Origin of the sequence: Gordonia alkaliphila, assembly GCF_039542465.1 — a bacterium.
Lineage (GTDB): Bacteria > Actinomycetota > Actinomycetes > Mycobacteriales > Mycobacteriaceae > Gordonia > Gordonia alkaliphila.
In genome coordinates, this window is record NZ_BAABIE010000007.1 from 114,368 (window position 1) to 204,047 (window position 89,680).

At 70.6% G+C, this 89,680-nt stretch carries 76 protein-coding genes and 2 riboswitches (1 of these 78 only partly in view); of the genes, 42 read left to right on the forward strand and 34 right to left on the reverse strand.

Annotated elements, in window-relative coordinates; genetic code table 11:
• A protein-coding gene (locus tag ABD989_RS09270) for a hypothetical protein (RefSeq protein ID WP_345313258.1) crosses the window boundary here: on the reverse strand, positions 1-10 show its 5' end (the start). The gene continues 578 nt to the left of window position 1, outside the view; the window shows 10 of its 588 coding nt (coding positions 1-10); the start codon lies at positions 8-10; its stop codon lies off the left edge, out of view.
• A gap of 191 nt (positions 11-201) precedes the next feature.
• Positions 202-410, forward strand: a riboswitch (cobalamin riboswitch).
• A 129-nt stretch (positions 411-539) separates the two neighbouring features.
• Between ABD989_RS09270 and metE the strand changes: the two genes are divergently transcribed.
• The gene (gene metE, locus ABD989_RS09275; protein ID WP_345313259.1) at positions 540-2,789 is read left to right on the forward strand and encodes a 5-methyltetrahydropteroyltriglutamate--homocysteine S-methyltransferase; all 2,250 of its coding nucleotides are present in this window, start codon (positions 540-542) and stop codon (positions 2,787-2,789) included.
• A gap of 62 nt (positions 2,790-2,851) precedes the next feature.
• Here metE and ABD989_RS09280 read toward each other — a convergent pair whose 3' ends face one another.
• The 5 genes from ABD989_RS09280 to prpD all read right to left on the reverse strand — a co-directional run bounded on the left by ABD989_RS09280 (position 2,852) and on the right by prpD (position 10,518).
• Complete coding sequence (locus ABD989_RS09280; RefSeq protein WP_246994896.1) at positions 2,852-3,451, reverse strand: NUDIX hydrolase; 600 nt, start codon at positions 3,449-3,451, stop codon at positions 2,852-2,854.
• 57 nt (positions 3,452-3,508) lie between these two features.
• Entirely contained in the window at positions 3,509-6,898 is a 3,390-nt protein-coding gene (locus ABD989_RS09285; protein ID WP_345313260.1) for a pyruvate carboxylase, read from the reverse strand.
• 67 nt (positions 6,899-6,965) lie between these two features.
• Positions 6,966-8,105, reverse strand: coding sequence for a bifunctional 2-methylcitrate synthase/citrate synthase (locus ABD989_RS09290; RefSeq protein ID WP_345313261.1), 1,140 nt, complete (start codon positions 8,103-8,105; stop codon positions 6,966-6,968).
• The gene (prpB, locus tag ABD989_RS09295; protein ID WP_246994890.1) at positions 8,102-9,016 is read right to left on the reverse strand and encodes a methylisocitrate lyase; all 915 of its coding nucleotides are present in this window, start codon (positions 9,014-9,016) and stop codon (positions 8,102-8,104) included. The genes ABD989_RS09290 and prpB overlap by 4 nt, the downstream gene beginning before the upstream one ends.
• Positions 9,016-10,518 (reverse strand): 2-methylcitrate dehydratase PrpD, encoded by a 1,503-nt coding sequence (gene prpD, locus ABD989_RS09300; protein ID WP_345313262.1) that lies wholly within the window; start codon positions 10,516-10,518, stop codon positions 9,016-9,018. The genes prpB and prpD overlap by 1 nt, the downstream gene beginning before the upstream one ends.
• A gap of 118 nt (positions 10,519-10,636) precedes the next feature.
• On the opposite strand from prpD, the gene ABD989_RS09305 reads away from it, so the two are divergent.
• Positions 10,637-12,058 carry a short-chain fatty acyl-CoA regulator family protein gene (locus ABD989_RS09305; RefSeq protein ID WP_345313263.1) on the forward strand — a complete coding sequence of 474 codons (1,422 nt, stop codon included), beginning with the start codon at positions 10,637-10,639 and terminating at the stop codon, positions 12,056-12,058.
• Here ABD989_RS09305 and ABD989_RS09310 read toward each other — a convergent pair.
• A complete protein-coding gene (locus ABD989_RS09310; RefSeq protein WP_345313264.1) occupies positions 12,050-13,315 on the reverse strand; it encodes a PucR family transcriptional regulator in 1,266 nt (421 codons plus the stop codon). The genes ABD989_RS09305 and ABD989_RS09310 overlap by 9 nt on opposite strands.
• Before the next feature lie 131 nt (positions 13,316-13,446).
• On the opposite strand from ABD989_RS09310, the gene ABD989_RS09315 reads away from it, so the two are divergent.
• The 5 genes from ABD989_RS09315 to ABD989_RS09335 all read left to right on the forward strand — a co-directional run bounded on the left by ABD989_RS09315 (position 13,447) and on the right by ABD989_RS09335 (position 22,929).
• Positions 13,447-14,937: a flavin-containing monooxygenase gene (locus ABD989_RS09315; protein ID WP_345313265.1), complete on the forward strand. Its 1,491-nt coding sequence runs from the start codon at positions 13,447-13,449 to the stop codon at positions 14,935-14,937.
• Positions 14,938-15,055: 118 nt separating this feature from the next.
• Complete coding sequence (locus ABD989_RS09320; protein ID WP_246994881.1) at positions 15,056-16,570, forward strand: acyl-CoA synthetase; 1,515 nt, start codon at positions 15,056-15,058, stop codon at positions 16,568-16,570.
• Between the two features lie 56 nt (positions 16,571-16,626).
• Positions 16,627-20,235, forward strand: a complete 3,609-nt coding sequence (locus ABD989_RS09325) for a proline dehydrogenase family protein (protein WP_345313266.1) — start codon at positions 16,627-16,629, stop codon at positions 20,233-20,235.
• Positions 20,236-20,267: 32 nt separating this feature from the next.
• On the forward strand, positions 20,268-21,857 hold the full coding sequence (gene putP, locus ABD989_RS09330) for a sodium/proline symporter PutP (protein WP_345313267.1): 1,590 nt from the start codon (positions 20,268-20,270) through the stop codon (positions 21,855-21,857).
• A gap of 145 nt (positions 21,858-22,002) precedes the next feature.
• Entirely contained in the window at positions 22,003-22,929 is a 927-nt protein-coding gene (locus ABD989_RS09335) for a hypothetical protein (protein ID WP_246994876.1), read from the forward strand.
• 133 nt (positions 22,930-23,062) lie between these two features.
• Here the strand turns inward: ABD989_RS09335 and ABD989_RS09340 are convergent, their stop codons facing one another.
• Entirely contained in the window at positions 23,063-24,286 is a 1,224-nt protein-coding gene (locus ABD989_RS09340) for an acyl-CoA dehydrogenase family protein (RefSeq protein ID WP_345313268.1), read from the reverse strand.
• Positions 24,287-24,344: 58 nt separating this feature from the next.
• Here ABD989_RS09340 and ABD989_RS09345 point away from each other — a divergent pair, with 58 nt between their 5' ends.
• Positions 24,345-25,607, forward strand: coding sequence for a serine hydrolase (locus tag ABD989_RS09345; RefSeq protein ID WP_425556512.1), 1,263 nt, complete (start codon positions 24,345-24,347; stop codon positions 25,605-25,607).
• Here ABD989_RS09345 and ABD989_RS09350 read toward each other — a convergent pair.
• Complete coding sequence (locus ABD989_RS09350) at positions 25,594-25,902, reverse strand: SHOCT domain-containing protein (RefSeq protein WP_345313269.1); 309 nt, start codon at positions 25,900-25,902, stop codon at positions 25,594-25,596. The two genes, ABD989_RS09345 and ABD989_RS09350, sit on opposite strands and share 14 nt — an antisense overlap.
• A gap of 109 nt (positions 25,903-26,011) precedes the next feature.
• Here ABD989_RS09350 and ABD989_RS09355 point away from each other — a divergent pair, with 109 nt between their 5' ends.
• Together ABD989_RS09355 and ABD989_RS09360 are read left to right on the forward strand one after the other, a co-directional pair.
• The gene (locus ABD989_RS09355) at positions 26,012-30,649 is read left to right on the forward strand and encodes an ATP-dependent helicase (protein ID WP_345313270.1); all 4,638 of its coding nucleotides are present in this window, start codon (positions 26,012-26,014) and stop codon (positions 30,647-30,649) included.
• Positions 30,642-31,487 carry a DNA-formamidopyrimidine glycosylase family protein gene (locus ABD989_RS09360; RefSeq protein ID WP_246994868.1) on the forward strand — a complete coding sequence of 282 codons (846 nt, stop codon included), beginning with the start codon at positions 30,642-30,644 and terminating at the stop codon, positions 31,485-31,487. Before ABD989_RS09355 ends, ABD989_RS09360 begins: the two co-directional genes overlap by 8 nt.
• Here the strand turns inward: ABD989_RS09360 and ABD989_RS09365 are convergent.
• Positions 31,450-31,866, reverse strand: coding sequence for a pyridoxamine 5'-phosphate oxidase family protein (locus ABD989_RS09365; RefSeq protein WP_246994866.1), 417 nt, complete (start codon positions 31,864-31,866; stop codon positions 31,450-31,452). The genes ABD989_RS09360 and ABD989_RS09365 overlap by 38 nt on opposite strands.
• Before the next feature lie 113 nt (positions 31,867-31,979).
• Complete coding sequence (locus ABD989_RS09370) at positions 31,980-33,722, reverse strand: glycerol-3-phosphate dehydrogenase/oxidase (protein WP_246994864.1); 1,743 nt, start codon at positions 33,720-33,722, stop codon at positions 31,980-31,982.
• Between the two features lie 125 nt (positions 33,723-33,847).
• Between ABD989_RS09370 and glpK the strand changes: the two genes are divergently transcribed.
• Genes glpK through ABD989_RS09385 form a run of 3 tightly spaced genes read left to right on the forward strand, consistent with a single transcriptional unit; the run spans position 33,848 to position 36,225 of the window.
• Complete coding sequence (glpK, locus tag ABD989_RS09375; protein WP_425556513.1) at positions 33,848-35,317, forward strand: glycerol kinase GlpK; 1,470 nt, start codon at positions 33,848-33,850, stop codon at positions 35,315-35,317.
• Positions 35,318-35,366: 49 nt separating this feature from the next.
• Positions 35,367-35,705 (forward strand): ArsR/SmtB family transcription factor, encoded by a 339-nt coding sequence (locus tag ABD989_RS09380; protein WP_246994862.1) that lies wholly within the window; start codon positions 35,367-35,369, stop codon positions 35,703-35,705.
• A gap of 31 nt (positions 35,706-35,736) precedes the next feature.
• Positions 35,737-36,225, forward strand: a complete 489-nt coding sequence (locus tag ABD989_RS09385; RefSeq protein WP_345313272.1) for an SRPBCC family protein — start codon at positions 35,737-35,739, stop codon at positions 36,223-36,225.
• 18 nt (positions 36,226-36,243) lie between these two features.
• Here the strand turns inward: ABD989_RS09385 and ABD989_RS09390 are convergent, their stop codons facing one another.
• Together ABD989_RS09390 and ABD989_RS09395 are read right to left on the reverse strand one after the other, a co-directional pair.
• Positions 36,244-37,650, reverse strand: coding sequence for an MFS transporter (locus ABD989_RS09390; protein WP_246994857.1), 1,407 nt, complete (start codon positions 37,648-37,650; stop codon positions 36,244-36,246).
• 33 nt (positions 37,651-37,683) lie between these two features.
• A complete protein-coding gene (locus ABD989_RS09395) occupies positions 37,684-39,087 on the reverse strand; it encodes an NAD(P)H-quinone dehydrogenase (RefSeq protein ID WP_345313273.1) in 1,404 nt (467 codons plus the stop codon).
• Positions 39,088-39,189: 102 nt separating this feature from the next.
• Between ABD989_RS09395 and ABD989_RS09400 the strand changes: the two genes are divergently transcribed.
• Positions 39,190-39,681 carry a gamma-glutamylcyclotransferase family protein gene (locus ABD989_RS09400; RefSeq protein WP_246994853.1) on the forward strand — a complete coding sequence of 164 codons (492 nt, stop codon included), beginning with the start codon at positions 39,190-39,192 and terminating at the stop codon, positions 39,679-39,681.
• Between the two features lie 23 nt (positions 39,682-39,704).
• Here the strand turns inward: ABD989_RS09400 and ABD989_RS09405 are convergent, their stop codons facing one another.
• On the reverse strand, positions 39,705-40,886 hold the full coding sequence (locus tag ABD989_RS09405) for an amidohydrolase (protein WP_345313274.1): 1,182 nt from the start codon (positions 40,884-40,886) through the stop codon (positions 39,705-39,707).
• The gene (locus tag ABD989_RS09410) at positions 40,886-41,581 is read right to left on the reverse strand and encodes an enoyl-CoA hydratase/isomerase family protein (protein WP_246994849.1); all 696 of its coding nucleotides are present in this window, start codon (positions 41,579-41,581) and stop codon (positions 40,886-40,888) included. Before ABD989_RS09410 ends, ABD989_RS09405 begins: the two co-directional genes overlap by 1 nt.
• Positions 41,582-41,618: 37 nt before the next feature.
• On the opposite strand from ABD989_RS09410, the gene ABD989_RS09415 reads away from it, so the two are divergent.
• Genes ABD989_RS09415 through ABD989_RS09425 form a run of 3 tightly spaced genes read left to right on the forward strand, consistent with a single transcriptional unit; the run spans position 41,619 to position 44,591 of the window.
• On the forward strand, positions 41,619-42,431 hold the full coding sequence (locus ABD989_RS09415) for a purine-nucleoside phosphorylase (protein ID WP_345313275.1): 813 nt from the start codon (positions 41,619-41,621) through the stop codon (positions 42,429-42,431).
• Positions 42,428-43,930, forward strand: a complete 1,503-nt coding sequence (locus ABD989_RS09420; protein WP_345313276.1) for a phospho-sugar mutase — start codon at positions 42,428-42,430, stop codon at positions 43,928-43,930. The genes ABD989_RS09415 and ABD989_RS09420 overlap by 4 nt, the downstream gene beginning before the upstream one ends.
• 13 nt (positions 43,931-43,943) lie before the next feature.
• Entirely contained in the window at positions 43,944-44,591 is a 648-nt protein-coding gene (locus ABD989_RS09425) for a hypothetical protein (protein ID WP_345313277.1), read from the forward strand.
• A gap of 6 nt (positions 44,592-44,597) precedes the next feature.
• Here ABD989_RS09425 and upp read toward each other — a convergent pair whose 3' ends face one another.
• Positions 44,598-45,242, reverse strand: coding sequence for a uracil phosphoribosyltransferase (gene upp / locus ABD989_RS09430; RefSeq protein WP_246994841.1), 645 nt, complete (start codon positions 45,240-45,242; stop codon positions 44,598-44,600).
• Between upp and ABD989_RS09435 the strand changes: the two genes are divergently transcribed.
• Genes ABD989_RS09435 through ABD989_RS09445 form a run of 3 tightly spaced genes read left to right on the forward strand, consistent with a single transcriptional unit; the run spans position 45,241 to position 47,829 of the window.
• Positions 45,241-45,615, forward strand: coding sequence for a type VII secretion target (locus ABD989_RS09435; RefSeq protein WP_345313278.1), 375 nt, complete (start codon positions 45,241-45,243; stop codon positions 45,613-45,615). The genes upp and ABD989_RS09435 overlap by 2 nt on opposite strands.
• Positions 45,615-46,550: a C40 family peptidase gene (locus ABD989_RS09440; RefSeq protein WP_345313311.1), complete on the forward strand. Its 936-nt coding sequence runs from the start codon at positions 45,615-45,617 to the stop codon at positions 46,548-46,550. The genes ABD989_RS09435 and ABD989_RS09440 overlap by 1 nt, the downstream gene beginning before the upstream one ends.
• A gap of 10 nt (positions 46,551-46,560) precedes the next feature.
• Entirely contained in the window at positions 46,561-47,829 is a 1,269-nt protein-coding gene (locus tag ABD989_RS09445) for a primosomal protein (RefSeq protein ID WP_345313279.1), read from the forward strand.
• Positions 47,830-47,844: 15 nt separating this feature from the next.
• On the opposite strand, the gene ABD989_RS09450 is transcribed toward ABD989_RS09445, so the two are convergent.
• The gene (locus ABD989_RS09450; RefSeq protein ID WP_246994836.1) at positions 47,845-48,951 is read right to left on the reverse strand and encodes an adenosine deaminase; all 1,107 of its coding nucleotides are present in this window, start codon (positions 48,949-48,951) and stop codon (positions 47,845-47,847) included.
• A gap of 68 nt (positions 48,952-49,019) precedes the next feature.
• On the opposite strand from ABD989_RS09450, the gene ABD989_RS09455 reads away from it, so the two are divergent.
• The gene (locus ABD989_RS09455; RefSeq protein ID WP_345313280.1) at positions 49,020-49,940 is read left to right on the forward strand and encodes a hypothetical protein; all 921 of its coding nucleotides are present in this window, start codon (positions 49,020-49,022) and stop codon (positions 49,938-49,940) included.
• Between the two features lie 12 nt (positions 49,941-49,952).
• Here ABD989_RS09455 and ABD989_RS09460 read toward each other — a convergent pair whose 3' ends face one another.
• Together ABD989_RS09460 and ABD989_RS09465 are read right to left on the reverse strand one after the other, a co-directional pair.
• Positions 49,953-51,266 carry a thymidine phosphorylase gene (locus ABD989_RS09460; RefSeq protein ID WP_345313281.1) on the reverse strand — a complete coding sequence of 438 codons (1,314 nt, stop codon included), beginning with the start codon at positions 51,264-51,266 and terminating at the stop codon, positions 49,953-49,955.
• The gene (locus tag ABD989_RS09465) at positions 51,263-51,673 is read right to left on the reverse strand and encodes a cytidine deaminase (RefSeq protein ID WP_246994831.1); all 411 of its coding nucleotides are present in this window, start codon (positions 51,671-51,673) and stop codon (positions 51,263-51,265) included. The genes ABD989_RS09460 and ABD989_RS09465 overlap by 4 nt, the downstream gene beginning before the upstream one ends.
• A gap of 194 nt (positions 51,674-51,867) precedes the next feature.
• Here ABD989_RS09465 and sdhC point away from each other — a divergent pair, with 194 nt between their 5' ends.
• The 5 genes from sdhC (at position 51,868) to ABD989_RS09490 (ending at position 56,639) form a co-directional block, all read left to right on the forward strand.
• On the forward strand, positions 51,868-52,275 hold the full coding sequence (gene sdhC, locus ABD989_RS09470; protein WP_246994829.1) for a succinate dehydrogenase, cytochrome b556 subunit: 408 nt from the start codon (positions 51,868-51,870) through the stop codon (positions 52,273-52,275).
• 14 nt (positions 52,276-52,289) lie between these two features.
• Positions 52,290-52,724: a succinate dehydrogenase hydrophobic membrane anchor subunit gene (locus ABD989_RS09475; protein ID WP_246994827.1), complete on the forward strand. Its 435-nt coding sequence runs from the start codon at positions 52,290-52,292 to the stop codon at positions 52,722-52,724.
• A 16-nt stretch (positions 52,725-52,740) separates the two neighbouring features.
• A complete protein-coding gene (gene sdhA / locus ABD989_RS09480) occupies positions 52,741-54,495 on the forward strand; it encodes a succinate dehydrogenase flavoprotein subunit (protein ID WP_345313282.1) in 1,755 nt (584 codons plus the stop codon).
• Positions 54,495-55,268, forward strand: a complete 774-nt coding sequence (locus tag ABD989_RS09485; protein WP_246994823.1) for a succinate dehydrogenase iron-sulfur subunit — start codon at positions 54,495-54,497, stop codon at positions 55,266-55,268. Before sdhA ends, ABD989_RS09485 begins: the two co-directional genes overlap by 1 nt.
• A 93-nt stretch (positions 55,269-55,361) precedes the next feature.
• Positions 55,362-56,639: a D-alanyl-D-alanine carboxypeptidase family protein gene (locus ABD989_RS09490; protein ID WP_345313283.1), complete on the forward strand. Its 1,278-nt coding sequence runs from the start codon at positions 55,362-55,364 to the stop codon at positions 56,637-56,639.
• A 21-nt stretch (positions 56,640-56,660) separates the two neighbouring features.
• Here the strand turns inward: ABD989_RS09490 and ABD989_RS09495 are convergent, their stop codons facing one another.
• From ABD989_RS09495 to ABD989_RS09510, 4 genes are read right to left on the reverse strand one after another with little or no spacing between them, the layout of a single operon-like run.
• A complete protein-coding gene (locus ABD989_RS09495; protein ID WP_345313284.1) occupies positions 56,661-57,722 on the reverse strand; it encodes a YhjD/YihY/BrkB family envelope integrity protein in 1,062 nt (353 codons plus the stop codon).
• 11 nt (positions 57,723-57,733) lie between these two features.
• On the reverse strand, positions 57,734-58,759 hold the full coding sequence (trpS, locus tag ABD989_RS09500) for a tryptophan--tRNA ligase (protein WP_345313285.1): 1,026 nt from the start codon (positions 58,757-58,759) through the stop codon (positions 57,734-57,736).
• A 22-nt stretch (positions 58,760-58,781) separates the two neighbouring features.
• On the reverse strand, positions 58,782-59,615 hold the full coding sequence (locus ABD989_RS09505) for an exodeoxyribonuclease III (protein WP_345313312.1): 834 nt from the start codon (positions 59,613-59,615) through the stop codon (positions 58,782-58,784).
• 43 nt (positions 59,616-59,658) lie between these two features.
• Positions 59,659-61,221: a cutinase family protein gene (locus ABD989_RS09510; RefSeq protein ID WP_345313286.1), complete on the reverse strand. Its 1,563-nt coding sequence runs from the start codon at positions 61,219-61,221 to the stop codon at positions 59,659-59,661.
• A 220-nt stretch (positions 61,222-61,441) separates the two neighbouring features.
• Positions 61,442-61,554, forward strand: a riboswitch (SAM riboswitch).
• Between the two features lie 61 nt (positions 61,555-61,615).
• Here ABD989_RS09510 and ABD989_RS09515 point away from each other — a divergent pair.
• The 5 genes from ABD989_RS09515 (at position 61,616) to ABD989_RS09535 (ending at position 67,122) form a co-directional block, all read left to right on the forward strand.
• The gene (locus ABD989_RS09515; RefSeq protein ID WP_345313287.1) at positions 61,616-62,917 is read left to right on the forward strand and encodes a bifunctional o-acetylhomoserine/o-acetylserine sulfhydrylase; all 1,302 of its coding nucleotides are present in this window, start codon (positions 61,616-61,618) and stop codon (positions 62,915-62,917) included.
• Positions 62,918-62,960: 43 nt separating this feature from the next.
• Positions 62,961-64,127 carry a homoserine O-acetyltransferase MetX gene (metX, locus tag ABD989_RS09520; protein WP_246994811.1) on the forward strand — a complete coding sequence of 389 codons (1,167 nt, stop codon included), beginning with the start codon at positions 62,961-62,963 and terminating at the stop codon, positions 64,125-64,127.
• A gap of 176 nt (positions 64,128-64,303) precedes the next feature.
• On the forward strand, positions 64,304-65,266 hold the full coding sequence (locus tag ABD989_RS09525; protein WP_345313288.1) for an SDR family NAD(P)-dependent oxidoreductase: 963 nt from the start codon (positions 64,304-64,306) through the stop codon (positions 65,264-65,266).
• Between the two features lie 61 nt (positions 65,267-65,327).
• Entirely contained in the window at positions 65,328-65,759 is a 432-nt protein-coding gene (locus ABD989_RS09530) for an SRPBCC family protein (RefSeq protein ID WP_345313289.1), read from the forward strand.
• Positions 65,677-67,122, forward strand: coding sequence for an SDR family oxidoreductase (locus tag ABD989_RS09535; RefSeq protein ID WP_425556514.1), 1,446 nt, complete (start codon positions 65,677-65,679; stop codon positions 67,120-67,122). Before ABD989_RS09530 ends, ABD989_RS09535 begins: the two co-directional genes overlap by 83 nt.
• A gap of 69 nt (positions 67,123-67,191) precedes the next feature.
• Here ABD989_RS09535 and ABD989_RS09540 read toward each other — a convergent pair whose 3' ends face one another.
• From ABD989_RS09540 to ABD989_RS09555, 4 genes are all read right to left on the reverse strand, one after another.
• The gene (locus ABD989_RS09540) at positions 67,192-67,515 is read right to left on the reverse strand and encodes a DUF3017 domain-containing protein (protein ID WP_246994805.1); all 324 of its coding nucleotides are present in this window, start codon (positions 67,513-67,515) and stop codon (positions 67,192-67,194) included.
• Entirely contained in the window at positions 67,512-68,375 is an 864-nt protein-coding gene (locus ABD989_RS09545) for a bifunctional methylenetetrahydrofolate dehydrogenase/methenyltetrahydrofolate cyclohydrolase (RefSeq protein WP_345313290.1), read from the reverse strand. Before ABD989_RS09545 ends, ABD989_RS09540 begins: the two co-directional genes overlap by 4 nt.
• Before the next feature lie 83 nt (positions 68,376-68,458).
• On the reverse strand, positions 68,459-68,938 hold the full coding sequence (locus ABD989_RS09550; RefSeq protein ID WP_246994802.1) for a PASTA domain-containing protein: 480 nt from the start codon (positions 68,936-68,938) through the stop codon (positions 68,459-68,461).
• A gap of 265 nt (positions 68,939-69,203) precedes the next feature.
• Positions 69,204-70,580: an HNH endonuclease signature motif containing protein gene (locus ABD989_RS09555; RefSeq protein WP_246994800.1), complete on the reverse strand. Its 1,377-nt coding sequence runs from the start codon at positions 70,578-70,580 to the stop codon at positions 69,204-69,206.
• 437 nt (positions 70,581-71,017) lie between these two features.
• Here ABD989_RS09555 and ABD989_RS09560 point away from each other — a divergent pair, with 437 nt between their 5' ends.
• Both ABD989_RS09560 and ABD989_RS09565 read left to right on the forward strand, forming a co-directional pair.
• Positions 71,018-71,254: a YgaP-like transmembrane domain gene (locus ABD989_RS09560; protein WP_246994798.1), complete on the forward strand. Its 237-nt coding sequence runs from the start codon at positions 71,018-71,020 to the stop codon at positions 71,252-71,254.
• A 25-nt stretch (positions 71,255-71,279) separates the two neighbouring features.
• Positions 71,280-71,771, forward strand: a complete 492-nt coding sequence (locus ABD989_RS09565) for a tRNA (cytidine(34)-2'-O)-methyltransferase (protein WP_345313291.1) — start codon at positions 71,280-71,282, stop codon at positions 71,769-71,771.
• A gap of 31 nt (positions 71,772-71,802) precedes the next feature.
• Here the strand turns inward: ABD989_RS09565 and nagB are convergent, their stop codons facing one another.
• The 3 genes from nagB to ABD989_RS09580 all read right to left on the reverse strand — a co-directional run bounded on the left by nagB (position 71,803) and on the right by ABD989_RS09580 (position 77,146).
• Complete coding sequence (nagB, locus tag ABD989_RS09570; protein WP_345313292.1) at positions 71,803-72,558, reverse strand: glucosamine-6-phosphate deaminase; 756 nt, start codon at positions 72,556-72,558, stop codon at positions 71,803-71,805.
• A gap of 70 nt (positions 72,559-72,628) precedes the next feature.
• Complete coding sequence (locus tag ABD989_RS09575) at positions 72,629-75,880, reverse strand: error-prone DNA polymerase (protein WP_246994791.1); 3,252 nt, start codon at positions 75,878-75,880, stop codon at positions 72,629-72,631.
• 15 nt (positions 75,881-75,895) lie between these two features.
• On the reverse strand, positions 75,896-77,146 hold the full coding sequence (locus tag ABD989_RS09580) for an MFS transporter (protein WP_246994789.1): 1,251 nt from the start codon (positions 77,144-77,146) through the stop codon (positions 75,896-75,898).
• A 71-nt stretch (positions 77,147-77,217) separates the two neighbouring features.
• Here ABD989_RS09580 and ABD989_RS09585 point away from each other — a divergent pair, with 71 nt between their 5' ends.
• From ABD989_RS09585 to ABD989_RS09595, 3 genes are all read left to right on the forward strand, one after another.
• Positions 77,218-79,083: an SDR family oxidoreductase gene (locus ABD989_RS09585; RefSeq protein WP_345313293.1), complete on the forward strand. Its 1,866-nt coding sequence runs from the start codon at positions 77,218-77,220 to the stop codon at positions 79,081-79,083.
• A 33-nt stretch (positions 79,084-79,116) separates the two neighbouring features.
• Positions 79,117-80,238 (forward strand): alanine racemase, encoded by a 1,122-nt coding sequence (locus ABD989_RS09590; protein ID WP_345313294.1) that lies wholly within the window; start codon positions 79,117-79,119, stop codon positions 80,236-80,238.
• Positions 80,239-80,435: 197 nt separating this feature from the next.
• Positions 80,436-80,807: a DUF1801 domain-containing protein gene (locus ABD989_RS09595; RefSeq protein ID WP_345313295.1), complete on the forward strand. Its 372-nt coding sequence runs from the start codon at positions 80,436-80,438 to the stop codon at positions 80,805-80,807.
• 44 nt (positions 80,808-80,851) lie between these two features.
• Here the strand turns inward: ABD989_RS09595 and ABD989_RS09600 are convergent, their stop codons facing one another.
• Positions 80,852-82,456 carry a DNA polymerase Y family protein gene (locus tag ABD989_RS09600; RefSeq protein ID WP_345313313.1) on the reverse strand — a complete coding sequence of 535 codons (1,605 nt, stop codon included), beginning with the start codon at positions 82,454-82,456 and terminating at the stop codon, positions 80,852-80,854.
• 17 nt (positions 82,457-82,473) lie between these two features.
• Entirely contained in the window at positions 82,474-83,124 is a 651-nt protein-coding gene (locus tag ABD989_RS09605) for a hypothetical protein (protein WP_345313296.1), read from the reverse strand.
• Positions 83,125-83,394: 270 nt separating this feature from the next.
• Here ABD989_RS09605 and ABD989_RS09610 point away from each other — a divergent pair, with 270 nt between their 5' ends.
• A complete protein-coding gene (locus tag ABD989_RS09610; RefSeq protein WP_345313297.1) occupies positions 83,395-83,949 on the forward strand; it encodes a hypothetical protein in 555 nt (184 codons plus the stop codon).
• Positions 83,950-83,960: 11 nt separating this feature from the next.
• The gene (locus tag ABD989_RS09615; protein ID WP_345313298.1) at positions 83,961-84,752 is read left to right on the forward strand and encodes a hypothetical protein; all 792 of its coding nucleotides are present in this window, start codon (positions 83,961-83,963) and stop codon (positions 84,750-84,752) included.
• Here the strand turns inward: ABD989_RS09615 and ABD989_RS09620 are convergent.
• Both ABD989_RS09620 and ABD989_RS09625 read right to left on the reverse strand, forming a co-directional pair.
• A complete protein-coding gene (locus ABD989_RS09620) occupies positions 84,718-85,374 on the reverse strand; it encodes a LuxR C-terminal-related transcriptional regulator (RefSeq protein ID WP_345313299.1) in 657 nt (218 codons plus the stop codon). The two genes, ABD989_RS09615 and ABD989_RS09620, sit on opposite strands and share 35 nt — an antisense overlap.
• A complete protein-coding gene (locus ABD989_RS09625) occupies positions 85,371-86,591 on the reverse strand; it encodes a sensor histidine kinase (RefSeq protein ID WP_345313300.1) in 1,221 nt (406 codons plus the stop codon). The genes ABD989_RS09620 and ABD989_RS09625 overlap by 4 nt, the downstream gene beginning before the upstream one ends.
• A 116-nt stretch (positions 86,592-86,707) precedes the next feature.
• Between ABD989_RS09625 and ABD989_RS09630 the strand changes: the two genes are divergently transcribed.
• From ABD989_RS09630 to ABD989_RS09645, 4 genes are all read left to right on the forward strand, one after another.
• Positions 86,708-87,985 (forward strand): PspC domain-containing protein, encoded by a 1,278-nt coding sequence (locus ABD989_RS09630; protein ID WP_345313301.1) that lies wholly within the window; start codon positions 86,708-86,710, stop codon positions 87,983-87,985.
• Entirely contained in the window at positions 87,982-88,206 is a 225-nt protein-coding gene (locus ABD989_RS09635) for a hypothetical protein (protein ID WP_345313302.1), read from the forward strand. The genes ABD989_RS09630 and ABD989_RS09635 overlap by 4 nt, the downstream gene beginning before the upstream one ends.
• A gap of 45 nt (positions 88,207-88,251) precedes the next feature.
• A complete protein-coding gene (locus ABD989_RS09640) occupies positions 88,252-88,608 on the forward strand; it encodes a hypothetical protein (RefSeq protein ID WP_345313303.1) in 357 nt (118 codons plus the stop codon).
• 603 nt (positions 88,609-89,211) lie between these two features.
• Positions 89,212-89,680: transposase (locus ABD989_RS09645; RefSeq protein WP_345313314.1), on the forward strand; the 469-nt coding region annotated here is incomplete at its 3' end.

Genomic DNA, 89,680 nt, shown 5'->3' on the forward strand with positions numbered 1-89,680 from the left:
ACGCCACCATGCTCGCCCAGGATACTCGCCGCAGTGGCCGGTGCCGGGTGAGTCCGCCGCCGCACCCGCGCGCAAGTCCGCGGGGGAATTAGAATCACGCTCTTCGCGCGGGATGACACGGTCCGCGCGCCGGGCCTATGGTCGTAGACGCAATCGGTTCGTCCGTAGCGCCGTCGCCAAGGAGCCCCTGCGACCGCGCGGACGTCGAGCGAATTCGCTGCTGCGGCAACGACTTTCGCGAGAGGGAATCCGGTGAGACTCCGGAGCTGACCCGCAGCGGTAACTTGGAACGACCGCCGTCACCGGCACTGGACGCACGCGTGTGCGTCTGGGAAGCGACGGCCAGTAGGTGCGCCTTTCGACGGCGCTCGCCGAGGAGCCCGAAGACCTGCCCGTTGTCTCGGATGCGCCGCATCCGAGGACGGATCGCCTCGTGGACCGGGCGGCGTCGACGCACCCGTGCATGCCTGGGCTCGTCGTCTGTCGCCTCCCGGTAGGGCGCCTCGTCGTCAGCTTCTGTATTGCATGGAGAACACAAGATGGGCTTTCACACCACTGTCACCGGCACCGCGCGCATCGGCGCCGACCGGGAACTCAAGCACGCCGTCGAGGGCTATTGGGCCGGGCGGCTGAGCCGGGAGGAGCTGCACCGCGTCGCCGCCGACCTGCGGCGCAGCGGCCGGCAGCAGCTGCTGGCCGCCGGCCTGGACTCGATCCCGGTCAACACCTTCTCGTACTACGACCAGATGCTCGACATGGCCGCGACGCTCGGCGCCCTGCCGCCGCGCGTGGCCGCCATCGCCGACCCGCTGGACCGCTACTTCGCGGCCGCCCGCGGCACCGCCGACGTGCTGCCGCTGGAGATGACCAAGTGGTTCGACACCAACTACCACTACCTGGTCCCGGAGATCGGTCCGGACACGGTGTTCGGTCTCGACGCCGCGACGGTGCTCGCCGACCTGGCCGAAGCCCTCGCCGACGACGTGCCCGCACGGCCGGTGGTGATCGGCCCGATCACGTTCCTCGGTCTGTCCAAGGGTGTCGACGACCTCGTGCCGCTCGACCGGATCGACGATCTGCTGCCGCTCTACGAGCAGCTGCTGACCGACCTCGCCGCGGCCGGCGCCGAGTGGGTGCAGATCGACGAGCCGATCCTCGTGACCGACGCCCACGACGGGCTCGCCGCACTCGCCGAACGCGTCTACTCGCGCCTGAGCGCGGTGGCCGCCCGCCCGCGACTGCTGGTGCAGACCTACTTCGGCGATGCCGGCGACGCGCTGGCCGCGCTGGGTCGCACCGACATCGACGGGGTCGGCGTCGACCTGGTCCGCGGCTCGGTCGCGACGGTGGAGGCGGCCGGTCTGGCCGACAAGCTGGTCGTCGCCGGCATCGTCGACGGCCACAACGTCTGGCGCACCGACCTGGACGCCGCGCTCGCCGTGCTCACCGACCTGCGTCCGCACGTCGGCACGCTGGCGGTGAGTACCTCGTGTTCCACCCTGCACGTGCCGTACTCGTTGGCGCCGGAGACCGGTCTCGACGACGTCCTGCGCGGCTGGCTCGCGTTCGCGGCGGAGAAGTTCGACGAGGTCGTCGCCCTGTCCCGGGCGCTCACCGACGGCCGAGACGCGCAGGCGGCGGCCTTCGACGCGGCCCGGGCCGCGCTGGCCACCCGCGCCGACGATCCGCGTCGCCACGACGCCGACCTGCGTGCCCGACTGGCCGGGTTGACCGACGCCGACCGCATCCGCACCGCGGCCACGCAACGGCAGGAGCTCAGCCGCGCCCACCTGGCGCTGCCCACACTGCCGACCACCACCATCGGGTCGTTCCCGCAGACCGGCGATATCCGGGCCGCCCGCGCCCGGCTGCGCGCGGGCACGCTCGACGCGGAGCAGTACCGCGCCCAGATGGAGGCGGAGATCGCCGCGGTGATCGCCCTGCAGGAGCAGATCGGGCTGGACGTGCTGGTGCACGGCGAACCCGAGCGCAACGACATGGTGCAGTACTTCGCCGAACAGCTCACCGGCTTCTTCGCCACCGCGAACGGCTGGGTGCAGTCGTACGGCTCGCGCTGCGTGCGGCCGCCGATCCTGTTCGGCGACGTGCAGCGTCCCGCGCCGATGACCGTCGACTGGGCGGTCTACGCGCAGGGTCTGACCGATAAGCCGGTCAAGGGCATGCTCACCGGGCCGGTCACCATCCTGGCCTGGAGCTTCGTGCGCGACGATCAGCCGCTGGCGCAGACCGCCGATCAGGTGGCCCTCGCGATCCGCGACGAGACGCTCGACCTACAGGAGGCCGGGATCGGCATCATCCAGGTCGACGAGCCGGCCCTGCGCGAGTTGCTGCCGCTGCGCGCCACCGAACGCGCCGCCTACCTGGAGTGGGCGGTGAACGCCTTCAAGCTGTCCACCGCGGGTGTGAACGACGAGACGCAGATCCACACCCACCTGTGTTACTCGGAGTTCGGTGACGTGATCGGCGCGATCGCCGACCTCGACGCCGACGTCACCTCCATCGAGGCGGCCCGCTCGCACATGGAGGTGCTCGACGACCTCAACGCGATCGGTTTCGCCGCCGAGGTGGGCCCGGGCGTCTACGACATCCACTCCCCGCGCGTGCCCGCGGCCGAGGAGATGACGACGCTGCTGGCCGAGGCGCTGGCCGCCGTCCCGGCCGACCGCCTGTGGGTGAACCCGGACTGCGGCCTCAAGACCCGCACCACCGCGCAGGTCACCGCCGCCCTCACCGCGATGGTCGACGCCGCCAAGGCCGTCCGCGCCTGACCCTTCGACGGGGCTCAGGGAGCGTCGCACGACGCTCCCTGAGCCCCGTCGAAGCCCGCGCGTCAGCGCCAGGCGAAGACCGGCTGCTCCAGGTGGTCCACCCGGGTGTCGAGCCCGAGGACCACCACCTGCGCGAACTGGTAGATCACCGCCGCGGTGGGCGCGTGCACCCACCGGTTCATGATCGGCAGCCGGATCACCGGCCGGGGTGACTGCGCGATGGTGTCGAACACCGCCGGGGCGGTCACCTCGTCGAGGGTGACGTAGAACAGCTGGTCCACCTCGTCCGGGCTGGGCGCCGGGGTCACCGGTTCGTCGATCCAACACACCACCGGCGTCATCAGATAGCCCGAGCGGGTGGCGTAGTCGTCGAGCAGACCGACCACCGAGTCCTCACCGAGCGAGACCCCGAGTTCCTCGTCGAGCTCGCGCAGCGCGGCCTGCACCGGGGTCTCCCCGGGGTCCAGGCGGCCGCCGGGCAGCGCGAACTGGTTGGCGTGGCTGCGCAGCGTCGACGGCCGTCGCGCCACCCAGATGCCGCGCTCGCCGTCGACGGGTGCCACGGTGATGGCCACCGCCGACGGCTTCAACGCGGCGTCGTCGATCGCCCGTCGCTCCCACGCCGACAGGCGCTGCTCGGCCAGCTCCCGGGTCAGTTCCATACCCATGGGTCTACCCCACCCGACCGCTACCGGACAGTCACCCGCGCTCGGCGGCGGCTACTCGAACTCGACGAGCAGGTCGCCGGCGCCCACCTCGGTGGCCGGTCCGACGGTGATCCGGCGGACCGTGCCGCCGGCGGGCGCGGTGATCGAGGCCTCCATCTTCATCGCCTCGATGGTGCCGATCACGCCGCCCGGGGCCACCTCCTCGCCCACCGCGACGGTCACCGTGACCACGCCGGAGAACGGCGCCCCCACGTGCGCGGGGTTGCCGGCGTCGGCGCGCTCGCGCACCTCGGTGGACACGTCGGCGCTGCGGTCGAGCACCGGCACCGGCCGCAGCTCACCGTTCAAGGTGCACATCACCGTGCGGATGCCCGCGGCGTCGGGCTCGGACACCGCTTCCAGGCGGATGAGCAGGTCGACGCCGTCGCGCAGGCGAACTCGGTGCTCGAGTCCCTGCTGCAGCCCGTAGAAGAACTGGTAGGCCGCAAGTCGCGAGGTGTCGCCGTATTCGGCCACGTGCGCCTGGTACTCCGCGGTGGGGCCGGGGAAGAGCAGCCGGTTGAGGGTGGCGCGCCGCTGATCGCCGGGCACTTTCAGCGCGGCGCTGTCGGCGGCGTCGACCGTCTCCTCGGCCTGGTGCACGCTGCGTCCGGCCAGCACCTGCTCGCGCAGCGGCTCCGGCCAGCCCGCGGCGGGCACCCCGAGTTCGCCGGCCAGGAAACCGACCACCGAGTCCGGGATGTCGTAGGCGGTGGGGTCGGCGGCGAAGTCGGCGGCGGTGATGCCCTGCGCGACGAAGGCGAGTGCCAGATCGCCGACCACCTTCGACGACGGCGTCACCTTCACCGGCCGTCCGAGCAGCCGGTTGGCGCCGGCGTACGCGTTCTCGACGGCTTCGAAGCGGTCGCCCACGCCGAGCGAGATGGCCTGCTGGCGCAGGTTGGAGAGCTGGCCGCCGGGGATCTCGTGGTCGTACACGCGCCCGGTGGGCGCGGGGACGCCGGACTCGAAGGTCCCGTACATACGCCGCAACGTCTCCCAGTACGGCTCCAGCGACGTCACCTTGTCCAGATCCAGCCCGGTGTCGTACTCGGTGTGCGCGGCCGCCGCGACAATCGCCGACAGCGACGGCTGGCTGGTGGTGCCCGACAGCGGTGCGCTCGCACCGTCGACCGCGTCGGCGCCGGCCTCCCACGCCGCCAGGTAGGTGGCCAGCTGGCCGCCAGGGGTGTCGTGGGTGTGCACGTGGATGGGCAGGTCGAACTCGCGACGCAACGCACCCACCAGGGTCCGCGCGGCCGCCGGGCGGAGCAGTCCGGCCATGTCCTTGATGGCCAGCACGTGCGCGCCGGCCTCGACGATCTGCTCGGCCAGGGCCAGGTAGTAGTCCAGCGTGTACAGGTCTTCGGCGGGGTCGGCGAGGTCGCCGGTGTAGCTCAACGCCACCTCGGCCACCGTGGTGCCGGTGGCGAGTACCGCGTCGATCGCCGGACGCATGGCGTCGACGCTGTTGAGGGCGTCGAAGATGCGGAAGATGTCCACACCGGTGCGCGCCGCCTCCTCGACGAACGCCTGTGTCACCTCCACCGGGTACGGGGTGTAGCCGACGGTGTTCTTGCCGCGCAGCAGCATCTGCAGGCAGATGTTCGGCAGGGCCGCCCGGATCCGTTCCAGGCGTTCCCACGGATCCTCCTTGAGGAAGCGCAGCGCCACGTCGAAGGTGGCCCCGCCCCAGCACTCCACCGACAGCAACTCGGGGGTCTGGGCGGCCACATACGGCGCCACCGACACCAGGCCGCTGGTGCGCACGCGGGTGGCGAGCAGCGACTGGTGAGCGTCCCGGAAGGTCGTGTCGGTCACCGCGAGCGCCTTCTGCTCGCGCAGGGCCCGCGCGAAACCGGTGGGCCCCAACGCATCCAAGCGCTGCTTGGACCCGGCGGGCGGATCGGCAAGCAGTTCCGGGCTCAGCGGCGGCAGCTTGGTGTGCGGGTGCACGGCCGTCGGCACCAGGCCGTGCGGGCGGTGCACGGTCACGTCGGCCAGGTAGTTCAGCAGCCGCGAGCCGCGCTCGGACGAGCGCACCGCGGTAAGCAGTTCCGGGCGTTCGTCGATGAACGACGTCGTGATCGCCCCGGCTTGGAAGTCCGGGTCGGCCAGCACCGCGCTGAGGTAGTCGATGTTGGTGTGCACGCCGCGGATCTTGAACTCGGCCAGCGCCCGCTGCGCGCGGGTCACCGCCGTGGCGAAGTCGCGGCCGCGGCAGGTCAGCTTCACCAGCATCGAGTCGAAGTAGCCGGTGATCTCGCTGCCGAGTGCCGCGGCGCCGTCCAGGCGGACGCCGGTGCCGCCGGGTGCGCGGTAGACGTTGATCTGTCCGGTGTCCGGCCGGAAGCCGTCGGCCGGGTTCTCGGTGGTGATGCGGCACTGCAGCGCGGCGCCGTGCAGGGCGATCGCGTCCTGCGACAGCCCCAGATCGGCGAGCGTCTCCCCCGCGGCGATGCGCAGCTGCGCGGCGACCAGGTCCACGTCGGTCACCTCTTCGGTGACGGTGTGCTCCACCTGGATCCGCGGGTTCATCTCGATGAAGAAGTGGCCGCCGCGCTCGTCGACCAGGAACTCGACGGTGCCCGCGCACGAGTAGCCGATGTGCCGGGCGAAGCGCACCGCGTCGTCGCAGATGCGTTGCCGCAGAACCGGATCCAGGTTCGGTGCGGGCGCGATCTCGATGACCTTCTGGTGCCGCCGCTGCAGCGAGCAGTCGCGTTCGTACAGGTGCACCACATCGCCGCGGGCGTCGGCGAGGATCTGCACCTCGATGTGCCGCGGGTTCACCACGGCCTGCTCCAGGAAAACGGTCGGGTTGCCGAAGGCCGCCGCCGCCTCGCGGGACGCGGCCCCGATCGCCTCGGCCAGCTCGGCCGGGTCGTCGACCCGACGCATCCCGCGCCCGCCGCCGCCGGCCACCGCCTTCACGAAGATCGGGAACGACATGTCGGCGGCCGCCGCGAGCAGTTCGTCGACGTCCGACGACGGCTCGCTGCCGGCCAGCACCGGCAGCCCGGCCTCCCGGGCCGCCTGCACCGACCGCTTCTTGTCGCCGGTCAGCTCCAGCACCGCGGCGCTGGGCCCCACGAAGGTGATGCCGGCGTCGGCACAGGCGGCGGCCAGTTCCGGGTTCTCCGACGCGAAACCGTAGCCGGGGTACACGGCGTCGGCCCCGCAGTGCCGGGCCACCCGCAGGATCTCGTCGACGGACAGGTACGCCTGGACGGGATGCCCGGGTTCGCCGATCTGATACGACTGGTCGGCCTTCCCCCGGTGCACGCAGTTACGATCCTCCACCGGATAGACCGCCACCGTGCCCATGCCGAGCTCGTACGCGGCGCGGAACGCGCGCACCGCGATCTCGCCGCGGTTGGCCACCAGGACTTTGCCGAACATGTCATGCCTCACTGTCGATGCACCGGCGCACGTCGACGCGCCGGCCGCTACGGAAAACGGTAGAGAATTACGCGGGAACGGGGCGCTGAACGGGCCCGTCGTACGCGGAGAGCGGACGGATGAGCGCATTCGACCGGGTCTGTTCGACGATGTGCGCGGTCCACCCGGTGATCCGGCTCATCACGAACAGCGGCGTGAACATCGGGATGTCGAAGCCCATCAGGTAGTAGGCCGGCCCGGTCGGGAAGTCCAGGTTGGGCTGGATGCCGGTGCGCTCGTCCATCGCGGCGGCGAGTTCCCGGTAGATCTCGAGCCAGCGGCCCGCGCTCGGATCCGACTGCACACAGTGCGCGGAGACCTGCACCAGCGCGTCGTACATCGTGGGCACCCGCGAGTCGCCGCGCTTGTAGACGCGGTGGCCGAAACCCATCACCTTGTCCTTGGCGTCGAGCTTGGCCGTGAGCCAGGCGCGGGCGTTCTCCGGGGCGCCGATCTCGATCATGTCCGCCATCACGGCCTCGTTGGCGCCGCCGTGCAGCGAGCCCTTGAGCGCCCCGATCGCGGCGGTCACCGCGCTGTACAGGTCCGACTGCGTGGACGTGACCACCCGCGCGGCGAACGTCGAGGCGTTGAAGCTGTGCTCGGCGTACAGCACCATCGACTGGTTGAACGCCTCCACGATGACAGGGTCGGGCACCTCGCCGAAGCACATGTTCAGGAAGTTCTCGGCGTAGCTGAGGCCGTGGTGCGGGTCGATCGGCGCCAGCCCGCGGCGTCGTCGGAAGTCGGCGGCGACGATGGTCGGCAGCACTGCGAGCAGGCGCAGCGCCTTGTCCAGGTTCGCCGCCGCGGTCGGGACGTCCTCGTCCGGGTCCTCGCTGCCGAGGTAGCTCACCATGGTCCGCATCACGTCCATCGGGTGGCAGGTCTCCGGGATCCGGTTCAGCACCGCCTGCGCCGACCGGTTCAGCCGCCGGTTCGCGCGCTCGCGCTGGGTGAACAGCGCCAGCTGCCCCGCCGTCGGCAGTTCGCCGTACCAGAGCAGGTAGGCCACCTCCTCGAAGCTCTTGGTGGTCGCGAGGTCCGCTGCCGCGTAGCCGCGGTAGGTGAGGCTGTTGGTCTCGGGGACCACCTTGGACACGGCGGTGGTGTCCACCACCACGCCCGCGAGGCCCTTCCGGATTTCTGTGGCACCGATGTCGGTCATGACGTCCCTCCCGGGCGGCTGTAGGTGAAGATCTCGGAGTCGAAGGCGTTGTAGTCGGCGTACTGCAGGAACTCGTAGAGGCGCGCACGATGCTGCATGCGGTCGACGACGCCGGCCTGGGTGCCGTCGGCGGCGATCGCGGCGAGCCCGGATTCGACGGCGCCCATCGCCAGCCGCAGCGTGGTGACCGGGTAGATCACCGCGTTGTAGCCGATGGACCGCAGTTGGTCGGCGGTCAGCAGTTCGGACTTGCCGAACTCGGTCATGTTGGCCAGCAGCGGCACGTCCACCGCGTCGCGGAAGCGTGCGAACTCGTCGAGGTCGGCGAGTGCCTCGGTGAAGATCAGGTCGGCACCGGCGGCCGCGTACTCGGTGGCCCGGGCGATCGCGGCGTCGAGTCCCTCCACGCCGCGGGCGTCGGTGCGCGCGCAGATCACGAAGTTCTCGTCCCGGCGGGCGCTGACCGCGGCGCCCAGTCGGCGGACCATCTCCGTCGTCGGGACCACTTCCTTGCCGTCGAGGTGGCCGCAGCGCTTCGGGTTCACCTGGTCTTCCAGGTGGCACCCGGCCAGCCCGGCATCCTCGAGCGCTGCGACGGTGCGCGCGGCACTCATCGGTTCGCCGAAGCCGGTGTCGGCGTCGATCAGCGTCGGCAGGTCGGTGGCGCGGGCGATCGCGCCGCCGCGGGCGGCGACCTCGGTGAGCGTCGTCAACCCGATGTCGGGCAGACCCAGGTCGGCCGACAGCGCGGCCCCGGAGACGTAGACGCCCTCGAACCCGGCGTCGGCGACGATCTTGGCGACCAGCGGCGAGAACGCCCCCGGCCAGCGCTGCAGGTCGCCGGAGGCGAGCCCGGCGCGCAGTGCCTTCCGCTTGTCGGCGTCGGTGACGCCGGAGGAGAACAGGCGCATCAGAGGATGCCCTCGCCGGTCGCGGGCGCCGAGGCCAGCACGTCGCCGAGCACCCGCACGTTCAGGCCGCCCAGCCCACCGGCCGGGAGGTCGGCCAGACCGGTCGCCGCCGCCACGAACCGCTCCTGCTCGGCGGCGTCGACCACGCCGTCGGCCATCGCGGCGAACTTGCCCAGGTACTGCTCCCGCGCGAACGGCCGCGCGCCCAGCGGGTGGGCGTCGGCCACCGCCAGCTCGTCGACGATCACCTCGCCGTCGGCCATGGTGATCACCGCGCGGGCGCCGAAGGCCTTCTCGTTCGGATCGGTCGAGTGGTAGCGGCGGGTCCACTCCGGGTCCTCGACGGTGGAGATCTTGTTCCACAGCTCCACGGTGTCGGCGCGCCGCGCGCGCTCGGGCGCGTAGCTGCGCTCGTGGTCCCACTCCCCGTCCTGCAGGGCCACGGCGAAGATGTACATCACCGAGTGGTCGAGGGTCTCCCGGCTGGCATTCGGGTCGAACTTCTGCGGATCACCCGAGCCGGTGCCGATCACGTAGTGCGTGTGGTGGCTGGTGTGCAGCACGATCGACTCGATGTCGGCGACGTCGGCGATCCGCGCGCGCATCCGACGGGCCAGGTCGATCGGCGCCTGACTCTGGTATTCGGCCGAATGTTCCTTGGTGTACGTGTCCAGGATGCCGCGCTTGGCCTCGCCCGGTCCGGGCAGCGGCACCGTGTAGCGGGCGTCCGGGCCGCCGAGCAGCCAGGCGATGACGCCGTCCTCGCCCTCCCAGATCGGCGACGGCGCACCCTCACCGCGCATGGCGCGGTCCACGGCCTCCACCGCCACCTTGCCGGCCAGCGCCGGGGCGTACGCCTTCCAACTGGAGATCTCGCCCTTGCGCGACTGGCGGGTGGCGGTGGTCAGGTGCAGGGCCTGACCGACGGCCTGGTAGATCGTGTCGATCGGCAGGCCCAGCATGGTGCCCAGGCCGGCGGCCACCGACGGGCCAAGGTGGGCGACGTGGTCGATCTTGTGCTCGTGCAGGCAGATGCCGCGCACCAGATCCACCTGCACCTCGTAGGCGGTGGCGAGGCCGCGGATCAGGTCGCGGCCGCTGGCGCCCACGCGCTGGCCGACGGCGACCAGGGCGGGGATGTTGTCGCCCGGGTGGCTGTACTCGGCGGCCAGGAACGTGTCGTGGAAGTCGAGTTCGCGGACCGCGACGCCGTTGGCCCACGCGGCCCACTCCGGGGCGTACTCGCCGTCGATGCCGAACACCGTCGCGCCGCCGGCCAGCGGCCGGGTCTGCGCCTGCCGGCGGGCACTGGTGACCGGTCGACGGGCCACCGACGCGGCGCTCACCGCGGCGTTGTCGATGATCCGGTTGACGATCATCTCGGCCGTGTCCTCGGGGACCTCGACGGGGTCGACGGCGATCTGCGCGATCTTGTAAGCCAGGTGCTCTTCCTTCGGGAAGGCCTCGGCACTGCGACGGGTGTACACCTCGTGATTGATCATGTTCGCACCGTACGCAGACCCGATAGGACTGCGAAAGACCTGGCAAATGCGTATTTCTGCAAATTTTTCTCCGACACCTTGCGAAGGTTGCGGACGCCGGGGCCACTACGCTGTCCCCATGGCCAAGACGTACGTGGGCGCGCGACTGCGCCGGTTGCGCGAGGAACGCGGGGTCAGCCAGGCGACGCTCGCGCGCCGGCTGGAGCTCTCGACCAGCTACGTCAATCAGCTGGAGAACGACCAGCGGCCGATCACCGTCCCGGTGCTGCTGCGCCTGACGCGCGAGTTCGAGTTGGCGCCGGACTTCTTCGCGGCCGACGGCGACGCCCGCCTCACCGCCGACCTCGCCGACATCCTCCTGGAGCACGGCGACCAGACCCCGTCCACCGCGGAGATCAGCGAACTGGTGGCCCGCATGCCGGGCGTCGGCCAGACGCTGGTGGCGCTGCAGCGGCGCCTGACCGCCGCGACCAGCGAGCTGGAGAGCATGCGCGGGACTCTCGGCGCCGTCGCCGCCGACGCCGAGACGGTGGGCGGCACCCCGTTCGAGCAGGTCCGCGACTACTTCTACGACCGCCGCAATCACCTGCCCGAACTCGACGCGGCCGCCGAGGACCTGTTCGCGCGCGCCGGCCTGACCATCGGCGGCCTCGACCTGCAATTGGCCCGTTTCCTCGACGCCGAGTACGGCATAGCGGTGCAGATCAGCGGTGTCGACCCCGGGGACGACAGCGAGCTCCCCAAGCGCCGCTACGACCCGGCGACGGCCACCGTGTATCTGCCCCGCCGCCTCACCGCGGGCCAGCGTGCCTTCCAACTCGCCACCCAGCTGGCGCTGCTGAGCCAGCGCGACCTGATCGACCGACTGATCGACGACGTCGACCCGAGTTCGGTCGCCGTCGCCCGCACCGGGCTGGCGAACTACTTCGCCGGCGCCCTGCTGCTGCCGTACACGCAGTTCGCGGCCGCCGCCCGCCGGCTGCGCTACGACGTCGACCTGCTGGCCCGCGACTTCGAGGTGGGTTTCGAGACCGTGTGCCACCGCCTGTCGACGCTGCAGCGCACCGGCGACCGCGGCGTGCCGTTCATCTTCGTCCGGGTCGACAAGGCCGGGAACATCTCGAAACGCCAGTCCGCCACCGCTTTTCACTTCTCCCGGGTGGGCGGCAGCTGCCCGCTGTGGGTGGTGCACGACGCCTTCTCCATGCCCGGCCGCATCCACACGCAGCTCGCCCGGATGCCCGACGGCCGCACCTACTTCTGGTTGGCGCGGACCACCGATCCGGCGCAGCAGGGGCACCTCGCGACGCCGTCGAACTTCGCCGTCGGCCTAGGCTGCGATCTGGCGCACGCCGAGGAACTGATCTACGCCACCGGGGTGGATCTGCGCGAGCCGCGCACCGTGGTCCCGATCGGCGCGGGCTGCAAGGTGTGTCCGCGCCCGGCCTGCAGCCAGCGCGCCTTTCCGATGCTGGGCACGCCCATCGAGCACAGCGAAACGGTCAGTCCCGCAACGCCGTACGCGCCGGTCTCACCCTGAGGCCGGACGACGCCAGTGCTGCAGCTCCAGGGCCGCGGCCACGGTGATCGCCGACTCGGCGAGCGAGACCGGCAGCAGCGACTCCGCTTTGGCCAGCCGGCGCACCACGGTGTTGCGGTGGGTGTACAGCTGCTCGGCGGTGGCGGCGGCATTGCACCGCTGCGCGAACCAGACGCGTAGGCACTCGGCGAGCTCGGGCTCGGCGTCGAGCAGATCGCCCAGGGTGGCGGCGAGGAACTCGTCGATGCGCGCATCGTCGTCGGTCACCACTTCGAGCAGACGCAGCTCGTCGTAGCGCGCGAAGCGTCGCTGCGAGCCCAGCCGCCCGAGCAGTCGGAAGGCGGCGAGGGCCTGAAAGTGGCTGCGCCGGAAGCCTTCTCGACCCACGCCGGGCGCCCCGAGGGTCACTCGCACGTCGTCGACGTCGGCCGGCACCGCGTCCACGTCCACGGTGACCGCCGGGAACCACACCCACAGCTGGGAGGCCCCGGCCAGCACGGTGAGCCGGGTCGCGATGCCGCTCGCGGTCATGATCGCCTCGCAGACCGCTTCCAGCCGATCCGCGCCCGACTCGGGGCCGCCGGAGATCACCGCCGCCAGTTGCGGCCCGTCGAGCCGGTAGCCGAGCTGCGCCACCGCACGGGCCTCCGACAGCGGCGCGCCCTCCAGCAGCAGGGCGACCGCCGCGCGGCGTTGGGCGTGCGTGTCTCCGGCGAGTTCGGCGCGCGCCACGTCGATCATCTCGGCGAGCGCGGACACCGTGTCGTCGACGAACCGCGCGATCGAATCGAGGGTCACCGCCAACAGTTCGCGCAGGAGCGCCGGATCGTCGGTGAGTCCGAAGCAGATCTCCATCCACAGGCGCCACGCCAGGTTCTGTGCGGTGCGGAAGGAGTCGAGCACCCCGGAGTCGAAGCCGCGGCGCACCGCGTCGCGGACGAACACCACGGTCTCGTCGGTGATCGCGACGCTCACGCGTTCGCCCGGGTGCGCGGCGTTCATCGCCGCCCAGTGCGCGATGTTGCCTGCGTTGGTGCGCAGCACCACCTCGGTGAGCGCCGGATCCTCGGCGATCAGGCCCATGCCCGCACCCGCGAGCACACTGTCGTCGAGCGCCTGGGTCCACTCGGTCGGCGCCTCGAGGATCACCTGCACCCCGGCCCGGATCAGGTCCGCGACGGCCGGACTCACCGGCCCCGGACCCGCCTGCCACGTCGACCGTTCAAGTTCCTCCGCACCGTGCCCGCCCGCAGCCATGTGGTCGATTATGCACACCGCAATGCGTCAACCCGGTACAGAATGCCCTTGCCCCGGGACCGCGATGCCATCGATCATTGATAGCGACGGCGCATCCCCCTCGCCCACCGCTCGACGAATCTGGAGTACCGATGGCCACCGAGACCCCCACCGATCTGCTCGACGTCCTGATCATCGGCGCCGGCATCTCCGGTATCGGCGCGGCGCACTACCTCACCACCGAACTCCCGGAGAAGACGTTCGCGATCCTCGAGTCGCGGCACACCGCCGGCGGCACCTGGGATCTGTTCAAGTACCCCGGCATCCGCTCGGACTCGGATCTGCACACCTTCGGTTTCGAGTTCAAGCCGTGGACCGACAAGCAGGCCATCGCCGACGCCCCGCGCATCCTCGACTACCTGCACGAGGCCATCGACGACGATCAGCTCGCCGACAAGATCACCTACCACCGTCGTGCGGTGTCCGCCGATTGGCACACCGACGAGGCGGCCTGGCACGTCACCGTGCGCCGCACCGACGACGACGCCGCCGAGCCGGAGATCATCAAGGCGCGCTGGATCTTCGCCGGCACCGGCTACTACGACTACGAGCAGGGCTTCTCCCCCGACTTCCCCGGCCGGGAGCGGTTCACCGGGCAGATCGTGCACCCGCAGCACTGGCCGGAGGACCTGGACTACCGCGGCAAGCGCGTCGTGGTGATCGGCTCCGGCGCCACCGCCGTGACCCTGGTGCCGTCGATGACCGACCAGGCCGAGCACGTCACGATGCTCCAGCGCACGCCCACCTACGTGATCCCGCTGCCCCGCGAGGATGCGATCGCCAACGCGATGAAGAAGGTGCTCGGGCCCCGTCGCGGCTACCGGCTGAGCCGCGAGAAGAACATCCTGCAGCAGCGCGTGGTCTTCGAGCTGTGCCAGCGTTTCCCGCGCCTGGCCCGCCGGGTGATCCGCGGTACCAACAAGGCCATGCTGGGCAAGGACTTCCCGCTCGACCCGCACTTCAACCCGCCGTACAACCCGTGGGATCAGCGCCTGTGCGTGGTGCCCAACGGCGACATGTTCACCGCGCTGCGGCGCGGTGCGGCGTCGATCGTCACCGACCGGATCGCCTCGTTCACCGAGACCGGGATCCTGCTGGAGAGCGGCGCGGAGCTGGCCGCCGACATCATCGTCACCGCGACCGGCCTGAACCTGCAGATGTTCGGCGGCATGACCTTCGCCCGCGACGGCGTCGACGTGGACCTGACCGACAGCGTCTCCTACCGCGGCATGATGCTGTCCGGGCTGCCGAACTTCGCGATGGCCATCGGCTACACCAACTCGTCGTGGACGCTCAAGGTCGACATGCTGTGCCAGTACTTCGTGCGCATGCTGGCCCACATGGACCGGAACGGCTACACCAGCGTGGAGGCCGTCCCGGATCCGGCGATGGAACTGCGCCCGCTGCTCGACTTCGGCGCAGGGTACGTCCAGCGCGCCCTCGACGGTCTGCCCAAGCAGGGCGCCGTGGACCCGTGGAAGATGTCGATGAGCGTCTACGCCGACGTCCGACTCATCCGCCGCGGGCCCGTCGACGACGAGTTCCTGCACTACGCGCGTATCAGCGAACCCAGCCTGGTGTAGCCGCGCGCGATTCTCCGACGCGTCTGACGAACCCCGCATCCCCGGTGCGGGTTTTGTCCTAGGTTCAGCGGTGACACCCACCGCGTAACACCCACTGCGAGGACTCGGAGACACCACCATGGCAGGTATCAGCACCTGGATCACCCGGCGCGCCCAGCGCACCCCGGACGCGATCGCCCTCATCGACGCGACCACCGGCGCCACCACCACCTACGCCCAGTTGGCCGCCGACAGCGCCCGCCGCGCCGCCGCGCTCCGCGCCCGCGGCGTCCGACGCGGCGATCGCGTCATGATGATCGGCCTCAACTCCACCGCCCAGTTGGCCACCATGTTCGCCGTCGCCCGCCTCGCCGCGATCAGCGTGCCCGTCAACTTCCGGCTCAGCCCCGGCGAAGTGGCCTACCTGATCTCCGACGCCACCCCCACCCTGCTGCTGCACGACGACATGTTCGCCGAACTGGCCGCCACCGCCGCCGAGCAGGCCCCGCGCGCCGTCGACCTCGTCCACCTGGACGCGCTCGAGGCACCCGAGGAGGTCTTCGCTCCGGAGGATCCGGTGACCGCCGACGACGTCGCGATGCTGATGTACACCTCCGGCACCACCGGCAAGCCGAAGGGCGCCATGCTCACGCACGGCAACTTCGAGTGGAACGCGATCAACATGCTGGTGGCCGGCGAGGGCATGACCCCGCGGGACAAGACCCTCGCCGTCGCGCCGCTGTTCCACATCGGCGGCCTCAGCCTCTACGTCCTGCCGCTGCTGTACACCGGCGGCACCATCGTCGTCGCGCCCGCCTTCGATCCGGCCGCCGCGCTGAAACTCCTGGAGGCGCACAAGGTCACCGTGCACTTCATGGTTCCGGCGATGTGGGATGCGATGCGCAAGGTGCCGAACTTCGACGACCACGACCTGTCGTCGCTGCGGACTCTGCTGTGCGGCGGCGCGCCCTGCCCGCTCCCGGTGATCGACTTCTATCAGGGCAAGGGCCTGACCTTCATGGAGGGCTTCGGCATGACCGAGCTCGCCCCGGCCGCCATGATCCTGGAAGCGCAGTACGTCCGCACGCACGCCGGTTCGGTGGGCCGCCCGGTGTTCCACGACGACGTGCGCATCGTCGACGGCGACGACCGGGACGTCGCGACCGGCGAGGTCGGCGAACTGCTGATGGCCGGACCCAACGTCTTCGCCGGCTACTGGGGGCTGCCCGAGGTGACCGCCCACGACATGCGCGGCGGCTGGTTCCACACCGGCGACCTCGCCCGCATGGACGCCGACGGCTTCATCACCCTCGTCGACCGCAAGAAGGACATGATCGTCACCGGCGGCGAGAACGTCTACCCGATCGAGGTGGAGCAGGTCCTGCTCAGTCACCCGGACGTCGACGACGCCGCGGTGATCGGGCTGCCCGACCCGAAGTGGGGCGAGGGCGTCACCGCGGTGGTGTCGCTGCGCGCGCAGGCATCGGTCTCGGCCGACGATCTGCTCGCCTACTGCCGCGACCGGATCGCGCACTTCAAGAGCCCGCGTCGCATCGAGTTCCTCGACGTGCTCCCCCGCAACGCCACCGGCAAGCTGCTCAAACGGACCCTCCGCGAGCAGTTCGGGTCCGACGGGTCGGCCGTCACCCGCTGACCCGCTCCTGCGCGCACGCGGTGACAGAACGCGCGCGCAGGAGTGTACTGAGAGGCATGGGCCCGCAGCCGCCGCGCGGAAGGTCTGACGTCCGCACCGAACTCGACGAGCTCGCGGCCGACAGCCGCGCGCTGGTCGAGCACTGGCTGGCCGTCACCGCCGCCTCCGCCACCCGTCCCGATCCGGCGGCGGCCCGGTTGGTCGCGGTGCTGGCCGACCCGCGGGGGCTGGCGTTCACCGTCGGGTTCGTCGACCGGGTGATCGGCGTCGAGGACATCCGCGCCGCCGCGCTGGCCCTGACCGAGCTGACCGCCGACCTGCCGTCGTCGCTGCGGGCCGTCGATCGCCTGCAACTGCGGCTGGGCGGCCGGTTGGCGCCGCATCTGCCGCGGCTCGTGGTGTCGGCCGCCCGACTGCGGATGCGGTCGATGGTCGGGCACCTGATCGTCGACGCGCGGCCGCGCCGCTTCGCCCGGCAGGTGGCGCGCCTGCGCCGGGACGGCCACCGCCTCAACGTCAATCCGCTCGGCGAGGCGGTACTCGGCGAGACCGAGGCGGCGCGACGGCTGTCGGGGGCGCGTCGCCTGCTGCGGCGCGACGACGTCGACTACGTCTCGGTGAAGGTCTCCGCGGTGACCTCCCAGCTGTCGATGTGGGATTTCGACGCCACCGCCGCCGCGGTCACCGACCGACTCGCCCCGATGTACCGGGAGGCGGCCGCCGCCCCGCCCGGCACCGCCTTCCTCAACCTCGACATGGAGGAGTACCGGGATCTGCGGTTGACCGTCGAGGTGTTCACCCGGCTGCTGAGCCTGCCCGAACTCCGCCGCTACGAGGCCGGCATCGTGCTGCAGGCCTACCTGCCCGATGCGCTCGGCGTGATGGAGGAGTTGGCGCGGTTCGGGGCGCAGCGTGTCGCCGACGGCGGCGCCGGGATCAAGGTCCGGCTGGTCAAGGGCGCGAACCTGGCGATGGAGCGGGTGCACGCCGAGCTCGCGGGCTGGCCGTCGGCCACCTATGAGAGCAAGCTCGCCACCGACGTCAACTACAAGCGGGTGCTGCACGCGATCCTGACGCCGGAGACGCTGACCGGACTGCGGGTAGGCGTGGCGGGGCACAACCTGTTCGACGTCGCCTTCGCGCAGCTGCTGGCCCACCGTCGCGGCGTCGCCGACCGCGTCGAGTTCGAGATGCTCGCCGGGATGGCGACGGCCCACTCCCGTGCGGTCGCGGCCACCGTCGGGCCGCTGCTGCTGTACGTGCCGACGGTTGCGCCGAAGGAGTTCGACGTCGCCATCTCGTACCTGGTCCGCCGCTTGGAGGAGAACGCCTCCAGCGACAACTTCCTGTCGGCCACCGTGGATCTGCGGCCGGGCAGTCCCGGGGCGCGGCGCGAGGCCGACCGGTTCGACGCCGCGGTCGCCGCCCTGGCCGACGAACTGGATCGCGGCCCGTTGTCGCCGCCCGAGCCGCGTCGCCGCCAGGACCGCCGCCGCATCACCGCCGACACCGCCGACCTGCCGGAACTGCCGCCGTTCACGCACACCCCCGACACCGACCCTGCTGTGCCGGCCAACCAGGCGTGGGCGCGCGAGGTGCTCGCGACGAGCGCGCGGACGGGCTGGCTCGACGCCGCTCCCGCCCCGCCGGCGGTGTCCGCGGCCGCGATCGACGACCTGGTCGCCCGCGCCCGCTCCGCCGCCGTCGCGTGGGCGGCGCGGCCGGCGCTCGACCGTGCGCGCGTGCTGGACCGGGCCGCGGATCTGATGGAGGAGCGCCGCGGCCTGCTGGTGGCGTTGGCCGCCGCCGAGGTCGGCAAGACGATCGGCGAGAGCGACCCGGAGGTCTCCGAGGCCGTCGACTTCGCCCGCTATTACGCCCGGCGCGCCCTCGACCTCGACCCCGGACGACTCGACCCCGAACACCTAGCCACCGACGCCGCGGTGTTCACCCCGGACCGGCTGGTGGTGGTGACGCCGCCGTGGAACTTCCCGATCGCGATCGCCGCGGGCGGCATGCTCGCCGCCCTGGCCGTCGGCGCCGCGGTGATCGCGAAACCGGCCGGTCCGTCTCCGCGCTGTCTGCAGGCGATCGCCGAGGCGCTCTGGGAGGCCGGCGTGCCGCGCGCGGTGTGCGCCACCGTGGCCCCCGACGAAGGCGAGGCGGGGCGCCGCCTGATCGCCCATCCCGGCGTGGACCGGGTGATCCTGACCGGGGCCTCGGACACCGCGGCCCTGTTCGCCTCGTGGCGGCCCGAGTTGGCGCTCACCGCGGAGACGTCGGGCAAGAACGCGCTGGTGATCACCCCGTCGGCGGACCGGGACCGGGCGATCGCCGATCTCGTGCACAGCGCGTTCGGGCACGCCGGTCAGAAGTGTTCGGCAGCCTCGCTGGCGATCCTGGTGGGCTCGGTGGCGACGTCCGAACGCTTCCGTCGGCAGCTGATCGATGCCGCATCGTCGTTGATCGTAAATTGGCCGACGAACCTGTCGGCCACCGTCGGTCCCCTCACCGAGCCGCCGGGCGCCAAGCTGACCCGCGCGCTGACCGTCCTCGATCCCGGCGAGCGGTGGCTGCTGCGCCCGCGCGCCCTCGACGACTCCGGCCGCCTGTTCTCCCCCGGCATCAAGGTGGGCGTCGCCCGCGACTCCTCCTTCCACCGCACCGAGGTCTTCGGTCCCGTGCTCGGGCTGATGGCGGCCACCGACCTCGACGACGCCCTCGACCTGCAGAACGGCACCGACTTCGGGCTCACCGCCGGGCTGCATTCCCGCGATCCGGTCGAGGTGCGCACCTGGCTCGACCGCGTGCAGGCCGGGAACCTGTACGTCAACCGCGGGATCACCGGCGCCGTCGTCGGTCGCCAGCCGTTCGGCGGCTGGAAGCTGTCGTCGGTGGGCTCGGGCGCCAAGGCCGGCGGGCCGAACTATCTGCGGCAGCTCGGCACCTGGTCCGACGCCGCCCGGCACTCCCGCAACCCGGCTCCCCGCGGGTTGCCGCCGGGTCCCATCGCCGACTTCGTCGACGCCGTCGCACCCCTGCTCGACGCGCCGTCGCACGCGTGGCTGCGCGCCGCCGCCCGCTCGGACGAGGACGCCTGGTCCGCCGAGTTCGGCCGCGCCCGCGAGCTGACCGGGCTGGCGGCCGAAGCGAACATCTTCCGCTACCGCCGGGCCGACACCGCGGTCCGGGTGGGCGCCGACGCCGACCCGGCCCGCCTGGCCCGCGTCCTCGCGGCGGCCGCCCGCGCGCGGAGCCGTCCGGCGACCTCCCTCGCCGAGCCGGTACCGGTCGCCGTCGACGAGGTGCTCCGCGCCGCACGGGCCCACCTGGACGTGGGCCCCGTCGTGCGCGCGACCGATGCGCAATTCACCGCCGCGGCGGCGTCGTCGGGACCGGCACGCATCCGGGTGATCGGCACGGTCTCCGCGGCGACCCGTGCCGCGCTCGCCGCCCGCCCGGCCACGGCGATGCTCGACGATCCGGTCGTCGCTGCCGGCGCCGTCGAACTCCGGTACTGGCTGCTCGAACAGTCGGTGTCGATCACGCTGCACCGCTTCGGCAATCCGGATGATTTCCTGCAGCAGGTCGCGGCGGAGTTGCTACCGTCAGCGGGCGGGAGCCCCCGGCCCCGGCCCCGGCGGTCCCGGCACCACCCGGCCTGAACCCCGACCGGGCCTGCACCTAGGAGGATCCGATGGCGGTACCGTCCAACGAAGAGGCCTGGCAGCTCGCCGCCGTCATCGTGTATTTCGTGGCGATGCTGGGCATCGGCTACTACGCCTATCGCAAGACCAAGGACGATCTGGACAGCTACATGCTGGCCGATCGCGGCCTCAAGCCGTGGGTGGCGGCGCTGTCGGCCGGTGCGTCGGACATGTCCGGCTGGTTGCTGATGGGCCTGCCCGGCGCCATCTACCTGTACGGCCTGGTCGAGTCGTGGATCTTCATCGGCCTGATCGTCGGCGCGTGGCTCAACTGGAAGTTCGTCGCCCCGCGGCTGCGCGCGTACACCGAGGTGGCCGACGACGCCATCACCGTCCCGAGCTTCCTCGGCAAACGTCTGCACGACAAGGCGCACGCCGTCCGCATCACCTGCGGCGTGATCATCCTCGTCTTCTTCACCTTCTACGTCTCCAGCGGCATGGTGGCCTCGGGCAAGTTCTTCGAGTCGTCGTTCGACGTCGACTACGTGGTCGGCATGCTGATCGTCGCCGGCATCACCATGCTGTACACCCTGTTCGGTGGCTTCCTCGGCGCCTCGCTGACCGATGTCGCACAGGGCGTCCTGGTGGTGGTGGCGCTGCTCGCGGTGCCGATCATCGGCGTCATCGAGTTGGGCGGGTTCGGCGCGACGGTCGACGCCGTGCAGGCGATCGACCCGGAACGACTGTCGATGGTGTCCGGCGGCAGCGCCCTGGCGATCATCTCCGCCGTCGCCTGGGGGCTGGGCTACTTCGGCCAGCCGCACATCATCGTGCGGTTCATGGCGCTGCGGTCGCCGGCCGACGCCCCGGTGGCCCGGCGGATCGGTATCGGCTGGATGCTGCTGTGCGGTATCGGCGCGGTCGGCACCGCCCTGGTCGGCATCGCGTACTACGGCGCGAGCCTGGAGGCCGACAACCAGTCCGAGACAGTGTTCCTCGCGCTCTCGCAGGTGCTGTTCCACCCGTTCATCGCCGGTCTGGTGCTGGCGGCGGTGCTGGCCGCGATCATGTCGACGATCTCGTCGCAGCTGATCGTGTGCTCGTCGGCCCTGGTCGAGGACCTGTACAAACTGATCTCGGTGAAGTCGGGCTGGCGGGAGCTGGCTCCGGCCACCTATGTGCGGCTGGGTCGCCTCGGCGTGCTCGCGGTCGCGGTGGTCGCCGTGATCCTGGCGTTGTCCCCGTCGAACAGCATCCTGAGTCTGGTGGCCTTCGCGTGGGCCGGCTTCGGCTCGGCCTTCGGCCCGGTGGTGATTCTGTCGCTGTACTGGCGTCGTCTCACCACGGCGGGCGCACTCGCCGGCATCATCACCGGCGCGGTGGTCGCCTTCGTCTGGGGCCAGGACTCGTTCCACAGCTTCCTGGCCGACCGCGCGCCCGACTCCGTCGCGAGCTTCGTGGCCGACACCTACGAGATCATCCCAGGTTTCCTGATCGGCATGCTCGCGATCGTCGTCGTGAGCCTGCTGACCCGCCGCGCCGATCCCGAGGCAGTCGACGCCGAGTTCGACGCCGCCGTCACCGCCTCCCGCGAGAGCTCTGTGCTCCCGCGAGAGGACTCCGTTCCCGCGGGCCACTAGAACTCCCGCGGGAACCGGTTCGTCTCGCGGGAGCGGAATCCTCTCGCGGGAGCGGCGCGGCGTGCGGGCTGTGGACAGGGCGGGTTGTCCACAGGGGGCGTGCGCGGCGGCGGAACCGGGCGGGGTGCGGGAGCGTCCAAACGTCATGGACCTACCGCACGACAGCAACGGCCTCATCCGCCGCACCCGCGCACTCGACCTCGGTTTCACCGACGAGGACATCGCCGATCTCCTGGCCGATGAGACGCTGCTCCGCGTGGTCCGCGGCGTCTACGTGGCCGCCGACCTGGCGCCGCTGCGGACCCGAACCGCCGACCTCTATCGCCTGCGCTGTCTGGCGATCGCCACCGGCCCGACCCGGTGCGGCGTCCTGAGCCATCAGTCCGCCGCCGCGGTCCTCGGCCTGGAGCTGCTCGAACCCGATCGCACCCGCGTCCACCTCACCACCGGGCTCGGCCAGGGCGGCATGACCTCACCGAAGCGCCACACGCATTGCACACCGTTGGACGACACCGCCGTCCAGCGCGACGGCGTGCTCCTGACCAATGTGGTGCGCACCGCGGTCGACGTCGCCGTCGGCGGCACCTTCGCCCAGGCCCTCACCGTCTTCGACTCCGCGCTCCGGATCGGCACGCCCCGCGATGAATTGGCGACGGTGCTCACTCATCGTCGACGGCGCGGCATCGCCCGCGCCCGCGTCGCCCTCGCGATGGCCGACGGACGGGCGGCGAACCCGGGGGAATCATGGAGTCGCGCGCAGATGATCGAAGCCGGCCTGCCGCTGCCCGTGCTGCAGCGACGTGTGCTCCTCGACGACGACCTCGGTGAGGCCTTCCCGGACTTCAGCTGGGACGACGTACTCGCCGGCGAGTTCGACGGCGAAGCCAAGTACCACGACTACCTTCGCGAGGGCGAGACCGAAGCCGACGTCGTGCTCAAGGAGAAGAACCGGGAGAACGGTCTGCGCGACCTCGGCTTCGACGTCGTCCGCTGGGACTGGCCCGACCTGCGGGCCGACCGCATGATCCCCCGCGTCACCCGCCGCATGTACCGCTGCGGCCTGCTCCGCTGACCCGCCCGCTCCCGCGAAACCAATCCGCTCCCGCGAGAAGTGTCCGTTCCCGCGGGCCTGGGAAAGGCCCGCGGGAACGACAAGCTCTCGCGGGAGCGGGGTCGTCTCGCGGGACGACGACGGGCGCGGCGGGTCAGCCGTTCAGCAGGCCCTTGGCGACGTGGGTCACCTGGATCTCGTTGGAGCCGGCGTAGATCATCAGTGACTTGGCGTCGCGGGCCAGCTGCTCCACGCGGTACTCGGCCATGTAGCCGTTGCCCCCGAAGAGCTGCACGGCCTCCATGGCCACCTCGGTGGCGGCGCGCGAGGAGTACAGCTTCATGGCCGACGCCTGTGCGAGGGTCGGCGGCTTGCCCGCCTGCGAGGCCTCGATCGCGGTGAACAGCATGTTCTGCACGTTCAGGCGCGCGATCTCCATCTCGGCGAGCTTCAGCTGGATCAGCTGGAACTTGGCGATCTCGTTGCCCCACAGGGTGCGGGTCTTGGCGTAGTCCAGCGACAGGCGCAGGCACTCGTTGATGATGCCCAGGCTGAGCGCGGCGATGCCGATGCGCTCGGCGGTGAAGCCGGCCTTGGCGTTGTCGCCGCCGCGCTTGTCCGCGCCGGTGTCCTCGGTCTCGCCGAGCAGGCGGTCCTTGGAGACGCGGACGTCGTCGAAGAACAGCTCACCGGTGGGCGAGCTCATCATGCCCATCTTCTTGAAGGCCGGACCCTGGGTGAGGCCTTCCATGCCGGTGTCGAGGACGAAGGTCAGCACCTTGCGGTCGCGCATGGGCGTGCCATCACCCTCGTCGAGCTTGGCGAAGACGACGATGGTGTCGGCGTTGGGCCCGTTGGTGATGAAGGTCTTGTTGCCCTTGAGGATGTAGTCCTCGCCGTCGCGACGGACCGTGGTCTTCATGCCGCCCAGGGCGTCGCTGCCGCTGTCGGGTTCGGTGATCGCCCAGGCACCGACCTTCTCCATGGTGACCAGCTGCGGCAGCCAACGCCGCTTCTGCGCCAGGGTGCCGCGGCTGCGGATGGTCGACACGGTGAGACCCAGCGAGACGCCCATCGACGCGATCAGGCCCAGGCTCACGCCGGCCATCTCCATGTTCAGGATCATGAACATCGGGTTGGCGAGGGTGGTGGAGCCGCCGCCCGATTTCTTCTCCCCGGCCTCTTCGGCGGCGAGCTCCTTCTCCAGGTTCTCCGCGGCCATGGTGTCCATGCCGAACGCGGCCAGCATCTTTCGGGTGATGTCGAAGGGCGGCAGCGCGCCGGTCTCGAGTTCGTCGATGTGCGGGCGCACCTCCTTCTCGATGAAGGCGCGCACCGCGTCGCGGACCATCAGATCTTCTTCAGACCACTCGAACAACTTCAGACCTCCGGGCTAGAACACGTTCTACTTAGGGTCTGACAGTAGCGTGATCGGGGTGACAGCGACAGACCAGGAGACCCCCGGCCGGATCCACGCGCCGGACAGCCTCGCGTCCGACTGCCTCGACGCCCGCACCGATATCGGCGACGAGGCGTCGTCGCCGGCGTATTCGCACGCCGCCCAGCAGATCTGGGACGCGGCCCGACACTGGTATCAGGCCGGACTCCAGCCGGGTATCGCGGTCTGCGTGCGCCACCGCGGCGAGGTGGTGGTCGATCGCGCCATCGGGCACGCGCGCGGGAACGGACCCGACGACGGCCCCGACGCCGAGAAGGTCCCGCTGCGCACCGACACCCCGGTCTGCGTGTTCTCCGCGGCCAAGGCGATGGCGGCGACGGTGCTGCACCTACTCGTCGAGCGCGGCGAACTGAGTCTGAACACCCGGGTCGACGACCTGCTGCCCGGCTACCGCGCGCACGGCAAGGGGCGCACCACCGTCGACCACGTCCTGACCCACCGCGCGGGCGTGCCGATCCCCACCGGCCCGCGCCCGGATCTGCGGCGCAGCGAGGACAGCGACTACACGCGCGCCATGCTCGCCGACCTGCGGCCGATCTATCCGCCCGGGACGGTGCACTTCTACCACGCCCTGACCTGGGGTCCGCTGGTGCGCGAGATCGTCGCCGCCGCAACGGGTTCGAGCATTCGAGACATCCTCGACGCGGAGATCCTGGCGCCCTTGGGATTCCGGTGGACCAACTTCGGGGTCGCCCCCGAGGACGTCGGACTCGTCGCACCGAGCTACGTGACCGGGCCACCCAACTCCGGGGCGGTCGACGCCGCGTTCACCCGGGTGGTCGGCGGATCGATGGCCCAGATCGTGCCGATGGCCAACAAGGCGCCCTTCCTCACCGGCGTGGTGCCCTCGTCCAACGCCGTCTCCACCGCGCACGAGCTGTCCCGCTTCGCCGAACTCCTGCGCCGCGGCGGCGAACTCGACGGCACCCGCGTGCTGTGGCCGTCGACCCTGCGCGCCGCCACCGCGCAACGTCGACGCCTCCGCCCGGATGTGGCGACCGGCGGTGTCCCGCTGCGCTGGGGCACCGGCTTCATGCTCGGCTCGCGGCACTTCGGCCCCTTCGGGCGCGACGCACCGGCCGCTTTCGGGCACACCGGTCTCACCCAGATCGCGATGTGGGCCGACCCCGAGCGCGACCTGGCGGCCGCCGTCGTCTCCACCGGAAAACCCGGTGGCCACCCGGAAGCCGGGCGCTACACCGCGCTCCTGGACACCATCGGTGCGGCTATCGGCCGCTGAGCGCCTGCATGCGCGCCTGCGCCAGTTCCTCGTCGGTGATCAGCCCGCTGCTGTGCAGTCGGCTCAGTTCGGCCAATCGCTCCTCGATCGACGGTGCAGCCGGGGCCAGGGCCGCGCTGTCCATCGCCCGGACCTTGAGCTCGGTGTCGACGGCGAACGGATCGACGCCGCCGCGTTTGGCCGCCCGATAGTTGCGGACGGCGACGAAGACGCCGAAACCGATGATGGCGATGATGAACAGCGGCACGAGCATGAACAGCACGTCGAACCACCCCGGCACTAATGGTGAAGACATCCCCGCGGGTCTCCTTGTGTCGATGATGCAGTTGTCAGCGGCATTTTATCCCCGCTCGTCGTCCCCGCGCGCCGCGCGGGGAGTCGGAGGCGTGCGGTTGAATGGATCCATGGGCCACGACGCGGACACGATGGCGGGCTTCGGTCCGGCCACCCGCCAGTGGTTCACCGGTGCCTTCGGCGCGCCCACCGCCGCGCAGGCCGACGCGTGGGAGTCCATCGCCCAGGGCGACGACACGCTGGTCATCGCCCCGACCGGCTCGGGCAAGACCCTCGCGGCGTTCCTCTGGGCCATCGACCGACTCGCCGCCGAGCCGCCGGCCGACGACCGCACCGAAGGCGTGCGGGTCCTCTACATCTCGCCGCTGAAGGCGCTCGCCGTCGACGTCGAACGCAACCTGTCGGCACCGCTGGTCGGCATCGGGCACGCCGCCGCGAGCCTCGGGCTGCCGATCCCCGCGGTGAGCGTCGGGGTCCGCTCCGGGGACACCCCGGCGGCCGCGCGCCGCACCCTGGCCGCGCACCCGCCGGACATCCTCATCACCACCCCCGAGTCGCTGTACCTGATGCTCACCTCACGGGCACGCGAAACGCTCCGCAGCGTCACGACGGTGATCGTCGACGAGATCCACGCCCTCGCCGCCACCAAACGCGGCAGCCACCTGGCCCTGTCCCTGGAACGACTCGACGAGCTGACCAGCACACGCGCGCAGCGGATCGGCCTGTCGGCCACCGTCCGGCCGCCCGAGACGGTGGCCGGTTTCCTGTCCGGTGAGGCCGCGTGCACCATCGTGTCGCCGCCGGCGAGCAAGACCTTCGACCTGCGCGTCGAGGTGCCGGTCGAGGACATGACGAACCTGCCGGTCCCACCCGGCGACAGCGAGCTCGACGACGCCTTCTCCCCCACCGCCGGCTCGCTGTGGCCGTTCGTGGAAGCGGCCATCGTCGACGAGATCTCCCAGCATCGCTCCACCATCGTCTTCGCCAACTCCCGCCGCCTGGCCGAACGCCTCACCGCCCGCCTCAACGAGATCGCCGCCGACCGCGCCGGGCTCGACGTCGACGCGCAGCGCCGCAATCCGATGGTGCCCGGCGGCGCCCCGGCCACCATCACCGGGGCGGTGACCACCGCGGGCGCACCGCCGGTCCTGGCCCGCGCCCACCACGGCTCGGTCAGCAAGGAGCAGCGCGCCGACATCGAGGACGCCCTCAAGTCCGGACGCCTGCGCGCGGTGGTCGCCACCAGTTCCCTGGAACTCGGCATCGATATGGGCGCGGTGGATCTGGTGATCCAGGTGGAGACGCCGCCCTCGGTGGCCTCCGGACTGCAGCGCATCGGGCGCGCCGGGCACCAGGTCGGCGAGATCAGCACGGGCGTCGTGTTCCCGAAGCACCGCACCGACCTGATCGGCTGCGCGGTGACCGTGGCCCGCATGCGCGCCGGCGAGATCGAGGAGCTGCGGGTGCCGCGCAACCCGCTCGACATCCTCGCCCAGCAGACCGTGGCCGCCGTCGCCGTCGACGACGTCGAGGTGGATCAGTGGTACCAGACGGTGCGCCGGGCGGCGCCCTTCCGCGAGCTGACCCGCGACGTCTACGACGCCGTGCTCGACCTGATCTCCGGCCGCTACCCGTCCGACGAGTTCGCGGGCCTCGCCGCCCGCGTCGACTACGACCGCGCCACCGGCACCCTCACCGCCCGCCGCGGCACCCTCTCCCTCGCGGTCACCTCGGGCGGCACCATCCCCGACCGCGGCATGTTCGGCGTCTTCCTGGTGGGCGACGACTCCGCGCGCCGCGTCGGCGAACTCGACGAGGAGATGGTCTACGAGTCCCGGGTCGGCGACGTCTTCGCCCTCGGCACCAGCAGCTGGCGCATCGTGGAGATCACCCCCGACCAGGTGCGGGTGATCCCGGCGTTCGGCCAGCCCGGCCGGCTGCCGTTCTGGATCGGCGACGCCGTGGGCCGTCCCGCCGAACTCGGCGCCGCGATGGGCCGCTTCGTCGGCGAGGTCGGCACCTCCGAACAGCAGCTCGCCGCGCACGCCGACGCGATCGGGTTGTCGGCCACCGCGCGGACCAATCTGGCCGCCCTGATCGACGACCAGCGCGCCGCCACCGGCGCCCTGCCGACCGACCGCACCCTGGTGGTGGAACGGTTCCGCGACGAACTCGGCGACTGGCGCCTGATCCTGCACTCGCCGTACGGCCTGCGCGTGCACGCGCCGTGGGCCAGCGCGATCGCCGCGCAACTGTCGGCGAACCTCGGCCTGGACGGCGCCACCACGGCCACCGACGACGGCATCATCGTGCGCCTGCCCGACACCGACGACACCCCGCCCGGCGCGGACGTCTTCGACGTCGACCCCGACGAGATCGAGGACATCGCGACGCGCGCCCTGGCCGATTCGTCGATGTTCGCCGCCCGGTTCCGCGAATGCGCGGCGCGCGCCCTGCTGCTCCCGCGCCGCAACCCGGGCAAACGCGCACCGCTGTGGCAGCAGCGCCAGCGCGCCGCGCAACTGCTCGCGGTGGCCAGTCAGTTCCCCGACTTCCCGATCATCTTGGAGACGGTCCGCGAGTGCCTGGAGGACATCTACGACCTGCCCGCGCTCGTCGACGTCCTCACCCGCATCCGCGGTCGCCGCGTCCGGCTCCTGGAGGTGGAGACGCCGAGCCCGTCACCGTTCGCGGCCGCCATGCTGCTCGGCTACACCGGGTCGTTCATCTACGACGACGACGCCCCGCTCGCCGAACGCCGCGCCACCGCCCTCACCCTGGACACCGCTCTCCTCGCGCAGCTGCTCGGCCGGGTGGACCTGCGCGAACTCCTCGATCCGGTGGTCCTCGCCGAGACCGTCGCCCGTCTGCAGCGGACCGCGCCGGAACGCCGGGCCCGGGACGGCCAGGACATCACCGACCTGCTGCGTTGGCTGGGACCGCTCACCCGCGCGCAGATCGACGAAAGGTACGCGGGCACAGTCGATCTCGACGCGGCGATCGCCGAGGAGGTCGCCGCCGGCCGGGTGATCGGCGTACTGCTGCGCGGCCTCGAGCACCTCGCCGCGATCGACGACGTCGCACGCCTGCGCGACGGGCTCGGCATCCCGCCGCCGCTCGGCGTTCCGGCCGCCTACCTCGCCCCCGCCGACGACCCGGTGGGCGATCTGGTGCACCGCTACGCCCGCACCCACGGGCCGTTCACCGCCGCCGACGTGGCCGCCGACCTGGGCATGGGCGTGGCCGTGGTGCGCGAGGCGCTGGCCAAGCTGGCCGGCCGCCGCATCGTGATCGAAGGCGAGTTCGTGCCCCGCGAGGACGCCGAACGCGCCCAGTGGTGCCACGCCGACGTCCTCGGTCAGCTGCGTCGCGGTTCCCTCGCCGCCGGCCGCGCCGAGGTGCAGCCGGTCAGCGCCGACACCTACGCGCGCTTCCTCCTCGACTGGCAGCACGTCGGCGCCCCCCTGGCCACCGGCGGCCGCGACCCGCGCCTGCACGGCGTGCACGGGCTGCTGTCGGTGATCGAACAGCTTGCCGGGCAACCGATCCCCGCATCGGCGTGGGAATCGCTGATCCTGCCCACCCGCCTGCAGGACTATCGCCCGGCCCTGCTCGACGAACTGCTCTCCGCGGGCGAGGTGGTCTGGTCCGGCCACGGCCGGATCGGTGCCTCGGACGGATGGATCAGCCTGCACCCGGCCGAATCGGCACCGCTCACCCTGCGGCCCGCCGACCCCGTCGAGCTCGACGCCCTGCACACCGCGATCCTGGCCGCGGTCGACGGCGGCGCCCTGCGCTACGCCCAGTTGACCACCCACCTCGACGACGCCGGGCTCGCCGTCGGCGACGAACCCGCCCGGCACGCGGCGCTGTGGGACCTGGTCTGGTCCGGGCGCCTCGCCAACGACTCGTTCGCCCCGCTGCGCGCCCTGCTGACCCCCGGTCGCTCCCGGTCGGGCGCCCAGACCTCCACCCCGTCGCACCGGGTACGCGGCGGCGCCCGCCCGCCGCGCCTGCGCGCCGCCCGCCTGTCCAGCCGATACCTCGCCGGTACCGACGGACCGCCGGTGCCGCCGCTGGTCGGCGGCCGCTGGGTGCGCCTCGAACGCGCCGCCCTCGACCCCACCACCCTGGCCGCGGCCACCTGCGAGATCCTGCTCGACCGGTACGGCGTGGTGACCAAGGGCGCCGTCACCACCGAGGAGGTGCCCGGCGGATTCGCGCGCATCTACAAGGCGCTCAGCGTCTTCGAGGATTCCGGCCAGGCCCGACGCGGCTACTTCATCGACGGCCTCGGCGGCGCCCAGTTCGCCGCCGGTCACACCGTCGACACCCTGCGTGCGGCCGCCGTGGTGCCCCGCGAACAGCAGGACACCGCGCACGTGCTGGCCGCCACCGACCCGGCCAACCCGTACGGGGCCGCCCTGCCGTGGCCCACCGCCGACACCGGCCACCGACCGGGACGCAAACCCGGCGCCCTCGTCGTCCTGGTCGACGGCGCCCTCGCCGTCTTCGTCGAGCGCGGCGGCAAACGCATCCTGACCTGCACCGACCGCACCGATCAGCTCGAGGCGGCCGCGGCTGCGCTCACCGACGCGGTGCGCCGCGGACGACTCCCCCGCATTCGCATCGACACCATCGACGCCGAACCCGCGCTGCGCACCCCGCTGGGCGCGCTGCTGTCCGAACAGGGTTTCGCCACCACGCCGCGCGGTCTGCGCATGAACTACGACCCGCGCCATGCCTGAGGGCGACACCGTCTATCGCGCCGCCCACCGGCTGCATGCGGCGCTCGCCGGAAAGACCCTGTCCCGGAGCGACTTCCGCATTCCGTCGCTGGCGACCACCGACCTGCGCGGCGCCGTCGTCGAGCGGGTCCGGGCGGTCGGCAAGCACCTGTTCATCGACCTGTCGGGCGCAGGCGGGCGCACCCTGTCGATCCATTCGCATCTGATGATGGAGGGCGTCTGGCACGTGTATCGCCGCGGCGAGAAGTGGCGCAAGCCCGGCTTCCGTGCGCGCGTGGTGCTGGCGGCCGACGGCCGCGACGGTGCCGCCGTGGAAGCCGTCGGCTTCGACCTGGGGATCCTGGAGATCACGCGCGATCCGGCCGCGGCCGTGGCGCACCTGGGCCCCGATCTACTGGGCCCGGATTGGGATCCGGCCCGCGCGGCGGCGCAGCTCGCCGCCGATCCGGAGCGGCCCGTCGGCCTGGCGCTGCTCGACCAGCGCACCCTCGCCGGTATCGGCAACATCTACCGCAGCGAACTGTGCTTTCTGGCCGGGGTTCATCCCACCCGGCCGGTGCGCGAGGCCGATCCGGCGGCGCTCGTCGCCGACGCCCACCGGCTGCTGACCGCGAATGCGCTGGCCGCGGTCCGCTCCACCACCGGCGATCGCCGACGGGGACGCGAACTCTGGGTCTACGGCCGCGAGCACCGGCCGTGCCGACGGTGCGGCACGGCGGTGCAGCGCGGCGTGCTCGGCGTCGGCACGGACGGGTCGGCCGCCGAGCGGTCGATCTACTTCTGCCCGGCGTGCCAGCCGGTCACACCGGGTAGCGGTCGGGCTCCGCGCCGAACTTGAAGCGGCGGCCGCTGATCTCCTCCACGTCGATCTCGACGTAGTTCATCTTCAGCGTGGGGACCCACGGCTTCAGCGGCAACTGGTCGGCATCCATGATCTCGTGCGTGCTGGTCAGGATGCGGGCGCGGCCCTTGGCCACGACGCTCCAACCGATCTTGCTGGTGAAGCCGTCGGTCTCGAAGGCCACGCGTCCGTTCACCGCGATCTCGGAGAGCTTGGTGCCCTCGCCGGTGCGGAAGAGAATCTTGCCGTCGTGCGCGTACGCGTTGATCGGGAAGATCTCGGGCTCACCGTCGACGCTGAGCGCCAACCGACCCATCACGCTCTCGGACAACAGATTCCAGCACTGGGCCTCGTCCAGGACGGTGATCTCTTCCATGGCTCCTCTTCCTCTCGCACTTCCCCGACGCTTCGAACTTCCAGCCTATGCCGCCCATAGTCGCCCCGCAGGCGAGCGCGGGGCCAGGGCCCTACGTCCCGCCGTGGCGATCATCACTCGGGCGCGGGCACCGGTTCCAGGATCTCCCGACGGGCCTCGGGCGCCGCCACGCGCAGCGCATCGGCGGCCTCGTCGTCGGGCTGGCGCTGCGACGCGATCTCCGCGGCCACGCGGGCGCAGTAGTTCTCGATCTCCCACTCGCGGCGTTCGTCGCTCCACCCCAGGATCGGCGCCATCAGTTCGGCGGCCTCGCGAGCGCAGTCCACGCCGCGGTGGCTGTACTCGATCGCGATACGGGTGCGACGGGCCATCACGTCCTCGAGGTGCAGCGCACCCTCGCTGGCCGCCGCGTAGACCACCTCGACGCGCAGGTACTGCGGGGCGGCACCCAGCGGGTTCAGCAACGACGGATCGTCGACGGCCGCGGCCAACACCTCGTCGAGCAGCGAGCCGTACCGATTCAGCAGACGACGCACCCGGTACGGATGCAGGCCGTACTGCTGACCCAGGTGCTCGCACTGGTTGATCAGCGCGAAGTAGCCGTCGGCGCCGAGCAGCGGCACGCGTTCGGTCACCGATTCGCCCACCCGATCCGGGATGAAGTCGGCGGCCGCGTCGACGGCGTCGGCGCCCATCACGCGGTAGGTGGTGTACTTGCCGCCGGCGATCGAGATCAGGCCGGGCGCGACCACCGCCACCGCGTGCTCGCGGGACAGGGCCGACGTGGACTCGTCCTCCCCGGCCAGCAGCGGGCGCAGGCCGGCGTAGACGCCCTCGATGTCGTCGTGGGTCAGCTGGGTCACCAGTTCCTGGTTGACCCGCTCCAGAATGAAGTCGATGTCCGCACGGGTCGCCGCCGGGTGCGCCAGGTCCAGGTTCCAGTCGGTGTCGGTGGTGCCGATGATCCAGTGCGTCTCCCACGGGATCACGAACAGCACCGACGTCGGGGTGCGCAGAATGATGGCCGTCTCGCTGACGATGCGGTCGCGCGGGATCACGATGTGCACGCCCTTGGACGCGCGCACTGTGAAGTGGCCGCGCTGGCCGGACAGCTTCTGCACCTCGTCGGTCCACACGCCCGCGGCGTTGATCACCGACTGGGTGGCCACGGTGGTGGTGGCGCCGGTCTCCGAGTCGCGCAGCTTCACGCCGATCACCCGGTCGCCCTCCTTCACGAAGCCCACGGCCTGCGTCGAGGTGCGCACCACCGCGCCGTACTGCGCGGCCGTCCGGGCCAGGGTGAGGGTGTGCCGGGCATCGTCGACGACGGTGTCGTAGTAGCGGATGCCGCCGACCAGAGCGCTGCGCTTGAGGCCCGGCGCGATGCGGAGGGCGCCGGCGCGGGTCACGTGCCGCTGGCCGGGCACCGACTTGGCGCCGCCCATCCGGTCGTACAGGAACAGTCCGGCGGCCAGGTACGGCCGCTCCCACACCCGCTTGGTCAGCGGGAACAGGAACGGCAGCGGCTTCACCAGGTGCGGCGCCAGCAGGCTGAGCGAGAGTTCCCGCTCGCGCAGCGCCTCGCGCACCAGACCGAACTCCAACTGCTCCAGGTAGCGCAGGCCGCCGTGGAACATCTTCGACGACCGGCTGGAGGTGCCGGACGCGAAGTCGCGGGCCTCCACCAGCGCCACCCGCAGGCCGCGGGTGGCGGCGTCCAGGGCCGCGCCCACACCGGTGACGCCGCCGCCGATCACGACGAGGTCGAATTCTTCCTCGGAGAGCCGCCGCCACGCTTCCTCGCGCTGGCTCGGGCTCAAATCCGCAGGTCGATCCTGGCTATTCTCAGTGGACACGCCCCGAACTCTACCGGAGCGTAACCCCGCATCGTGAGAGACTGACGACCGTGAGCCAGACCACTGCCGCCGCCGCCCACCGCTATGTCGCCGCCATCGACCAGGGCACCACGTCCACCCGCGCCATGCTCTTCGATCACGCCGGAACGGTGGTGGCCAGCGAGCAGACCGAGCACCGCCAGATCTTCCCGCGGGCGGGCTGGGTGGAGCACGACCCCATCGAGATCTGGCGCAACACCCGGCGGGTGGCCGGCGCGGTGATCGCCGCCGGCGAGGTGGGCCCCGGCGAGATCGCCGCCTGCGGCATCACCAACCAGCGCGAGACCACCGTCGTCTGGGATCGCCACACCGGGCAGCCGGTGTACAACGCGATCGTCTGGCAGGACACCCGCACCGCCGAGCTGTGCGAGGAACTGGCCGCCGCCCCGGACGCGCTCGGCGACCCCGGCGTCGACCGCTACCGCGAGCGCACCGGACTGCCGCTGTCGACGTACTTCTCCGGCCCCAAGATCCGCTGGATCCTGGACCACGTGGACGGCGCGCGCGAGCGCGCCGAGAACGGCGACCTGCTGTTCGGCACCATGGACACCTGGTTGATCTGGAATCTGACCGGCGGCGCCCGGCACGACGGCCTGCACGTCACCGACGTCACCAACGCCTCGCGCACCCTGCTCATGGATCTGCGCACGCTGGCGTGGGACCCGGACATCTGCGCCGACCTGGGCATCCCGGTCGCGATGCTGCCGCAGATCCGGTCCAGCTCCGAGGTCATCGCGCCGCTCACCCTGGGCGGCACCTACCCCGATGTGCCGCTGGCCGGCATCCTGGGCGACCAGCAGGCGGCCACCTTCGGCCAGGCCTGCCTGGAGCCCGGCGAGGCCAAGAACACCTACGGCACCGGCAACTTCCTGCTGATGAACACCGGCACCGAACCGGTCTTCTCCCGGCACGGTCTGCTCACCACGGTCTGCTATCGCCTCGGCGACGAGCCCGCCCGCTACGCGCTCGAGGGCTCGATCGCGGTGACCGGTTCGCTGGTGCAGTGGCTGCGCGACAACCTGGGCCTGATCGCCTCGGCCCCCGAGGTGGAGACGCTGGCCGCGGCCGCCGAGGACAACGGCGGCGTCTACTTCGTGCCCGCCTTCTCCGGCCTGTTCGCGCCGCGCTGGCGTCCCGATGCGCGCGGGGTGATCGTGGGCCTGACCCGGTTCGCCGACAAACGTCACCTGTCGCGCGCGGTGCTGGAGGCCAGCGCGTACCAGACCCGCGAGGTGATCGAGGCCATGCAGGCGGACTCCGGCGTCGCCCTGACCACCCTCAAGGTGGACGGCGGCATGGTGGTGAACGAACTGCTCATGCAGTTCCAGTCCGACATCCTCGCCGTCCCGGTGGTGCGCCCGGTGGTGAACGAGACCACCGCCCTCGGCGCCGCCTACGCCGCCGGTCTGGCCGTCGGCTTCTGGGAGTCCGCGCAGGACATCCGCGACAACTGGGCCGAGGGCGGCCGCTGGTCGCCGTCGATGGACGACGGCGAACGCGAGCGCCTCTTCGCGGGCTGGAACCGCGCCGTCACCCACTCCTACGATCTGGCCTGATCTCGCCGCAACCCTTGACCTACAACCAAATGGTTGTATATTGGGAAGGGTGAACGAGGTCGACGAGGATCGGGCGGACGCCCTGTTCCACGCCCTCTCCGACCGGACGCGACGCGACATCCTGCGGCGAGTATTGGCCGGCGAGCACTCGGTCACCGCGCTCGCGGCGGACTACGACATGAGTTTCGCCGCCGTGCAGAAGCACGTCGCCGTGCTGGAGAAGGCCGGACTGCTCACGAAACGTCGTGACGGTCGACAACAACTGGCCTCCGGCGACGTCGCCGCCGTCCGCTCGGTGCAGGCCATGCTGGCCGGCATCGAACAGATCTGGCGGGGCCGCATCGCCCGGATCGACGACCTCCTCGCCGCCGATCCACCCTCCCCCTGACCATCCCACCCACTTTCACCCGGGAGTCACCATGCCTGTCACCGACGTCACCACCGACATCGCCCACTGCACCCTCACCATCGAGGCCGCGTTCGACGCGACCGTCGAGCGCGTGTGGGCCCTGTACGCCGATCCGCGCCAGCTCGAGAAGGTGTGGGGCCCGCCGGAGGTGCCCGCCACCTTCGTCGACCACAACCTGACGCCCGGCGCCAAGTGCACGTACTACATGACCGATCCGAACAGCGGCGAGAAGTACTACGGCTGGTGGATCATCACCGAGGTCGACGCCCCGAGCCTGTTGACCTTCGACGACGGCTTCGGCGACGCCGACTTCAACCCGGCCCCCGGCATGCCGATCAGCAAGAACGTCTACCGTTTCGAAGCGGCCGACGGCGGCACGCGCGCGCTGTACACCTCGGTCTACCCCGATGCCGCGTCGCTGCAGCAGGTGCTGGACATGGGCGTGATCGAGGGCGCCAGTTCCGCCATCAACCAGATCGACGCCTTCCTGGCCGGCTGACCCGCTGATCGGAACGGTTCAGCGCGCGTGCTGTGCGCGGTGGCGTCGGTCGGCCGCGAACTCACCGAAGACCGCGGCCACCGCGACCACTCCGACGAGGGCGTAGCCGACGCTCAGCACGCGCGCCGAACCCAGGATCTCGGGGCCGCCGACCGCCACCAGCAGCCCGGCCATCGCCGAACCGAAGGCGGTCGCGATCAGCTGCGTGGTGTTCATGCCCGCCGAGACGTGGGCGGCCTCATGCGGGTCGTCGCTGACGCGCAGGCCCGCGGTGAGCCAGTGCGCCATCGCCATGCCGATACCGCAGCCGGCGACGAACAGCGCGACGAACCAGCCGGTCACCACGGCACCGCTCGGCCCGTCGACCTGGAGGGCCGCGTAGCCCACGAAACCGAGCGAGATCAGCACCGGACCGGCCACCTGCACGCGGCGGCGGACCCGGTCGGAGGTGACCGTGGAACTGATCAGCGAGGCCACCGTCCAGCCCCAGGAGATCGCCGCCCCGAGCAGTCCGGCCACCAGCGGCGACATGCCGCCCAGCCGCTGCCCGAACAGCGGCACGAAGGTCTCGATGGTCGACGCCAGGGTGAGCAGCCCGATGGCGAGATAGATCCACCGCAGCGGTGACGCACCGTGGTAGACCAGGCGCGGCAGCACCCGGTGCGCGGCGCCGCGTTCGCGCCACACGAACGCCACCGTCGCCGCCACGGCGCCCAGCACCCACAGGCCGGTGGCCGTCGACGACGACACGATCGACGCGACGCTGAGCGCCAACGCGGCCGCGGCAAGCAGCACCAGCGCCGTCCAGGGCACCGGATCGGCGTCGCCCCCGGTGCCGCTGCGCACCGGCAGCACCCGCGCCGCGACCGCGGCCAACCCCACCGCGATCGCCGCCAGCAGCAGGAAGGCTCCGCGCCAGAAGCCGATCTGGGCGAAGAAGCCGCCCACCACCGGACCGGCCAGATTGCCCACGCCCCACATCGCCGACAGCAACGCCACCGCGCGCTGCCACAGCGACGCGGGCAGCACCAGGCGCACCACCGCGAAGGCCAGTCCGGCCAGCAGCCCCGCGGCCAACCCCTGTACCGCGCGGCCGGTCAGCAGCACCGGCATGCTCGGCGCGACGGCTGCCAGCAGCGTGCCGAGCGCGAACACGCCGAAGCCCCCCAGGTACGACAGCCGGCTGCCGAACCGGTCCAGGGCCCGCGACACCAGCATCGACGACGCCACCGACGCGACGACGAAGACCGTCATCGTCCAGGCATAGAATTCGCCGCCGCCGATCTGCGTCACCGCACTCGGCAGCAGACTGGTGGTCACGTAGGTGTTGGTCGCGAACAGTCCGATGCCGCCGGCCAACACCACCACCGGGGCCCGATGTTCGGGGCCGAACAGTTCACGCCAACCACCGACGACGTCGGACACGCCGGTACCGCCCCGCTCTAGTCCAGGTCGTCCCTAGTCCAGATCATCGTGGCGGACCAGCTGGCGCGCGGCCTCGGTGATGGAACCGGACAGCGACGGGTACACCGAGAAGGTGTTGGCCAGGTCGGAGACCTGCAGCTTGTTCTCCACGGCGAGGGCGATCGGCAGGATCAGCTCGGACGCGATCGGCGAGACCACCACGCCGCCGATCACCACGCCGGTGGCGGGGCGACAGAAGATCTTCACGAAGCCGCGGCGCAGACCGCTCATCTTGCCGCGCGGGTTGGTGGCCAGCGGCAGCATCACGGTGCGCGCCGGGTACTCCCCGGAGTCGATCGCGTTCTGCGATACGCCGACGGCGGCGATCTCCGGCCGGGTGAAGATGGCCGAGGCGACGGTCTTGAGCCGGATCGGGCTCACGCCCTCGCCCAGCGAGTGGTACATCGCGATGCGGCCCTGCATGGCCGCCACCGAGGCCAGCGGCAGCACGCCGGTGCAGTCGCCCGCGGCATAGACACCGGGCACGGACGTGCGGGAGACGCGGTCGACGGTGATGTAGCCGCCGCGTTCCACCCTCACGCCGACATCGGCCAGGCCGAGGCCTTCGGTGTTCGGGACGGAGCCGACGGTCATCAGCACGTGCGAGCCGGTGACAGTCTGGCCGTCGGCCAGGTGCACCTGCACGCCGTCGTCGACGCGTGCGACGCGATCGGCGCGCGCATGCTTGATCAGGGTGACGCCGCGCTCGGAGAACGCCTCCTCCAGGGCCAGCGCCGCGTCTTCGTCCTCGTGCGGCAGTACGCGGTCGCGGCTGGAGACCAGGGTCACCTTCACGCCGAGCTCGGTGTAGGCGTGCACGAACTCCGCGCCGGTCACGCCGGAACCGACCACCACCAGGTGTTCGGGCAGCTCGTCGAGGTCGTACAGCTGGCGCCAGTTGAGGATCCGCTCCCCGTCGGGCTTGGCGTCGGGCAGCTCGCGCGGTGAGGCGCCGGTGGCGATCAGCACCACCTCGGCCTCGAACGACTCCACGGTGCCGTCGGCGTGGGTGGCGATCACCTCGTGCACGCCGCTGCCGGCCGGCGTCTCGGACAGCTTGCCGGTGCCGTTCACGATCCGAACGCCCTCGCTGACCAGCCGCGCGCGGATGTCCGCGGACTGCGCGAACGCCAGGTCCTTGACCCGCTGGTTGATCTGCGGCAACGTCACCGGGGCCGAACCCACATCGATCGAGATGCCGAGGTCGGCGGCCTTGCGGACCTCGGTGCGCACACCGGTGGTGGCGATGAACGTCTTGCTCGGCACGCAGTCCCACAGCACGCAGGCGCCGCCGATGCCGTCCGAGTCGATCAACGTGATGTCGGCACCGTACGCCGACCCCGCCTGCGCCGCCTCATACCCTGCCGGTCCTCCACCGATGATCACGATCCGCGCCACTTAGTCATCTCCTTGCCAGCAGGGTCTGTTCGCTCTCAAACCTACCCTCCTCGCGGCGGCGCGCAGTTTCCTCCACCGCGGCGAGGGCATAGGCTGTGCGCCGTGCCCCTCTATGCCGCCTATGCGTCGAACATGGACCCCGCTCAGATGTTGCAGCGGGCTCCGCACTCGCCGATGGCATCCACCGGCTGGCTGTACGGCTGGCGCCTCACGTTCGCCGGTGACGACCTCGGCTGGGAGGGCTCGTTGGCCACCGTCACCGAGGACCGCGACGACCCGGAGGCCAAGGTTTTCGTGGTGCTGTACGACGTCCCCACCGAGGATCAGGCCAACCTCGACCGCTGGGAGGGCACCGAACTCGGCGTGCACCGCAAGATCCGCACCCGCGTCACCACCGCCGACGGCCCGGTCATGGTGTGGCTGTACGTGATCGACGGATACGAGGGCGGCCTCCCTTCGGCGCGGTACATCGGCATGATCGCCGACGCGGCCGAAGTGGCCGGCGCACCGGCCGAGTATGTCCGTCGGCTCCGGCTGCACGAGGCCCGTAACGTGGGTCCGGGGCCGGAGGAACCGATGGACAATCAGCCCTGAGTCGGCGCTCCTAGTGCCCCGTGCTAGAGCAGCGGGGGCTCCGGCTCCAGCTCGCCCTGCAGCACGGCCCCGGCGAGGGTGGCGATGCCCACTGCGATCGCCCGCTCGTCGAGGTCGAAGTCCGGCTGATGCAGGTCGCCGTGCGGTCCCGTGCCCGACCACACGCCCAGGCGTGCCATCGCGCCCGGCGCTTCCTGCAGGTACCAGGCGAAGTCCTCGCCGCCCGCCGACTGCGGGGTGTCGACCTCGGCGGCCGGATCGATCGCGCCGACGGCACGCCGCAGCATGCCGACGCTGTCTTCGTCGTTAACCACCGGCGGAACGCCGCGCACATAGGTCAGGTCGTAGCTCACGCCCAGCGGGGCGACGAGCTCGCCGACGATGCTGCGCACCAGGGGCTCCATCTCGTCCCACACTTCCTGGTCGCCGGTTCGGACGGTGCCGCGCAGGCGCCCCTCCTGCGGAATGGCGTTGGGCGCATCGCCGGAATGTGCTGCGCCCCAACCCATCACGGTGCCCGAACGGGGATCCACGCGGCGCGCCAAGACGCCCGGCAGGCCGGTGATCAGCGCGCCCATCGCATAGACGAGGTCGCCGGTCAGATGCGGCCGGGAGGTGTGCCCGCCCGGTCCGCGCAGGTGCACCTCGATGCGATCGGCGGCCGACGTCAACGCACCCGCGCGCAGGCCGACGGTGCCGACCTGCAGGTGCGGATCACAGTGCAGCGCAAAGATTCTCGCGAGGCCGTCCATCGCGCCGGCGTCGATCGCGTCGAGGGCGCCGCCGGGCATGATCTCTTCGGCGGCCTGGAACACCAGGCGCACGCCGAACGGCAGATCGTCGATCCCGGCCAGCAGGCAGCCCACGCCCATCAGAATGGCGGTGTGCGCGTCGTGCCCGCAGGCATGCGAGACGCCCGCCACCTGGGACGCGAACGGCAGGCCCGTCTGCTCGGTCACCGGCAGTGCGTCGAGGTCGGCACGCAGGCCGATCCGCGGCCGATCGGCGGGGCCGAAGTCACAGATCACGCCGGTGCCCTTGGGCAGCACCACCGGCGACAGGCCCGCCGCGGTCAGGACCTCCACCACCTTGGCGGTGGTGGCGAACTCCGCCCTCGACAGTTCCGGCGCCGCATGAATCTCGCGGCGCCAGGCGATCACCTGATCCAGGTTCGCGTCGAGCCAGTCGCTGATCGCCGGGAACATCAGAGCAGCGTCGGCGGCACGGGGGTGTTCAGGTCCTCCAGCAGCGGCAGCCGCAGTCCGCGCTTGATCGTCGCCAGGTTGTCATTCACCAGGCTCGCGCGTTCGCGGGCCAGTTCGCGACCGCGCTCGAGCAGAGCGTCGGCGTCGACCGCCTCTTCGACGATCCCGGCCGCCACGGCGTCGTCGGCGCCGTAGCGACGGCTGGTCAGCATGGCCTCGGTGGCCGTGGCGTCGGGAGTGCGGGTGCGCACCAGCGCCGCCATGCCGCGGGTGAACGGCATGTTGAGCGCCGCCTCCGGCAGCGACCAGAAGCCGCGCTCGGTGCGCATGATGCGGTGATCGGCGCACAGCGCGAGCATCGCGCCGCCGCCGAAGGCGTGGCCGTTGAGCGCGGCGATACTCGGCACCGGCAGCGTCAGGACGCGGACGTACAGCTGGTGGATGCGGTCCAGGTAGCCGGGCAGTTCGGCGAAGTTGCTCGCGATGAAGTCGGTGTCCAGGCCGTTGGTGAAGTACTTGCCGGTCGCGGTCAACACGATCGGCTTGCCGGCGGCCACGGCCTCGTCGAGCGCCTGGTTCACCTCGTCGAGCCAGCCGAGGGTGAAGCGGTTCTCCGGGTTTGTCTCGTCGAGCTCGCGTCCGGGCGCACCCAGGTAGACCTCGGCGGCGTCGTCGTGCAGGGAGAAATAGGGCATGGCGATGACTCTATCGCCCGGCACTAGGGTGGGCACCATGGATCCCACCGTCGACGCCGACGCCGCCGCGGTCGCCGCGGCCGCCTTCCTCGCCGCGCACACCGATTGCCGTCGGCACGACGTCGCGGTGGTGCTCGGCTCGGGCTGGGCGCCCGCCGCCGACGAGTTCGGCCGCCCGGTCGCCGAGGTGCCGATGACGCACATCCCCGGCTTCACCCTTCCGTCCGCGCAGGGGCACAGCGGATCGGTGCGGTCGGTGCGCATCGGCGGCTCCCGCGTGCTGATCATGGCCGGCCGGGTGCACGCCTACGAGGGCCATCAGCTGGCGCGCGTGGTGCATCCGATCCGGACCGCCGCCGCGGCCGGGGTGCGCACCGTGGTGCTGACCAACGCGGCAGGCGGGATCGCCGACGGCCTGACCGTGGGCGAACCCGTCCTGATCAACGATCAGCTGAATCTGACCGGCCGTTCGCCGCTGCCGGGCGCGCAGTTCGTGAACATGGTCGACGCCTACGCACCCGCCCTGCGCGAGTTGGCCCGCAGCGTCGATCCGTCGTTGCGCGAGGGCGTCTACGCCGGGCTGCCCGGGCCGCAGTACGAGACGTCGGCCGAGATCCGGATGCTGCGTACCGTCGGCGCCGACCTGGTGGGCATGTCGACGGTGCACGAGACCATCGCCGCCCGCGCGGCCGGGCTGGATGTCCTCGGGGTGTCGTTGGTGACCAATCTGGCCGCCGGAATCACCGGGGAACCGCTGGCGCACGCGGAGGTGCTGGAGGTGGGCCGCGCCTCGGCCACCCGCATGGGCACGCTGCTCGCCGAGGTCGTCGCCGCCCTCGATCAGCGATGACACTGCGTTTCGGGACCGCCGGGCTGCGCGGACCGGTGCGCGAGGGACCGGACGGCATGAACGTCGGCACCGTCACCCGGGCCACCGCCGGTCTCGCCCATTGGCTGGCCGCACAGGGGGACAGCGGCGCGGCGGTGGTGGTCGGCCGGGACGCCCGGCACGGCTCGGCGGACTTCTTCGCCGCCACCACGCAGGTGTTGGCCGCGGCCGGATTCGACGTGGTGGCCCTGCCCGCGCCCGGGCCCACCCCGCTGGTCGCCTTCGCCACCCGCCTGCTGAACGCGGCGGCCGGCGTCATGATCACCGCCTCGCACAATCCGGCCGGCGACAACGGCTACAAGGTGTACGTCCGCGGCGGCGCACAGCTCCTCTCCCCCGCCGATCGGGAGATCGAGGCCGCCATCACCGCCGCCCCGCCCGCGGAGCAGGTGCCGCGGCGCGCCGTGCCGGCGGATCCGCGGGCCGCCGCGATCGCCGAGCAGTACCTGGCCCGCCTCGACGCCCGGTTCGGGCCGCCCGTCGCCGACGGCGTCCGCATCGCGCTGACCGCCATGCACGGTGTCGGCGGCATGCTGGCGCGGGAAGCGTTGGCGCGCAACGGGTTCACCGACGTGCACGTGGTCGCCGAGCAGTTCGCCCCCGACCCGGACTTCCCCACCGTCGCCTTCCCGAATCCGGAGGAGCCGGGCGCCACGGATCTCCTGCTGGCGTTGGCGCAGGAGTGCTCGGCCGATCTCGCGCTCGCCCTGGATCCGGACGCCGACCGGTGCGCCGTCGGCGTCCGGGGCGCGGACGGGACCTGGCGGATGCTGACCGGCGACGAGACCGGTGCACTGCTGGGCGACGCCGTGCTCGACGAGCACCTGCCCGCCGCCGTGCCGCCGGTGATCGCGTCGTCGATCGTCTCCGGCACCCTGCTGCACACGATCGCCGCCGCGCGCGGGGCCCGCACGGTGCGCACGCTCACCGGTTTCAAGTGGTTGGTGCGCGCTGGCGAGCCGCTGGTCTACGCCTACGAGGAGGCCCTCGGGCACTGCGTCGATCCCGCGGCGGTCCGCGACAAGGACGGCATCAGTGCCGCGGTCGCGCTGGCCCGGCTGGCCGCGGCCCGCGGCAGCCTCGCCGCGGTCCTCGACGACCTGCAGGAGCGGTACGGACGGCACGCGACGGCGCAGCGCAGTCTGCGCGTGGACCACGTCGCGCAGATCGGCGCACTGATGTCCCGGCTGCGCACCGACCCGCCGTCGACGCTGGCCGGAATCGACGTCACCGCCGCCGACCTGCTCCGCGACGGCCCCGGCCCGCACACCGATGCGGTCGAGCTGACCGGAGTCGACGCCGCGGGCATCGCCGTGCGCGTGGTGGCGCGGCCCAGCGGCACCGAGCCGAAACTGAAGTACTATGCGCAGGTCAGCACCCCGCCCGGCACCGAGGTCGGCGCGGGCCAGCTCGACGATCTACTCGAACGGGTGCTGGCCGAACTGCCCGGAGAAGCGTGAGGGAGCCGCGGTCATGTCCTACCCCGAATACCCCGATCCCCACTACCCGCAGCCCCAATACCCCCAGCCGCAATACCCCCAGCCGCAGCCGCCGAATCGCGGACCGCAGATCATCGCCGTGATCGCGGCGATCGTCGCACTCGCCGCGGTGGTCGCCGTGATCGTCCTGTTCGTGAACTCCGGGGGCGACGACGAGGCCGCCGCGCCGGAGAGCAGCGGGCCGGTGGTGACCGAGTACGTCCAGGCACCGCCGTCGCCCGGCTCGGACACCGACACCGGCGTCAAGCAGCCCCCGGCGCCGAGCACGACGCCGTCGTCGTCGACCGCTCAGCAGCCGATTCCGCCGATCGACGGCGCGACCTCGCACGGTTTCGTCGGCGGCCCCACCTGTGACGACACCGCCGATCCGCTGGTCTTCATCGGCTACACCCAGCGCTCGGAGGTGATCGTCTGTCAGGTGGGCCGGCAGACCGGCCGCTACTACTACAAGGGCAAGGCCGACGGGAATTCGAGCCACGTGGACTTCCCCACCCGCTCGGGCAACACGTTCACCGCGACCAACGGCAGCACCTCGTACATCGTGTCCCCGCAGTCGCTGGTCATCACCGAAAACGGCCGGGTGCTGGCCACCGAGCCGATGCTCGAGGCCTGGGTCGGCTAGTACCCGTTAGAAGTTGCGTGGGCCGAACAGTCGGTCGCCTGCGTCGCCGAGGCCCGGCACGATGAACGATGCGTCGTTCAGGCCGTCGTCGAGGCCGCCCACCATCAGGCGCAGTCGGTGCCGTGAGTTCTCCAGTGCCGCAATGCCTTCCGGCGCCGCGACCACGCAGATCGCGGTGAGGTCGGTGGCGCCGCGGGCCGCCAGCACATCCAGGGTGTGCAGCATCGATCCCGCCGTCGCGAGCATCGGATCGAGCACGAACACCGGGCGGCCGGACAGATCCTGCGGCAGCGACACCAGATACTCGGCCGGGAGGGCGGTGTCCTCGTCGCGGGCGACACCGACGAAACCGATCTGCGCCTCGGGCACGGCGCCCATCGCCGCGTGCAGCATGCCCAGGCCGGCGCGCAGCACCGGCACCATGAGGGGCGCGTCGGTCAGCATCGCGCCGGGGCACGGGCCGATCGGGGTGCGCACCACCACGTCGTCGACCGGCTGGTCGGCCATCGCCTCGTAGATCAGCATCCCGGTGAGCTGCGTGAGCAGATCGCGGAATTCGGCGCTCGAGGTGTTTTCGTCGCGCAGCCGGGTCAGCCGGGACCGCACCAGCGGATGGTCGACGACGCGGTAGTCCAGACGGTGGGTGCTCATGTCCGCACAGCGTAATCGCCACGCCGGGGACGCCATCGTGGAACCGAACCGGGCACCGCTGCGTCTAATCACCATGAAACCTGTCGCAGTCACCGATTCCTCGCTCTCGCAGATCGCCGGGCGGCAGAGTGCCGCCGCCGGGATCGTCACCGAACGGGCCGTCGCCGAACGCCTCGACACCGCCGCATTGACGCCGACCTTCGGCCTCATCGGCGCCCCGTTTCTGGCGGCGCTCGGTGCGGCCATGAACACCCGGGCCGCGCGGCTCGACGCGTTGGCCGGCAGCCACACGCAGCAGGCCACGGCCACCGTCGCCGCGGCGGCGGGCTACGGCAGCACGGATGCCGCGAACGCGGCGGGGGTGTCGGCGTGATGTTCGAGTTCCTCATCGCGCCGCTGCGCATGCTGATCGCCGCCCTCGGCACCGGCGAACTGCCGACCGGGGGCCCGACCACCACGCTCGCCGCCTCCCAGACCGCGCTCGACGGCGCGGCCGACCTCACCCGCGGCGCGGCCCGGCAGGCCACCACCGATTGGCTCGGCACGGGCGGCACGGCCGCCGCCGACCGCGCCGTCACCACCGCGACGGCGGGCGTCGTCGAGGGCGGCAACGGAGCAGACATCTCGGCCGCGGTGGCGACCGCCGCGGGCCGGGTGAAGCAGGCGAACGCCGAGCTGAACCGGTTGGCCGACGCCTTCGTCGCGGCCGCCTCGGCCGCCGCCCCCACCGTGACGCCCGCGGCCCTGGCGGTGCTGGTCCCGCTGGCCGCCGACTACCTGGGGCGCGGGCTGGCGGTGATCGCCACGACGCAGGCCGAGCTCGCCGCCGACGCCCGGGGGCTGGGCCGGATCACCGCGCCCGAGCACGTCCGCACCGCGGGTCCGGCCGGACTCACCGACGTCCCCGGGCCGGGGAAGGTGCCGATCACCCTGCCCGACGGTTCCGTGGCCTACGCGCCCAACGCCCGGGCCGCGGCGGCGGTGCGTGCCGCGCTCAGCCAGCGCGGAGTCCCCTACGTGTGGGGCGGCACCACCACCGACGGTTTCGACTGCAGCGGCTTCACCCAGTGGGCCTACCGGCAGGCCGGCTTGGAGCTGCCGCGCCTGGCCCAGGACCAGGACACGGCCGGTTTCCCGGTGAGCCAGTCGCAGCTGCAACCGGGTGATCTCGCGGTGTGGAGCGGCCACGTCGCGATGTACATCGGCAACGGTCAGCTGATCGAGACCGGCGGCGATCCGGTCGGGGTGACCGCCCTGCGCACCACGAATGCCGACCAGAGTTTCGAGGGCTTCTACCGCCCCCGGTAGGCTCATCGGCATGGCCGGAGACATCGTGCCCATCGAGCTCGGATTGACCGATGGCAACCTGTTCACCCTGTGGGCTCCTCGCTGGCGCGAGGGCGATGACGAGTGGGAGGCTTTCCTGGGTCTGGAGGACGACCTGTACGGGTTCGACTCCGTCGCCGCCCTGGCCGCCTTCGTGCGCACCGACGACGACAACGACCTCGCCGATCACCCGCAGTGGGCGACGATCACCGAGCTGCAGGCCGACGAACTCATCCCGGACGAGAAGCACTCGTACGACCTGATCGGCGTGCCCGAGCTGGCCGCCGAGGACCCGCGCGGGCAGGTCATCGCCGAGCTCGAGGATGCGCTGGAGATCACCCGCATCATCGGTGAGGTCTGCGATCTGACCCCGATCACCAAGTTCTTCACCGCCAACCCGATCCTGGGCGCCGTGACCGTCGGCACCGAGAACTTCCAGGGCCGCGACGGCGTCGACCTCTGGGTGCGGATCGGCCGCCTGATCGCCAAGCACTGGGACGACGTCATCGACGCCCTCGACGACGTGGTGACCACGCCCGACGTCGACGCCGCCGCCCTCAGCATCGCCGAGGGCGAGCTCGACGCCGCGGCCTCCGCCGAAGACGAGGACGAGCCGGAGTTCGATCCGGTCGACCCGCTCGACGAGGACTCGGACGCCGACAGCGACGACGATGACGATGACGATGAGGACGACGCAGACGACGTCGACGAAGGCTTCTGGGGCGAGGTCGGTATCGATCCGATCCGGATCTACACCGACACCGGCGAGTACCTGACGCTGCGCTGCTACCTCGGCGACGACGCCGTGTTCCTCGGCGCCAAGGGCACCATCTACGGCTTCACGTCCGAGCGCGCCCTGACCCGCTACCTGGCCGAGCACAACGACCATGCGCTGGCCCGCGTCTCGACCTACGGCGAAGTGCAGGCGATGGCCAACGCCGGCGAGCTCACCTACGACGTGCTCCCGGAGAACGTCTACGCGCTGCCCGGCATCGACGAGGACATCCTCGACGGCCCGCGCCGCGTCGACTCCCGCCAGCTCGACCTCGCCGTCGAACTGCTCTCCGACGCCGCCGACTTCGCCGACCTCGACTCGGTGGACGAGGCCCTGGGCACCACCACCCCGCTGGGCTGGTTCGTCGACTACACCGTGAAGCCGGACCCGAATCGACTCGCCCCGTCGGGCCCGTTCGACAACGAGTCCGAGTCGTGGCGCGCGCTGGTCAGCGACTTCGAGGAACGCCTCGTCCGTCGCGGCTGAACCCTGCCCGGCAATTCAGCCGAGCAGCACGGCGTAGCCGGGCTTGACCACCTCGTCGATGAGCGCGAGCCGCTCGTCGAAGTGCAGGAACGATGATTTCATCGCGTTCACGGTGAAGCGCTGAAAGTCGGCCCAGCCGTACCCGAAGGCCTCGTGCAGCAGCAGGAATTCGCGGCTCATCGTGGTGTTGCTCATCAGCCGGTTGTCGGTGTTCACGGTGACCCGGAACTGCAGGCGCGCAAGCACATTGAACGGGTGCTCGGCGATCGACGCCACCGCGCCGGTCTGCACGTTGCTGCTCGGGCACAGCTCCAGCGGAATCCGCTTGTCCCGCACGTAATCGGCGATCCGGCCGAGTCGGGCGCCGGGATAGCTGTGGTCGGCCGGGCCGCTGCCCGGCGGCAGGGTGATGTCGTCGATCATCCGCACGCCGTGGCCCAGCCGGTCGGTGCCGCAGAACGCGACGGCCTCGTGGATGGACGGCAGCCCGAAGGCCTCCCCCGCGTGAATCGTGAAGTGCGAGTTCTGATCTCGCAGATACTCGAAGGCGTCCAGGTGGCGCGACGGCGGGTTCCCGGCCTCCGCGCCGGCGATGTCGAAGCCCACCACCCCGCGGTCGCGGAACCGGACCGCCAGTTCGGCGATCTCGCGGGAGCGCGCGGCGTGGCGCATCGCGGTCACCAGCCCCCGCACGATGATCGGTTGCCCCCGCTCGGCCGCCGCGGCCGCGCCGTCGGCGAAGCCGCGCAGCACCGCCGCCACCGTCTCGTCCAGCGACAGGCCGCGTTCGGTGTGCAGTTCCGGCGCGAACCGCACCTCGGCGTAGACCACCCCGTCGGCGGCCAGGTCCTCGGCGCACTCGCGCGCCACCCGGGTCAGCGCCTGCGCCGTCTGCATCACCGCAACGGTGTGCTCGAAGGTCTCCAGGTACCGCTCCAGCGATCCCGCGTCGGCGGCCGTCGCGAACCAGTGCGCGAGCGTCTCGGCGGTGTCGGCGGGCAGTCGGTCGTAGCCGATCTCGCGCGCCAGCTCGAGCACCGTCGCCGGTCGGAGTCCGCCGTCGAGGTGATCGTGCAGCAGCACCTTGGGCGCCAACCGGAAGTCGTCGAGTGTGCACGCCATGTACCCCACCGTAGCCGTGCCGCCGCGGCTCCTGCGGGAGGGAAATCCTCGACCGGCATGATGTTCATATGAGCGATTCCGACGAGTGGCGCCCCGTTCCGCCCGAGGACACCGATCCGACGAGCCTGCCCGACTCGGCGAGCGTTCCCGACCCGGCGGTGCCCGAGCAGGAGAACCCGTACGCGTCTCAGCCGTACGCACCCCAGCCGTACGCCATCGACCCGTCCGCACACGCCTACGGTGTTCCGCCGCAGCACCACCCGCTGCTGCCGGTGCCGTCGCCCCCGTCGTTGTCGGCGGCCTTCTCCTGGGCGTGGCGCAAGTTCTCCGCGCACGCCGGCGTCATCGTCGGCGCCGCCGCGCTGTGGGCCGCGGTCCTGGTCGCCGTCCTGGTGGCCCTCTGGATCGTCGCCACCGCGGTTCTGCTCTTCGTCTTCACCGTCGGCGGCGGCTGGAGCGCCGACTCGTTGCCGACGGTCGCCGTGCTGACCACCTCGCTGGTGCTCGGCATCGTCCTCACCCTGGTCGGGGCGATCGCCGTGTCGTGCTGGCTGAACGCGTTGATCGTCATCGCCGACGGACGACGCCCCGAGCTGGCCGACTTCGGCCGCCCCGCGGCGCTGGGTCCGATCATGGCGATCTCGGTGGTCATCGGGGTGATCTCGGTGCTGCTGGACGTCCTTTTCGTCGACGGCCTGGACATGGAATGGGCCTCGTGGATCGTCACCCTCGTGATCAGCTTCGGCACGCTGTGGATGCTGTACCAGGCGGCCGACGCGCGACTGTCCACCGCCGGCGCGGTGCGCGCGGGCCTCGATCTGAGCATGCGCAACCCCGCCGCCACCCTGATCGTGCTGGTGATCACCACGCTCATCGGGCTCGCCGGAATCCTCGCCCTGGTGGTGGGCCTGCTGGTGGCCCTCCCGGTGAGCGGGCTCTTCGCGCTGTACTACTTCCGCGCCCTCACCGGCCGCCCGATCGCGGCCTGACCGGCAGCACGCCTAACCGGCAGCGCCGACCCGCCCGAGCACCCGCGACGCCGCCACGGCGGGCCGATTCGTCGACACCGTGACGGCGTCGGCCAGCCGGGCCCGCGCCGCCGCGAAGCGGGCGGGATCGTCGGCGTGCAGTGTCAGCAGCGGAGCACCAGCCTGCACCGCATCGCCGATGCCGGCGTGCCAGGTGACTCCGGCACCGGCGGAGACCGCCGCGCCCGGCACCGAGCGGCCCGCCCCGAGCTCCCACGCCGCATGTCCGACGGCCAGCGCGTCCAGACCCGACAGGTACCCGGAGTCACGGGCGACGATCACCTCCCGGTGCGCCGCCTGCGGCAGGGGCGCAGCCGGGTCGCCGCCCTGCGCGGCGATCATCGCGCGCCAGGTGTCCATCCCCTGCCCGCCGGTCAGGTGCTCGGCCGGGTCCACGTCGTCGCGCCCGACGGCGGCCAGCATCGCGCGCGCCAAGGCGAGGGTCAGCTCCACCACGTCCGCGGGTCCGCCGCCGGCCAGCACCTCCAGCGCCTCGGTCACCTCCAGCGCGTTACCCGCCGAGCGGCCCAACGGCGACGACATGTCGGTGAGCAGCGCGCTGGTGGCGACCCCGGCGTCGGCGCCGAGCTCGGTCATGGTCGCCGCGAGCTCGTGCGCGTCGTCGTACTCGGTCATGAACGCGCCGGAGCCCACCTTCACGTCGAGCACCAGCGCACCGGTGCCCTCGGCGATCTTCTTGCTCATGATCGACGCCGCGATCATCGGAATCGAGGCGACTGTGCCGGTCACATCGCGCAGCGCGTACAGCTTCCGGTCGGCCGGGGCCAGATCGGCCGACGCCGCGCAGATCACCGCGCCCACCCGCTCCAGCTGCTCGCGCAGCGCGTCCGGGCTCACCTCCGCCGACCAGCCTGGGATCGCCTCGAGCTTGTCCAGCGTGCCGCCGGTGTGCCCGAGGCCGCGCCCGGACAGCTGCGGCACGGCCAGCCCGTAGGAGGCGATCAGCGGAGTCAGCGGCAGCGTGATCTTGTCCCCGACCCCGCCGGTGGAGTGCTTGTCGACGGTGGCCAGCGCCCGGCCGTCGCGGCACAGGCCGGACAGATCCATCCGCGTCCCCGAGGCGATCATCGCGGCCGTCCAGTCGGCGATCTCCCGGCGCGTCATTCCGCGCCACAGGATCGCCATCGCCAGGGCGGACATCTGCTCCGGCGCCACCGTGCCCGCGGTGAAGCCGGCCACCACGGCGTCGATCTGCGGCGTCGACAGCTCACCGCCGTCGCGCTTGCGGCCGATGACGCTCACCGGGTCGAGCGCAGCGGTGCTCATCGGGTCTCCGCCGCCCGCGCGAGGTCGTCGGGGCCGAAGGCATCCGGCAGCAGTTCAGCCAAGGCCCGGGGTCCGTGCACGGAGTCCACGAGCAGCCCCGGACCGCCGAACTCGAGGAGGACCTGCCGGCACCGACCGCACGGGGTCAGCACCCGGCCGTCGCGGTCGCAGATCGAGATCGCGCGGAGTCGTCGTACCCCCGCGGAAACGGCTGCACTGACCAGCGCGACTTCCGCGCACACGCCGAGTCCGTATGAGACATTCTCCACATTGGCACCGAGCACCATTCCGCCCTCGCCACTGATTGCGGCCGCCCCCACCGGAAAACCCGAGTAAGGAGCGTAGGCCCTGGTCATCACGTCGCGCGCGGCGTCCCGCAGGTCGTCGAAGTGGATTTCGGTGCTCAATTTCGCTCCTCGAATCGCGGAATTCAAAAGGTAAGGCACACCTAAGGCCTGGATCTGGTCTCCGTCACATTGTTACAAGGATTTATGACAACACTCAGCATGGGTTTAAAGTCAGGAGTCATTGGGCCTTTGGTCTGCGCCCGCAGCACCCGAGCCCGACTTCACTTGTCGACACTTTGGAGGCGTAGAACGCGATGAGCACCCCCACCGAGGTCGCACCGGATCCGGTGCGCAAACGCTCTCTCTACCGCGGAGATCCCGGCATGTGGGCCTGGGTGCTGCAGCGGATTACCGGCGTCACCATCTTCTTCTTCCTGTTCGTGCACGTACTGGACACCGCGGTGATCCGCGTGAACCAGAACACGTACACCGAGATCATCGATACCTACAAGACCTGGTACATCGGTCTGATGGAGATCGGCCTGGTCTTCTGCCTCCTGTGGCACGCCCTCAACGGTATCCGCGTCATCCTGATCGACTTCTGGGGTAACGGCCCCAAGTACCAGCGTCAGATGCTGTGGACCGTCGTCGGCGTCTTCGCCGTGGTCTTCACCGCCGCCGCCGTCCGCCTGCTGTCGCTGATCATCAGCCACGCGTTCTAAGGGAGCGAAGAGTAATGACTATCGAAGCCAAAACCATCGCGACCGATTACGACCGGCCGGCCAGCCTGGACGCACCGCGCGCACCGCGCGCGCAGAGCCGCACCAACTTCGAGAAGTGGGCATGGCTGTTCATGCGCTTCTCCGGCATGCTCCTGGTGATCCTGGCCCTCGGCCACGTCTTCATCATGCTGGCCTGGGACGACGGCGTGCACCGCATCGACGCCTCCTTCGTCGCCGCGCGCTGGCGCGAGCCCTTCTGGCAGGTCTGGGACCTGACCATGCTGTGGCTCGCGCAGCTGCACGGCGCCAACGGTCTGCGCACCGTCATCTCCGACTACTCGCGCAACGACCGCACTCGCTTCTGGCTCAACGCCCTCCTGGCGATCTCCGGGATCCTGGTGCTCGTCCTCGGCACCTACGCGATCCTCACCTTCGGCTCCGGCTCCTAAGGAGAACTAGAAACTCATGCAGGAACATCGGTATGACGTCGTCATCGTCGGCGCCGGCGGCGCCGGGATGCGCGCGGCCATCGAGGCCGCTCCGCGCGCCCGCACCGCGGTACTGACCAAGCTCTACCCGACGCGCAGCCACACCGGCGCGGCGCAGGGCGGTATGTGCGCCGCCCTCGCGAACGTCGAGGAAGACAACTGGGAATGGCACACCTTCGACACGGTCAAGGGCGGCGACTACATCGTCGACCAGGACGCCGCTGAGCTGATGGCCAAGGAGGCCATCGACGCGGTGCTCGACCTGGAGAAGATGGGTCTGCCGTTCAACCGCACCCCGGAAGGCCGCATCGACCAGCGTCGCTTCGGTGGCCACACCCGCGATCACGGCAAGGCTCCGGTGCGTCGCGCCTGCTACGCCGCCGACCGCACCGGCCACATGATCCTGCAGACGCTGTACCAGAACTGCGTCAAGCACGACGTCGAGTTCTACAACGAGTTCTACGCGCTCGACGTGAACATGACGACCGACGAGAACGGCGAGCCCGTCGCCAACGGCGTCGTCGCCTACGAGCTGGCCACCGGCGAGATCCACGTCTTCCACGCGAAGTCGATCATCTTCGCCACCGGCGGCAGCGGCCGCATGTACAAGGTGACCTCCAACGCGCACACCCTCACCGGTGACGGCATGGGCATCATCTTCCGCAAGGGCCTGCCGCTGGAGGACATGGAGTTCCACCAGTTCCACCCGACCGGCCTGGCCGGCCTGGGCATCCTCATCACCGAGGGCGTCCGCGGTGAGGGCGGTATCCTCCGCAACGCGGACGGCGAGCGCTTCATGGAGCGCTACGCCCCCACCATCAAGGACCTCGCCCCGCGCGACATCGTCGCCCGTTCGATGGTCCTCGAGGTCCTCGAAGGCCGCGGCGCCGGCCCGAACAAGGACTACGTCCTCCTGGATGTCACGCACATCCCGGAAGAGACCCTGATGGCCAAGCTCCCCGACATCATGGAGTTCTCGCGCACCTACCTGGGCGTCGACCCGGTCACCGAGCTGGTCCCGGTGTACCCGACCTGCCACTACGTGATGGGCGGCATCCCGACCAACATCAACGGTCAGGTGCTCGCGAACAACACCCAGGTGGTCCACGGCCTGTACGCCGCAGGCGAGTGCGCGTGCGTCTCGGTGCACGGCGCCAACCGCCTGGGAACCAACTCGCTGCTGGACATCAACGTCTTCGGTCGTCGCGCCGGTATCGCCGCCGCCGAATACGCCAACGCCGCCGAGTTCACCGAACTCGAGGAGAACCCCTCCGCGCGCGTCGAGGAGTGGGTCGCGCAGATGCTCAGCGACCACGGTCACGAGAACGTCATGACCATCCGCACCGAGCTGCAGCAGACCATGAACGACAACGCCGCCGTGTTCCGCACCGAGGAGACCCTGAACCGGGCGCTCACCGACGTGCGCGCCCTCAAAGAGCGCTACGCGCACGTCTCGGTCAGCGACAAGGGCAAGCGTTTCAACTCGGACCTCCTCGAGGCCATCGAGTTGGGCTTCCTGCTCGAGCTGGCCGAGGTGACCGTCGTCGGTGCGATCAACCGCAAGGAGACCCGCGGCGGCCACGCCCGCGAGGACTACCCGAACCGCGACGACGAGAACTTCATGGTCCACACGATGGCCTACAAGAAGGGCGACGGACTGATCTCGGACATCGAGCTCGATTACAAGCCCGTCGTTCAGACCCGTTACAAGCCGATGGAGCGGAAGTACTGATGACTGTCACCGTCGAAAACAACGCCACCAACCTGCCTCCGGTGCCGCCGGAAGCGACGATGGTGACGCTGAAGATCTACCGTTTCAACCCGGAGAACCCGGACGCGCAGGGCTTCGAGAGCTTCCGCGTCCCGGCGCTCCCCTCGGACCGCCTGCTGTCGCTGCTGCTCTACGTGAAGGGCTACCTGGACGGCACCCTGACCTTCCGTCGCAGCTGCGCGCACGGCATCTGCGGCAGCGATGCCATGCGGATCAACGGCGTCAACCGCCTGGCCTGCAAGCTCCTGATGAAGGACCTGCTGCCCAAGGACACCAGCAAAGAGATCACCATCACCATCGAACCCATCAAGGGTCTCCCGGTGGAGAAGGATCTCGTGGTCGACATGGAGCCCTTCTTCGACGCGTTCCGCGCCGTGAAGCCGTTCCTGATCACCAGCGGCAACGAGCCCAGCCGCGAGTACATCCAGAGCCAGGCCGACCGCGCCCGCTTCGATGACACCACCAAGTGCATCCTGTGCGCGTGCTGCACCACCAGCTGCCCCGTGTTCTGGACCGAGGGCAGCTACTACGGCCCGGCCGCGATCGTAAACGCACACCGCTTCATCTTCGACAGCCGTGACGAAGGCACCATCGAGCGTCTGGACATCCTGAACGACGCCGACGGTGTGTGGCGCTGCCGCACCACCTTCAACTGCACCGACGCATGCCCGCGTGGCATTCAGGTGACGCAGGCGATCCAAGAGGTCAAGCGCGCCCTGATGTTCTCGCGCTGACAGTCCACTCTGCAGCCCCGACGAAGCCCCCGGTCCGCTGACCGGGGGCTTCGTTGTCGTCGCCTGGCGCACCGATCGGTACAATTTCCCGCAATGCGCTCCTCATCACTCTCCCGGTTCCTGCCCGTCGTACTCACCGCCGTCCTCGCCGTCAGCGGCGCGCTGATTCCCGCTGCGGCGTCGGCCGATCCCGGCTCGGCGCCCACCCCGACGGTCCTGCTGCCCACCGGCACCGTGCCCCCGGAATGCCCGCACGAGATCCACACCCCGCCGGCGGTCGACGATTCGGAGACCGTCGCGCCCGGGGCGACCACCCCCACTCCCCTGCCCGTGCCCGACCCGCCCGTCGGCGGCGAGCGCCTGGGCGAGTGCGGGATCGTCGCCGACCCGGCCGCCGGACCCACCCCGGCGGATCTCACCTCGCAGGGCTGGCTGATCGCCGATCTGGACACGGGCGCGGTGATCGCCGCGCGGGATCCGCACGGGCGCTACCGCCCGGCGTCGACCATCAAGGTGCTGCTCGCCCTGGTGGCACTCGAAGAACTGGACCTGAACACGCCGATCGAAGCGACCGCCAACGACTGGTCGATGGAAGGCGATGCCTGCGGCGTCGGACCCGGCGGGCAGTACACCACCCGCGACATCGTCACCGGCCTGCTGGTGGTGTCCGGCAACGACTGCGCCAACATGCTGGCCCGTGAACTCGGCGGCTACGACGAGACGCTGGCCAAGATGAACGCCAAAGCCAAGGCTCTCGGCGCACTGGACACGCGGGCGGCGAGCCCGTCCGGTCTCGACGCGGCCGGCATGTCCACCTCACCCTACGACCTGGCGGTGATCTTCCGCGCCGGCATGGAGAACGACGAGTTCGCCGCCATGATCGGCCTGTCGTCGTACCAGTTCCCCGGCTACCCGGCCCGCAAGGACGTCCCCGGCGACGAGGACCATCCCGCCTACCTGATGGGCACCTCCAACACCCTGCTGCGCGACGGCGTACCCGGCATGACCGTCCTCGGCGGCAAGACCGGCTACACCGACGACGCCCTCAAGACGTTCGTCGGCGCCGTCGAGAAGGACGGCCGGAAGCTGCTGATCGTGCAGATGTTCGGGCTCACCGAGGGCGACAACAGCTACCACGATCAGGCGGTCCGCATGCTCGACTACGGCTTCGCCGCCGACCCGTCGATCGCGGTGGGCAGCCTGGACACCGGCGTCGAGAAGACGTCCGGTGAAGACCAGCCCGCGTGGGCCGGCTCCGGCACCGATGCGGCCGCGATGGGCCCGCTGCAGCTGATCCTGGTGGGCGTGCTGACGTTGACCGCGGCCTCGCTGGTGGTGCTGGCCGTGCGACGTCATCGTCGACGACGCTGAGCCCCGCTGAGCGGTAGAAGCTCAGCGGTCCCGGCGGAGCCAGCCGTACAGGCCCGCGGCGGCCGCGCCGATCCCGGCCGCGGTCAGCAGGGCGCGGGCCGTGGGCGCCTCCGTCTGCTCGTACACCGGTGCCAGGACCACCGGTTCGCGCTCGGCCTCATCGTCCTCGTGCGTGTAGTCCACCAGTTGGTACCGCTCGTTGCGCGGGTTCGCCGCGATCCAGGCGGACGCGTACAGCACGATCTGCGAGGCCAGGAAGGCGAAGGCCAGCATGCCCAGGATCGGACCGAAGGCCACGCCCGCCGGGCTGTTCAGCACCGACTGCAGGTACAGGCCGCCGAGCGTTTTGAGTGCGGTGAAGATCAGCGCGGTGGCCAGGGCCGGCCAGAGGACCACGCGGACCGGGAGTCGGTGGCGCGGCAGTCGGGCCAGCACCACGATGAACAGCCCCCAGGTGCCCAGCACTGCGATCAGCTGGGAGCCCAGCTTGAGCAGTTCGCTGACATCGCCCAGGCCCAGCCACTCGGTCACCTTCAGGGCGATCGGCCCGGTGGCGATGACCGTCAGCGCGATGGTGAGGACGAAGACCAGACCGAGGACCACGAACATGCCCAGGTCCTTGACCTTCGCCAGGATCGCGTTGGTGCTCTTGCGGCCGCCCCACATGTCGGTGATGCCGGTGCGCACCAGCCCCATCCAGCCGATGCCGGTGAGGGCGGCGCTGACCAAGCCGATCAGACCGACCGTGCCGCGCGAGTCGATGGCCGAGGTGATGATGTCGCCGACCGTCTCGCCCAACTGGCCCGGCATCGCGTCGACCACTTCGCGCACCAGGGTCTCGACGACGTCGGGCCGACTGGCCAGCACGAAACCGGCGATCGAGAAGCTCACCATCAGGATGGGGACCAGCGCGAGGATCCCGCTGAAGGCGATGGCCGCGGCATAGGTGCTGCCCCGGCGCTCACCGTAGCGGGTGAGCGTCGCCAGGAGGTGCCCGAGCCACGGCCAGCGCGTCTTCAGCGTTTCGAAGAGCGCGACGGCTCGGGCCACGAGTGCTTTGATCCGGTCGACGATTGCTCCCATCGAAGCCGACGCTACCGTGTCGCGGGCGCGAAGCCGATCTTCTCGTACACATCGCCGAGGGTCTTGGCCGCGGTGGCGCGAGCCTTGGCGGCGCCGTCGGCGAGCACCTCAGTCAGCGCGTCGCGGTCGTCGAGCAGTTCCTCCACCCGCCCGCGCAGCGGCGTCACGAACTCGGTGAGGGCCTCGGCGGTGTCCACCTTGAGGTGGCCGTACTGCTTGCCCACGTAGCCCTCGACCAGAGCGTCGACGCTCGTACCGGTGAGCGCGGCCTGGATGGTCAGCAGGTTGGAGACGCCCGGCTTCTCCTCGCGGTCGAAGCGGATCTCACTGCCGCTGTCGGTGACCGCCGAGCGGATCTTCTTGGCCGAGCGCTTCGGGTCGTCGAGCAGGTTGATCAGACCCGCGTCGGACTCGGCCGACTTACTCATCTTGGCGGTCGGATTCTGCAGGTCGTAGATCTTCGCGTACTCGCTGACGATGCGCGCCTTGGGGACCACGAAGGTCTCGCCGTAGCGGGAGTTGAACCGCTGCGCGAGGTCGCGGGTCAGCTCAAGGTGCTGACGCTGATCCTCGCCGACCGGCACCTCGTCGACGTCGAAGGCGACGATGTCGGCGGCCTGCAGGATCGGGTAGGTGAACAGGCCGACGCTGGCCGACTCGAGGCCGCCCTTGGCCGACTTGTCCTTGAACTGCGTCATGCGGCTGGCCTCGCCGAAACCGGTGAGGCACTGCAGCACCCAGGTCAGCTGCGCGATCTCCGGGATCTGCGACTGGACGTAGATCGTCGACCGCTGCGGGTCCACACCGATCGCCAGCAGCTGGGCCACGCTGCGCAGGGTCCGCTCGCGCAGCTGCGCGGGATCCTGCGGCATCGTGATCGCGTGCATGTCCGGGATGAAGTAGAACGCCTCGTCGAAGTCGTCCTGCAGCGCCACCCACTGTCGTAGCGCGCCCAGGTAGTTACCGAGGTGAAACGAGTCGCTGGTCGGCTGGATTCCGGACAGGACGCGGCGCGGGCGCGGGGTGGGAGTGGTCATGACCCTCATTGTTTCAAACGGTTCAGCGCGCGAAGCGGGCGGTCACCGGTGCGTGATCGGACCAGCGCAAGTCGTAGGCGTCCGCCCGATCCACCCACACCTGCTCGGTCCGGGCGGCCAGCGTCGGGCTCGCGAGGTGGTAGTCGATGCGCCAGCCGGCGTCGTTGTCGAAGGCCTTGCCGCGCCACGACCACCACGCGTACGGACCGGCGACGTCGCCGTGGTGCTCCCGGGCCACGTCGACCCAGCCGGAGGCCATCCGCTTGGCGACCCACTCGCGCTCGTGCGGGAGGAAGCCGGCGTTCTTCAGGTTGCCCTTCCAGTTCTTGATGTCCCGCTCGTCCGGCGCGATGTTCCAGTCCCCGGCCACGACGACGTTGCCGCCGGCGGCGAGCAGGTCGTCCAGGTAGGGGCCGAAGGAGTCCAGGAAGCGCACCTTCTCGTCGTGCTTCTCGACGTCCTTCGGGTTCTCGGTGCGCGCGGCCCCCGACGGCACGTAGACGCTGGCCACGGTGATCGCGTCGGCGCCGGTGCCGAAGTCGGCCTCGAGGTAGCGGCCGAGGGTGTCGAACTCGTCGCTGCCGTAGCCGATCCGCACCGCGGTCGGCTCGGTCCGCGACAGCACGCCCACGCCCGACCGGCCGGCGACCGACGACTCGGTCATCGCCAGGTGCCAGCCCGCGTCCAGGGCCGGGGCGAGCGCGGTCCGCGCGATCTTCTCCGACGCCCGGATCTCCTGCAGCAGCACCACGTCCGGGGCGGCGGCGGTGAGCCACGGGAGCATGCCGAGGTTGTGTTCGTTCCGCTGCTTCACGGCGGCCCGAACACCGTTGACGTTGACACTGGCGACGGTCATCGATGCGCTGCTCACAGCCCAGCACCTTAGCCGCCCTGCGCGGTCACGCCGTGATCTCGTCGAGCGGAGCCTCGTCCTCCGACGGCACTTCCCCTGCTGGCGCTTCCACTCCTGGTGCTTCCACTGCCGGGGTTTCGACGGACGGAGCTTCGACTGCCGGGGCTTCGACTGCCGGGGCTTCGACCTGCGGCGTCACGACAGGCGGATCGATCGTCGCCGGGGCCGGCTCCATGAGCGGCGTCGGCGCCTCCGACGCCGCGGTCGGCGCGTCCGAGGCGAACCGCAGTGTCTCGGTGCCGGTGGTGGACGAGCTTCCGTCGCGCACCAGCTCGACCGCCTCACCCACCCAGTGCTCCACGAACCGCAGCGGCATGGCCGCGATCGACACCACGCTGCCCGCGATGCCCTGCAGGCTCTGCAACACCGCGGGCAGGTTCAGATCGCGCACGCCGTTCAGCAGGTCCTGGAACAGGAGCACGCTGGGCAGGTAGCCGCCGTAGCCCAGGTTCGGCAGTTCGGGCAGCAGCGTGAACACCGGCGTCACCAACCACTGGAGGTCGGACAGGTTGGCGTGCGGGAAGATCCCGTTCAGATTCGGCCGCAGGCTGAGGACGTCGATCACGTCGCGCGGCGGCAGACCGAGGGCTGCGCGCACCTGGTTCACCGCGTCCCGGCGGACTCCGCTGATCGCCGATCCGGCCGGGATCATGCACTCCACGTAGCCGACGCCGGCCCCGGCCTGCACGACGGCCGGGTCGGCCGCACACTGCCAGGTCCCGCTGTCGGTCACTGGGCGCCACATCCGCCACGGGTAGTAGCCGTGCTTGGTGAAGTAGCCGACCAGGCCGTCGATCGCTCCGATCGGATCGTGCAGCGGGTCGGGCAGATCGCAGATCGGATCCCCTTCGACGCAGAAGCTGGTCACCGGGACGTCGCCGAAACCACCCGCGCGCGCGCCGCTCATCGTGAGTCCGGGGAGCACGCCGAGCAGCGTCTGCTCGATGCCGCGTCCGCTCTCCGGCCCGTCCCGCCGGGGATCGGAGTACAGCTCCCCGGTCAGGCCGTCGGCGCTGATCCAGTACGACTCGCCGTCCGGGCCGACCACTTCGCGGTACGTCACGCCGTCGACGGTCTTGGTGGAGGTCGACGTCCCGACCGCGTTGAGCACATCGCCCGCCACACGCGCGCCCTGCGAGTAGCCGGCCACGACGACCGGTTTACCCGGGCATTCGGCCTGGTACTCCGCGATCGCCTGGGCGGTGGCCACGGTGCCGCGCCGCACGTCGTCGTCGTAGGCGACGGTGCCGACCGGCCACAGCTCGGTGGGATAGGTCGGCGCGATCACGCGGTAGGCGTTGTCACCCCGGTACGGGCTGTGGGGATTCACGGTCCCGTTGGCCATCTTGCCGGTGTACCGCTGTTTCACCCCGATGAGATGGTTGGCGCCCACATCGTTGGTACCGGCGACGGCGATCAACGCCCCGCCGCCGCAGTCGACCGGGTCGGCTCCGGCCACCGCGGGCAGCGCTCCGGCGCCCAGAACCGCGACCGCAGCGACTACCGCGGTGCCGCGTCGCGTCAGCGACCGCATCGGTCGTGCGTTCATGATGGATCGCCCCCTGCCCAGCGGAAATGGAGCCGAACGCTCCTCGCCTCCAGCGTCCGTCACCGCCGGTCCGACGGCTATCCTCCGTTCGGAGGAATGCCCCGGACGGCGGTCACCTGCGCGCCGCTCGTACCACAGTGCCGCGACCTGCGAAGAGTTAAGTTCACGCCCCTCCCTGGTGTTACCGGCTCGCGTCGGTGGTGCTATATCCTGAGGCGCAGGTCATGAGTGTCAGCGCCAAGCCCCGGCTCGCTGAACGGCAACCCTCCAACCGCGGTGGGGTGCTCCGGGTGATGACCTGGTCGTCACTCGACGTGACGACAAGCGCGGGTCCGAGGGGCGGACCCCTCACCGGGCAGTGCCCGGCCGACCGATAGAAAGTGATCTGACGTCTATGTCTGACGCCAACCAGTGGAGCTTCGAGACCCTTCAGGTGCACGCCGGCCAGACCGTCGGCGACACCAAGGCACGGGCCTTGCCGATCTTCCAGACCACCTCGTTCGTCTTCGACGACACCGACCACGCCGCGAACCTGTTCGCCCTGGCCGAGCCGGGCAACATCTACACGCGCATCATGAACCCGACGCAGGACGCGGTGGAGCAGCGTCTGGCCGCCCTCGGCGGCGGCGTCGCCGCGCTGCTGCTGGCCTCGGGCCAGGCCGCCACCACCTATGCGATCCAGAACATCGTGGAGAACGGCGGCCACGTCGTCTCCAGCCCCCGTATCTACGGCGGCACCTACAACCTGTTCGCGCACACCCTGCCGAAGTTCGGTATCCAGGTGTCGTTCGTCGAGAACCCGGACGATCCGGAGTCGTGGCGCGCCGCGATCCAGCCGAACACCCGCGCCGTCTTCGGTGAGTCGATCGCCAACCCGCACAACCAGATCCTCGACGTCGAGGCGATCGGCAAGGTGGCCCACGAGGCCGGGCTGCCGTTCATCGTCGACAACACCGTCGCCACGCCGTACCTGTTCAACCCGTTGGACCACGGCGCCGACATCGTCGTGCACTCGGCTACCAAGTACATCGGCGGCCACGGCACCTCCATCGGCGGCGTCATCATCGACGGCGGCACCTTCGACTGGCGCGTCGAGCGCGACGGTGAGAGCCTCTTCCCCGGCTTCACCCAGCCCGACCCCAGCTACGGCGGCGTGGTCTACGCCGACCTCGGCGCCCCGGCCTATGCCCTCAAGGCGCGCGTGCAGCTGCTGCGCGACACCGGTTCGGCCATCTCGCCGTTCAACGCCTTCCTGCTGTCCCAGGGCATCGAGACCCTGAGCCTGCGCGTGGAGCGCCACGTCGCCAACGCGCAGAAGGTGGCCGCCTACCTGGAGGCGCACCCGCAGGTCGAGTCGGTCACCTACGCCGGCCTGGAGTCGTCGCCGTACTACGAGCTCGGCCAGAAGCTCATGCCGAAGGGCCAGGGCGCGGTGCTCGGCTTCGAGATCGTCGGCGGCAAGGAGCCGGGCCGCAAGTTCGTCGACTCGCTGGAACTGCACAGCCACGTCGCCAACATCGGTGACGTCCGCTCCCTGGTGATCCAGCCCGCCACCACCACGCACAGCCAGCTGAGCGACGACGAGCTCGCCGCCGCCGGCATCAGCCCGGGCCTGATCCGCCTCGCTGTCGGCATCGAGAACATCGACGACATCCTCGCCGATCTCGACAAGGGCTTCGCAGCCGCGAAGGGCTAGGACCGAAGTAACCGTGAATCGCCCGTCGGACGGAATCTGAACAGTGTCGGTGAGTATCGACGCGACAGCGACGATCAGCGACCCCGACTGGACCAGTGGTCCGGACGGGGCGTCGATCGACGTCTCGATCGGCGACCTCGCGTTGGAGTCGGGGCGGCGGCTCGAGGATGTGACGGTCAACTTCCAGCGGTGGGGCACCCCCAACGCTCGGCGGGACAACATCATCCTCGCGCTGCACGCCCTGACCGGTAATTCCCACGTGACCGGCCCGCCCGACGACCGCTTCTCGATGGTCGGCTGGTGGGACGGTCTCGTGGGCCCGGGTCTCGTGGTCGACACCGACGAATGGTGCGTCGTCGCACCGAATGCGATCGGCGGCTGCTTCGGGTCCACCGGTCCGGGCAGCATCGCGCCGGACGGCAAGCCGTGGGGCGCCCGTTTCCCGCGCCTGACGGTGCGTGACCTCGTCGCCGCCGAAGCCAAGGCCTTCGAGTCGTTGGGCATCACGCGGTTCGCCGCGGTCACCGGCGGCTCCATGGGCGGAGCGCGCGCCCTGGAATGGCTCGTCACCCATCCCGAGCGGTGCGACTCCGGCCTGGTCCTCGCAGTGGGCGCCCGCGCCTCCGCCGACCAGATCGGCACCCAGACCACGCAGATCGCCGCCATCACCGCCGACCCCGACTGGCAGGGCGGCGACTACTACGGCACCGGCCGCGCACCGATGACCGGCATGGGCATCGCCCGCCGGATCGCGCACCTCTGCTACCGCAGCGACGGTGAACTCGACGAGCGGTTCGAGAACAAGCCGCAGGGCGACGAGGAGCCGCTGCTCGAAGGCCGCTACGCCATCGCCAGCTACCTGGAGCATCAGGCCGACAAGCTGAAGCAGCGCTTCGATCCGGGCAGCTATGTGGCCCTCACCGACGTGCTCAACAGCCACGATGTCGGACGTGGCCGCGGCGGAGTGACCGCCGCGCTCAACGCCTGCCCGGTGCCGACCATCGTCGTCGGCATCGACTCCGACCGGCTGTACCCGCTCTACCAGCAGGCCGAGCTCGCCGCGGAGCTGGGCAACTGCGTCGACGGCCTGCAGGTGGTGCACTCCAGCGCTGGCCACGACGGCTTCCTCACCGAACGCGAGCCGGTCGGCGAGTTGCTGGCTCGCACCCTGGAACTGGCGCGGCGCCGGCGCGACGACACCCGCGCCTGACCGCTCCCGGCCAGGCCTGTCCGGCCGGGCGTTCCGGTTCCCGCCGGACGCCGCGGCTGCCGCGACCCATCCGGCGCGGTGTCAGCACCGAATCCCTGGGGTACCCGTCCTGTCGACGAACGGAGCACCCCCATGGCAGATGCCGACGCATGGCCCGCACGTGAGGCGTCGACCCGATGACGGCCGCCGCCGCCTTCGACGCGGTGCTGGACCGCACGGTCGCACCGGGCTACTCCCGGTTCGGCTTCGCCGCCCGCCGACGCTGTTGGCCAGACGACGATCCGGCTCCCGGTGCCCTTCTCGGTCGCACCGCCCTGGTCACCGGCGCCAATTCGGGCATCGGCAAGGCGATCGCCGCGGGTCTGGCGGAGTTGGGCGCGACCGTGCTGATGACGGTCCGCGACCACGAACGCGGCGAGGCGGCCCGCCGGGATGTACTGGCGCAACTGCCGGACGCGGACCTGGTGGTGGAGCAGTGCGACGTCGCCGATCTCGCCGCGGTGCGCCGGTTCGCCGACTCTTTGATCGACCGGCACGTCCGGCTGGACCTGGTCATCCACAACGCCGGGGTGCTCCCCGCGGAGCGCACCGAGGGCCCGGACGGGCACGAACTGTCGTTGACCACTCATGTGCTGGGCCCGATCCTGCTCACCGAACTGCTGCTTCCCGCGCTGGCCGCGTCCCCGGATCCGAGGGTGGTGCTGATGTCGTCGGGCGGCATGTACGCCCAGCCGCTGCCCGACGGCGACGTGGAGTACCGCTCGGGCGAGTACCGGGGCGCCGCCGCCTACGCGCGCAGCAAACGCATCCAGGTGGCGCTCACCCCGCTGCTGGCCCAGCGTTGGGCTAGCAGCGGCGTGACGGTCGCGGCCATGCATCCCGGGTGGGCCGACACCCCCGGCCTGGCCGACGCACTGCCCGGCTTCCGGCGTCTGACCCGGCCGCTGCTGCGCACCGCCGAGCAGGCCGCCGACACCGCTGTCTGGCTGTCGGCTACCGAGCCAACTCCCCCGTCGGGCCTGTTCTGGCACGACCGCCGCCCGCGCCCCAGTCACTACCGGCGCGGCACCCGATACGACGACGCCGCACTGCACCGAGTGTGGCGACATTGCGCCGTCGCCGCCGGGCTCGCCCGGTAGGCCGACGCACCGACACCACCGTCATCGATGCCGAGAATCGGCCGACCGAAAGGACTCTCCCATGATCGACATGCAGCGTGAAGTGACCACCATGGCACCGCCGGCAGCGGTCTTCGATTACCTCGCCGACTTCCGCACCACCGAACAGTGGGACCCCGGCACCGTCCGCACGGTCCGCGTCGAAGGTGACGGCGGGGTGGGTACCCGCTATGCCAACACCTCGGAATTCCTGGGGCGCACCAGCGACGTGACCTACGAGGTGATCGACCTGGTCCCCGGCACCTCGATCCGGCTTCGGGGCGAGAATCACGCCCTGATCGCCCACGACACCATCACGGTGTCCCCGCACGGGGGCGGCTCGCTGGTGACCTACCGCGTCCAGTTCGACTTCCAGGGCAGCCTGCGCTGGGCTGAGCCGCTGCTGCGACTGGGCGTGCGCCGCCTGCTCGACAAGGGGGCGCACAGCATGGGTCGCGAACTGGCCCGCCTCTGACCTGTCGACCCACCCACCTCGCGATGTGCCGTGGGCCGCGGACGTGGAGGTGATGCGCGGGGACCTGAACGACCCGGCCTCCCTCGAGGCCGCTTGCCGGGACGTCGATGTGGTCTACTACCTGGTCCACTCGATGGCCGGCGGCGGCGACTTCGCCGACGCGGAACAGCGCGGCGCTAAGAACCTGGCGGCCGCCGCGCGGCGAGCCGGGGTCGGCCGCATCGTCTACCTCGGCGGCCTGCACCCGGCCACCGGGCATCTGTCGACGCACCTGAGGTCGCGGCAGCAGGTGGGCCAGATCCTGATCGATTCCGGGATACCCGCCCTGGTGTTGCAGGCCGGCGTGGTGATCGGTTCGGGGTCGGCGTCGTTCGAGATGATCCGTCACTTGGCCGACCGTCTGCCGGTGATGACCACTCCGCGGTGGGTGAATAACCGCATCCAGCCGATCGCGATCCGCGACGTACTCCACTATCTGGTGGCGGCGGCCACGGCGCCGCTGCCGCGCAGTCGGACTTTCGACATCGGCGGGCCCGATGTGCTGCGGTACGGCGAGATGCTGCAGGTGTACGCCGACGTGGCGGGGCTGCTCCGCCGCCGGATCCTGGTGCTCCCGGTCCTGACGCCGACGCTGGCCGGGCTGTGGATCGGGTTGGTGACGCCGATACCGCCGTCGCTGGGGCGGGCCCTGATCGAGTCCCTGCGCACCGAGGCCATCGTCACCGAACACGACATCGACGACGTCATCTCTCCGCCGGAGGGCGGTACCACCGGCTACCGGGAAGCCGTGGCGCTGGCGCTGGCGCGCATCGAGAACGGCGAGGTGGAGACCACGTGGGCCAACGCCTCACCGACCGCCGCTCCGGCCGATCCCCTGCCGTCGGACCCGTCCTGGGCCGGCGACGTGGTGCACACCGACGACCGCTCCCTGGTCTGCGACGCCCCGATCGAGCGAGTGTGGCAGGTGGTCGAGGGCATCGGTGGCGAACACGGGTGGTACTCGTTCCCGCTGGCGTGGACGGTGCGGGGCTGGCTGGACCGGCTCACCGGCGGGGTGGGGTTGGCGCGGGGGCGCCGCGACCCGCACGTGTTGTACACCGGCGAGGCCCTGGACTTCTGGCGGGTCGAACGCATCGAGCGGCCCCGGCTGCTGCGGTTGCGCGCGGAGATGCGGACCCCGGGCGGCGCGTGGCTGCAGTGGGAATTGGAACCGCGCCCCGACGGCACGACGCTGCTGCGTCAGCGGGCCATCTTCTTTCCGAAGGGGCTCGCCGGCCAGCTCTACTGGTACGCCCTGGTGCCGTTCCACGGCATCATCTTCACCGGCATGATCGCCAACATCGCCGGCGCCGCGGACCGCTGACCCGGGCGTGAGTCCAGAGAACGGGCGCCGCCGCAGATGGTGCGGCGGCAGCTGCGTGCCGTTCGGCAGTTACAGCTGGTCGCCGGTGCCGAGGGAGTCGATGGAGGTGGCCAGCCAGATCACGAGCAGGCCCATCGACGCGAGAGCGCCGATGTCGAACGGTCGGCTGCGTACCTGCAGCAGGCCCACCTTGTCGGTGGGCACCAAGGTGCGCAGCAGGGCACCGAGAAGCAGCGCGGCGCCGAAGGCCACGCTGCCACGGCGCCACCGGTCGAACAGCACCAGGATCGCGGCTACCCCGACCACGGCCAGGACCGCGAAGAACGGAATCTGCCGCACCACGCGTCGCCACAGCCGCGCACGGCGCAGGGAGTCGACCTCGTAGGCGGTCACTGCGAGCGGGCCGCCAAGTCGGCTTCGGCGCGCTCCACGACGTTGACCAGCAGGAAGGCGCGGGTCAGCGGACCCACACCGCCCGGGTTCGGGGAGACGGCGCCCGCGACGTCCCAGACGTCCGGGGCCACGTCGCCGAGGAGCCCGTCGGGTCCGCGGCTCACGCCGACGTCGATCACGGCCGCACCCGGCTTCACCATGTCGGCGGTGATCAGGTGCGCGACGCCGGCGGCGGCGATGACGATGTCGGCGCGGCGCACTTCGGCGGCCAGATCGCGGGTGCCGGTGTGGCACAGCGTCACGGTCGCGTTCTCGCTGCGGCGCGTCAGCAGCAGGCCGATCGGACGGCCGATGGTGATGCCGCGGCCCACCACGACGACGTGCGCGCCGTCGAGCTCGATGTTGTAGCGACGGAGCAGGTGCACCACGCCGCGCGGCGTGCACGGCAGGGTGGAGTCGCGACCGATCACCAGGCGACCGAGGTTGATCGGGTGCAGGCCGTCGGCGTCCTTCTCCGGAGCGATCCGCTCGAGCGCGGCGTTCTCGTCGAGGTGCTTGGGCAGCGGCAGCTGCACGATGTAGCCGGTGCACGCCGGGTCGGCGTTCAGCTCGTCGATCGCCGCGTTGAGCTCTTCGGTGGTCGCGTCGGCCGGCAGGTCACGGCGGATCGACGCGACGCCGACCTTCGCGCAGTCGGCGTGCTTGCCCTTGACGTACGAATGCGAGCCCGGATCGTCGCCCACCAGGATGGTGCCGAGGCCGGGCGTGATGCCCGCCGCACGCAGTGCTTCAACGCGTTGGGAGAGGTCGGTGAAGATCTCGTCGCGGGTGGTCTTGCCGTCCAGTCGAATCGCCGTCACGATTTCCTATTGTTCCATTTACCGCGCCGATTCCCCATTGCGGCATGCGCGGAAGGTGACGCGGGACGGATCAGCGGGCCGGATCAGCAGGGGTTCGGCTCGCCCTTCTTGACCACCGAGAGGACCGCGTCGCCCTCCCCGATCGGCTCGCCGGCCGCGGGACGCTGCGCGACGACCACCCAGTTCCGATCCCACATCTGCTCGCGGGCCTGCCCGGTGGCGTCCTCGCTGCGCGAGAAGTAGACGCCGTTCTCCTGGATCTTGTTCTGCGCCGACTGCAGGTCCATGCAGACCACGTCGGGCATCTTGCCCTTGGCCGAGTTCTGTTGTCCCTGGGCGTCATTGGCCGCCGACTTGGGCGCGGCACTGCTCGACGATGCGGCCCCGCCGGTGTCGTCGGAGTCCTTCACGGTCGGGACGGTCGACGACGCAGCGCGGCTTACCGACTCGGTCACGGTGACCGTCGTCGCCGGCTGCTCCGACGACGATCCGCACCCGCTGACCGCCAGCACTCCGCACACCCCGACGACCAGCGCCCCCGCGCGCATTCCTGACCAACGCATGGTCCAGTTCTACCAGCGCCGTGCGACATCCCCCGACCCCCGACCGGCTCCGGGCAGCGTCCATCGCCCCCGGAGCCTGAGGAAGGGCCGAGGGATGTCGTTCACACAATGGAATTCTCAAACAACACATCGCGCCGGGACCCGCTCCCGACACTGCATACAGGTAGTTCTAGGTCTCGCCGCCGCGGCGAGAATCATTCGCACACAAGGTGCTTGGGACTACTGAGAGACTTCAGATCGTGAAACAGGCGTCGCAGGTGCGGAGTCAGGCCGCACCCGGCAACAACGTCAGCGTGCGCCGCGCGTTCGATGGAATCGGTTCCCGGAACCGCTGCGGGTGGTCCGGATCGGCCGGTGGCACGAACCAGGGGTGGCGGTCGTGCCCGATGAACACTTCCCACCCACCGTGGTGAATCAGCATGTGGTGGCGTCGGCAGAGCAAGACGCCGTTGTCGAGGCACGTCTGCCCGCCATGCTCCCAATGCTCGACGTGGTGACCGTCGCACCACGACGGCGGCGCACCGCACCCGGGGAACGCGCAGCCGCGGTCGCGCAGCACGAGCGCCTTCCGTATCGCCGGGGTGAACAGGCGCTTCTCCCGGCCCACGCTCAGCGGCACGCCGTGCTCGTCCATCAGCGCCACCGCCACGGAAGCCTCGCACATGATCAGTTCCGCGGTGCGCGCCGAGACCGGCCCGCCGAAGCCGAGCCACGGCACCGGGGTGTCGCTGTCGGCGAACGGAATCGCAATCGTCTGTCCCGCAACGGAATCGAGCACCTGCCCGTTCATCACCACGGCCGCCGGCACAGACAGCGTGACGTGCGGCAGCACTCCCCCGGACTCCGGGCGCTCCGAGTGCGCGAGATAAGTCCGCACCACCTGGGTCATCGCATCCGCGCGCCGCCGCTTGGCGGAGCGCTTGTCGTGCGAGCCGTCCGGTTCCGGCACCGGCCGGGTCAGCGGATCCAGCGCCGCGAACAGTTCTTCCGCGGCCACGGTGTCCAGGTCGATGGTCACCGCGACGCGTCCGTCGTCGGTGCGGTCCATCGTCATCTCGTTCAGGTCATCGCGCTCAGCGACCGGCACCTGCCCGTCCGCGACCTCGACCGGCGCGAGCTTGATCGCCCACGCGCGCGCCTTCTCCTTCACCCGGGCAGGCGTGGTCTGCACCATCAGCGAATGCACCACTCGCGCACGATCCTCCTCGGAGAGGTCCACCCGGCCTTCCACATGGCCCACACCGGTCACCACGGCATCGCCCTTCTCCGCCGACACCGCGCCATCCCGAATCCCGCGCGTCACCGCCCGCAGGCCCTCATCCGCGATCGCCCACCCGACCCGGACCGCACGATGGGCCACAGCCGGGGCCGCGCCCAGTTCGGTCATGATCGCCGCAGCGGATCGCACATGCTTCCGCGCCGGCAGCCCGCTCCGTTCGATCGCCGCGCACACCGCAGCCACCGAGTAATCGACGACGTTGCGCAACCGCAGCACCGCTGCGGCTATCGCGAGCAGTTCCCGGTCGTCGTCCACCGCGCGAACCCGCGCCAAGAAGCGCGCCAGATTGTCGACGCTGTCGTCGTTGTCGGTCACATCGTCGACCAGGAAGTCGGCGAGTTCGGTCAGGCCTGCTGCGTCCACTTTGGAGCACCTCCGGGTAGGAGAACGGGTCCAGCGGTGAACCGGTCGAGCTGCGCCACGGTCGGTCGCACAGCCACTCGATTCGATAGACGGGCAGAGGTATCCGCATCGTCTAACTCCAAGCTACGCCTCATATTCGATTAGCACAACAGTTCGTCGAAACTTTTTTCGAGCAATTTTCCGAAAGCCCCCTACCGGGTAAAACAGAGGACTTTCGCCAAATTTACGCCCGGCCGCCGACACTCCCCGGCGCCATTCAGTCGCATGACTGCCACCCACGGCCCGCCGTGGCCACTATGACCAAGGCGCCCCCCGCGGACGCCGGTGATCACCCTCCACCGGGGTCGTCGCGCCTGGATTTCATACCCCCTGGGGTATACAGTGGAGCGCAACGCCCCTCGAAGGGCCACGAACCGACACGAACCCAAGGAGCCACCATGTCGATCTCGCGCTACAAGAACTCCACGCTCACCGTCGACCGCATGGTCCCCGCACTGGCGTCCCTCATGCTCTTCATCAGCATCGCCCTGGTGGCCACCCTCGGCCCGTGGTGGCTGTTCTTCACCGGCTTCATCGCGCTGAACCTCGGGTTCTACGCGTACGCCGGCTGGTGCCCCGCCTCGCTGATCATGGAGAAAGTCGGACTCGGCCGCTACGCCGTCTGCACCCGCTGATCCCCGCGCGCCGCAAGGCGCGATAATGGGAAGCGTGCCCGAGCCCGAGTTCCAGCTGAAGATCGTCTACTACCAGCCGTGCATCCCGCCCAACACCGGCAACGCGATCCGCATCGCGGCCAATACCGGCGCGGAGCTGCACCTCATCGAACCGCTGGGGTTCACGATGACCGATCAGCAGGTCCGTCGGGCCGGGCTCGACTACCACGAGATGGCGAACGTGACGGTCCACCCGGACCTGGAAACCGCGTGGGCCACCATGCAACCCCAGCGCGTCTTCGCCTTCACCGCGCACGCCGACACGTTCTTCACCGAGGTGCAGTACCAGCCCGGCGACGTACTGCTGTTCGGCCCGGAACCCACCGGGCTGCCCGACGAGGTGCTGAACCACCCGCTGATCACCGCGCAGCTCCGCATTCCGATGCTCGCGGGCCGTCGTTCCATGAACCTGGCCAACGCGACCAGCGTCGCCCTCTACGAGGCGTGGCGCCAGCAGGGCTTCGCCGGCGCCGTCTGAGTCAGGGCGCCCTGGGCCAGGGCTCCCTGAGTCAGGGCGCGAGCTTGTTCTCGTAGGCGTTGAGGTAGTACTCGACGTCGCGCAGCTTGATGGCCGCGGCACGATCCACCACCACTGTGGCGTGCGCGTGCCACTGCAAGATCGACGCCGGGCACGACGCCGACAGCGGACCCTCGACGGCCGCGGCGATCGCGGCGGCCTTGCCCTCCCCCGTGGCCACGAGCACGAGCCGTCGTGCGTCGGTGATGGTGCCCAGCCCCTGCGTGATGGCGTGCCGCGGCACATCGTCGAGCGAGTCGAAGAACCGCGCGTTGTCCATGCGCGTCTTGTGGGCGAGCGTCTTGAGGCGGGTCCGCGAGGTGAGCGACGACGACGGCTCGTTGAAACCGATGTGCCCGTTGCTGCCGATGCCGAGGATCTGCACGTCCACCGGGCCGACCCGTCCGATGAGCTCGTCGTAGTCGCGCGCGGCGGCCCGCGGGTCGGCGGCCATGGTGTCGGGCAGGTGGACGTCGCCGATGTCGATGTGCCCGGTGAAGTTGTCGTGGATGAACCGCGTGTACGACTCCGGGTGGTCGGCTGGCAGGCCCACGTACTCGTCGAGCAGCACCGCGGTGACCCCCGCGAACGACAGTCCCTCGTCGCGATGCCGCCGGATCAGCTCCCGGTAGGTCGGCAGCGGTGACGAGCCGGTCGCCAAGCCCAGGGTCGTGGCACCGCCGGTGACCGCCTCGGCGACCGCGTCGGCCACCACCAGCTCCGGGTGATCGGTGATCACGACCTCCATGCGCCTACCTGCTTTCCACTCGTCCTGTTCGAGAAGTTCGTCTGCACAGTATCGCCCGGTGCCGACAGCGCTATTGCCAGTCCCGCGATCGGGTGCCGACCCGCAGATCCAAGTGCGCAAGCCGATCGGCGACAACGGTGACCGCCCCCTCGGCGTTCTGCACCTTCCCGCGCACCAGCAGCGCCGACGCGGTCTGCGCCAGCGTCCGGTAGCGCGTCCACAGCCCCACCGAGCACACCACGTTCACCATCCCCGTCTCGTCCTCGAGATTGAGGAAGGTGACGCCGGCCGCGGTGGCCGGCCGCTGCCGATGAGTCACCGCGCCGCCGACGGTGACGCGCGTGCCGTCGGGCACCGCCAGCAGGCGGTCGGCCGGGGTCACCCCCATCGCGTCCAGCCGCGGCCGCAGATACTGCGTCGGATAGCTGTGCGGCGTGATCCCCGTCGACAGGGCGTCCACGGCCGCCAGTTCCACGTCGGACATGCCGGGCAGGGTGGGCGCCGACCGCGGCGAGACCACCGGCAACTGCTCTTCACGCAGGCCCGCGGCCGCCCCGGCCTCCCACAGGGCAGCTCGACGATCCAACCCCAGCGACTCGAACGCCCCCGCGGTGGCCAACGACTCCAGTTGTGCCGCAGTCAATTCCGTCCGCCGCGACAGGTCGGCGATGCTCTCGTACGGCCCGCGCGCCACCCGATCGTCGACGATCCGCTCCGCCGCCGCGTCGCCGAGCCCGCGCACCGCGGCCAGTCCGATCCGGACGTCGAGCCCCCGATTCTCCAATTCCGCATGTGCCACAGAGCAATTCACGTCGGGTCGATGCACCGTCACGCCGTGCCGGCGCGCGTCGGCCACCAACGACTGCGGCGAGTAGAAGCCCATCGGCTGCGCCCGCAGCAGCGCCGCACAGAATGCCGCCGGATGGTGCAGCTTGAACCACGCCGAATAGAACACCAGCGAGGCGAAACTCTGCGAATGGCTTTCCGGGAAGCCGAAATTGGCGAACGCGGCCAGCTTCTCGTAGATCCGATCGGCCGTGGGACCGGTGATCTGGTTGACCCGTTCCATGCCCTCGTAGAAGCGCACGCGCAGGCGCTCCATCTTCTCCGGGGACCGCTTGGAGCCCATCGCGCGCCGCAGCTGATCGGCTTCGGCCGGACCGAAACCGGCGACGTCGACCGCCAACTGCATCAGCTGTTCCTGGAACAGCGGGATCCCCAGCGTGCGGTCGAGCGCCTTGTGCATGGACGGATGCTCCACGCTGGGCGCCTCCTGTCCGTTGCGTCGTCGGATGTACGGGTGCACTGAGCCGCCCTGGATGGGGCCGGGCCGGATCAGCGCCACCTCCACCACCAGGTCGTAGAAGTTGCGCGGCTTCAGTCGCGGCAGCGTCGCCATCTGGGCGCGCGACTCCACCTGGAAGACGCCGACGGTGTCGGCGCGGCACAGCATGTCGTAGACGGCGGTCTCGGACAGATCCAGGCGCGCCAAGTCGACCTCGATGCCCTTGTGCGCGGCCACCAGATCGATCGCGTAGTGCAGCGCCGACAGCATGCCCAGGCCCAGCAGGTCGAACTTCACCAGGCCGATGGCGGCGCAGTCGTCCTTGTCCCACTGCAGCACGCTGCGGCCTTCCATCCGCGCCCACTCGGTGGGGCAGACGTCGGCGATCGGCCGGTCGCAGATCACCATGCCGCCCGAGTGGATGCCCAGATGCCTTGGTAGCGAAGAGATCTCGGCGGCCATGGCGCGCACGTCGTCGGGCGCCGAGTCGGGCGTCTTGCTCCACGCATCCTGCTGACCGGGGTCGTAACCCAGCGCCCGCGCCATGTCGCGCACCGCCGACCGACCGCGGTAGGTGATCACGTTGGCCACCTGCGCGCTGTACGCCCGACCGTGCCGGGCGTAGACGTACTGGATCGCCTCCTCGCGGCGGTCGGACTCGATGTCGACGTCGATGTCCGGCGGACCGTCGCGCGCCGGCGACAGGAACCGCTCGAACAGCAGCCCGGCGCCCACCGGGTCGACGTTGGTGATGCCGAGCGCGAAGCAGACCGCCGAGTTGGCGGCGCTCCCCCGCCCCTGGCACAGGATGTCGTTGTTCTTGCAGAAGCTCACGATGTCGTGCACCACCAGGAAGTAGCCCGGGAAGGTCAGCTGCTCGATGATGTCCAGCTCGTAGTCGATCTGCCGGTAGGCGTCCGGGCGCTGCGCGCGGGTGCCGTACCGGTCCGCCGCGCCCCGTTCGGTGAGTGCGCGCAGCCAGGTGGCCTCGGTGTGGCCGTCCGGGACGTCGAACGGCGGCAGCTTGGGGGCGATCAGGCCCAGCGAGAAGGCGCAGTCGGCGGCCAGTCCGGCGGCGTTCTCGATGGCGTCCAGGTGTGCGGGCAGCAGCAGCGCCATCTCGTCGCCGCTGCGCAGGTGCGCGCCGCCGAGCCCCGGCAGGTGCGCGCCGATGGTCGCCATGTCGGTGCGCGCCCGTACCGCGGCCACCGCCGTCGCCAGTCGACGACGCGGCGGACCGGAGAAGTGCGCCCCGGTGGTCGCGACGGTGGTCAGCCCGAACTCGGCGGCCAACCGCGCGAGCACGGCGTTGCGTTCGTCGTCGTCGCCGGTTCCGGTGGCGGTCAGTTCCACCACCACGGACTCGCGGGAGAAGCGGTCTACCAACTGCCCCAACGCTTTTCGTGCCTCGGCGGCGCCGCCGGACGCCAATGCTCGACGCACCGCGCCCTTGCGGCAGCCGGTGAGCACGGTCCAGTGCCCGGCCGCGGCCGCGGTGATCGCGTCGGCGTCGTAGCGCAGCAGCCCCTTGCGGCCGCCGCTCATGTGCGCGTCGGCGATCACCCGCGAGAGTCGGCGATAGCCCTCGGCGTCGCGGGCCAGCACCAGGAGATGGTCGCCCGGCGGATCCACCGCGCCGGCCCGCGCGGAGTCCGGTTCCAGCGACAGTTCCGCGCCGAAGACCGTCGGTAGCCCGTACTCGCGGGCGGCCTCGGCGAACCGCACCACCCCGTAGAAGCCGTCGTGGTCGGTCAGCGCCAGACCCGTCAGGTCCAGGCGGCGGGCCTCGGCGACCATCTCCTCGGGCAGGCAGGCGCCGTCGAGGAAGCTGTAGGCGCTGTGCGCGTGCAGCTCGGCATAGCGCAGCCGTGACGGGGCGGGTTCGACGTCGTCGGCGACGAACTCACCGCGCTTGCGCGACCAGGCGGGCGAATCCCCGCCGTCGCCCGGCGGATGCCCCGGCGCGGCGAGCGGCGCGCGCCCGGACAGCACCCGCTCCATCTCCGCCCAGCTCGGCGGCCCGTTACCCCATCCCACGGACCCATTTTAGAACTACTGTTCGACAGATGCCATCGGGTGACGAGGCTCCCGCGTACCGAAGTAGTTGACGGCCAGCGCCGCCGCGGCCCCGGCCGCGCAGAGCAGCCCGAAGACCTCCGTCGTATGCGGCAGGCCCCACTCCAGGGCGGCCGCACCGATCCCGATCGCCGGGAAGGCCAGGCCCAGGTAGAAGCAGAAGAACAGGGTCGACGTGGTGGCGGCACGCTCATCGGCGGGCGCGGCCGTGGCGACCTGCGCGACACCCTTGGACATCGTCGCGCCCTGGCCCGCGCCGCCCACCACGCCGGCGATGATGAAGCCCGCCGCCGAGTTCCCCAGGATCGCCGCCGAGATGCTCGCGCAGCCGATCAGCAGCAGGAGGCAGCCGATGAGGATCAGCGTGCGCTCGGGCACCGCGCCGGTGGCCAGCTGCATCACCGCCGACCCGGCGAACACCGCGAAGACCGCGGCACCCTGGATCGCCACCGAATCGATGCCCATCGGGTCGCTCAGCAGGCTGGGCGCCACCGCGCCGTACAGGCCCAGCATCGCGAAGCCCACCACGCCGGGCAGCACCGCGCGACGGAAGGCGGGGCGCGCCGCGACTGGCACCGTCAACCGATGGAACTTCGGGATCCGCAGCGGCTTCTCGCGGGTCACCGTCTCCGGCACCGTCAGGATCGCCAGCACCGCGAGTACCTGCAGACCCAGCAGGATCCAGAACACCGTGCGCAACGGCTCGAAGTCGATGAACTGCACCACCAGACCGCCGAAGAGCGGCCCCACACCCAGCCCGAAGACGTTCACCGCGGTGGCCAGGAAGGAGGCACTCGACGGCTTCCACTTCTCCGGCGCCAACTCCACCATGTGGACGGTCGCCGTGCCGACGAAGATGCCCGACGACAGCCCGGCGAAGAAGCGGGCGATCAGCAGGACCGCCAGGTCGTCGGCCACCAGGAACAGCACTGTGGAGATCAGCGCGGAGCCCAGGGCGGCCACCAGCATCGGTTTCCGGCCGAAGACGTCGGACCAGCGGCCCACGCCGAACAGCGCCACCAGCACACCGAGCACGTAGGTTGCGAAGATCACCGTCACGATGAAGACCGAGAAGCCGAACTCCTCGCGGTAAATCGGGTACAGCGGCGTCGGCAGCGTCGTCCCGGCCATGATCAGCAGGTAGGCGCCGGCGACGGTGATCACCGCGCCGACGCTGCGCCGCGATCGGTGCTTCCACGCGGCCTCGAGAGTCGACAGGTTGTGCATGCAGTGAACCTAACTGAAATGATTTCGTTTCTAACGGTCATCTGACCGCCCATGTGTGAGAACCTGTTCTAGTGAACCGATTTCTCGTGACCGGAAGCTGCGGCCTGCTCGGCCGTCGCGTGCTCACGCGACTGCTCGCCGACCCGAGCGCATCGGTGACCGCATTGGTCGACACCGAGGACCTCCCACGACTGGCCGCCATCGGCGAGAAGATCGACGGCGGGGATCGCATCACCGCCGTCGTCCGGCTCGACGACGAGAGCCTGGACGCGGTGGACCACGTTCTTCACCTCGGCGACGCCGGCCGTCCCGATCCGGAGGAGACGGCCCAGCTCGTCGAGTTCGCCGTCGCCCGGGACGCCATGCTGCACCACCTGTCGTCGATCGCGGTGTCCGGTGATCACGACGAGGCCTTCTCCGAGGACGACTTCGACCTCGGCCAGGAGTTCCCCACCGCCGCCCAGCGCGCCGCCTTCGACGCCGAGAAGCTGGTGCGCGAGACCGAAGGCCTGCACTGGCGGATCTACCGGCCGTCGACCATCGTCGGCGACTCGACGACCGGCGAGATGGACCGGATCGACGGTCCCTACTACTTCTTCCCGTGGCTGCGCGGGCTCGGCAAACTGCCGTCGTTCCTGCCGCTGCCGGTCTTCGGCGTGGGCTTCGTGAACGTGGTCCCGGTGGACTACGTGGCCGACGCCTTGGTCGCGCTGGTCGGCCATGAGCCCGACGAATCCGGTCGGGTGTTCCACCTGTCCGACCCCGAGCGCCGCACCCTCACCGAGCTGTTCAACGCGCTGGCCCCGGCGCTGGATGCGCCCCGCGGTTTCGACCTGGTGCCCGGCGTGCTGGCCCGTCCGCTGCTCGCGGTGACCGGCCACAACCCGCTGCGCACCGGCCGCGACCTCGTGGTGCAGCAGCTCGGCATTCCGCCGGAGACGATCGACGACGTCCCGGTGCCGATGTACTTCCTGTCCGACACCAGCACCGCGACGCTGGAAGATCTCGGCGTGACGCTGCCCGAGCTCGCCGACTACGCGCCGCGGCTGTGGACGTACTGGAGTGAGCACCTCGACCCCGCGCGCTACCGGCACGACGACGAACGCGGCCCGCTGGTCGGCAAGAACATCATCATCACCGGCGGATCGTCGGGCATCGGCAAGGCCACCGCGCGCATGTGCATCACGCGCGGCGCCAACGTGATCCTGGTGTCCCGCGAGACCGACCAGCTGATCGAGACGGTCGACGAGCTGAACGCGGAGCTGCCGAAGCCGGGCTTCCCGCTGGGCATGGCGTCGGCGTATCCCGCCGACATCACCGACGAGGAGTCGGTGCGCACGCTGATCAAGTCGATCATCGCCGAGCACGAGCACATCGACGTCCTGGTGAACAACGCCGGCCGCTCCATCCGGCGAGCCTCGGTCAACGCCCTCGACCGGGCCCACGACTACCAGCGTCTGATGGCCGTGAACTACTTCGGCGCCGTGTACATGACGCTCTCGGTGCTGCCGCACATGATCGAGCGGCAGTCCGGGCACATCGTGAACGTGTCGTCGGTGGAGGTGCAGAGTCGTGCGCCGCGGTTCGGCGCCTATGCCGCGTCGAAGGCCGCGCTGGAGGCGTTCGCCGACGCGACCGGCGCCGAAACCCTGTCCGACCACGTCACTTTCACCAACGTGCGGCTGCCGATCACGCGCACGCGGATGATCGCGCCGACCCGGGCCTACGAGTCCCGGCGCGGGATCTGGGGTGTCGACAAGGCGGCCAACCGGATCCTCAAGGCCATCGTCGAGCGCCCCAAGCGCGTCAACTCGTTCTGGGGCGACGTCGCCGAGTTCGGCCACTGGGCCGCACCCCGTCTGACCAATCGGATCATGCACCAGGAGTACCTGGCGGTGGCCGAGTCCGAGGCCGCCCTCGGCACCACCTCGCGCTAGCGCTTCCGCGGGTCCCGGCGAATACTGGCGCTTATGACCGACACCCCGTATCTGCTGGTCGACGACGCCGTCCTCCGCCGCAATATCGCGACCCTCGCGGCGCGGGCCGCGGCGAGCGGCCTGCAGGTGCGCCCGCATGCGAAGACGCACAAGTGCGCGCAGGTGGCCGCGCGCCAACTCGATCCCGGGCCCGGTCTCGACGGTGCCGTCGGTTTCACGGTGGCGACGATCGGCGAGGCCGAGGCCTTCGCCGACGCGGGCTTCACCGATCTGTTCATCGCGTATCCGCTGTGGCTCACCGAGTCCACGGCCGCGCGCCTGCGGTCGTTGTCCCAGCGCACCGCGCTCCGGCTCGCCGTCGACTCGGCGGCCGGCGCCCAGCGGATGGCCGAACTGCTCGGGGACGCTCCGGCGCAGGTGCTGGTCGAGGTGGATTCGGGCATGCGTCGCAGCGGTGCCGCGCCCGACGACGCCGGTGCCGTGGCCGCAGCCGCCGTCGCCGCCGGGCTGTCGGTGATCGGCGTGTTCACCTTCCCCGGTCACGGCTACGGCCCCGGCTCCGCGCGCGCCGACGCGGCCCGGCAGGAGTCTGTTGCCCTCGCCGCGGCCGCGGACTCGTTGCGCCGCACCGGGATCGAGCCGACGGTGATCAGCGGCGGCTCCACTCCGACCATCGCCTTCGCCGACGCGGGGGTGCTCACCGAGATCCGTCCCGGCGTGTACCCGTTCCACGACGCCCAGCAGCTCGAGCTCGGCTCCTGCACCGGGGACCACATCGCCCTCGTCGCCGTCGCCACCGTCATCCGCGCCTCGTCGTCCCCGGGGGAAGGACGTCGTCTCGTCCTCGACGCGGGCAGCAAGACCCTCGGCGCCGACCGTCCCGCGTGGGCGTCCGGCTTCGGCCGACTCCTCGACCACCCCGACGCCCGGATCGTCGCCCTGTCCGAGCACCACGCCGTCGTAGAATTCCCCCCAGCAGAATTCCCCCCAGTAGAGTTCCCGGCCGGCGCGAAAGACGTTCCGGCCCTGGGTGATCGGGTCCGCGTGGTGCCGAATCACGTCTGCTCGGCGGTGAACCTGGCCGACGAGCTCCTCGCCGAGACGGCGGGCGGCGTCGAACACTGGCCGATCATCGCGCGCGGCGCCAACCACTGACCGCGTATTCTCGACACCGTGGCAGTCGCTGCCACGCCTCGCGCAATCGATGGTGAAGTGCTCACCTGACACATTCGTGGAGAGGACTGGGCCCGCTCAGGACATGTCCGCAATGGAGAACGCGCAACTGGATCGCCGACGGCGGTCGAGTTGTCCTGTCCCTGCCGCGATGAGCGGCGCGAGAGAAAGTCCGTGTCATGACTGAGTCCACCTCCCCCAAGGTCAACAAAGATCAGCTGGCGGTGACCGAGAAGATCGACTCGATGCCCGAGCCGTACCGCTCGGTGGCCCGTCGCCTGCACGAAGTCATCCTGTCCGCGGGACCCAAGCTGAAGCCGCGGCTCTGGTACGGCATGCCCGGCTACGCCACCGCCCGCAGCGCACCGGTCCTGGTCTTCTTCCGCCTGGACGACGACCTGATGAGCGTCGGCATCACCGAGAAGGCCTATCGGGCGCCCGGGCCCGACGCGCCGGACACCCTGATGCCGTGCGCGTGGTACCTGACCGAGCTCGACGACGCCGGCGCCGACCGCATCGCCGAGGTGGTCCGCGCGGCCTTCGCCGAGTAGCCGCGAATCACCGCACCGTTCGTACCGCCGGTCCGTCGGGGGCGTCATTCGTAGACGCCTTCGACGGACCAGCGGGCGCCGCGGAAGCACAGCAGCAGCGCGCGCGAGGTTCCGGACTGTCCGGCCTCGTCGAGCAGCACCTGGGCGCGGGCCGCGACCGCGGTGTTCCGCGCGAACGGCGCCGTGTCGTCGTCGGTCACCGGAGCGCCGTCGTCGATGCCGAACGGCCAGGGCCCGGCCCACCACTGCACCCGTCGACGGCCGCGCCCTAGCATCACTTCGACGGGTTCGGCGCTGAAGGCGCCGCGCGCGGTGACGGTCACCGGGTCGCCCGCGGCGTCGAGCAGTTCGGCGTCTCCCACGGTCAGCAGCGCGGGCAGCGGGCGCGCGAGGGCATCCGGCCAGGCCGCGTCGACCGGCCGGTCCGGGGCGGCCTTGTCGCCGTAGGTCACCAGCGAGACGCGTTCGGCCGGGCCGCGTCCGCCGCTGGGCACCGGCACCCGCACCGCTTCCCCGCCGAGCAGCCCCTGCACGCGCACCAGGGAACGACGTGCCCGCTCGCCCAGCCCGGTGCCCGGATCGGTCGGCAGTCCGGCCCCGGTCAGCGCGTGCTGCAGGCCACCCGGATCCACCAGCTCCACCGGCTCCAGGATCAGGCGGGTCAGGGGTCCGTCCGGCCCCGACCCCGTGCCCGCCGTGGTGAGCCACCCCTCCAACTGCCAGCGGATGCGGTCGGCGGTGGCCTCCGGGGTCAGCGGTTCCGCGCACCGCCACGTCCGCGAATGGCGTTGGCCGCTGTCGGTGATCGCGTGCACGGTAAGCCGGGTGCAGGCCAGTGCCGCCGACATGAGCCGACGGTGCAGGTCCTCGGCGAGCCGTCGACCGAGGAAGACCGCCGCGTCGATGCGGTCCACCGGCGGATCGCACTGATAGGTCACCTCGAGGTCCGGCGGGATCGGCGCCCGCGACGGACGACGCCCCGGCCGCCCCGCCGCCATCCGATGCGCGCGGACGGCGTCGGACGAGAAGCGCGACGCCACGTCGGCGGGGTCGAGGGCCGCGAATCGGCCGAGCGTCCGAAGTCCCAAGCGCCACAACAGGTTCACCAGTTGGTCCCGCTCCGGAGACGACAGCGACGGCTCGATCGCGAGGTCGGCGACGGGCCGGTCGGCGAGGAAGTCGGCGTCGGATCCGGGCGGCACCACGCGCCCGGAGCGGGCGGCCAGCACCGCGGTGAACAGATTGTCGGCCACCCCGACCCGCCCGATCACGCCGACCGCCTCGACCGCTTCGGCGACGGCCTCGGCCAGTTCGGTCTCCCCGCCGAAGTAGCGGCCGGCGCGGTCGGCGGCCATCACCAGCAGCCCGGGGCGCAGCACCTCGGTCATCGGGACCACGGCGGTCACCGCGGTGGTGACCGGATCGAAGAAGCGGCCGTCGCGGTGCGGATCCGCCGGTGTCACCTGCAGTTCCGGGCAGGTCGACTGCGCCTGCCGTTTACGCATGCCGCGGCGCACCCCGGCGCGTCGAGCACTGCGCGAGCAGGCGACAACCCGCCCGGCAGCCAGCACCGCGATCGGTTCGCCGCCGACCAACCCGAGTCCCCGCGCGGCCGCGACGGCCGGCCAGTCCGGACACCACAGCGCCATCACGCGCTCCGACGCGGTCAATTCGCCACCGCCCAACCCGCGCGCGCGGGTGCCGCGGTCCGGCGACGGGTCGGTTCCACCGCTTCCAGCCGCAGGCTGCCGGGTTCCCCGATGCCCGGGGTCACCAGTTCGCAGCGCAGTCGGCGGGGCGCGATGCCGGTGCCGGACACCTCGACGTCCACCTGCAGTCCGCCGATGCGGCCGTAGCCGTTGCGCCGCAACGGAAGATGGCGATAGCCGGCCACGTCCCCGGAGAAGCGGACCGACGCCCCGGGCCAAGCGCCGGGCGGACCGACCACCAGCAGCGTCGACGCTTGTCGTCGTGCCCGACCGGTCAGCACGCGCGCCCGCGACGGCGTGACCCGGTCCACTCCGACCACCACCAGATCGATGCCGTCCAACAGCACCGCCGCCACCTCCAGCCGATCCCACGCCCCACTCCCGCGGGTCGACGGCGACTCCACCACCGCGATCCGCCCGAGGTCGGCTCCGAGATCCGCCGCCATCGCGAGGTTCAGTTCCGGGAGTCCCACCACGGCCGCGGTCGCACCAGCGGCACTGGCGGCCGCGAGCAAGGCGACCGGCAGCGTCATCGCCCCGCTCACCGAGACCACGGAGCCGGGCGCCAGCCCGCGCCGCGGCAGCAGTTCGGCGATCGGCGTCGGCACCGCCAGCCTCGTCGAACCGCCCCCAGAGGATTCACTTCCGGAGGATTCACTTCCGGCGTTCGGGGCCGCATGGGGGCGGCCGGACATCTGCGCGAGCGTTCGCCGCAGTGCCGCCACGGTGGCGGCTTTCTCTACACTTTGATCGGACATGCGCTTCCCCTCGCGTGAGACGACCATTCGCTCCAGCGGCAGGGAAGATACCGTCGTTCGAACTTCTGTTCGTACAGTAACCCCGGGGTCCGACAATCGTCAACGAGAGGGATCGAGAGTATGCAGCAGCGCCTATTCGCCCTGGCCATCGCCATTCTGGCCACCATCGCTGGCTGGCTCACCACCCTGACCTGGGCCGACATCGGCCCCGCTTTCGATACGCCGTTTCAGTGGAACGGCTTCGGCACGCTGACCACCGATCTCGACGCGGGATCGACCGCCGGCCTCCAGGCGACGCCGCTGGGCATGTGGGTCGCCGTCGCCTGCCTGATCGCCCTGGTGGCCGCCGTCGCGATGGCCGTCCCGACGCCCGCGCTGGCCAATCCGCTGCGCCCGATCGCCGCCGTTGCCACGCTGATCGCCGCGGTGATCCCGATCGTCGTGCTGCTGCGCCCGAGTACGTTCCTGGGCGGCGTGTTCGACGCCATGGGGATCGGCCCGATCCTCACCGATGACCACTACGCCGACATCGTCGACGAGGTCCTGGCGCAACCCACCCTGATCGCCCTGGCCGTGGTGCTGGTGGTGCTCGCGGCCGTCTGCGTCGCCGCCGCCCTGGCTACTCGCCCGGCGAAGCCCGCCGCGGCTGCGGAAGCCGCCGCGGCAGCCGAGTAGATTCGGACATCATGCAGCAGCAACAACGACGTCTCTATGCGTCGGTGATCGGCGTGGTCGCCGTCCTGGCGATCGCGACCACTCTTCTCCCCTGGGTGTCCCTGGACATGCTCGGCACCAAGGTCACCTGGAACGGCCTCGGCCAGACTTCTGACCTCGCCTTCTCCGAACGAGGTATCGGCCCGCATCCGTACGGGTGGTGGGTGGTCGCGGCCGCGTTCATCGCGATCCTGTCCACCGGTCTGTTGCTGAGTTCGAGCACTGTCGCCCGCAAGGCCACGGCGCCGGCGCTGTGGCTGACCGCCGCGGCCGCCCTCGCCGCAGCTGCGGTCCCGATCACCGCGCTGGTCGATCCGCCGTGGCTGATCGGCGACTTCGTGGTCGACATCGGCGCCCAGAATCTCGCGGAGCTGATCGGCCGCGAGTTCCTCGTCGTTCCGGTCCTGAGCTTCACGATCGGCGCGCTGGTGATCCTCGCGCTGCTCGCGATCGCCACCGCCCTGACGGTCCGGCCTATCCGCATGCGCATCCGCGTCAGCATCGATCGCGGCACCGAGAAGAAGCCGGCCAAGCCCGCTCCGGCCCGCACCGTCGTGATCGACGACGACGACGAGCCCGAACTCGACGACGCCCCGAAGACGGCAGCGGAGCCCGACGTCGAGTCCGACACCGAGGCAGACCAGCCCGACGAGGAGCCGAGCGACGAGGAATCGGCCGACGACACCGACGTCATCGCGGACACCGACGAGACCGAAGCCGACGAGACCGCTACCCGATCTGCCGATTCACCGCCCAGCGCGTGAGCGCGTTGCGGTTGGACTGCTGCGTCTTGCGCAGCACGTTGGAGGCGTGCGTCTCGACGGTCTTCACCGAGATGAACAGCTCCTCGGCGATCTCCCGGTAGGTGTAGCCGCGCGCCAGCAGGCGCAGCACCTCCATCTCGCGCCGGGTGAGCGAATCCAGCTCCGGGTCCAATGCGGGCTCGGGCACCGGTGAGCGACCGGTGAACGAGTCGAGCACGAAGCCGGCCAGACGCGGACTGAACACCGCATCGCCCTCGGCCACCCGGCGCACGGCGTCGGCCAGTTCGCTGCCGCTGATGGTTTTGGTGACGTAGCCGCGGGCCCCTGCCCGGATGGTCGCGATCACGTCGGCGGCCGCGTCGGAGACCGACAGCGCCAGGAACACCGGTGCCTCCGAGCCGATCGCGTCGGCCACGCCGCGCAGCACGGCCACGCCGCCGCCGGCGGGCATGTGGACGTCGAGCAGCACCACGTCGGGCCGCTGCTCCACGATGCCGGCCACCGCGTCGGGCACGGTCCCGGCGTCGCCGATCACCTCGATCCCCGCCTCCGACGCCAGCTCGGCGCGGACGCCGGAGCGGAAGACGCCGTGGTCGTCGACCAGGAACACCCGGTACGTCATCGAACCTCCTGTTGTGCTGCGCGACGCGGCAGGCGCAGCGTCACGTTGGTGCCTTGTCCGGGGGCCGAGCGGACCGTCGCGCTGCCGCCGGCGCGTTCCATGCGGCCGGTAATCGACCCCGAAATGCCCTGCCGGTCGTCGTCGACGGCGTCGAGGTCGAAGCCCACGCCGCGGTCGCGGATGAAGACTTCCACGTGCTCGTCGAGCACTTCGGCGTACACGTCGATCTTCTCGGCGCCGGAATGCTTGGCGGCGTTGACCATGGCTTCGCGGGTCGCAGCGACCAGGGCGCTGGCCGACCGCGCCCACGTCTCGTCACGCAGTTCGGCAGGGCTGGTGTCGCCGACGGTCACCGCTTCGATCTCGGTGCCGTACGACGATTCCACCTCCGCGCCGAGCGCGGCGATGGCGGCGGCGAACGACTCGCGCTGCTGCGCCGGGTCGCCGAAAAGCCAGATCCGCAGTTCGCGTTCCTGCCGTCGGGCAAGACGTGCGACGGTCTCCGGGTTGTCGGCCTGCTTCTGGATCAGGGCGAGGGTCTGCAGCACGGAGTCGTGCAGGTGGGAGGCGATCTCCTCGCGTTCGGCGTCGCGGATACGGGCGGCGCGTTCGGCGTCGAGAGCCCGCAGCAGTCGCATCCACAGCGGCACCGTCAGCAGCACCACGCCCACCAGCGTCGCCAGCACCGCGAGCACCGTCGAATTGACGCCGCCGAGCGCCGACCCGCCGGCCACCACCATCACCACCAACCCGCCGATCACCAGCACCGCGCCGCTGATCAGACGCAACCAGGTGAACACGGAACGATGAGCGCCGCTGCCGAGGCCGGTCACGTCCACTTCGCGCCACACCAGCGCGGCACCGCCGAGAGTGATGCCCACCGCGACCAACTGCTGGGCCGGAGCGTTGGAGGCCAGCATGAAGCTGGCTACCAGTGCGACGAGGCCCAGCGCGACGAGGCCGTAAGCCTGGCGTCGTTCCCGCGACGGCGCGCGTTGGGTGTCCTCGCCGAGCGGCACGAAGAACCACAGACCCGCGTACGCCATCGCGCCCGCGCCGGCCAGTGCGGTGAGGACCACGAAGACCACGCGCACTCGGAAGACGTCGACACCGAGGTGGTCGGCGAGGCCGCCGGCCACTCCGCCCACCACTTTGCCGCCGTTGCGCCGGTGCAGCGTCGGCGTCGTCGTCATGGTGCGGGATACGTCGGTTCTCATCACCTTCGATACTGGCACGCCCGGAGGCTTTTAAGCTCGCCCAGTCGCAGAGTTCAGGGACCATCTCAGGGTGGTTCCCGATACCTCGGCGTCGGCGCCGACACCAGGATGGAGTCATGAACACAACGACGCTCTCCGACCTCTGGGCCACCCGTCCCGTTCGACGTCGACAAGGCCACAAGGTGGCCGGCGTCTGTTCGGGCTTCGGGGCGCGGTACAACGTGGATCCGACGTTGGTGCGCGTCGCGCTCGTCGTGGCGACGATCTTCGGCGGCGCCGGGATTCTGCTGTACGTGATCGCCTGCTTCGTGCTGCCCGCCGACCGCACTCCCCGCGCGGAGAGTCCCGCCGAGCAGCACCACGGCCGCTTCCGCTGGGGCTCGCTGATCCCCCTCGTCATCCTCGCCGTGGTGCTCTCGGCGATCTTCGGCGGCGACAACTGGAGCGGCAGCGGCATTCTCAGCACCGGCCTCCTCCTGTTCGGCTGGTGGCTCCTGTACCAACGCACCCCCACCCCACCCCCCGGCACCTCCGCCACCACACCCCCTGAGCCCGCCCCGATCCCTGAGCCTGTCGAAGGGGCCTCGCTTCCGTTCCCTGGGCCTGTCCCCACCTCTACGGGCCCGACATCCCCGATCGCTGAGCAGGTCCCGGTCCCTGAGCCTGTCGAAGGGTCCTCAACCACCACGACGACGGTCCCCGAAGCCCCACCCACCCCACCCGCCTGGGACCCGCTCGGAGCAGCCCCCTTCGCGTGGGATCTCCCCGCACCCCCACCCGCACCGCCGGCCCCCAAGCCCGACGTCCCGCGCTCTCCTGTCACCCCGATCACGCTGGGCCTGGCTCTGCTCGTGGTCGCCGGCGGCACCGCCGCGCACACGGCCGGCATGGACTGGTTCACCGTCAGCCGGATCGCCTCCCTCGCCCTGCTGGTAATCGGCGGAGGACTCCTCATCTCCGCCCTGCAGCGCCGCCCCGAGGGAGCGTCGAGTTCCGGCTTGGTCTCGCTCGGCGCCCTGACCGCAGCCGTCGTGATCGTCTCAGCACTGGTCGACGCTTCCGGCTGGAATCCACCCAAAGGCGGTATCGGCGAACGCAATTGGCCCGTCACCGAGCAGTCCCAACTGCGCGACCACTACGAACTGACCGTCGGCTCCACCGTCCTGGACTTGCGTCAGCTGCCCGCACTCGACGCCGACCGGTCGATCAGCCTGGAGCAAGGCATCGGCGAGATCGTCGTCTGGCTGCCCGACGACGTCCGCGTCCGCCCGGAGTGCAGCGTCACCGTCGGCGACTTCGCCTGCCCGACCGGCGTCGTCGGCGGCAAAGACGACGGCCCGATCCTCACCATCAACGCCCACGTGGGCATCGGCAATGTGGAGATGAAGCGATGAACGACGACCTGCAGAACTCCGACCCGCAGACCGCACCCGAACTCCGCCGCAGCCCGTGGCTGGCGGTCGCCGGTCTCCTCGCGATCGCTGTCGGCGCGTGGGGTGTCGCCGGAGGCCCCGACCTGCCCGACCTGACGATCCTGCCGTGGGTGCTGATCGGCGTCGGCGTCGTGGCCGGCGTGGTGCTCATCGCGAGCGGTCTGCGTCGTCCGTCGAACTGATCGACGGCGACGATCCTGTCGTATCCCGCCGCTACCCTGCGCGGCATGGAAACCATGAAGACCTCTGACGCCATTTGCCCAGTGCCGCGCATGATGGGCTGGTTCGACGTCGCCGCCCGCGTCCGGTACGCATCCGACGACGGCAAGATCGTCCGCTACGCGCACGACACCTACCTCGACTCCCACGACCAGGACGGCCCCGTCTTCATGGGCGACGGCATCGAGATGATGTTCCACCACCTCGGCCTGCAGCTCCCCCGCGGCGAAGAGCTCTACAACTTCTGCGACGCGGTCACTGCCGGCTTCGCGGAAACCACCGTCGTCGAGATCCCCCTCGACGAGGGCGAACTCCTCCTTGAGCTCACCCCCTGGCAGGAAGTCCCGGGCAGCCTGCTGAGCTAGCGGCTCGTCGACGAGCAGTCCGAAACCCGAGATCCCGGCCAACTCCGGTTCGGCCCAGCTAGAGACGATTGTCCGATAAGCCCCACCCCGGCTTCGCGACTCGGATACCGTGACGAGGGGCTTGGCACAGAACCACACTCTTTCTCTTTGCTAGGCGGAATCCACACACAGCAACACTGTTGATTTCTGCCGTCCGAATGCAAGAGCGAGGAAGACACACTATGCCAAAGATGCCTTCATCACCGGCCCCACCTTCCAATGAATCGGCACGCGTGAGCGGCCTACCCCAGGTCACCATCTACATCGCCGCGTCGGCACCGATCCAGACCGGCATCGAGGTAGAGCGAAGCGGCTGGGCAGCGTATGGGCGATCGGGTGAGCACCACAAGCTGCTCGATGTTGGTGCCGATCCGGCGGGAGGCACCCCAGCGCGGATGTACCTACTGGCCCTGGCAACGGGTGAGTCCCCTGGAGTGGTGGGGTTTGGTGGCTCGCTGAGGGCGGTGGACACGCCGGAGAGCTTGGTGTCGCCGTTGGGGTGGGCCATCGCGTGATGATCAGTGAGTTACCTCACAAGTGACTCAACTGAAAGGCAATCACGCGATGACCCACGACCATTCTGCCCTGCTCGAGCAACTGACTGAACTCGGCACACTCCGATCCGATGAACTCGGTCTTGCCGGAGTGCTCCCGGAGATCCTGCGGGCTGGCTTGCAGGCCCTGATCGAGGCCGAGGCGACAGCGGCGATCGGCGCCGGCCGTTACGAGCGCTCGGCGGACCGAACGACGGTCCGAAACGGGCATCGACCCAAGACGATCTCAACGCCGGCCGGTGATGTGCGGGTGAAGATTCCCAAGCTGCGGGCTGGGTCGTTCTTCCCGGTCCTGCTGGAACGACGCCGCCGGATCGACAAGGCCCTCTACGCGGTGATCATGGAGGCCTACGTGCAGGGTATCTCGACCCGCAGTGTCGACGATCTGGTGCGGGCCATGGGCGTGGACTCCGGGGTCTCCAAGAGTGAGGTATCCCGGATCTGTGCAGGTCTCGACGCTGAGATCGCCGAGTTCCGGG

Bases quoted from the DNA above. Each gene is read 5' to 3' on its own strand.
- metE (WP_345313259.1), top strand. From the start codon at position 540: ATGGGCTTTCACACCACTGTCACCGGCACCGCGCGCATCGGCGCCGAC.
- ABD989_RS09280 (WP_246994896.1), bottom strand. From the start codon at position 3,451: ATGGAACTGACCCGGGAGCTGGCCGAGCAGCGCCTGTCGGCGTGGGAG.
- ABD989_RS09285 (WP_345313260.1), bottom strand. From the start codon at position 6,898: ATGTTCGGCAAAGTCCTGGTGGCCAACCGCGGCGAGATCGCGGTGCGC.
- ABD989_RS09290 (WP_345313261.1), bottom strand. From the start codon at position 8,105: ATGACCGACATCGGTGCCACAGAAATCCGGAAGGGCCTCGCGGGCGTG.
- prpB (WP_246994890.1), bottom strand. From the start codon at position 9,016: ATGCGCCTGTTCTCCTCCGGCGTCACCGACGCCGACAAGCGGAAGGCA.
- prpD (WP_345313262.1), bottom strand. From the start codon at position 10,518: ATGATCAATCACGAGGTGTACACCCGTCGCAGTGCCGAGGCCTTCCCG.
- ABD989_RS09305 (WP_345313263.1), top strand. From the start codon at position 10,637: ATGGCCAAGACGTACGTGGGCGCGCGACTGCGCCGGTTGCGCGAGGAA.
- ABD989_RS09310 (WP_345313264.1), bottom strand. From the start codon at position 13,315: ATGGCTGCGGGCGGGCACGGTGCGGAGGAACTTGAACGGTCGACGTGG.
- ABD989_RS09315 (WP_345313265.1), top strand. From the start codon at position 13,447: ATGGCCACCGAGACCCCCACCGATCTGCTCGACGTCCTGATCATCGGC.
- ABD989_RS09320 (WP_246994881.1), top strand. From the start codon at position 15,056: ATGGCAGGTATCAGCACCTGGATCACCCGGCGCGCCCAGCGCACCCCG.
- ABD989_RS09325 (WP_345313266.1), top strand. From the start codon at position 16,627: ATGGGCCCGCAGCCGCCGCGCGGAAGGTCTGACGTCCGCACCGAACTC.
- putP (WP_345313267.1), top strand. From the start codon at position 20,268: ATGGCGGTACCGTCCAACGAAGAGGCCTGGCAGCTCGCCGCCGTCATC.
- ABD989_RS09335 (WP_246994876.1), top strand. From the start codon at position 22,003: ATGGACCTACCGCACGACAGCAACGGCCTCATCCGCCGCACCCGCGCA.
- ABD989_RS09350 (WP_345313269.1), bottom strand. From the start codon at position 25,902: ATGTCTTCACCATTAGTGCCGGGGTGGTTCGACGTGCTGTTCATGCTC.
- ABD989_RS09355 (WP_345313270.1), top strand. From the start codon at position 26,012: ATGGGCCACGACGCGGACACGATGGCGGGCTTCGGTCCGGCCACCCGC.
- ABD989_RS09360 (WP_246994868.1), top strand. From the start codon at position 30,642: ATGCCTGAGGGCGACACCGTCTATCGCGCCGCCCACCGGCTGCATGCG.
- ABD989_RS09365 (WP_246994866.1), bottom strand. From the start codon at position 31,866: ATGGAAGAGATCACCGTCCTGGACGAGGCCCAGTGCTGGAATCTGTTG.
- glpK (WP_425556513.1), top strand. From the start codon at position 33,848: ATGCTCTTCGATCACGCCGGAACGGTGGTGGCCAGCGAGCAGACCGAG.
- ABD989_RS09385 (WP_345313272.1), top strand. From the start codon at position 35,737: ATGCCTGTCACCGACGTCACCACCGACATCGCCCACTGCACCCTCACC.
- ABD989_RS09405 (WP_345313274.1), bottom strand. From the start codon at position 40,886: ATGTTCCCGGCGATCAGCGACTGGCTCGACGCGAACCTGGATCAGGTG.
- ABD989_RS09410 (WP_246994849.1), bottom strand. From the start codon at position 41,581: ATGCCCTATTTCTCCCTGCACGACGACGCCGCCGAGGTCTACCTGGGT.
- ABD989_RS09415 (WP_345313275.1), top strand. From the start codon at position 41,619: ATGGATCCCACCGTCGACGCCGACGCCGCCGCGGTCGCCGCGGCCGCC.
- ABD989_RS09420 (WP_345313276.1), top strand. From the start codon at position 42,428: ATGACACTGCGTTTCGGGACCGCCGGGCTGCGCGGACCGGTGCGCGAG.
- ABD989_RS09425 (WP_345313277.1), top strand. From the start codon at position 43,944: ATGTCCTACCCCGAATACCCCGATCCCCACTACCCGCAGCCCCAATAC.
- ABD989_RS09435 (WP_345313278.1), top strand. From the start codon at position 45,241: ATGTCCGCACAGCGTAATCGCCACGCCGGGGACGCCATCGTGGAACCG.
- upp (WP_246994841.1), bottom strand. From the start codon at position 45,242: ATGAGCACCCACCGTCTGGACTACCGCGTCGTCGACCATCCGCTGGTG.
- ABD989_RS09440 (WP_345313311.1), top strand. From the start codon at position 45,615: ATGTTCGAGTTCCTCATCGCGCCGCTGCGCATGCTGATCGCCGCCCTC.
- ABD989_RS09445 (WP_345313279.1), top strand. From the start codon at position 46,561: ATGGCCGGAGACATCGTGCCCATCGAGCTCGGATTGACCGATGGCAAC.
- ABD989_RS09450 (WP_246994836.1), bottom strand. From the start codon at position 48,951: ATGGCGTGCACACTCGACGACTTCCGGTTGGCGCCCAAGGTGCTGCTG.
- ABD989_RS09455 (WP_345313280.1), top strand. From the start codon at position 49,020: ATGAGCGATTCCGACGAGTGGCGCCCCGTTCCGCCCGAGGACACCGAT.
- ABD989_RS09460 (WP_345313281.1), bottom strand. From the start codon at position 51,266: ATGAGCACCGCTGCGCTCGACCCGGTGAGCGTCATCGGCCGCAAGCGC.
- sdhC (WP_246994829.1), top strand. From the start codon at position 51,868: ATGAGCACCCCCACCGAGGTCGCACCGGATCCGGTGCGCAAACGCTCT.
- ABD989_RS09475 (WP_246994827.1), top strand. From the start codon at position 52,290: ATGACTATCGAAGCCAAAACCATCGCGACCGATTACGACCGGCCGGCC.
- sdhA (WP_345313282.1), top strand. From the start codon at position 52,741: ATGCAGGAACATCGGTATGACGTCGTCATCGTCGGCGCCGGCGGCGCC.
- ABD989_RS09485 (WP_246994823.1), top strand. From the start codon at position 54,495: ATGACTGTCACCGTCGAAAACAACGCCACCAACCTGCCTCCGGTGCCG.
- ABD989_RS09490 (WP_345313283.1), top strand. From the start codon at position 55,362: ATGCGCTCCTCATCACTCTCCCGGTTCCTGCCCGTCGTACTCACCGCC.
- ABD989_RS09495 (WP_345313284.1), bottom strand. From the start codon at position 57,722: ATGGGAGCAATCGTCGACCGGATCAAAGCACTCGTGGCCCGAGCCGTC.
- trpS (WP_345313285.1), bottom strand. From the start codon at position 58,759: ATGACCACTCCCACCCCGCGCCCGCGCCGCGTCCTGTCCGGAATCCAG.
- ABD989_RS09505 (WP_345313312.1), bottom strand. From the start codon at position 59,615: ATGACCGTCGCCAGTGTCAACGTCAACGGTGTTCGGGCCGCCGTGAAG.
- ABD989_RS09510 (WP_345313286.1), bottom strand. From the start codon at position 61,221: ATGAACGCACGACCGATGCGGTCGCTGACGCGACGCGGCACCGCGGTA.
- ABD989_RS09515 (WP_345313287.1), top strand. From the start codon at position 61,616: ATGTCTGACGCCAACCAGTGGAGCTTCGAGACCCTTCAGGTGCACGCC.
- ABD989_RS09525 (WP_345313288.1), top strand. From the start codon at position 64,304: ATGACGGCCGCCGCCGCCTTCGACGCGGTGCTGGACCGCACGGTCGCA.
- ABD989_RS09530 (WP_345313289.1), top strand. From the start codon at position 65,328: ATGATCGACATGCAGCGTGAAGTGACCACCATGGCACCGCCGGCAGCG.
- ABD989_RS09550 (WP_246994802.1), bottom strand. From the start codon at position 68,938: ATGCGTTGGTCAGGAATGCGCGCGGGGGCGCTGGTCGTCGGGGTGTGC.
- ABD989_RS09560 (WP_246994798.1), top strand. From the start codon at position 71,018: ATGTCGATCTCGCGCTACAAGAACTCCACGCTCACCGTCGACCGCATG.
- ABD989_RS09565 (WP_345313291.1), top strand. From the start codon at position 71,280: ATGGGAAGCGTGCCCGAGCCCGAGTTCCAGCTGAAGATCGTCTACTAC.
- nagB (WP_345313292.1), bottom strand. From the start codon at position 72,558: ATGGAGGTCGTGATCACCGATCACCCGGAGCTGGTGGTGGCCGACGCG.
- ABD989_RS09580 (WP_246994789.1), bottom strand. From the start codon at position 77,146: ATGCACAACCTGTCGACTCTCGAGGCCGCGTGGAAGCACCGATCGCGG.
- ABD989_RS09590 (WP_345313294.1), top strand. From the start codon at position 79,117: ATGACCGACACCCCGTATCTGCTGGTCGACGACGCCGTCCTCCGCCGC.
- ABD989_RS09595 (WP_345313295.1), top strand. From the start codon at position 80,436: ATGACTGAGTCCACCTCCCCCAAGGTCAACAAAGATCAGCTGGCGGTG.
- ABD989_RS09600 (WP_345313313.1), bottom strand. From the start codon at position 82,456: ATGGCGCTGTGGTGTCCGGACTGGCCGGCCGTCGCGGCCGCGCGGGGA.
- ABD989_RS09610 (WP_345313297.1), top strand. From the start codon at position 83,395: ATGCAGCAGCGCCTATTCGCCCTGGCCATCGCCATTCTGGCCACCATC.
- ABD989_RS09615 (WP_345313298.1), top strand. From the start codon at position 83,961: ATGCAGCAGCAACAACGACGTCTCTATGCGTCGGTGATCGGCGTGGTC.
- ABD989_RS09620 (WP_345313299.1), bottom strand. From the start codon at position 85,374: ATGACGTACCGGGTGTTCCTGGTCGACGACCACGGCGTCTTCCGCTCC.
- ABD989_RS09625 (WP_345313300.1), bottom strand. From the start codon at position 86,591: ATGAGAACCGACGTATCCCGCACCATGACGACGACGCCGACGCTGCAC.
- ABD989_RS09630 (WP_345313301.1), top strand. From the start codon at position 86,708: ATGAACACAACGACGCTCTCCGACCTCTGGGCCACCCGTCCCGTTCGA.
- ABD989_RS09635 (WP_345313302.1), top strand. From the start codon at position 87,982: ATGAACGACGACCTGCAGAACTCCGACCCGCAGACCGCACCCGAACTC.
- ABD989_RS09640 (WP_345313303.1), top strand. From the start codon at position 88,252: ATGGAAACCATGAAGACCTCTGACGCCATTTGCCCAGTGCCGCGCATG.